This window comes from Bacillus sp. TH22 (genome assembly GCF_016651015.1).
Classification (GTDB): Bacteria; Bacillota; Bacilli; order Bacillales; family Bacillaceae_G; genus Bacillus_A; species Bacillus_A mycoides.
This window is the reverse complement of record NZ_JAEKER010000001.1, coordinates 1441789-1557131: the sequence shown is the minus strand read 5'-3', so window position 1 is coordinate 1557131 and position 115343 is coordinate 1441789. Positions and strand designations below refer to the sequence as shown.

Below are 115343 nucleotides of genomic sequence, written 5' to 3'. Positions count from 1 at the left end.
TTTGGTTTATGACAATTACTGGAGGACTTATTTTGTTCACTTTAACGTATGTTGGATGGAGAAAATATAAAGGGGAGAGAGAGAAGCGGAGAAGCAACTTGCATTCTAAAGATAGATAATACGCATAAATAAAGATATGGATTGTAAGGTTTATTTATTGACAACGGTGGAAGAAAAAAATAGAATGAGAAGTACTATAATTAAAACTTCAATGGAGGTTTATGATGTTTTATTTAATTTACTTCGCGATCATTTTGATCATACCGTTGTATGCACAGTCAAAAGTACGTAGTGCCTATAGCAAGTATTCACAAGTTTATTCAACATCAGGTATGACAGGAGCGGAAGTGGCTCGAAAAATTTTAGATGAAAATGGATTGTACAATGTAGCCGTAGAAGAAACGCCAGGTCATTTGTCAGATCATTATGACCCGCGTGTAAAGACGGTTAGATTATCGACAGATAACTATTATGGTCATTCAGTTGCTGGTACAGCTGTAGCAGCACATGAAGTAGGACACGCAATTCAAGATGCGAAAGATTATAACTTTATGCGTGTACGCCATTCGTTAGTGCCAGTTGCTAATTTTGGTTCAAACATGTCATGGGTTTTTGTCCTAATTGGTGTATTTGCACAAATGTCTGGTTTGTTGTTACTAGGAATTATTTTAATGGCAGCAGGTGTTATTTTCCAACTTGTTACATTACCAGTTGAGTTTGATGCATCAAAACGCGCAATGCAACAAATTGAAGCACTTGGTATCGTATCAACAGATGAGTACGGTCAAGCTCGTAAAGTATTAAATGCGGCAGCATTAACATATGTAGCAGCAGCTGCTGTAGCAGTATTTGAATTATTACGTCTCGTATTAATTTATACTGGTATGCAGCGTAGCGACGATTAAAGACTATCAATTTTGATAGTCTTTTTTTGTTTTGTGGATTGAATCTTATAATATGTTACAAATGGAAATAATAGAGAGAATATGGGGTATAGAACTAGTTAAAATAAAGATAAGTATGGAATGATGAAAGAAGGTGACGGACATAGAATATCCATATTATTTAGTTAAACAAGTGAAGGAGCGTAGTGCTACATACCAATTAGAAGGTTTTTTAAGTGGACAGGGCCCTAAAAACCCGAAATTAATGCTTGTTGGAGAAGCACCTGGTGAAACAGAAATTCATAATGGGATTCCATTTAGTGGGAGAGCGGGAAAACATTTAATGGAATTTTTAGAACGTATTCACATTACAGCCCTTTCCGAACGAGAAAGCCCATTGCCTTTAGGCATGGGATGAAAGTGAGGTTGGATACGGAGTACCACTATAAATCGTAAGGTTCGTGGTACTTTAAGTATCCAAAGTATAGGTAGTTTCTTTGGGTCTGTTTGTTGTGATTTTTCGGAAATAAATGATACATTGTAACTATGATAAATGATTATAGAAGAACGTTTCAAAGTGTTGGTTGAAGAGATATGTAACGAACTTGATATTGTTAGTATCGCAATGGAATAGGATACCAACCACGTTCATTTGTTTTAAATACACTGTCAACACTTAGTCCTGCTGATACAATGGCAAAAATAAAATAAGTGACATCAAAGCGTTTGAGAGAAGAATTCCCTCATCACATGCACTTGCAAAGTTTATAGACACGCTCCCATTTTGTTTCTACTGCTGGAAATGTATCAAATGAGACAATAAAACAGTATGTTGAGAATCAAAAAACAAAGGGGTGAAACGTATGTCACAGACCCTAACAGTGAAAGTGAAATTGCTTCCCACAAAAAAACAAATCCGTTTATTGGAACAAAGTAGCCACGAGTATATTAAAGTTATAAATACACTTATATTGGAAATGGTTGAAGCAAAGAAAAGCACGAAAAAAAGCACAAAGGATATTGAAGCTAATATTCCAAGTGCGGTGAAGAATCAAGCAATTAAAGACGCGAAAAGTTTGTTTGCTACAAAAGTAAAGAAAAGCAAGTGTAAAATCATTCCGATTTTAAAGAGGCCTGTTTGTGTATGGAACAATCAAAATTATTCATTTGACTCCACTCATATTTCAATCCCGTTTAAGGTAAAAGGAAAGTCAACTCGTTTAAAGGTCCGTGCTTTATTAATCGATAAAACAAATCGCAATTTGGACTTGTTAAAACATAAGTTAGGTACACTTCGTATCACAAAGAAATCGAATAAGTGGATGGCCCAAATATCTGTCACACTTCCTACAAATGAAAGAGCAGGGGCGAAAATTTTAGGAGTAGACCTAGGTCTCAAAGTCCCTGCGGTAGCAATCACAGACGATGACAAGGTTCGTTTCTTTGGGAATGGTAGGCAAAATAAATATAGGAAGCGTAAGTTTCGTAGTGTTCGTAAGAAGTTAGGAAAAGACAAAAAAGTGAATGCGATTCGGCGATTTGATGATAAAGAACAAAGATGGATGCAAGACAAAGATCACAAAATAAGTCGTGAAATCATTGATTTTGCGATTGCTAATCATATTTCTGTCATTCGTTTAGAGCAACTAACGAATATAAGACAGACGGCAAGAACAAGCCGTAAAAACGAAAAAAACCTACACGCTTGGTCATTCTATCGTTTGTCACGATTTATTGCGTATAAAGCAACATTAGTTGGTATTCAGGTTGAATATGTAAATCCGGCTTATACAAGTCAAAGCTGTCCGAAATGCGCTGAAAAGAATAAGGCACAAGACAGAAAGTACAAGTGTCCATGTGGGTTTGGGACACATCGTGATATCGTTGGGGCGATGAATATTCGCTACGCAACTGTGATTGATGGTAACAGTCAATCAGCCTAAGCACCTATATGGTCTGGTTTAGGAGGGGCAATGAGATGCCCTCATCTTGAAGGCTGTTTAAAACAGAAATGGACTGCGAACGTTTAGTCATTCAAGAATCCCACCCGTAAATCCGTAAGGATTCGGGCTTGCGACTTTAGTCGTGGGAGTCTCAAAAGGGAAGAAGTATATATTACGAGTGCGGTTCGGAGTAGGCCGTATAAGTGGAGAGAGAAAAGAGAGCGAAGCGGCGAAATAATACAAAAGAAGTACAATAGAACACCGAATCAAAGTGAGATACTTGTCCATGCGCCATTGTTAGATTATGAATTGGCACATATGGATTCGCCAGTTATCGTGACGCTTGGTAATATTGCGTTAAAGCGTTTAGCCGGAAATAATAAAAAGATTACAGATGTTCACGGACAATTATTAAAGCAGCCGATCCAAAAGCTAAAGAATATACAACAGGCAGAGTTTATATGGACTGAAAAAGAATATAATATATTTCCTACTTTTCATCCGGCTTCAATTTTTTATAATCGCAGTTTATTGGAGTTGATTTATGAGGATTTAGAAAGGTTGAAAAATATTTTAGGCTAAGAAGTTTATTGTAAGAGTGAATATTAAAAATTGGGAAAAATGAATATTAATGTACAATTATGGTTCATAAAATGTCATAATAAAAAAGGATGATTATATCAGTATTTAAATTGGAAAATAGAAAGATTAAATGTGGCAGATATTTATTTAGATGAAGAAAATCCACGGGTTTTCGTTGATGAGTTATCTCAAGAGAATATACTTGATTTCCTCATAGATAATTTTGATGTGGTTAATTTGGCGGCATCTATTCAAGAACAGGGGGGCTTACCACCGGCTGAGCGACCCTTATGTATTAAAGAAAATAATAAATATATAGTGGTTGAAGGAAATAGAAGGATTACCGCTTGTAAAATCTTGTTAAATCAAGAACTAGTATCTAAAAGAGATAGGAAAAAACTACAAGCGCTGACCATTGAATTAGAACAGTACCTAAAAACTCTAGAAGTGGCTGTTGCTCCAAGTAGAGACTCTGCAGAAGGATATATAACAATGAGACATTCTGGAAAGGGTGTTAAACGCTGGTCAACATTAGCTATTAATAAAAGATATGCAACTAGATATATGAAGGGACAATCAATAAAACAAATTGCCAAGGTACTAAGAGAGAGTGAAGCAATTGTTAGAAAAGGATTACGATTTTTCTATTTTATAGAATATATTAAACGTAATTTAAATTGGGAAACTGCAGAAAAAGATGTATTGTTTCATCACGATTTGGCAGCGACAAAACTGGATCGTTTTTTGCCGTTTTCTGAGGAAGCTAAGAGTATAATGCAAATATCTTTTGATAAAAATCAAAAAATCCAGTCTAAAATACCTAGAGAAAACTTTGATAAGGCATTGAAAATAATAGTTAGCAGAATTTTCTTTACGAATGAAATTAACACCAGAACGAAAATAGAAGAGGTGTTTAATCAAGAAATTAGGGATATTTGTTCTGCGAATTTACTTAGTGAACCAGAGACCCTCTCTCTTTTTGAAAATTTTCCAGAGGAAGTAGAACAGAGTGATGTAAGAGAAAAAGTACCTGAACAAGTAATTGGACAAGAACAAGGACAGATACCCGAAAAAAACATGTTAGAAAGTACAAATGTAACAACGCAGGAAACTGTGGTACCTCCAAAATCAATAGGTGAAGAAAAAGAAGTAAGGAAACACCATACAGAAAGCTCTGGCCCAAAAAGGTTAGCAAAGAATCCTAAAGACTATGAAACCTTAACTAAAGCGGTACCATTTATAAATTCATATCGTGAAAATCAAAGAATTAACCAGATGATGAAAGAGATTAATCAAATCAGGTATGGGGATTTACCTATTGCAACAATGTATTTAATAAGAAGTCTTTTAGAAACGTATGTAAATGAATACATCGATTATTTTGCAGCTTTAGATAGGGAAAATAGCCTCAAAATGAAAGGGATAAACGCAAATAGAGAGAAAAGGAACAAAACATTAAGGGAATTGATTTTTAATGATATTTATAATCATTTGAAAAATGTAATACAAAATTATTCAGTAACATATGAATTAATAAATGTAGTTTTTACGGAGAACAATAATACATCAGTAATGCAAATAATAAATTACTATATTCACTCTGCTTCACATTATCCAGATAGAGCTGAAATAGTCGAGGCCTGGATGAAAATTTCTACTATACTCCATACGCTTGATGAGTTATTATACAAGAATAAATAAAAATGAAATGAGGTATCAATATGCCAGTTACATTGTCGCCTCTTCGTTATCCCGGTGGCAAAACACAACTATGTAAGTTTGTAGAGAGTGTAATGTGTGAGAATAATATTTCTTATGGGAATTATGTAGAGCCGTTTGCAGGGGGAGCTGGTATCGCTATTGAGCTTCTTTTAAAAGGGAATGTAAGGAATATTTATATAAATGATTATGATTATGCCATTTATTCTATATGGCATAGTATAATAAACGAAACTGAAAGCTTTGTGCAAATGATACGAGATACAAATATTACTATAGCAGAGTGGAAAATACAAAAGAATATATATGCAAATCAACTAGATTATTCACAATTACAAGTTGGATTTGCTGCGTTTTTCTTGAACAGGACAAACAATTCTGGAGTAATATTAGGTGGCCCGATAGGTAGAATGGACCAAAGTGGAAAATATAAGATAGATTGTCGATTCAATAAGGCTAAGTTAATAGAAAAGGTATATTCAATAGCAGGTAAAAAAGAAAATATATATGTATCAAATCAAGATGCAAAAAAATTTATAAAAGATGTAATTATAGAAAAATTAAGATCTGAGGAGACATTTATTTTCTTTGATCCACCGTATTATAAACAGGGAAAGAATTTATATACTAATTTCTTTAATCACGAAAATCATGTAGAACTTAGCGAACAGATTTTAAGATTATGTGATTATCATTGGATTACAACTTATGATTTTAATGAAGAAATTGCAAAAATGTACTCTGAAGTACCTACTAAGATGTATCAATTAATGTATTCTGCAAATAGAAAGAGAAAAGAATTTGAATATTTATTTCACAGTCATAAAACAATAGTAAATTCTTTTGATAAGGTACAGTTTACAGAGAGTGAAGAAGCTGAAGAAATTACACCAGATGTGGTTACGGCATAACTAAAAGGCTATCAAAAATGATAGCCTTTTAATTATGTAACGGTTTTTTATTTTCATCTAATGTAAATCCTTCACCAACAACATCGTGTACATCACTTACAGCGACAAAGGCATGTGGATCTACTGAAATAATGATATTTTTTAATTTTACGATTTCATTTTTAGCAACAACACAATATAGTACATTACGTTCTATTTTTGTATAGGATCCAACTGCTTTTAAAAAGGTTGCTCCGCGCTCCATTTCTGATAAAATTTTTGAAGCAATTTCATCGTTTTTATCAGAAATAATAGTTGCTCCTTTTGCTGCATAAGCACCTTCTTGCATGAAATCAATAACCTTAGCCCCGATAAAAACAGCAACTAACGTATACATGCCCTCGCGATATGATAAATATGTAAGAATAGAGATAATGATAACGACCGCATCAAATATAAACATCGTTTTTCCCATACTCCAGCCAACATATTTGTGAGCTAGCCTTGCGATAATATCAACACCGCCAGTAGTCCCGCCGTATTTGAATATAATTCCAAGTCCTATGCCGATAAATGCCCCAGCGAATAAAGCAGCCAGTGTCATATCATTTTGCAAGTTTAAATGTAAGTTGAGAACCTCGTAGCGCTGAAACACCCAAAGGAATAAAGAGACGCTAAATGTACCGATTAATGTGTATAAAAATGTTGTTCGGCCGAGTAATTTCCAGCCAATGAAAAATAGAGGGACGTTTAAAATTAAGTTTGTATAGGAAGGATCAAGTGAAAATTTAAAATATAATAATAGCGTAATGCCGGTGAATCCACCCTCTGCAAGATGATTTTCAATATTGATATTCACAATACCGAAAGAAAAAATAGCGGAACCGATTAAAATAAAAATGATATTTCGAATCTTCAAATTTGATGTCATTTAGAAATCCCCCTAATTATGTAATGATTGCATTGCTCCTCTTAAACGATAGAACATAATAATAAGTTATTTCTAGTTGATAGTAAAAATAGAGAATGGTATAAGAGCTTAATTAGTTCAGCTTGATATTGTGCGGAAAAACTGCAAAAGAAAGTTTCACTTTACCCCGTCCCAACGGCTGGTAGAGGGAAAAGCGAAGAAGAAAAGGTCGAACCAGCCGCAGGGACCCGATTGGTTCAGGTTGATCTTTTGTAAAAATCACGCAAAAGAAGTTTCACTTTATTATAGTCTATCCTAAAAAGAGTCGTAAATAGTGATATGAGGGAATAATATTTGTCAAATCGCGATGAATTGGCTAACATGAAAGAGGAAGGAATAAGAGGTGACTAGTATGGAAGCAAAAACGATGAAAGATATGCAGAAAGAAGTAGATGCATATATCGGTCAATTTAAAGAAGGTTATTTTAGTCCGCTTGCAATGATGGCTCGTTTAACTGAAGAAATGGGAGAGCTTGCAAGAGAGGTTAATCATTATTATGGTGAGAAACCAAAGAAAACGACTGAGAAAGAACGAAGTGTTGAGGAAGAGCTTGGAGATGTTTTATTTGTTATGATTTGTATGGCAAATAGTTTAAATATTGATTTAGAAACAGCGCATAACATTGTAATGAATAAATTTAATACACGTGATAAAGATCGTTGGACACGTATTGATGAGGGAGAGAAAGACGCATGAAAGAAATTAAAGTAATTATCGCTGGACCACGAGGACGCATGGGATATGAAGCAGTCCTTCTTATGGAAAGAACAGCGCATTTCAATTTAGTAGCAGCAATTGATTATAAGCATGGCGGAGAAAAAATTTCTGATTTACCGGGAATGCCAGCGCTAGATGCACCTATTTACGCGGATTTACATACTTGTTTAGATGAAGTAGAAGCAGATGTATTGTTAGATTTAACAACACCAGAAATTGGAAAGAAACATGTGACACTTGCAGTTGAACGTGGACTTCGATCAGTTATTGGTACAACTGGATTTACTGAAGAAGAACTAAAGCAATTAACAGAAAATGCAAAAGAAAAAGAAGTAGGAACAATTATCGCTCCAAATTTTGCGATTGGTGCAGTACTTATGATGAAGTTCTCTCAAATGGCAGCGAAGTACTTCCAAGATGTTGAAGTAATTGAATTACACCATGATCAAAAATTAGACGCACCATCTGGTACAGCTGTAAAAACAGTAGAATTAATCCGTCAAAATCGTGTACCAAAAGAACAAGGGCACCCTAATGAAACGGAACAATTAGAAGGGGCACGTGGTGCAAATGTAGACGGTATTCACATTCATAGCGTACGTCTACCAGGGCTTATTGCACACCAAGAAGTAATGTTCGGCGGAGATGGACAAATGTTAACAGTTCGTCATGATTCATTCAACCGTGCATCATTTATGTCAGGTGTAAAACTATCAATTGAAACAGTAATGAACCTTGATCATCTTGTGTACGGTTTAGAAAATATTATCGACTAAAGGGGAGACAACGGATGAAAATTGCCTTAATCGCACATGACAAAAAGAAAGATGATATGGTTTCGTTCGCATACGCATATAAACCAATTTTTGAAAAACATGAACTTTTTGCAACAGGAACGACAGGACTTCGTATTATGGAGGCAACTGGTTTAGTTGTAACAAGATATCAATCCGGTCCTCTTGGTGGAGATCAAGAAATTGGTGCAATGATTGCAAAAAATGAGATGGATATGGTGATTTTTTTCCGGGATCCACTAACAGCCCAGCCGCATGAACCAGATGTTAATGCGTTACTTCGTTTATGTGATGTATACGCCATCCCATTAGCAACAAATATGGCAAGTGCTGAAATGCTAATGCATGCATTAGAGCGGGGAGATTTAGATTACCGAAAGTTAAGAAAATGAGGGGAACAATTATGAGTGGATTACATATATTAGCGTTTGGTGCTCATGCCGATGATGTTGAAATCGGCATGGCAGGTACCATTGCAAAGTATACGAAGCAAGGATATGAAGTAGGCATTTGCGATTTAACAGAAGCTGATCTTTCTTCAAATGGAACGGTAGAACTAAGAAAAGAAGAAGCAAAGGCTGCAGCTCGTATTATGGGAGTAAAAACGAGAATTAATTTAGCAATGCCAGACCGTGGTTTGTATATGAAAGAAGAATATATACGTGAAATTGTAAAGATTATTCGTACATATAAACCAACACTAATTTTCGCACCATATTACGAAGATCGTCATCCAGACCATGCTAATTGCGCGAAACTTGTGGAAGAAGCTATCTTTTCAGCGGGAATTCTTAAATATATGCCTGAACTTCCGCCGCACCGTGTAGAGTCTTTTTATAATTATATGATTAATGGTTTTCATAAACCGAATTTTTGTATAGATATTAGTGAATACCTTTCTAAAAAGGTGGAAGCGTTAGAAGCGTATGAAAGTCAGTTTTCAACAGGGAGTGATGGTGTTAAGACGCCATTAACCGAAGGATACGTTGAAACTGTAATCGCTCGGGAGAAGATGTTTGGGAAAGAAGTTGGAGTGCTGTATGCCGAAGGATTTATGAGTAAGAAACCGGTTTTATTACATGCTGATTTAATAGGGGGATGTAAATGAAATTGAAAATAGGTATTACATGTTATCCTTCTGTAGGTGGTTCTGGGGTTGTTGGGACAGAGTTAGGAAAGCAATTGGCGGAACGCGGGCATGAAATTCATTTTATTACATCGGGTGTACCATTTCGGTTGAATAAAGTGTACCCGAACATTTATTTTCACGAAGTAACAGTAAATCAATATTCTGTTTTTCAATATCCACCTTACGATTTAGCATTAGCGAGTAAAATGGCAGAGGTTGCTCAAAGAGAAAACCTTGATATTTTACATGTGCATTATGCAATCCCTCATGCTATTTGTGCATATTTAGCAAAACAAATGATTGGGGAGCGTATTAAAATTGTTACGACCTTACATGGAACGGATATTACTGTGTTAGGTTCCGACCCTTCGTTAAATAATTTAATTCGCTTTGGTATTGAACAATCTGATGTTGTTACAGCTGTGTCACATTCGTTAATTGAAGAAACAAATGAACTTGTAAAACCAGATAAAGAAATTGAGACGGTATACAATTTTGTAGATGAACGTGTTTATTTCAAACGTGATATGTCTCAATTAAAAAAAGAATATGGTATACGAGAAAATGAAAAAGTGTTGATTCATATTTCAAATTTCCGCAAGGTTAAGCGTGTACAGGATGTTGTGCAGTCATTTGCCAAAATTGTAAAGGAAGTAGATGCAAAATTGCTTCTTGTTGGTGATGGACCAGAGTTCTGTACTATTTTACAATTGGTGAAAAGTTTACATATTGAGGAACGTGTCTTATTCCTAGGAAAGCAAGATAATGTTGCAGAGCTTCTTGCGATGAGTGATTTAATGCTACTTTTATCAGAAAAGGAAAGTTTTGGTCTTGTTATATTAGAAGCGATGGCGTGTGGTGTGCCTAGTATCGGAACGAGGGTTGGGGGCATTCCAGAGGTCATTCAACATGGTGAAACAGGATATATATGTGAAGTTGGAGATACAGACGGAATAGCTAAGCAAGCAATTCAGCTACTAGAAAATGAAGAACTTCACCGTAATATGGGAGAGCGAGCGATGAAATCTGTATATGAGCAGTTTCGTTCGGAAAAAATCGTTTCACAGTATGAGGCGATTTATTATGACATACTAAGGGATGACAAGAATGGAAAGATTTAAAAAAGCTAGTTCAATTATTGAGATGTTAAAACAGCACGGACATGAGGCTTACTTCGTTGGTGGAAGTGTACGCGATCTTATTATCGATAGACCGATTGGAGATATCGATATCGCAACATCTGCTTTACCAGAAGAAGTAATGGCTATTTTCCCAAGACATGTTCCGGTTGGTCTTGAGCATGGAACTGTAATTGTTGTAGAAAATGGTGAACCGTATGAGGTAACTACTTTTCGAACAGAAAGCGAATATGAAGATTTTCGAAGACCTAGTAGTGTTCAATTTGTCCGTTCATTAGAAGAGGATTTAAAACGACGTGATTTCACGATGAATGCAATTGCAATGACAGAGGAAGGCGAAATGGTTGATTTATTTGCTGGGAAAGAAGCGATTCGTCTGAAGGAAATTACAACGGTTGGAGATGCTGCAGACCGTTTTCAAGAAGATGCACTGCGAATGATGCGTGGTATTCGGTTCGTAAGTACGTTAGGTTTCTCTTTGGAAATAAAGACGAAACAAGCAATTGAAACGTATGGGCATTTGCTCGAACATATAGCGATTGAAAGAATTACAGTTGAATTTGAAAAATTGTTGACCGGTACATATTGTGTGAATGGTCTTCAAGAGTTAGTAGAAACTAAGCTATTTTCTCATCTGCCATATTTGCAAATGTCAGAAGAAAGACTCTTGAAAGCTACGCAGTATAAATGGGATTCTTTCGAAACAGACGTTGAGGCGTGGGCATTTTTCTTATATTGTATCGGAGAAGAGCATCCATCTGTCTTTTTGCGTCAATGGAAGTTCTCGAATAAAAAGATTAAAGATATCGTAGCGGTTTTATTAGCAATTCGTTCTAGAAAGGAGAAGGAGTGGGATACAATCCTTCTTTATAAAACTGGGATTCGCATCGCTGAGATGGCGGAAAGAGTATATGAAGCGATAATAGAAAGTTATAATAGTGCGTCTGTTAAGCAAGTACAATCATTATTTCATGCATTGCCGATAAAAAATCGTCAAGAAATGAATGTGACTGGTAATGATTTATTAAGCTGGACAGATAAAAAGCCAGGTCCGTGGGTTGCCGAAATGCTTCAAAATATTGAAGAAGCAATCGTACAAGGAGATTTAGTTAATAAGAAAGAGGATATAAGGGAGTGGCTACAAAGATGCAATCTACTATAAGAAAGCAGTTATTACAAGTTTTTTCTGAAGCAGATGGTGCATTTGTATCTGGTCAAATACTTAGTGACAAACTTGGTTGTTCGAGAACCGCTGTATGGAAGCATATGGAGGACCTTCGTAATGAAGGGTATGAACTAGAAGCTGTACGCCGCTTAGGGTACCGAATTGCTAGTAAACCAGATAAAGTAACTGCGAATGAGATTCAATTAGGATTACAAACAGAGCGTATCGGTAGAACGGTTTATTTTGAAGAATCGGTTGAGTCTACTCAGCATATTGCAGCGAGACTTGCTTATGAAGGCGCAGAAGAGGGAACAATTGTCGTTGCTGAAGAACAAACAGCAGGTAGAGGACGTTTAAGTAGAAAATGGTATTCCCCAAAAGGAACAGGAATTTGGATGAGTATTATTTTGCGTCCCTCGATTCCAGTTCATCATGCACCACAGCTCACTTTATTAGCAGCTGTTAGCGTAGCGCAAGCAATTGAAAAATGTACCGGTGTAAACGTAGGGATTAAATGGCCGAATGATATTTTAATTCAAGGTAAAAAAGCTGTCGGTATACTAACGGAGATGCAAGCTGATCCAGATAAAATTAATGCTGTTATTATGGGAATTGGCATTAATGCAAATCAGAAACAAGAACATTTTGATGAGGAAATTCAGCAAATTGCAACTTCATTAGCAATTGAATCTGGTAAGCCGATTGTTCGTGCGGAACTTATGCAACAAATTTTCTTGCAACTAGAGAAATTGTATGAAGAGTATTTAAAAAATGGCTTCTCTGTTATTAAAATTCTTTGGGAAAGTTACGCAGTAAGTATCGGAAAAGAAATTACAGCTCGAACGATGAAGGAAACTATTAATGGGCTAGCAAAAGGAATTACGGAGGATGGTGTATTGTTACTTGAGGATCATCAAGGACAAGTGCACCACATTCATTCTGCTGATATAGAAATTAAGTAAAAGAAGTTCCTATTTTGGAGCTTCTTTTTGTCATTTAGATACTAATAAATTTCACATACCGTAATAGGGATAAAAAATTATTTTTTCGAAAAAATGTAGCAATTCCTTTTCAGAGTTTGCTATAATTATTTCGAATATGGGCAGTATCAAAGCGAACTGCACCATTATTTTACGCAGTATGAAAAAATAATAATTTGGATTCTGCCTTGATCCAATAACGGACTGGGACAGAGGGATGAATAATGCCGACTAACACACAACCCTTCTGCCCTTTTATGGCCAGAGGGGTTTTTTTATATGATTTCGGCCATCTCCTCTCTCCTGCATAAAGGAGGAGTAGTTTTTGAAAACAAAAACAGATTTTTTGAAAATGAAAGAGCAAGGTGAGCCGATTACAATGCTAACGGCGTATGATTATCCATCTGCTAAATTAGCAGAAGAAGCTAAAGTCGATATGATTTTAGTGGGTGATTCTCTAGGAATGGTTGTACTTGGGTATGATTCAACAGTTCCAGTAACAGTAGAGGATATGATTCATCATACGAAAGCTGTACGCCGCGGAGCGAAAGAGACGTTTATTGTAACTGATATGCCATTTATGTCTTATCATGTCTCATCGCAAGATACGATGATTAATGCACGTCGCATTGTTCAAGAGAGCGGGGCACATGCATTAAAGGTAGAAGGTGCTGGAGAAGTTATATCAACTATTCACTACTTAACGAATGCGGGAATTCCCGTTGTGGCGCATTTAGGTTTAACTCCTCAATCTGTAGGAGTGCTAGGTGGGTATAAAGTACAAGGGAAAGATGCTGAAAGTGCAAAAAAATTAATAGAAGATGCAAAGAAATGTGAGGAAGCTGGTGCGATAGCACTTGTGCTAGAATGTGTGCCAATGCAATTAGCAGAACTTATTTCAGAGCAGTTAACAATTCCTACAATCGGAATTGGAGCAGGACAAAAAGTAGATGGGCAAGTTCTTGTATACCACGATCTTATCTCGTACGGCGTAAATCGTGTTCCGAAATTTGTGAAGCAATATACGTCTGTTCAAGAGGAGATTGTGCGAGGGATTTCGCAATACGTTACTGAAGTAAAGACAGGGCAATTTCCTGAAGAAAAACATTCATTCACAATGAAAGAGGAAGAGTGCTTAGCGTTATACGGAGGAAAACAATAATGAAAATCATAACTACAGTGCAAGAGATGCAGCAAATTACAAACGAACTGCATGCAAGTGGAAAAAGTATCGGTTTTGTTCCAACGATGGGGTATTTACACGAAGGGCATGCTACGTTACTACGTAAGGCAAGGGAAGAAAATGAAATTGTAGTTTTAAGTGTATTTGTAAATCCACTACAATTTGGACCAAATGAAGATTTAGATCGATACCCACGTGATATTGATAGAGATGAAAATGTAGCAAAAGAAAATGGTGTTGATTATTTATTTTATCCGAGTGTAGAAGAGATGTATCCAGCAGAACAAACGACAACAGTAGAAGTTGTGAAGCGTACGGACGTATTATGTGGCAAACAAAGACCTGGTCATTTCGCTGGTGTTGCGACTGTACTAATGAAACTATTTAATATTACATTGCCAACGCGTGCTTATTTCGGTATGAAAGATGCACAGCAAGTAGCTGTAATTGAAGGATTCGTAACTGATTTTAATATTCCCGTTACGATCGTACCAGTTGATATTGTAAGGGAAGAAGATGGATTAGCGAAAAGTTCTCGTAATGTGTATTTATCACTAGAAGAACGTGAAGAGGCTCCTCATTTATACGGCAGTCTATGTATAGCGAAAGAACGAATTGAGGCAGGCGAACGTAATCCGGAAATCATTATGAATCTTGTGAAAGAGCATATTGAGAAGTATACGAAAGGCACTGTAGATTATACTGATTTATATGCATATCCTTCATTAAAAGCAATAAATAAAATTGAAGGAAGAATCATTTTAGCGATTGCAGTTAAGTTTGAAAATGTACGATTAATTGACAATATAACATTAATGGGGAAATAAGGGGGAGCATCTATGTTTCGCACAATGATGAGAGCGAAGTTACATCGTGCAACTGTAACAGAAGCAAATTTAAATTATGTAGGTAGTATTACAATTGATGAAGATTTAATGGATGCAGTAAATATTGTAGAAAATGAAAAAGTACAAATTGTAAATAACAACAATGGAGCTCGCTTAGAGACATATGTTATTAAAGGAGAGCGTGGTAGCGGTGTTGTGTGTTTAAATGGTGCAGCTGCAAGGCTTGTACAACCGGGGGATAAAGTTATTATTATTTGCTATGGTTTAGTGGCAGAAGAAAATATTCATAAACAAGAGCCGAAAATTGCAGTATTAGACGATGATAATCAAATTATTGAAATGTTAGGTGCTGAAAAAGCTGGCACGATATTATAAGTAGGAAAGCTATCTCTAATTAAGGAGATAGCTTTTTTGTGCATCTTTTCATTAAGATGAGGTAAAACGTGGTATAGTAACATTATATAATTTTTGTGTTTGATAGGTAAGAAATTGAGGTGTTACATATATGAGTAAGCGTTATGTCGTTGTTGATTTAGAGACGACAGGGAACTCCTGGAAGGATGGGAAGGATAAAATCACCCAAATTGCAGCTGTTGTAGTGGAAGATGGAGAGATATTAGAGATTTTTTCATCTTTTATTAATCCGAAGAGAGAGATTCCCCTATTTATTACAGAATTAACTGGGATTGATGAAAATCTTGTAAAACAAGCCCCGTTATTTCGAGATGTAGCCCCGATGATTGTTGAGCTATTACAAGGTGCGGCTTTTGTTGCACATAACGTTCACTTTGATTGGAATTTTTTAAATGAAGAATTAAGGCAGGCTGGATATACAGAAGTACATTGTCCTAAAATTGATACAGTTGAATTGGCGCAAATTCTTTTGCCGACAGCTGATAGTTATAAATTACGTGATTTAGCTAAGCAGCATGAACTAGAGCACGATCAACCACATCGTGCGGATAGTGATGCTCTTGCAACAGCGGAGTTGTTTTTACAATTTTTAAGTGAAATTGAAAAGTTACCACTTGTCACATTACAATCGCTTTATGAATTAAGTGATGTTTTCCAAAGTGATATAGCTGATGTACTTTCTGAAAATATTTTAAAGAAAATGATGCATGGTAAAGAAGAGGCAGAGGAGTATGAGGTGTATCGAAATATTGCGCTTCGAAAGCGGAATTATTCTTTAAGCCTCAGTGAAATATACTCATCTAAATTTGATGCTTTCTTACATAAGACAATCGATAAACTTGAATTGAATATGCCAAAGTTTGAAAAAAGAGAAAGCCAACAAATTATGATGAAGGAAATATATACAGCGCTAAGAGATTCTAGGTTTTCACTGATTGAAGCAGGAACAGGTACGGGGAAGACGCTTGCATATTTACTTCCAGGTATTTATTTCGCAAAGAAAAAAGAAGAACCTATCATTATAAGTACACAAACTGTACAATTGCAACAACAAATACTAGAAAAAGAAATTCCTTTATTAAAGAAAATAATGCCATTTTCATTTGAAGTAGCTCTTCTGAAAGGAAGAAAGCATTATCTGTGTCTACATAAATTTGAATATGCTTTGCAAGAGGAAGAGAAAAATTATGATATGGCGCTCACAAAGGCAAAAATTTTAGTGTGGTTATTGCGAACGGAAACTGGCGATCGTGATGAATTAAATATTCCTGAGGGCGGCAAGTTACTTTGGAACCGTATTTGTAGTGATGTACATAGTCCAGGCGGGATGCAAAGCAACTGGTATAGTCGTTGTTTTTATCAAAGAGCAAAGAATAAAGCATTATTTGCAGATATCGTTATTACAAATCATGCGTTATTATTTCAAGATTTTTCAAGTGAAGAACCACTGTTTGCTTCATGTGAACATATTATTTTTGATGAAGCTCATCATATCGAGGAAGCGGCGAGTAGAACATTAGGTGAACAGTTCTCATGCATGTATTTTCAATTAGCTTTATCTCGTCTTGGTACGCTTGAAACAGATGATGTACTTTCTAAAGTATATAAAATGATGAAAAAATCAGAGCAAGCATCGCGTTCGACTTTCCGTATGGTGAGTCATAGCTTGAAGGAATTGAAATTTGATGCGGATGAACTATTTCAAATGTTACGGACTTTCGTATTTAAACAAACAAAGCAGGAACAAGGGATGAGCAATATGCCACTCATTTATCGATATAACACGGAAGTAGAGAAAGGTAAGTTATGGGATAGCATTACCGAGTTAACAAATCGATTTGTGTATGATGTAAGAAAGTTATTGACTACACTTGAGAAGCAAGTTGAAATATTGCAAAGTAAATTAGAATGGGAGATGCATGTCGTTACAGGTGAATTTATGCATTTAATTGAGTTGTTGAGAAAGATGGCACAATCTTTACAATTACTCATTTTAGAAAAAAATTCATACGTGACATGGATGGAGACTGAAACGAAGGGAACGATTCATTCAACAGTTCTATATGCGCAGCCTGTTCATATTGGTGAAAGATTTGCTGATGAATTTTTAACCCAGAAAAAGAGTGTTATTTTCACATCAGCAACGTTAACAGTTAATGATTCATTTGACTATATAAAAGAGGAGCTAGGTTTACATGATTTTGCTCCCAATACATTAAAGGTTCCATCACCATTCCGTTTTGAAGAGCAAATGAAATTAATGGTTTCAACGGATGTACCTTTTATTAAGAAAGCAAGTAATGAAGAATATATTGAGTCTATATCGGCACATATTGCGAAAATAGCGAAAGCTACAAAAGGTAGAATGCTCGTTTTATTCACTTCGTATGAAATGTTGAAAGAAGCGTATACGAATTTGAAAAATGATGAGACATTAGAAGGATATTTATTATTAACGCAAAGTGTGAATAATAAGAGCCGAAGTCGTCTAATCCGCAAATTCCAGGAGTTCGACAAATCGATTTTGTTAGGAACAAGTAGTTTTTGGGAAGGGATAGATATACCTGGAGATGCCCTAAGCTGTCTTGTCATTGTCCGTCTGCCTTTTACCCCTCCTCATCAGCCGATGATGGAAGCAAAAGGAGAGTGGTTAAAAAATCAAGGAGAAGACGTATTCGATAAGTTGGCGCTCCCGCAAGCAATCTTGCGTTTCAAACAAGGGTTTGGTCGTCTTATTAGAACAAATACAGATACGGGAACTGTATTTGTATTAGATCGTCGTTTGACAAGTTCTTCCTATGGAAAACGATTTTTACAATCAATCCCAACTGTACCGCTCTATGAAGGACCGTTAGAAGAATTGTTAGTACAGTTAGAAGAATCGTCAAATGAATAAAATTGGAAGAAAAATACGCCTGAAGGACATTTAAACTTCAGGCGTAAAAAATGTGGGTAGGAGGAATTTTATTTTTCTTACTTCTTGTATACAAAATATATTGCTTTTCGATTTGAAACCTTTTTTTGCTGTACATGTCCTGCTATAATAGATGGGTGATGAAGCAGGGGTTGTAAAGAATGTACTCTTATTGTAACCGCATTGCGTTCTTCTATAATTAGAAATTTTTGTGTAACGGAGGAGTTTTTTCATGGATAAGAAAATCGAAGTCCTATCAACGACGCGTATTAAATATTCGTCTGACTTGTATAAAATTGTTGATGGTTTGAATCGTACGTTAAAAGAGCAGGACCTCATGTTCGGATTAGCATTAGACGAAAAAGATAAAGAAATAGCTGTATTTACGATTTACAGAACGTAGTGATACAATGAAAAAGTGGATCTTTACAATCATTATCGTTATCGTTGCTAGCGGAATATATGGGGCATATGTTTATAATAAAGCGATGGAAAAGAAAATTCCAAAAGAGTCAAAGTCTGTAGAAATTGCGAAAGAAAAGGCAAAGCTTACAAAGGTAAATACCGTTGATTATTATAACGGAAAATCTTCATATACAGTCGTACAAGGTACAGATGAAAAAGGAGAACAACTTATCGTTTGGGTGCCTGATAAAAAAGGAAATGTCCTTGTGAAGAAAAAGAGCGAAGGTATTTCTAAAAAAGAAGCTTTGCAAAAATTGGCTGAACAAGCTACAGGAGAAGGTGCTGAGCCGAAGCCGAAACCAAAAGAAATTATAAAAGTAAAATTAGGTGCTCAAAACGATATTCCATTGTGGGAAATTACATATATTGATCAGGAAGATCGTTATACGTATTACTATTTAGAGTTTCAAAATGGGGTTTATGCTGGACACTACAGCATTGAAAAATAGATGTAGGGGGAACTACAAATGAAATTAGCAAAGCGAGTAGCTGCTTTAACACCATCTGCAACTTTAGAAATTACAGCAAAGGCACAAGCATTAAAAGCAGAAGGTCATGATGTAATTGCGTTAGGGGCAGGAGAACCTGACTTTAATACGCCAAAACATATTATGGATGCTGCGCATAAAGCGATGTTAGAAGGACATACGAAATATACACCAACAGGTGGATTACAAGCGTTAAAACAAGAAATTGTGAAGAAGTTTACTCGTGATCAAGGAATTGCGTATGATCCATCTGAAATTATTGTATGTAATGGTGCCAAGCATGCATTATATACATTATTCCAAGTGTTACTTGATGAAGGAGATGAAGTTATCATCCCAACTCCTTATTGGGTAAGTTATCCTGAGCAAGTAAAGCTTGCTGGTGGTAAGCCAGTTTATGTAGAAGGTCTAGAAGGCAATGAGTACAAAATTACAGCAAAGCAGCTGCGTGAGGCAATTACAGAGAAAACGAAAGCTGTTATTATTAATTCACCGAGCAATCCAACAGGGATGATTTACAGCAAAGAAGAATTACAACAGCTTGGAGAAGTATGTTTAGAGCATGATATCTTAATCGTTTCAGATGAGATTTATGAAAAATTAATTTATGATGACGCGGAATATACTTCAATTGCCCAGCTTTCTAATGTATTAAAAGAACAAACACTTATTATTAATGGTGTATCTAAATCACATTCTATGACAGGTTGGCGTATTGGATATGCAGCAGGAAATAAGCAGCTTATTAAAGCGATGACGAACTTAGCGAGTCATAGTACGTCAAACCCTACTTCAATTGCTCAATACGGTGCAATTGCTGCGTATGCAGGCTCACAAGAACCTGTAGAAACAATGCGTCAAGCGTTTGAAGAAAGATTGAACATTATTTATGATAAATTAATTCAAATTCCTGGTTTCACTTGCATTAAGCCACAAGGTGCTTTTTACTTATTCCCAAATGTAAAAGAAGCCGTAGCGTTAGCTGGGTATGATACAGTTGATGAGTGGGCAAAAGCATTATTAGAAGAAGAAAAGGTGGCTCTTGTTCCAGGTACAGGATTTGGTGCACCAAATAACGTTCGATTATCGTATGCGACATCTCTTGAGCAAGTTGAGAAAGCATTAGAACGAATTCATACGTTCATGAAAAGTAAAGTACAGGCTTAATCGTTTGTTTCTTGTAGTAAATGGCAAAAAACCTCCTTATATATAGGGAGGTTTTTTTGACGAATTGTGGCAAAAAGAAATGGCTAAAGGTGTGTTATACTAGAGAACGAGGTGTTTGGTGATGAAAAAGAAAATGATGTTACAATGGTTTGAACAGGGAAGCATAGCGATTCCTAAATTGCTTATGATGCATTATAAAAAGCTAGGTTTAAATGAGACGGAATTTATGGTAGTACTTCATGTACACACATTTTTAGAATCAGGTAATTCGTTCCCGACTCCTTCAGAGATTTCAGAACGGATGACGATAACAGAAATGAAATGCATGGAAGTGATTCAGACTTTAATCCAAAAAGGTTTTTTAGCACTAGAAGGTGGACGAAGATCTGAAGCGATGATGTGTGAAAGTTATTCTTTACAACCACTGTGGGAAAAAATATTGCACTTTTTAATGAATGAATCTATAGAAGAAGAGCAAAAAGAACAAAAGCAAATTCAAGTAAATTTATATACAGTATTTGAAAAAGAATTCGGAAGACCACTTTCGCCATTTGAATGTGAAACATTAGGGATGTGGGAAGATCAAGATCAACACCATCCGAATTTAATTCAAGCGGCTCTTCGTGAAGCTGTTATGAGTGGTAAACTTAATTTCCGGTATATTGATCGTATTTTGTTTGAGTGGAAAAAGAACGGAATTAAAACGGTAGATCAAGCGCAAAATCAAGGCCAGAAATTTAGAGCGAATCAACAACGCACACAACAAACGACAAAACAAGAGACGAAATTTACTGGGAAAGTGCCTTTTTATAATTGGTTGGAGCAGTAGTGTAGGAGGAAAGATATGTTGAACAAAACGCAAATTCGTTATTGTTTAGATACAATGGCGGATATGTATCCAGAAGCGCATTGTGAGTTAATTCATGATAATCCATTTGAACTTGTAATCGCAGTGGCATTATCTGCGCAATGTACAGATGCACTTGTGAATAAAGTGACGAAAAACTTATTTCAAAAATATAAAACACCAGAAGATTATTTAAGTGTGTCTTTAGAAGAATTACAACAAGATATACGTTCCATTGGATTGTTTAGAAATAAGGCGAAAAATATTCAAAAATTGTGCCGGATGTTACTAGATGATTATAACGGGAAAGTTCCAGAAGACCGTGATGAGCTGACGAAATTACCAGGAGTAGGGAGAAAGACAGCGAATGTAGTTGTTTCGGTAGCGTTTGGGATTCCAGCGATTGCTGTTGATACGCATGTAGAGAGAGTGAGTAAACGGTTAGCAATTTGTAGATGGAAAGATTCTGTGTTAGAAGTGGAAAAGACATTGATGAAGAAAATTCCAATGGATGAGTGGGGAGTTACACACCACCGTATGATTTTCTTCGGACGTTATTACTGTAAGGCGCAGCGACCACAATGTGAAGAGTGTCGATTACTAGAAATATGTCGCGAAGGAAAGAAACGAATGAAGGGGAAATAAAGGATGGAGCGAGTTATAGAAATACCGAAAGAGTTTCGGTGCGTACCATTTTTTAAAGAGAGTGCAAATTCGATTACGTATCACACAGACCAATCTTTTGAAGAGATAATACAAAATACTTACTTTATATTTGATATTGAAAGAAAATATGAGCCATGGAATGAAATTGAAACAAGTATTCCAGCGGTGTTAAATATATGGAAAAGCAAGCATGAAGAAATTGCTATACTATTTCGGCACAGAAAAAAACAAGAAGCTGAGGGTCCGATGATTCTTTTTGCAGCGCACTTTCTATCGGTTATATATTGGTTAAATGAGCAGCCTGTTCATAGTTTGAATGAGATGCAAGTAAATACGAATAAATTGGAAGTACAACCTGTTAATTTTATGGAGCGATATTCATTTATTATAAAGAAACCGAGTAATTACCATTCGTATATTCAATTAGTACAGTTGTATATCGAAATAGAAAAGCTATATGTAAAGAAAATGATAACAAAAAAGAAGTCGGTTTCTCATTAAGAGAAACCGACTTCTTTTTTTGTTTATTAAGACTCTGTTGTAACAACATTTCCGTCCGCGTGAGGTGTATCTCCCCCGTTATTTTGTTGCTGTTGCTGTTGTTGCTCTTCATCTTTTTTTCTAGCTTCTTCGTCAGCTTTTCTCTTAGCTTCTTCGTCGGCTTTTCTCTTAGCTTCTTCGTCAGCTTTCTTCTTAGCCTCTTCGTCAGCGGCTTTCTTTTGAGCTTCTTCTTGCTGTTTACGTTGTTGTTCTTGTTGCTGCTGTTGTTCTTGTTGTTTACGTTGTTGTTCTTGTTGTTGCTGTTGCTGTTGTTCTTGCTGTTTACGCTGATCTTCATCAGCTTTTTTCTTAGCTTCTTCTTGTTTTAGTTTATCTTCATTGGTCTTTTTCAGGGCTTCTTCGTCAGCTTTTTTCTTAGCTTCTTCGTCAGCTTTTTTCGCATCTGGAGTTCCGCCAGGGGCAGTGAAGGATGCACCAACTGCAGGGCTTGTTCCAGTACCCTTTTTCGCTACTACAGAGAAACTGTAAGTAACACCTGGTTTAATACCACCAAGAGTAGCTGTCGTACCGCTTACTGATAAGCTACCACTAGAACCGTCAGTAGCTTTATAGCTTGCTGCGTATGCATCAACATTTGATGATGGTCCAGACCAGTTCAGTGTCACTGTGCTAGCGCCATCGAAAGCGACATTAAGGCCACTAGGTGGATCTACTTTAATTTCTTTAACTGCATCTTTTTTCGCACCTTTAATGTACAGTTCTCCATTTAATTCTTGTACAGAAGAAGGGCGCTCGAAACGAGATTTATCCGTAGCGAATTTGCTCATCATTACTTGGAACATTTGTTGTGCAATTTTAGTATAACGATCGCTAATGTAATTTTCTGGGCTATCTTTTTCATAACCAGTCCATACAGCCATTGTATATTGTGGTGTATATCCTGCGAACCAACTATCTCTGTTGGCATCTGCTGGAATACCGTATTTTTTAATAACAGATTTATCAAAGTTTTGTGTTCCTGTTTTACCAGCAACGTCGAATCCAGAAACATATGCTGTTGGCCCTGTACCGCCAGAACCAGGTTTTACTACGTCACGAAGAACGTCAGTAACCATGTAAGCTGTATAGTCGTGCATTGCACGCTGTTCTTTCGGTTTAAAGCTTTTCTTTTTTCCATCTGGGAAAATAACTTCTTTAACGAAATGAGGTTTATTGTATACACCGTCATTTCCAAATGCTGCATAAGCTCCAGCGACATCTAACGGAGAGCCTTCATTACTACCGATTGCAGTAGATTCATATGCTTTCCCATCTTTAAACGTCATTCCTAAACCTTCAGCAAACTCTTGTGACTTAGGAATACCGACTGCTTGAGCTGTTTTTAAAGCCGGGATGTTTAATGACTTCTTCAATGCTTCACGAAGTGAAACGTCACCTTTAAAATTACCTGTAGCATTTTTAATCTTTGTGCCATTAGAGTAAGTATATTCAGAGTCATTTAATTGATGATAAGTAGACCATTGAAGATTCTCAATTGCTGGACCATAGTCGAAAATTGGTTTCATTGTTGAACCAACTTGGCGTTTTAAATCAACTGCCATATTATGACCTTTGAAAGTAGACTTACTTTCTTTACGCCCAGCACCAATTGCTCGAACTTCTCCAGACTGTGTATCCATAAATACAAATGATCCTTGGAACTGATCGTTTGGATACTTAATGAGATTGCCATCCATAATTTTCTCAGCGTAATCTTGAGCATCTTGATCAAGTGTTGTATGAATCGTTAAACCATCTGAACCGATATTTACATCAGGGTATTCTTTTTCAACTTCCTTTACAACAGCATCTATAAATGCTTGATACTTCATTTCAGTCACTTCTGAAGATGGAAGAAGTCCTTGTATTACAGGGATTTGCATCGCATCATTCATTTCTTGTTTCGTTATATACCCGTGTCGATTCATTAATGTTAATACGATATTACGACGTTTCGTTGCTCTATCGACGTTATCTGGTTTTGTTGGATCATAAATGTTAGGACCTTGGGGTAAACCAGCGAGCATTGCAGCTTCGTGTAGTTGTATGTCTTTTAAATCTTTGCCGTAATATTTTTTGGCAGCTGTGGAAATACCATAAGAGCGATTACCTAAGTTAATCTTATTTAAGTACATTTCTAAAATTTCATGTTTTGAGTACTGTTGCTCTAACTTATAAGATAGGTACCATTCCTGCACTTTTCTTTTTGCAGTTTTGTCCATCGTTAGAAAATAGTTTTTAACTACTTGCTGTGTAATCGTACTACCGCCTTGTGATCCAAAACCACCAGTGACATTTTCCATGACTGCCATTCCAGTACGCCTAAAATCAATTCCATTATGATCGTAGAAACGAGCATCCTCAGTCGCAAGGAATGCACTTTCAATTACTTTTGGAATTTGATCGTATGTAACATGGGTTCGTTTTTCAGCACCGTATTCATAGAAGAAATTCCCGTTTTTATCAAGGAATTTTGTTGATAAAGGATTGACTAGCTTTGATTTGTCTAGTTTTGGAGCGTCCTTTACCATAACAAAGAAGGCCGAAACGCCAGCTACGAGACCGACGATACCAAGAAGTAGACAACCTATAAGAAATCTCTTGAAAAAGGAACCTTTTTTCTTTGGTTTTTCTTCTTTATTATTTGTTTCTTTCGTTTGATTTTTCACATGATTTCGTTCTGTACGAGAACGATAATTATCTGACATTATACTTTCTCCTACCTTTCATTCTCTCCCCCAAAAGTCGAAAAAAGAGCCTTAGTGATGACTCTATCACGAAAAATAAACCGTGTCTAGTACGCGGATATAATCAATTCGAGGGTGATAACCGCATGATAATAAAGACCCATGCTCTTCTATTTCTTGTTTTGTAATCGATTTACGTCCACCAGTATTTTGACGATTCCAAAATGCAATAATATGTTTTGCATCTAATAAATAAAATTCATCAAAAAGTGTAAATTTAATAATAACAAATGCAATTCCATTATGAGCGACTACTTGCTTCATATGTTCAATTTGATGAAGGTGGAAGTTTTGAAGTGGAAAACTGGTTTTATTTTTAGTTTCTTTCGCTTCAAAATCGATGTATTTCCCTTTGTATACACCGTTGTAATCTGTTGTAGAAGGTTGTTTGAAATACGCTTCTTTTACCACTGCAGCACTTCGAGCGGGGTAATCTACTTTTACAATTTGAAGAGGTGTAGGTTTTTTATGTACGCATGCAATATTATGGGTTAAGTAATATTGATTGGTTTCATTCAATTCCTCTTCAAGGGACATACCTCTATTACTGTAAGTATGTTTTTTTATTGGTGTTTTATGAGGTTGTGAAGCTTGATCGTACCTTTTTCCATTTGGGTAACGAATGGTCATGTTTTGTCCACTCCCAACTTGATAAGAATTACTTACAAAGGTGATTATATCAAAAAATGAAAAAAGATGTGACCTTTTTCAAGAAAGGTATGGTGACTTACTCATGTTTCGATGGAATGATTATGAAAAAATTAAACAGAACCGTAATGATATTTTTTGTACAGAAGAGGAAAAAGTTATAGTTCTTAATATTAAGAAGAGAACGGATGTAGCTAACGTAGATAATATTTCACGTACACAAACTTACCAAGAATATTATTTGAGAAATAGAGAAATTAGATGGTCTTTTTTAGCGAGTATGGTTTCAAGGAATGGGGGATGGAACATGACAGATTTAGAAGGAGAATATTATTCTAATCTTTTATCTCAAACAGTTAAGAGACGATTATTTCTTTTGTATGAGAAAGCTAATTGGCTCATTTTCTTAGATGCATTTCCTCAACTATTATTGTATGAGGAAAGTAAAAAGAGATGTGCGCCGCTCTTCCATTTGTTACAATTTTTCAACATATCAATTTTTATGGAAAAAGAATGGGGCGCGTTTTGGGAGAAAAAAGATATAAATAGGCTTATGACGGCACTTATTATTAATGAACAAAATAAAATTCAAAAACCAGTAATTGAGAATGCATACTTTCAAAAATATGTATTTGATACTGCACTGTTCAAATTTCAAGAAATATTTCATGTTAGTGCAGTTATTTTTCCAACGGTGGAAGGGGGAATGTATGGATTTTCAGTTTATCAATTTGAAACGTTGCAAAAACGTATAGAACTGGGGAAGCAATTAGCTTGGTTATTATTTCATTCAAAGTATAAGTCTTCTTTTTATAAATTTGCAGTGCAAACTAGGCATACAGGGTCAAGAATGGATTATGAATGTAATATAAGGGGCATTAGAAAATCACGTACGCCGGCTCTTCGGGATGTGTATTCTATTGTCACTCATGAAAAATTAATTGAAAAAGATTGGTTTAGTGAAGGGTTGGAAATAGATTCATTATTTTTACTTGAAAAACCTAAGGGGGAAATTAATATAACAGAATGGTATAGAAAGAAGAGGGAGCAAATACATACTCTTTCTATATTAAGTAGTTTTGTTAAAAGAATAGATGAGTTCATGATATAATAAAGAAGTCCCGCCTTCTTAAATGAGGGCGGGACTTCTTTATTAAAAGTAATATGCTCTACAACAAGTTACTTTCTAATCGGCTATTTGCCGGCAGTACGACTTTAACTTCAACACTTATCGAAAGCGAAGAGGTAAGGTAGACTAGAAAATAGTTGTTTGTAAAAGCCACTTTGGTTAAAGTGTCATTTTATCCCGCTATTTGCGGACAGTAAAACTCCCACCTCAAAATTTGGCTGGAGCAAAGAAGGTAGGTGGAAGCCCTGCTGTCCGTAAACACCCGATTGGTGCGGGCTAATAATCAGTGGGGGATGAACAAAACCCGACTGATTAAAGTTTCACTTTATGTAGCGGGGAAATTTGGACCATCAAGCTTTGGATTACCAGTCTCAGGTTTGTTTTGTTGTTTGTTTTGCTTTTTCTTTTTTTCGTTTTTATTTTTTGCCATCGTAATACACCTCCTTTTTGTATTGTTACCATTTCTAATAATGGCATACTAAATGATTTCTTTGACGAATATCAACTAGTTTTGTCATGTGAGAAGGAGTAATTAATCAATCGGCGAAATTACATGACAAAGGAAAGGCAAAGAAGGGGGCGTTTTAAATATGGCGATGGTTCAGAAGGAAGATGTTATGAAAAAAATGGATCAAATGTTAAGTTCTCTCGATTTGCTGGAAATGAAGATTGGGATTAGAATGAATCATGCATTGAAGGATAAAGGTGAAAAAATACGCAATAAGATAGAAATAACAGAAATGCATATAGAACATATGGAAAATAAATTAGTGCATCACGAAGAAAAAGGGAGCTGGGTAAAGACATTTCAAAACGTCGTAGTGAGTGCATAATAAGGTGGGAACAAAATGGGACATGAAGCATTAATCCAGTCTTCGGAGAAGTTAATGCAGTATAATGATGAAGCGAATGTGAAAAAAAGAGAGATGGCTGAATATGATTTTTATAAGGATATGAAGCCATTTGTTGATATTGTAGATGCGGAGTTAGAGATGTGGAAAGAATTAGCTTATAGGTGGATAAAGGAAGAACGACCTAAGTATATACATGTACAACAAATTGATCAAGTGTATGATAATTTACAAACTAATGTGCTACAATGTTTTGTTAATAAGGGAAAAGGCAAACGTTTCTTTGAAACTCATCAAGCTATTTCGTATACTTTGCAAAATATCGTAGATCAATGTAAATAACAAGAGGGAAAACCCTCTTGTTTTTTTATCCCGCGTTAACGGGCAGTAAGACTCCCACCTCAAAACTCGGCTGAAACAATGAAGTTAGGTGGGAGATCAACTGCCCGTAAAAGCCCGATTGGTGAAGGCTAATAATCAGTGGGGGATGAACAAAACCCCCACTGATTAAAGTTTCACTTTATGCCTCTGTCACTGTTGTAGGTTTTGTTGCACCGTTTATTTCTAACTCTCGTATTAATGTTCGGTAATCTGATATGCATACTTTTCCTTCAAGATAACAATGTCTTGCAAAGTCTAACAGTTCATTCGAATTTTCTGTGTAATACCCCTTTTTTTGAGAAAACGCTTGTTTTAAATCCCCTAATACCATGTTGATTCCTCCCCATGAGAATCTTCTTCCTTATTATCATAGCATGGAAGGGTTTACTTTCTAATTTTTTTAAAAATTTAAACTTCCGACAAAAACAGACAGGTACTCCGTCACACATTTTATTTTATAGGTACATATTCTATATGTAGAAACTTATGTCAAGGAGGAGAGAATGCATGTTTCAACAACCTAATGTATATCAGCAAACAAATCCATATGCACAGCAAAATATGTATCAATATAATGAGGATACATATTTACGATATAATATGTATCCTTTCGAGCCTCATTATGGAAACCAAAATTATTATCAACCATTTGAAGTGTCGTTTGGGAATCAGCCGCAACAAGCATATACGAATCAACCACAGCAAGCGCATATGAATCAACCGCAACAACCGCACATGAATCAGTCGCAACAAGCGTATATGAATCAACCGCAACAACCGCACATGGATCAGTCACAACAACCGCATATGAATCAGCCGCAGCAAATGTATACGAATCAACCACAGCAAGCGTATATGAATTCACAAAACTACATGTCGCCAGCTCAATATGTAAATCAACAAGCTATGTTTTATCCACCAAAACAACCATATCCAACGATGAATAAACAAAAGCAACAGCAACAGCAACCAAGTCAGTTTTCTAGTTTTGTTTCACAATTTAAATCATCAGATGGTAACTACGATGTAAATAAAATGATGAACACGGCTGGACAAATGATGAACGCGATGAATCAAGTAACAGGGATTGTTAAGCAAGTCGGGGGCTTTTTTGGTAAATAATAGTAGGGGGTTGTCTATAATAGGTATTACGTATGAAATTGGATACTAGACAAATTTCCATGAAATAAATGGGTATATATAACAAGCGGCTTTAGCCCCTCACTCATATTGTAAAGTGTAGTCAGATTTTTTTAATGAGAGAGGAGAGAAAAACTATGCATCATTGTCATCCTTGCTTTGGAGGGCATAAGCCTGTAGGACCTATTTGTACGACAGCTCCTGTCATTCATCCAACGAAACAATGCGTAACACATTCTTTTTCAACAACGGTGGTGCCACACATTTTCCCAACGCATACAACACATGTACATCATCAACAAATTAAAAATCAAAACTTCTTCCCACAAACAAACTCGAACGTAAATGTTGTAGACCCTGGTGATCCAGGATCTGTTGGTGGATTTGGCGGCGGATGTGGACCATGTGGTCATGGTCATCATCACCATGGGCATCAAGTATCACCATTTGGACCAGGACCGAATGTGTCACCATTTGGACCAGGACCGAACGTGTCACCATTTGGACCAGGACCGAACGTGTCACCATTTGGACCAGGACCGAATGTATCACCATTTGGACCAAATATCGGACCAAACGTTGGTGGAATGTTTAAAAAGTAAATGATATGTTAGAACTAGCGAAATGCTAGTTCTTTTTTTGTAATTGGAGTGTTGATATGAAGGTTGTTGCTGTAACAGGATATAAGCCGTTTGAACTTGGAATATTTAAAAATGATCACCCAGGAGTAGAGTGTATAAAAAAGGCGCTGCGTCGTAAATTAACTGTTTTTGTAGAAGAAGGTTTGGAGTGGGTTATTATAAGTGGTCAGTTAGGAGTAGAGCTATGGGCTGCTGAAGTTGTTTTTGAAATTCAAGTAGAATATCCAAATTTAAAATTAGCTGTATTTACTCCTTTTTTAGAACAAGAGGAAAATTGGAAGGAAGATAACCGTGAATATTACGAATTTATTCTTTCACAAGCAGATCATATTGATAGTATTACGAAACGGAAGTACGAAAGCCCAGAGCAATTTAAATTAAAGAATCAATTTTTTATTGAAAAAAGCGATGCACTTTTAGCTGTATATGATGAAGAAAAGTCTGGGAGCCCTAAATATATTGTAGAAGCAGCTAAGAAAAAAGGAGAAATAGAAAATTATCACAGTTATTTCATTCTTTTTTCTGATTTACAAGATATAATGGAAGAGGAACAGTGGAATAATGCAGAGTAATATGTAATATAGTACTCGTATATTTGATTGACAAAAGGCGTTGTTTCTGAAAAAATTTAGTTAATGAAAGCTTTGGCAAAAATTTGAGGTGAAGAAAATGATTTCGGATAAAATTAAATTAACAGCGAAAGATATTTTAGAAAAAGAATTTAAAACAGGTATGAGAGGTTATCAACAAGAAGAAGTAGATAAGTTTCTTGATATGATTATTAAAGATTATGAAGCTTTTCATAAGGAATTTGATCAATTAAAACAACAAAATGCTCGTTTGAAACGTGAATTAGAAGAACAAAAAGTAGCGGCAACACAAGTTCCGCAACAACCGGTACAAACACCAGTTGCACAACCAGTGTATAACAATACGAATACGGATATTTTAAAACGTCTATCTAATTTAGAAAAAGCTGTATTTGGAAGTAAGTTATACGAATAAATTAAGGTAACAAAAAGGTTAAAGCATTTTACATAGAAAAAAACATTGCAAAATCTTTTTGTTTCCACTATACTAATGTTTGTCATAACGTTTGGGTAATCGCTGCAACGCCAACGTTGTAGAGGAAAGTCCATGCTCGCACGGCCTGAGATGGCTGTAGTGTTCGTGCCTAGCCAAGTCATAAGCTAGGGTATTCTGGCTGCAAGGCTGGTTTAACGGCAGGGAAAAAACCTAAGTCCTTTCGGATATGGTTTGACTACCTTTAAAGTGCCACAGTGACGAAGTCCTTGAAGAAATGATAGGAGTGGAACGAGGTAAACCCCACGAGCGAGAAACCCAAATAATGGTAGGGGAATCTTTTCCAAGGAAATGAACGACGGAAAAGGACAGGTTTTCGTAACCTGTAGATAGATGATTACCACCGGAGTACGAGGCGTGGGCCGTTTGCAGTACAAAGGAACAGAACATGGCTTACAGAACGTTATGAACCAACTATGAAATAACTCAGCTCTCCTTTGTTAGAGGAGGGCTTTTTATTTGTATGAAGTTATAAGTTGTGAGTTAAAATGGTAAGTGAGAATATTCTTCGTAATATGTGATAATTAATAGGACAACATGTTATTAATTATTGTTTGATTATACATAAGAGGTGAATGCAAATGGGAAAAGTTACTTTAATTGCAACAGCGGCAATGGGTATTGAAGCGTTAGTTGCCCGAGAAGTTCGCGATCTTGGTTATGAATGTGAAGTGGAAAACGGAAAGGTAACGTTTGAAGCGGATGAAAAAGCGATTTGTCGTACGAATTTATGGTTACGTACTGCAGACCGTGTGAAAATTAAAGTCGGCGAATTTAAAGCAACGACATTCGATGAGTTATTTGAAAAAACAAAAGCGTTAAACTGGGGAGATTATATTCCAGAGAACGGAGAATTCCCTGTTATTGGGAAATCTTTGAAATCAACATTATTTAGCGTTTCAGACTGCCAACGTATCGTTAAAAAGGCTGTTGTTGAGAAATTAAAAACAACGTATAGACGCACAACTTGGTTTGAAGAAGATGGACCGTTATTCCGTATTGAAATTGCAATGCTCAAGGATATTGCGACGTTAACAATCGATGCGAGTGGTGTAGGTCTTCATAAACGTGGATACCGTCTTGAGCAAGGTGAAGCGCCTTTAAAAGAAACATTAGCTGCGTCTTTAATTAAGTTAACAAACTGGAAGGCGGATCGTCCTTTCGTTGATCCTTTCTGTGGATCTGGTACAATTCCAATTGAAGCTGCATTAATTGGACAAAATATCGCACCAGGATTTAACCGAGGCTTTGCATCGGATGAATGGGGCTGGGTTGGTAAACAAAATTGGCGCGAAGCTCGTCAAGAAGCTGAAGATTTAGCTAATTATAATCAACCATTGCAAATCATTGGATCAGATATCGATCACCGTATGATAAGAGTTGCCCAAGATAACGCAGAAGAAGTTGGATTAGGGGATCTTATATCATTTAAACAAATGCAAGTAAAAGATTTCACGACAAAAGAGGAATATGGCTATGTTGTAACGAATCCTCCATACGGAGAACGTTTAAGTGAAAGAGCGCTTGTTGAAAAATTATATAAAGAAATGGGAGAGGTATTCCGCCCATTAGATACGTGGTCAATGTATTTATTAACAAGTTATGAAGCATTTGAGAAATGTTATGGGAAAGATGCATCGAAAAAGCGTAAACTGTTTAACGGATTTATCCGTACAGATTACTATCAATACTTCGGAAAGCGTCCACCGCGTAATTCATAGTATAAAACTCCTCCAGCACGCATATACTGGCTATTATGTAATGCGTAAAGGAGGAAGTGATATGGATAGTTTCCAATTATCGATGATTCAAAAAGCTATTCACCGTACGTATGATGAGCTCGGAAAAGAAGTGGATAGTCAAGGTGCAATTGTAGATGGAATACAAAAAGCGCAGGAAGAATATTTGTCAGCTCTTTCACATGAAACAGCGATTGATAAACGTTATTTAAGGTCATTAATATAGAAAAAAATTTTCCTTTTTCGAAAGGGAAATTTTTTTTCGTGTATTTCTATGTATTGTAACAGGGGAAAGTGGCTGCACATATGTGAGTAGCAGTTGCTATATCTTTTTATAGAAAAACTGTTTGGTTGGAGGCTAAGGATGTTTACTGAGAATAGGTTACCATTTGAAGTAGGAAAACAAGATAATTTTTATGATAAGTTGAATGAGTGGATTGGAGATGTGTTTTACGACATTCTTCCGGAAAAAGGCTTTGAAGAGCGTGATGAACAGATTTTTATGGCGTTTCAGTTAGAGCGCGCTTTCCAAGAGAAGAAAGTTATGTTTGCAGAAGCAGGTGTAGGAACAGGGAAAACAATTGTATATCTTTTATATGCAATTTGTTATGCACGTTATACAGGGAAGCCGGCTATTATCGCTTGTGCAGATGAAACGTTAATTGAGCAGCTTGTGAAAGAAGAAGGAGACATTGCTAAGTTATCTGAAGCATTAGGGCTATCTGTTGATGTTAGACTTGCGAAGTCAATGGATAATTATTTATGTTTACGTAAACTAGAAGATGTTATGAGTGGACGAGCTCCAGAAGTAATTGAAGATGTATATTACGAATTACCTCAGTTCGTATTCGATCATGGTACGATGCAGAACTTTACTCACTATGGTGATCGAAAAGAATTTCCACTGTTAAATGACGAGGAATGGTCAAAGGTAAACTGGGATTACTTCCAAGATTGCTTCACTTGTGATTCTCGTCATCGTTGTGGTCAAACTCTTTCGCGCGAGCATTATCGTAAAGCGGCAGATTTAATCATTTGTTCTCAAGATTTCTATATGGATCATATTTGGACGTACGAAGCTCGCAAACGTGAAGGACAAATTCCGTTATTACCAGAAAGTAGCTGCGTTGTATTCGATGAAGGGCATCTTGTAGAATATGCAGCTCAAAAAGCTTTAACGTACCGTTTAAAACAAACGATGATGGAGCAACTTTTAACGAGATTATTACAAAATGATATTCGTGAAGAGTTCGCACATTTAGTAGAAGAAACAATTTGGCAAACTGAACAATTCTTTGGGGTACTACAAGAGAATAAAAAGGAAATTGAAGGTTCTGATCGTTTAGAAATTACTGTGACAGAAAAGGTAACTGCAGAAGCGAAAAGACTTTATGCGAAAATCGGTGAAGTCGGTGATGCATTAGTATTTGAAAGTGAAATGCATACAGTAAACACATACGATTTAAATATTGTTGATGAGCATTTAGATGTGTTAGAGCATTCACTTCGTCTTTTCATGCACGAGAAAAATGTAATTACGTGGGGTGAAGAAGGCGATGGTGCTTTCACGTTAGTTATTATGCCGCGTGCAGTTGAAGAAGTGTTACAAGAAAAAGTATTCTCGAAGAAGATTCCATATATTTTCTCTTCTGCGACATTATCTGACAATGATTCGTTCGCATTTACTGCAAATAGTCTAGGGGTAAAAGATTACTTATCATTCTCAGTTGCTTCGCCGTTTGATTATGAAGAGCAAATGACAGTAAACTTACTTCCGTATACGAAAGAAAATGAATGGGAAAGAAAGTGTCAATATACACTTGAAAATATACAAAAAACAAATGGACGTACACTCGTATTATTCCGTACAACGCAAGAACTTGCAGCGTTTAAAGAATATGTAAGTAAAGAGCAAATGTCAGTTCCGTTCCTATATGAAGGAGATCAAGAAATTAGTCAGCTCGTTTCTCGTTTCCAAAATGAAGAAGAGACTGTACTTTGTGCCGTTCATTTATGGGAAGGTTTAGACATTCCAGGTTCATCATTATCACATGTTATTATTTGGTCATTACCATTCCCTCCAAACGATCCTGTGTTTGAGGCGAAGCGTAAACATGTGAATGATCCATTCTGGGACGTAGATGTGCCTTATATGATTTTACGTCTTCGCCAAGGAATTGGACGTTTAATTCGTACAAGTGAAGATAAAGGTGCTATATCATTATTCTTATCAGATAATGAAGATGAAAAAGTGATAGAAGCAGTGAAGAAAGTACTTCCGGTAGAAGGAAAAGTACTTTAAGCGAAAAAATGTTGTAGGGAAAAGTTTGGCATTTGCCAAGCTTTTTTTCTATTAGAAAAGGAATTTATGTTTCAGTGTCGAAATAAGTTTGAGGTAGAAAAAGGAGGTTTTTTATACTATGACAGTTGCTACATATGAAGTGGAAAAACAATTTTTAACATATGTCAAGAAGATAGAGAATTACGGAGAGGCATTAAGCTTAATGTTTTGGGATTTAAGAACAGGTGCACCAAAGCAAGGAGTAGACCAGCGTTCAGAAGTAATTGGAATGCTTTCATCCGAAGTGTTTGCGATGTCGACTTCAGATGAGATGGGGAACTATTTAACTGAACTAGAATCTTTAATTGTTGAAAATAAACTTTCTGAAACGACAAAGAAAATGGTTGAAGAGTGTCGTAAAGAATATGATAGAAATAAGAAAATTCCACAAGCGGAATATGAAGCGTATGTGAAATTAGAAGCGAAAGCGGAAAGTGTATGGGAAGAAGCTCGCGAAAAATCTGACTTCGAAATGTTCCGTCCGTATTTAGAAAAAATTGTTGAATTCAAAAAGAAGTTTATTACATATTGGGGTTACGAAACGTACAAATATAACACGCTATTAGACATGTATGAGCCGGGAATCACAGTAGAAGTGTTAGATCATGTATTTGGTCAACTACGTGAACGTATCGTTCCGCTTGTGAAAGAAATTTCTGAGTCTAAAAAAGAATTAAAAACAAATGCCTTAGCTGAACATTTTTCAAAAGAAAAACAAAAGAATTTTACTTTAGAGTTATTAAAACAATTGAACTATAACTTTGAAGCGGGTCGTCTTGATGAAACGGTACATCCTTTTGAAATTACATTAAATAGAGGGGATGTTCGTATTACGACTCGTTACGATGAAAAAGATTTCCGTATGGCAGTGTTTGGAACAATTCATGAATGTGGCCATGCTGTATATGAACAAAATATTGCGGAGGAATTTGAAGGTACACCGCTATGTAGTGGAACTTCTATGGGTATTCATGAGTCACAATCATTATTCTTTGAGAACTTTATCGGTCGTAATAAATCATTCTGGAAGAAAAATTATGATTTATTAAAAGAGTATAGCGATGGTCAATTCAATGATATATCAGTAGATGAGTTTTATGATGCGATTAACGAATCGAAGCCATCGTTTATTCGTATAGAAGCAGATGAGCTTACATATCCGCTTCACGTCATGGTTCGTTATGAACTTGAGAAAGAATTATTTGATGGTACATTACAAGTGAAGGATTTGCCAGCGGCTTGGAATGATAAGATGGAAGCATATTTAGGAATTCGTCCGGAAAACGATGCACAAGGTGTATTGCAAGATGTTCACTGGGCTGGTGGTTCATTTGGATACTTCCCATCTTATGCGCTTGGTTATATGTATGCAGCGCAATTTAAACATAGGATGCTAAAGGATATTCCAAACTTTGATGCATTATTAGAAGAAGGAAACGTGACACCAATTCGTGAATGGTTAACAGAGAATATTCACCAATATGGCAAAACGAAAAAACCACTTGAAATTTTAAAAGATGTGACAGGTGAAGGTTTAAATGCAAACTACTTAGCTGATTATTTAGAAGCTAAATATAAAGAGATTTATGAGTTATAAAACAGGAGCTGCTTAATTGCAGCTTTTTTTTATGAGGGAGTGAGAGAAATGGGCTATATGTTTACAGTAATGTCGCAAGCGGAAGCAGAAGAAATTGCATACAACTGGCATTATGAAGGGGAGTATTCTTTTTATGATATAGAGGCAGATGAAGAAGATTTAGCTGAGTTTTTAGAGGATGAGAGTAGAGGGAATCATACATTTTCTGTGAAGGAAAATGGTACTCTCATTGGTTTCTTTAGTTTTAGTAACATAAATAATCAAACGGTTGATATAGGTCTTGGAATGAGACCTGATATAACTGGGAATGGATTTGGTCTACAGTTCGTAAAAGCTGGACTAGCTTTTAGTAAAGAAAAATACGGATGTAACTATATAACACTATCAGTAGCGACATTTAATGAAAGAGCGATTAAAGTGTATAAAAGAGCAGGATTCGAAGCTGTTGGAACGTTTATACAGAAAACAAATGGTAGTTGTTTTGAGTTTTTGAAAATGAATTATATATGTAAAAATGATTAAAAAACAGAGGAGAGCTTCTGTTTTTTTATTTTGATGTAGAAATAAATGATGTTTTTTTGTACTTGTTGTAATTAGAAGTTTTGAAATTTTGGAAGAGGATGTGTATGATTGAAGTTTAGTAGCAAATAGCAAGTTTAGTAAGGAGAGGTAGTATGATTACAATTAAAACGAAAAATGAAATAGATTTGATGCATGAATCTGGGAAGTTACTAGCTTCTTGTCATAGAGAAATTGCAAAAATGATGAAACCAGGAATAACGACACAAGAAATTGATACGTTTGTTGAAGCGTATTTAGAAAAGCATGGTGCAATATCTGAACAGAAAGGTTACAACGGGTATCCATATGCGATATGTGCATCTGTAAACGATGAAATGTGTCACGGTTTCCCTAGTGATGTACCTTTACAGGAAGGAGATATTGTGACAATTGATATGGTAGTAAACTTAAATGGTGCGCTCTCGGATTCTGCATGGACGTATATAGTTGGAGATATTTCTGATGAAGCAAAAAGGTTATTGTTAGTAGCAGAGAGTGCTTTATATAAAGGGATTGAGCAAGCAATAAGTGGTAACCATGTTGGAGATATTGGATACGCAATTGAAAGTTATGTAGCCTCTGAAGGGTTTTCTGTTGCAAGAGACTTTACGGGACACGGGATCGGTAAAGAGATTCATGAAGAACCAGCGATTTTTCATTTTGGTAAACAAGGACAAGGGCCTAAGTTACAAAAAGGAATGGTAATTACAATTGAGCCCATAGTAAATGTAGGTATGCGATATTCTAAAGTAGATTTAAATGGGTGGACTGCAAGAACGATGGACGGTAAATTATCAGCTCAATATGAGCATACAATTGCGATTACGAAGGATGGTCCTATCATTTTAACGACGCTTAAATATGAAATGTAAGAGTTTGCAAAACTCGAACGAAAATAGTATTTTCATAAAATTCGTACGTGTTTTTTCGATAAATGCTTTTCAAAGTGAAAAAAGTGCGTTATAATCCTTCTATAAATAAATAAGTTAGCTACACTCATATAATCGCGGGGATATGGCCTGCAAGTTTCTACCGAAGTACCGTAAATACTTTGACTATGAGTGAGGACGAATATATTTGCTTGTTTAGCATTCTTTTTTGCGAAACTCCAAAAGCACGTCTCTCACTTGTAACGAGTGGTGGCGGCTTTTGGAGTTTTTTATTTGCATAAGAGGAGGAACTAACATGAAAGTATTACAAGAAAAGATTTTGAACGAAGGAAAGGTTTTATCTGGTGATGTATTAAAGGTAGATGCATTTTTAAATCATCAAATTGATCCAGTACTTATGCAAGAAATCGGAAAAGAATTCGCTAAGCGTTTTAAAGAAGAGAACATTACAAAAATCGTGACGATTGAATCTTCAGGCATTGCACCAGCGGTTATGGCTGCTTTAGAGCTTGGTGTAAAAGTAGTTTTTGCAAGAAAGCGTAAATCGTTAACGTTACAAGATAATATGTATGTTGCAAACGTATATTCATTTACAAAACAAGAAACGAACGAGATTTCATTATCTCGAAATCATATTGATGAAAATGATCATGTATTAATTATTGATGACTTTTTAGCAAATGGTCAGGCTGCTTTAGGTTTAATGAGTTTAGTAGAGCAAGCCGGGGCAAGTATTGCGGGAATTGGCATTGTTATTGAAAAAGCATTTCAAGATGGAGGAAAGAAGCTGCGTGAACAGGGTGTTCGTGTTGAATCACTAGCAGAAATTGCATCACTTGATAACGGCACAGTTACATTTGTACAGCAAGAAACTGCGGAGGTGAACTAACGATGAAGCAGCACCCATTTAAAATCGCATCGCTTGGTATTCAGCACATGCTTGCCATGTACGCTGGCGCAATTATTGTTCCTCTTATTGTCGGCGGGGGACTTGGTTTAAATCAACAAGAATTAACGTATTTAGTATCGATTGACTTATTAATGTGCGGCGTAGCAACGATTTTACAAGCATTATCAAATCGTTTTTTCGGTATTGGGCTTCCGGTTGTACTTGGTTGTACATTTACAGCGGTTGGACCGATGATTGCAATTGGTAAACAATACGGCGTGTCCTCTATATATGGAGCAATTATTGCTGCGGGATTATTTGTTGTTATTTTCGCGAAATTATTTGGGAAGCTTGTAAAACTGTTTCCTCCTGTTGTAACAGGATCTGTCGTTACAGTTATTGGGGTTACACTTGTTCCAGCAGCTATTAATGATATGGCTGGAGGAGTTGGAAGTAAAGATTTCGGAAGTCTAGAAAATTTAGCGTTAGCATTTGGTGTTTTATTATTTATCATTATTATGTATCGTTTCTTTGACGGATTTATTCGTTCAATCTCTATTTTACTAGGTCTATTGTTCGGTACAATCGTTGCAGCATTTATGGGGAAAGTAAGTTTGCAAGCGGTTGGAGAAGCGGATTGGTTCCACGGTATTCAGCCATTTTACTTCGGTACACCAACATTTGAATTAACGCCAATTATTACGATGATTCTCGTTGCTTGCGTAGGAATTGTGGAAGCAACAGGGGTATATTTTGCATTATCTGATATTTGTAATAAAAAGATCGGTGAAAAAGAATTAACAAAAGGTTATCGCGCAGAAGGATTAGCAATGGTTCTAGGTGGTATTTTTAACGCATTTCCATACACAACATATTCTCAAAACGTAGGACTTGTTCAATTAACTGGAGTAAGAAATCGCGTCATTATCTATACTTGTGGTGGTATGTTAATTGCTCTTGGGTTTATTCCTAAAATCGCAGCCATTACAACAATTATTCCGAAATCAGTACTTGGCGGTGCAATGCTAGCAATGTTCGGCATGGTTATGGCATATGGTATTAAAATGTTAAGCAGTGTTGATTTTGGAAAACAAGAAAATTTATTAATTGTTGCATGTTCTGTCGGAATCGGACTTGGAGTTACAGTTGTTCCAACGTTATTTTCACAGCTTCCGGAAAACATTCGTATTTTGACAGATAACGGAATTGTACTTGGAAGTGCATCAGCAGTACTTTTAAATATTGTATTTAATATGGTGCCGCAGCGTAAAGTAAAAGAAGAGCCAGTGTCTATGCAAAGTGCAGTAAGAGAAGCGTAAAAAAAGCAAGGTCTCATTATGAGACCTTGCTTTTCTTTTTAAGTGGCATCATTTTCCCGTACGTACCAAGACGCCAAATGTACTCAAGTGGCCCATATTGATAACGTGACAGCCACCAGCGGCTAATAAAGATTTGCAACGTGTAGAAACCGATGCAAAATAGTGGTCCTACCCATAATGGAGCGGGATAATAATTTTTGAAAAATAGGCCGAATACAAGTAACGTAATAATCGTATGCGTGATGTAATTTGTTAACGCCATTCGTCCGACATATTGGAACGGACGTAATAATGTTTGCCATCTTTCTTTTTGTAATAAACGCATGAGCGTGAAAATGTAGAATATGAATAATGTTTTTCCACTAAACATTGTAAAGGCCTGCATATAAAATGGTTCATAAGATGGTTTTGATAAGAAGTAACGGACCATGAAGAACCACATTGGTAATGTCAAAATGAACATAATGATTTGCCATTTTTTAAGCTTTGAATCCAACTCTTTCGTGCGGCGAAAAATATCTTTTTTGCCGGCGTATAAACCAAGTAAAAATAGTCCAACTGTTTCTGGGAGCATGAATGCGTTTAGTCCAATTCCTTCAGAGTAAAATGCATGGAAACGATTTTGTATTTGTGACACCCAGTCTTCAAGTGGCATGATCGGTAAGGAAAACCCTAACTCTGCCTTTGGTACTAAGGCAACCACTATACTAGCGATTAGCATGAAAAACTGAAAAATGCTTAATAAAACGATTGCCCATATTAAAATGGTACGAGGTTCTCTCTTATAAAATAAAAATAAGAAAAATCCAGCGATGGCATAACTATGTAAGATGTCTCCGTCCCATAAAAGAACGTAATGCAAGAACCCAAATAATAATAAAATAAGTAAGCGACGAACAAATAAAGTTTTTGGGCGATCTGTTTTCGCTTCAGCACGAGTCATAAAAATGTAAAAGCCTAGGCCGAATAAAAACGAAAAGATTGTATAAAACTTTGTTTGGATAAACATATCGTAAAATAGACGGATATAGCTATCTAGCCCCTCATAAACTCCTGAAAGATCACGTGAGTCAATCCCAGCGATAACAGGCCAGTTAACAAGAAAAATACCTAGTACAGCTATTCCTCTAATAATATCGATGGAATGTATCCTCTCGCCTTGTGAAATATTTTGTGTCATTATTTTCCTCCTTATTAAGTAATTCCCTTTTATCCCGCATTAACAAGTAGTAAGACTCCCACCTCAAAATTCAGTGAATACGAGGAAGTTAGGTGGGGGATCAACTGCTTGTAAAAGCCCGATTGGTTCAACTAATAATTAGTGGTGATGGGAAATATCCCCACTAATTACAGTTTCACTCTATTATACAAAATGTAAAGAGGAGGGTATATAGGTTATTTCCAATTTTTAAAACTGCTAAGATGTGTATTATGAGATATAATAAGAGTGCACAGCAAGTTTTAAACTTCTTTAAAACAGGCAGTAAAGCTCCTTTTCCCGAAGGAGCTTTCTTTTTTTAGAAATTTGTTGATAATGATTCTCTTTAATGATAAAATGTATTCAAAAGTGATAATCATTATCAAAAAAGGTTGGTGTGTTAATATGGTGTATGCACTTGTTGCAGGAACAATTGCTATATATGTTGGTGTTACAAAGTATGTATTAAATGGAGTAGGAACAACAAAATGAATAATATTACATAAAATCCCTTTCATTTGTAAAAAGAATGAAAGGGATTTTTTATTTTTGATGTGAATATGCTGAAAATTTAGTATGATAATAAAGTGAAACTTTAATCAGCGGGGAGGTCTATCCCTCGCTGATTACTAGCCCGCACGAAACGGGTTTTTACTGCCCACAAATAGCGGGATAAAGTATATACATCTTGGATAAAGGGGAACAAGGGGATGACAAACATAGTACAGACAAACGGTATGAAAAAACTTGTTTGTTTTTATGAAGAGTGGCAAAAAAACGGCGATGTAGAGAATAGTTTGAAGTTGTTTGAAGTGATTCAAAAATATAAACAAGAGCAGCTTATGCTAGCTTTTTGTGGTCATTTTTCTGCGGGGAAATCGACAATGATGAATCACCTATATAAAGCGCAATTATTACCGACAAGTCCGATTCCAACGAGTGCTAACGTTGTTAAAATTGAAAGAGGATCTGATCGTGTTGTTGTAACGATTAAGTCTGGAGAACAGTATGAATATGACGGCGCATATTCAGCAGAAGAATTAAAACAAATATGTAAAGACGGTGATGAAGTAATTGGTGTTCATATTTATCGAAATGATGCGCCAATTCCTGATGGGGTTATGTTAGTTGATACGCCCGGAATTGATTCTACGGATGATGCCCACCAATTAGCGACGGAATCAACACTACATCTAGCTGATGTTATTTTCTATATGATGGATTATAACCATGTCCAATCAGAGGTTAACTTACAGTTTGTTAAAGAATTGAAACAACGTAATAAAACGGTTTATCTCGTTGTAAATCAAATAGATAAACATAAAGCAAATGAGTTATCGTTTGAAGAGTATAGAGATAGTGTAAAACAGTCTTTTTCTAACTGGGATATTGAAGTAGATGGTATTTTCTATACATCATTGCGAATGATGAATCATCCATACAATGAAATTCAAAGTTTAGAAGCATTAATCTTTTCTATCATGAAAGAAAAAGAGCAGTATGTAAGAAAGGGAATGGAGCGAGAAACAGAATATTTACTGCAAGAACATTGCTCGTTTATTCTTTCTGAAAATGAAAAATATCTCATGAAATATGAAGAAGAATTAACATCACCACTGTCACTTTCAGAGATAGTTGAAAAAAAGGAAGAGTTAACTGAAAATAAAAATCGGGTGGCTAGTAAAGAATCTGATGTGAGAAATGAATTTATAAAAGGTTTACAAGCCATATTAGATAACGCATATTTAATGCCATTTGAAATGAGAGAATTGGCAAATAAATATTTAGAAACGAAATTAACGAAGTTTAAAGTTGGTTTGTTATTTGCGAAAGGAAAGACGGAGCAAGAAAAACAGAGACGTGTAGATACTTTTTATTCTGCTCTTCAAAAGACTGTTGAAACGCAACTTGATTTTCATGTGAAAGAATTTATTGTAGCCTTCTTAAAAGAAGAAGGGTTATTTACAGAGGAAATAGGGAAAGACATATATGCGTTAGAAATTGCTTTCGGACCGGAAGTGTTGGCTGAAACAATTAAACAGGGGGCTGGATTTACCGGTGATTACTTACTTCTTTATACTGCTGACGTTGCAAATGAGTTAAAGAAAAGATACTTTATGAAATCTCAGCAAATCTTTGGAAAAAGTACGGGTATATTGCAGAAGAAAGTGAAGATAGAGATTGCTCGTATTGAAGAAGAAATTGAAAAATACACGATGTTACAAACAGCAAAAGAAACAAAATTACAATACATTAAGACGTATGAGGAATATGAGAGCTATTTAGGAGATATTTGGAATGAAAATGTTTCTATACCAGATGGATTGAAAATAGACGAAATATTACAAAGTAAAAAACAAGTTGTTAGTGAGAAGTTTACACTACAAGAGCAAGAAATTGTAAATGATAACGTAGCGGCTAGTGAAGCAGAGATTAAAGGAACGAAAGCTTTAAATATTCAGCGTATATTAGAAAAAGTGAAGAAAGCTGAAATGATATTAGATCCATTGCCTACACTGAAACATCTACAGCAAGAAGTAGTTGGAAAAAGACAGCGTGTAGAAACGAAGCAATTTACAGTAGCGTTATTTGGAGCTTTTAGTGCTGGGAAATCATCATTTGCTAACGCATTGCTCGGTGAAAAGGTACTTCCTGTATCGCCAAACCCAACGACAGCAACAATAAATCAAATTTTGCCAGTTACAGAAGATAAACCACATGGAACGGTAATTGTCCAGTTTAAGTCAGAGCAAGCGCTGTTAGAAGATATGAAAGCTGTTTATAAAATGTTTCACTATGAAATTGCTACATTGGAAGAAGCGTTAACGAAAATTGATCAAATTATGAAATACCCTTCACCAAGCGGGAAGCAAAAAACAACATTTAGCTTTTTGCGAGCGGTACAAAAAGGATATGAGGCAGTTGCTAATCATTTAGGGGAACAATTACAAGTTACATTAGAGGAGTTCTCTGATTATGTAGCTAATGAAGAAAAATCATGCTTTGTTGAGTATATGGAGCTTTATTATGATTGTGCTTTAACAAGGCAAGGAGTAGCTCTTGTAGATACACCAGGGGCGGATTCTATTAACGCGCGCCATACGGATGTTGCATTCCAGTATATTAAAAACGCAGATGCTATTTTATTCGTAACATACTATAATCATGTTTTCTCTCGTGCGGATCGTGAATTTTTAATTCAGCTCGGTCGTGTAAAGGATACATTTGCACTTGATAAAATGTTCTTCTTAATAAATGCTGCCGATTTAGCACAATCTGAAGAAGAACTTGAAATGGTAAAAGGTTATATTGCGGATCAGCTCCTGCAATACGGTATTAGAAATCCACGTTTATTTGCAATTTCAAGTTTATGTGCGCTTGAAGAAAAGCAAGGGAAAAGTATTGATAAAGAAAAGTATGGTATTTTACAAAACTCCGGGATTACTAAGTTTGAAGAATCATTTACGTCCTTTATGATGAGGGATTTAATGCTTGTATCTGTGCATGCTTTATATGGTGCATTGCAAGGAGCGAATCAGCTTCTTGTAAATATGATAAATGGCGCAAAGCAGGGAAATGATGAGAAAGAGAAGCAAACAAAAAAATATGAAGCAGAGCGTAATCAGCTACTTCATATTATTTCATCATATAGTGTACTTGCTGAAGAGCAAGCAATGCAAAATGAAGTGAAAGAATTGCTTTATTATGTACACCAACGTCTATTTTTACGCTATAACGATGTGTTTACTGAATTTATTAATCCGGCGTCGTTACGAACAGATGGGAATGTGAAAATGCAGTTGCAGCAATGTGTAATGGAATTAGTTTCATTTATTCAACATGATTTATTACAAGAAATGCGTGCGACATCATTACGTCTTGAAAAATGGATAGATGAAGCGATGAAGCGTGCAAAGGATGAAATTGTTGTGAATTGCAAAGTGAAAAATGAATCGATTTCTATGGGTGGAACAGTGGATTATGAATATAAAATTATTACACATAAAGAGCCGTTTCCTTCAATAGAAATAAAAGATTTTAAAAAGGCACTAGCACATTTTAAAAATGAGAAAAGCTTTTTTGAAAAAAATGATAAAGCTTTTATGCAAGAAGACGCTAAAGGAGTGTTAGAACCTTTCGTATCAAACTATGTAGTTGATGAAGAAGATTTATTCGTTCATCATTATAAGCAAGAGTGGGATGCAAAATGGAACCTATTCCAAAAGGTGATGCAGCAAGATGTTGAGAATTATTATGAAAGTATATTATTCGCTTTAGCTGAAACAATTGATGTATCACTATACGAACAAAGTAAAGAAGAGCTACAAAAGCAGTTAGTAGAAATTGAAAAAGAAATTTATATTAAATAGCTGTTATGAAAAAAAGATTCGTTCAATTTTCTTTTGTAGTACAGTATCTAAAGATTTTACAAACCCTGCAAACTCATCAGTAGAAATCATATGGGTAAGAACTAAGCGTCTGCCGTCTGGTGTTTCACCGCATAAGACGAATGAAGAAAACTCATACGTTTTGTTTTCTACTACTAATTTTGGATAGGAATATGTGTCGCTCTTCTTTTTCTTTCCATCAATAGAGATGACGTTGCATTTTTTCTCATTGTTGTCCATGGTGAATCCCTCCTTTCTATTATCTATGGTAGACAAGGGGGGTTTAGAACAATAGAGGAGGGGGAATTTTTATGTCTGTTGTCATAGAGCGTATTTCGAAAGAAGCTATACCGAAATCTTTATTACTTCTTGCTGATCCAAGTGAAAGCCAAATTGATGCATATGTACAGAGAGGGTTTACGTATATAGCTAAACAAGAAGAAAGAATCATCGGTGTATATGTGCTTTTGGAAACAAGACCAAGGACAATGGAAATTATGAATATTGCGGTTGTAGAGCATTTGCAAGGAAAAGGGATTGGAAAGCAGCTATTAAGTCATGCCGTAGAAACTGCTAAAGGATATGGTATGTCAAAACTTGAAGTTGGTACAGGCAATTCTAGTGTTTCACAACTTGCTCTATATCAAAAATGTGGATTTCGTATTTTTTCTATTGATTTTGATTACTTTTCAAAGCATTATGAAGAAGAGATTATTGAAAATGGGATTGTATGTCGCGATATGATTCGGCTTGCAATGGAATTGAATAAGAACGTATAACTTATTTAGGGGGAAGAGAAGATGGAAGTACATAAAGCAATTACAGCACATTCTCGTAAACAAAATGAAAGTGTAAAAGCATGTTTACAATTAGATGCGCAGCGTGAAGCAGCTATTGAAGCAGCCGTATCTCTTGCGTCAAAGGGGAAAGAATTTTCGGTTGATATCATTAATGTTGTAACAAAGCAAATTAATGATCTTGCAAAAAATGGTGTTACACTGCAGCGTAAATTTGTTACAGAAGAAATGGTTATGGAGTATGTAAGTCGTTTGCAAGAGAAAGAAGGTCGTTAAAGATGATAGTTACAGTCGAATGGTTACGTGAGCATATAGAAGATGAGAATGTCCGTATAATCGATTGTCGATTTGATTTAGCGAATCCTAATTGGGGTAGAGAGAAGTATGAGGAAGAACATATTCCTCATGCGTTATATTTTGATTTAAATTTAGATTTATCAAGTCCTGTAGCAGAACATGGTGGCCGCCATCCGTTGCCAAATATTGAGGAGTTTGCAGACAAGCTTTCACAGGCCGGGATTGATGAACATACGACAGTGATTGCGTATGACAGTCAAGCTGGTGCAATGGCTTCTCGTTTATGGTGGTTATTAAACTATGTAGGACATGAGAAAGTGTATATATTAGATGGTGGACTTCCGGCTTGGAAAGAGAATGGATTACACACAACGCCGAATATCCCAGTTATTGCACGAAAACCTTTTATACTGGAAATACAAGAAAATATGCTTGTAACGATGGAAGATGTGAGAGGGAAAATTCGTGCAGGTGCAAATATGACATTAATTGATTCTAGGGAATCAAAACGTTATGCTGGTGCGGAAGAGCTCGTTGATTCGAAGGCAGGGCATATTCCGACGGCAGTAAACTATTTTTGGAAAGATGGGATTTTAGAATCGGGACACTTTAAAAACGAAGAGGAACAGCAAGGGCGTTTCCAAAATCTTGATAAAGAGAAGGAAACAATCGTATATTGTGGTTCTGGTGTTACAGCGTGTCCGAACATAGTTGCATTAAAATTAGCTGGTTTTCAAAATGTTAAATTGTATACAGGTAGCTGGAGTGATTGGATTTCTTATCCAGAAAATCAAATTGCAAAAGAAGAAGATTAATCACTTGCATGCAAAAATAATTTGTATTAAAATAAGGTCACAAGCAAGAGATTGCTTCAAAAAAATTATATTTTACACATTGGAAACAATGTGATAATATAACGACAAGTAAATAATACATCCTGCGGTGTGCGTAACTTATTTATGTCTAAAACCGATGTTAGTTTTACGGAAGCTCAATATTTAGTGACCATTATCAAGCCTTCCTTGTGGAGGAAGATATACGGTAACTGTGAGGGCATCCACCTGCGAGTAGCGGGTTTTTGGACATTTACGAGAGACGGCACTTGCGGGGGTCTTATTTCAACTAATAGTATATAAAATTCCTACGGTGTACGTAGCTTGTGTATGTCTTAAACCAATAAGTATAATGCGGAAGTTCAATATTTAAATGTAGATAGCAGGCCATCTTTTTAAGAAGGAAGTTACAAACATTTGTGAGAACATCCACCTGTGAGAGCAGGTTTATGGACATCTATAGATAACGGCATATGTGGGACTATATAAAAAACCTTACGTTTTATACGTAAGGTTTTTTTGTTGAATAAATATACTCATGTTATCTCGATTTACCTGTAAAGTTCCCATAATAAATATAGCACTTACGGTCTTCATCAATTTCTCTTGAATCGAGGGTGAATTCCAAATGTATTCCATCCCGTTGAATATATATAATATCTGAATGGAGAGAGGGTAAGATATCCTCGTAATTCCAAATATCTTTACTTTCTATCATAATTGAGCAGGTTTCCTTTAGTTCTCTAATTTCAAAACCTATGTGCGAGTATGTAGGATCTGAAGGGTCGTTGGAAAAAACTTCTTTTTGTATATATAACACTGCTGTTCCGTCTGGATCTACTGAAGTTGCAGTAACGATATATGTATTTCCATCTTTTATAAAATATTCACAAGTCATGCGCGCGACAATTTCAGAATTAGAAATATTTGCGTAGTTCCATAAAGCTGGATACCCGTTTGTTTCATCATTGAGCCGATATTCCAATCGCATTTTATCCCTCTTCTTCCTTTTTCTTCTACTTTATCATGACATCTTATATAATAGAAATATAATTTAAAAAGGGGAGTGCAAAGGTGACAAAAACGAAATGGCTAGTAGGTGGTGTCCTAACATCTTTAATGACGGGCACTTTATTTGGCTGCGCGCAAGATATTCCCCCCGAACCGAATGATAATAGTTGTTCTGATTGGGATTGGGATGATGAGCTTGGTGTTTGGCAGTGTGATGATAGTAGTTCAGGTTATCGTGGACATTACTTTTATGGTGGTACATACTATCAAAATAAATCCACCTTCAAAAATTCATCAGAGTTTAAAACTTATCAATCTTCGGCCGAATTTAAAGGTGGAATTGGAAGCGGTTCAAAAGGTGGATTTGGAGGTTAAAATATGTCGCAATACATAAAGAAAAGAAAAGAATTTTATTCGAATTATCCTCATTTCTGGTCGGATTTATATGAATGTGAGTATAGTTTGTTTCATGTTTTCCCGATAACAGAGCAAACGATGAAACAATTACAAGTAGCAACTGAACGAATGGGGAAAATATTTTTTAAGACTGCTAGAATTCTTCGGAATTTATCTAATGAACAGTTTCTTGAACTCGGTTTTCCAACTGCAAGCTTGCCTTTTATTAGACTGAAAGGGATGTATCCTGAATCTGTTATTTCACGATTTGATTTTACTTTAACAGAGGATAATCGTATTAAAATGCTTGAGTTTAATAGTGATACTCCAACTTTTATTGTGGAATGCTTTCAAATGAATGGAAAAGTTTGTGAAGAACTTGACTATGATGATCCAAATGCAAATCAAGAGCGCTTACTTTCTTCTGGTATTACAAAAGCCGTAATGGAGTTTACAAAAGGAATGGAAGATCCAAATGTTGTTTTCACAGCTCATCCTGAACATATAGAAGATTGGAATACGACTATGTATTTGAGTGGGCTATGTCATGTTGAAAATAAAGTGATGCCAATGACAGAACTTAGAATTACAGATGATGCTTTAGTAGATAGAGATGGTGTACCAATTGATGTTTTGTATCGCCAAACATATCCAATTGAAGACTTAATTGAAGATCAAGATCCCGAAACGGGGGATTTGGTGGGAGTAGAACTTTTGCAACTTGTAAAAGAAGGAAAGCTTTTTATTATAAATCCTTTGTCGGCCTTTTTACTTCAGCCGAAATCAATTCAATGTCTTATTTGGGGATTAGCAGAAGAAGGTGCTTTTTACACAAGTGAGGAACAAAAGTGGATTAAAGAATATATGCTTCCTACATATTTAGAGCCAGATTTATTTTTTGGGAAAAGTCCTTTCGTTCAAAAACCTTCATTCGGTAGGGAAGGTGACACGATTACGATTCGTGATAAGGATACAAATATTATGATTCGAAATGCACATGAAACGTATAAATCGTCACTGCCTATATTTCAGAAATATACAGAGCTTCCAGTTGTATTTTTGGAAACTGAAAAAGGAATTGAGAAGCTGTCGTACGTGTTTGGGGCTTTTTTAATTGCTGGAAAAGCGAGCAGCATCGGTATACGTACCGGAGAAAAAATTACGGGAAATGAATCGTATTATTTACCGGTAGGTATTAAGAAGGAGGAAAATAAATGATTAATTTTTTACTATATTTAGCAGTATCACTTGTACTTTTGTGTATCGGTCTTTTTCTTATGGAAGTGACAACGAAAGTTAAGGAATTTAAGTTAATGGCTCAAGGGAATAAAGCGGTAAGCTATGTACTTGGAGGAAGACTACTTGGTCTTGCTATCGTTTTATATTCAACGGCTGCTAATTCTATTTCAATTCTTGATATGGTTTCATGGGGAGCTGTTGGGATCTTAGCTCAAATTATTGTCTTTTATTTAGCGGAATGGCTTACACCACGTTTTAATATTAATAAAAGTCTTGAAGAAGATAATCAAGCAGTTGGTCTTTTCCTTATGTTTTTATCACTTTCCATCGGAATTGTAATTGCTGGTTGTGTAACGTATTAAAACCCTTACATTTTAACGTAAGGGTTTTATTTTTCATTTGCTAATTTTTTGCAATATGTGTTCAATTAATTTATGTAGCCGAACGCTGAGCAGAATGCGTATTAGTGTACTAAACTCGAGATAGTTATTGTAATAAGGAAAAGTTTCCATACAAAGTGTTGACATCTATTTTAAATAAGAGTAACATTTTCTATGTAATTATAATAAGTCTCTGTTAGGTGAGGCTCCTGTATAGAGAAATGCTACTGCCCAAAAATGTCGAGAGACGCCAATGGGTCAACAGGAATGATCGAATTAAGGTTTTTCTTAACGTAGCTGGTAATGAACCTATGCTATACAGTGCTAAAACTCGGCGAGGGAGAGGTCCATAGATTTCTAATTGTATTATATTAGGAATCGCTTATTTGTGTATGCAATGACCTTTGCTCTCTTATGAGTAAGGGTCTTTTTTGTTAGCAAGCTATGAGTAATTTCATAGTATAGATTATAACTAAAAAATTAAAGAGGAGGTGAGGAGCATGTCAAATTCTGACTCGGTTCCGTTACCCATATACTTCAAATCAAAAATATATGATGTAGGCAGGAAACGACTTGTTCCTCCCTCTATATTTATCATAATGTAGCGTTTATTCGAGTATTTAAGCGCTAGACACTTTCACAGTAAAGTGGATAAATTGAGAAACAAAGCGTTTCTTCCTATGTTGTAAAGGAGGAGACGATAATATGTTATATGTAAATAAAAGTGTGGGTAACACTTCGTATAAATTAAGTAAAAAAGCAATGAAAGAACAAACAATGCTTCAAAAAAATAAAGATTTATTAATTGAAATCGCAACAAGAGATGTAAAATCTGTATTTGCGTATTTTAAAACAACAAGAGACGGACTATCTATGAAAGAGGCACAAAAGCGTATTCAAGTATACGGCCGAAATGAATTAACTTCAAAAAGAGCGCGTATTGCGGAAGTAATGATGAAGCTAAGTGGAATGATCCCAGGTCTTTCAAAACAAAATATGGGTGATGAATTACAATGTGAAACAGTTACTGTTTCTAGAGTAGCTGGCTGTAGCGTAACAGGGCTAAACAGTGAACTAAAAATGATGAAATTACCAGTACAAGAGCTTGTACCTGGAGATATGATTTTTCTTGCAGAGGGCGATACAGTGCCAGCAGATGTACGTATTATTTATGCAAATGATTTATTAGTAAATGAATCTATGCTGACAGGAAATGATGCTAGTATTGAGAAATTTGAAAGTTGCTATCATCTTGAACGTAAACGATTTATTCCATTAAAACGGATGAAAGACTATAATCCACTTGAACTTGAAAATGTATGTTTCAAAGGTACGTATATTGTTGACGGAAATGCAAAGGCTGTAGTTGTTTCGACAGGTAAAAATACGTATTCAGGAATACTTCATACTTGCTGCGGTAGAATGTCTTAATGTGTTAATGATGCTAAATATACAAAAACAATGTATAATAGACAAAGTTGAACAAAAACGTAGAATGGTAATCTATATATAACCTTACGTGATAACGTGAGGTTATTATTTTTTGTTAGTAGGAGAGGAATTATGAAAAAAGTATTATTAGTTGATGGTATGGCACTATTATTTCGTGCTTTTTACGCAACAAGTGTATATGGACAATTTATGAAACGACAAGATGGTACCCCGACGAATGGGATTCATGGTTATATGAAGCATTTATTAACAGCAACACAAGCAATCGAACCAACGCACATTGTAACGTGCTGGGATATGGGAAGTACGACATTTAGAACGGAATCTTTCTCGAATTATAAAGCAAATCGTGCAGCACCGCCGGAAGAATTAATTCCGCAATTTGATTTAGTGCAAGAAATGACTGCGAAATTATCTATGCCTGTAATCGGTATGAAAGGTTATGAAGCGGACGATTGTATCGGTACGCTTGCAAAACAATATTGCAATGAAGCGGAAGTTTATATTTTGACAGGTGATACAGATTTACTTCAACTTGTTGATACGAATGTTACAGTTATGCTTCTTCGTAAAGGAATTGGAAATTACGAGTATTACACACCGGAAAAAATCATGGAAGAGAAAGGTGTAGAACCTTGGCAAATTGTTCATGCGAAAGCTTTCATGGGAGATACAAGTGATAATTATCCGGGTGTAAAAGGTATTGGTGAAAAAACAGCGTATAAGCTTATTCAAGAACATGGTACAGTATCGGCAGTACTAGAAAATATAGCATCATTAACGAAAGCGCAGCGTACAAAAATTGAAAGTGATTTAGAGAACTTAAGTATCTCTTTACAATTAGCGCAAATTCATTGTGAAGTTCCAATTTCATGCTTATTAGAAGAAGGGTTACACACAATGGACGAAGAAAAACTACGCTTTGTTTGTAACGAAATGAATTGGGGAAGACCTGAAATATTAATTAATATGCTTTAAAGAGCATGGAAAGGTTGATCAAATATATTTTTGATTAACCTTTCTTTTTTTTGTTCACAAAGTTGTCAGAAAATAAACGGAATTTTCATATGAAGTTCAAATGGAATTCACAACAATCAACTATTATAAGGACATACAGATAAATCCTTATCCCGCATTAACGGGAGATAGGACTTCTATCTCAGTATTATAGCTGAATAAAGAGTGATGATGGAAGAGTAACTCCCTGTAAAAGCCCGATTGATGTAGGCTAATAATTAGTGAGGGTAAATCCTCTCATTGATTAAAGTTTCAAGTTATCTTTTATATAAACCATCCCCCAAGGAGGAAAATAAACATGCGAAAAAAAGTGAGAAAATCCTTTAAACAATTATTAATAGAAAATAAACAATCCCTACTAACTAATAAAGAGAATATGAAAGAAATTGAAGAACGGATTGAGAAACGACATGTAGCATATAGTGCTGCTAGCAATTGATAATTTTGTTTATGAAAAAAGCTTGTAGTTTGGATATTATCCGAACTACAAGCTTTTTCTTTTTTGATTAACGCCACCAAATCCAAGTCCAAAAGTAATTTCGTATATTTCGAGGAGTAATGCGTATGAAACGTTCACCGTCAAAGAAACAATTTAAATTTGGAAGTGTTTCATCTGGATTTTCTGGAATGAAGGTGACGATGTTTTCGTTACTTGTAATAGTTACTGTGATTGGTGGATCGGTAGGAGAGACTTGAAGTTGTAAAGAAACGTTTGCCGTGTTTTTAAATTCATTATTAATAGGTGGACTTATCACTTGTACTGTGAATAACACGATAATTGTTTCGTTCGGTTCCAAATTAGTAGCGACTAGGAAACCGATATTCGGATTCGCTAGTGGAGAGCGTTCCCCATTAATGAAGACCGTACCGTTCATAAATTGTAAACCTGCTGGAATGGTGTCTTGTAATGAAATATTTGAAAGTGAAATCTCGGAAGTATTCGTAATACGCACTGTATAATCAAAATATTGGTTTAAATAAGCAGAGCTGACGGAAGCATTTTTTATCACTGCTGCCGTTATAAATTGAACTGGTATACGAACAATATTCGAATTGACAATGAAAATAATAATTGGATCCTGTGGTGTCAATTGGAAAGCAACTGTAACGGTTGCAGAATTGATAATAGCACTGTTTGAAGGAATAGAAGTTACGAGAACTTTAAATGTTACAGTTGCTACTCCATCTGCAGGTAAAGCGCCGATATTAATACCAGTGTCTGGTCGAATATTTGGAACCGGAGTACCGTTAATTGTTACACTGTTTTCTATAAATGTTGTACCAGCTGGAATCATATCTAAAACGGAAGTACTTACTGTAGGAATTGGGGAATGATTAAATACCTCTAATGTGAATGTAATAATATCTCCTATAACGACAGAAGATTTGTCAGCGTTTTTCTCAATGCGCACCATTGGATCAACGATCGTTGTTGTAACGGTATTTGTTTGCTTTGTAATTGTAATAGGTGGTTCATTCGGATCAATGGTAACAGTATAGGAAACAGAAGCGTCGTTATTGATAGCAGTTTGAAGAGTCGAAGAAGATATTGTTACTTGGAACGTAATGACAACAGATTCATTAGGAGCAAGGTTTCCTAATGGAATACCATTTTCAGGATTCGCATTAGGCTGATTGATCCCGTTAATCGTAACACTGCCAGTAATGAAAATTGTATCTACTGGTACGGTGTCTATGGCAAGAAGGTCTTCAATCGTTACATTACCGCTATTAGTAATTGTAATTGTATACGTTAAAGTTTGACTAGGTAATGCATTCGTGGCATTAACAGATTTTATGGCAACGACATTATCATTTTGGACAGTTGTTGTGACAGTATTTGTTGTAGTCGTATTTGTAACAGGTAAGTTATTTGGGTTGACTATATAGTTAAAAGTAGTAATTGCTTTGTTGCTGAGTTCATTTGGTGTTGGAATAGAAGTCACAGTTACTTGGAAGGAAGCGATGGCATCTCCACCTACAATTATAGTACCAATTGGTATGCCGCTTACTGGATTAACTCCCGGAACAGTTTCTCCGTTTACAATGACACTATTTTCTATAAACGTAGTACCTTGAGGAATAATATCTTGAATGATTACATCATCTGCTGAAACATTACCAGTTTGATTTAGTGTAATCGTATACGTTAACGTATCACCGACCGTTGCAAATGCAAGGTCAACAGCTTTATTGCTATTTAAATTCGCGTGATGAATTTCTGTTACGGCAGCTGATGAAATAATAGTTTCGGTAATAGGTGGCCTATCTGGTACCGTGTATTCATATTCAATTGTACTCGTGTTAGAGATTGGATTTGTTTGCGGAATGGAAGTAACCCGGACTTGGAATAGAATAGTTGCTGTCGTATTAGGTGGAATGTTATCAATTGGTATACCGCTAAGTGGATTGTCATTTGGCCGAGCGTTGCCATTCACAATAACACTATTCTCTATAAAGCTCGTATTTGCTGGAATGATATCTGTAACAATAATGTTTTCCACTTGTATATTTCCGTTATTTATGATGGAAATTGTATAAGGGATAATAGTTTGTAGGTCAGCGTATTGGATTGGCGTTGTTTTTGTCGCAATTACATTAGCAGAAATAACTTCAGTGAAGGTAATATTACTAGTCGATATTTGTTCTTCCCCATTTATTGTATAACGAGAAGTTGATTGATTTTGAACATGGCCGCTAGCTGGAAGAGCTACGACGGTAGCAGAAAATGTGACTGGGATAGAAATATCAGGAGCAATCGTTCCTACAAGTATACCGGTACTTGGATTGGCGTTAAGCTGCGGAATGTTATTTACTAAAACGCTACCGTCTATAAAGGTTGTTCCATCAGGAATATTGTCTGTAAATACAACAGCAGTAGCATCCGTATTCCCTGTATTCGTTAAAGTTGTTGTATAAGTTAAAATGTCACCAATCGTTACAGAAGTTAAATCAACAGTTTTCAGTGAAATGATATCAGCGTCATTAATTTGAACGAAAGTAGTATTGGAAGTAGTAGATTTTTGAATTGGTGCAAAGTCAGGGTTGAAAATAAAGTCATAGACGATGTTTGCAGTATTAGGTGTTGGATTTACAGCAGGTAAATTCGTAACGGAAACTTGGAATGTTATTGTTGTCGATTGACCTGACGCGATATTAGGAATGGAAAAGCCGATATTCGGATCTGCTGCAGGAATTATAGTATTGTTAACTATTACACTTCCAGGAATAAATACTGTTCCATCCTCGATAGTATCTGTAAAAAAGATGGAGTTAGTTGTAGTCGATCCGTTATTTTGGATTAATACTGTATATTCAATGGTTTCATCAATGTTAGCTAATACTTTATTAGCGGATTTTGTAGCGATAAGAATAGCATCAATAAATTGTATATTTGTAGTATTGGAAGAGGTCGTTTCTGAAATTGGTGGTGAGCTTGGATCCGGTTGATATTCATAGTGAATAACAGCGATATTATTAATATTATTTTGAGAAGGTATAGAGACTACATTTACTTGGAACGTAACAATAATCGTATTATTTGGAAGGATAATATCAAGGGTGATTCCGGTAATTGGATTTTCGTTAGGTCTTGGTATGCCATCTACAAGGATGCTATTTGGAACGAATGTGGTGCCAGCTGCAATTGCGTCAATTAGGAGAGTATTTGTAATAGGTACTGTACCAGCGTTTGTAACGGCGACTGTATATGTGATGATTTGACCGATGCGTGTAATGGATCTATTGGCGGATTTAATTGTACTAACATTTGCCGTCCGCACTTCCGTGTTTACTGCATTTGATAACGATCTACGCTGAATAATCGGAGAGCTAGGGTCAATTTGGTATTCGTACGAAGTGTCTGAAATATTAATGACTGTATTGCCGGACGGTATATTTGTAAGTTGTACTTGGAATGAAATAGTGACTGTTTCATTTGGTTGTATCGTGCTGAGAGTTACTCCGTTTTCAGGATTCGCGCCAGGCTGAATCACATTATTTATTGATAAGCTATCTTCAATGAATATAGTACCTTCTGGAATGTTATCAATAAACACGGTATTGTTAGCTGGAATGGTTCCTATATTTTGTAGTGTATTTGTGTAGGTAATAATTTGCCCAATTGATACGAAAGTTACATCCGCGCTTTTAACAGAAATAATATTTGCATTTTGAAGTGATGTTGTAACAATGTTAGAATTTGCAGAGCGATTCACCGGTGGAGCTGTAGGAATACTTACATATTGGTAATTTACAGAAGATTGATTTACAATTTCGGTTTCAGTAGGTGGATTGTTTGTTTGCACTTGAAATAGTATTGTTTTGGAACTGTTTGCTGGAATCGTTCCAATCGGTATTCCATTTTCTGGATTTTCACCTGGTTGCAGGACACCGTTAATTGTGACACTATCGGGAACGAATGTAGTCCCAGCTGGAATAGAATCTGTAAAAATAATATTTATTGCGTCAACATTGCCGATATTTTTCACTTCAGAAATATAAAGTATAGTTCCGCCAATATCTACAGTTATTGGATTGGACGTTTTTGTAATTGTCAATTGTGCTTGCACAAAATTTGTAATGACAATATTACTTGTAGATGTTTCAGTAATAGGCGGCTGGCTTGGATCTGGTTGAATTGTATATGTTGTATTGGATTGATTTGTAATAGAATCTTGCGAGAATGAATCGTTAATAAGAATTTGGAACGAAATAAGGTGAGTAGCGTTTGCTACTAGGTTAGGCAAAGTAACACCTATGTTTGGATTGGCACCAAGTATAGCTGTTCCGTTAAGTGTAAAACTATTTTCTACGAATGTAGTCCCTTCTGGAATAGTATCTGAAAATATGAGATTAGTAGCTGGAATATTTCCGGTATTTTCTAGTGTTATCGTATAAGTCAAAATATCACCTGTTGTTGCTTGTTGTGCATTGACTGCTTTTAAAGAAAGAACATTCGCATCCGAAATTTGTGTGAAAGCTGGATTAGACGTAATTGTTCGAGAGATGATAGGAGCAGTTGGATCGGCGATAAAAGTATAGTCAATACGGGCTATATTAGAAATTGGATTCACGCTTGGAATGGATTGAACGATAACTTGGAATGTGACGGTGACAATTTCTGACGGCGCAACGGAGTTTAATGGTATTCCTACGTTTGGATCGGCACCTGGAACTGAAACTCCATTAATGGTCACGCTATTCGGAATAAATGCAGTTCCTTCTGGGACCAAATCTGTTAAAGTAACTGTATTTGCAGTTGTATTGCCGTTATTTTGAACGCCTACTGTGTAAGTGATTGTACCTTCGGTAGATTGTACGAGAGAATCTGTATTTTTAATTACGGATAACGATGCATCAACGACAGCTGTATTAACCGTATTAGATGAGGATGTTGCTGTAACTGGAGGTTGACTTGGATCGACAATATACGTGTAACTTGTAATAGCTTGATTTATAATCGCCCCTTGCGGTGGAATAGAACTTGCAAGAAATTGGAACGTAATAGTAGCAGAATCACCTGGTGCGATAATACCAACTGGAATACCGAGAGTTGGACTGGCATCTGGAAGTGAAATCCCGTTTAGCGTAACACTATTTGGAACGAATAATGCTCCTTCAGGAACACCGTTAATGAGTAATACAGAATTTGCAGGGAAGTTTCCAGTATTCGTTAATGTTGCTGTATACGTAATTACATCTCCGATAGATACAATTGAACGATTTGCTTCTAAAACAGTTGTAACAGTAGCGTTATTAATTTGTGTTGAAGCGCTATTAGAATTTATTGTGCTTGTAACAGGAGGAGCTGCCGGATCAACAATGAATGAGTATTGAATAGATGCAACGTTTGTAATTGGGTTTGAAGGTGGAGTAGTTGTAACTATGACTTGGAACGTAACAGCTAATGAACTGTCTGCGTTAACGGTTCCGATATTAACTCCATTATTTGGATTTGCCCCTGGAATGGTACTTCCATTTACAGTAAAACTATTTTCAACAAAAGTCGTTCCAGCTGGAATAATGTCTGAGAAATTTAAATTTGTAGCGTTTGTATTGCCGCTATTTTGAATCAAAACTGTATAAGTGATCGTGTCTCCGATATTTGCAAAGGCTGTATTAGCAGTTTTTACGGCCGAAAGTATTGCTGAATTAATAGAAGTAACGAAGACGTTCGTTTCCACATTGCCAGGCTGAGCCTGTAATGAATTGCCTACGTTATATTGGAAGTTAACAAATCCTAAGTTTTGGAGTTCAGGTGTGAACGTTGTTGGGTTGCTTACAATTTGAACTTGGAATACAATTGTTACGATTTGATTTGGAGTTATTGTATTTATGCCAACACCATCAATGATAGAAGCGGATGGTAATGGAGTTCCATCAACAATAACTGATCCTGCAACAAATTGTGTCCACGATGGTATAGGGTCTGAGAAAACAACATTGTTAGCGGGGATATTTCCTGTATTCGTAATAGTCGTTGTATACGTAATTGTATCACCAATAGTTGCAAATGCTTTATCTCCTATTTTAATAGTGTTTAAAATAGCACTTTCAATTTGTGTTGAAACGCTATTAGAAGTAATGTTTTTTGAAACTGGAGGATTAGCTGGATTAACGATATGTTGAAAACTAACGCTAGCTTGATTGGTAATTGGATTTATAGGCGGAATTTCATTGGCATTAATATGAAATGCTACGATGACAGATTCGTTTGGCGCGATATCACCAATTGGAACACCTGTAATTATATTTGCATTTGGGATGCTAATTCCGTTAAGTGTAAAACTATTCGGTTCAAAGGAAGTTCCAGCTGGAATAAGGTCGGTAAAAATAACATTCGTTGCACTAACATTGCCGCTATTTGTAATTGTAACGGAGTAGACGATATCTTGCCCGATATCTACCGTTTCCGCATTTGAATTTTTTTGTGCAGTAAGGATAGCACTATTAATTTGAGTTGTCGTTGTATTCGATTGATTGGAAGTTGTAATAGGTGACTGGCTAGGATCAACGACATAATGATATGTGGTAGAAGCAAAATTAGAAATTGGATTAAGTGTTGGAAGTGTAGTAACAGTTGCTTGGAATGTAACGATTGCCGTATTACCACCACTAATTGAACCAATATTTACACCAGTAGATAAATCAGCGTTTGGAATGGTTTGCCCATTAACTGTGAAACTGTTTGGAACGAAACTTAAATTGCTATCAAGAATATCGATAATCGTTACATCAGTTGCAGCCACATTCCCTGTATTAGGAAGGTTAAGTGTAAATGTTATTATATTACCAATATCCGCAAAAGTAAGATTCGCTGTTTTTGTACTAATAATAGTCGCGTTGTTTATTTGAAGAAGCGTAGTGTTAGAATTAGCTGTATTTGAAACAGGAGGATTATTTGGATCAACAGTAAACTCATACGTCGTTGATGCTGTATTCGGTGTGGGATTAAAAGGTGGGATGCTGTTAACCGTAACTTGAAAGACGATACTATATATTTCATTTGGCGGAAGTGCTGCAAGTAACACACCTGTATTCGGATTCGCGTCAGTTTGTAAAATGCCATCGACAGTTAATGTGTTAGGAACAAACGTGATTCCACTTGGTAATACATCTGTGAATACAATGTTAGCTGCATCCGTATTGCCTACATTCGCAATAGAAGTAGTGTAAAAAGCAGTTTGCCCGATATCTGCATAGGATACACTTTCGTTTTTCGTCATAGATAATATGGCTTCTCTAATTAGCGTTGAAACAGGGTTACTAATCGAAGTTTCTGCCTCAGGTGGTGAGACCAATTGATACGATGTCGATGAGAAATTTACAATTGGGTTTTCGGTTGGTAATGACGTCACGGTCACTTGGAATGAAACATTTACTGTAGTCTCGGCTGTTATAGGTCCGATATTTACACCGTTCGCTGGATTTGCCCCTGTTTGAGGAACATTGTTAATAGAAAATGAGTTTGCGATAAATGTAGTTCCGCTTGGCACGGTATCTGTGAATATAACATTTTGTGCGGAGGAATTTCCGTTGTTTGTTAAAGCGACAGTATAAGTGAGTGTATCTCCGATGTTGCTAAATGCTCTATCGACTTGTTTTAATGAAAGAATGGTAGCTGTATTAATTGTAGTGAACACTGTGTTTGAAGTAACATTCCTTGAAACAATAGGGGCATTAAGGTCAGCGATAAATGTGTAAGAAGCACTAGCCGAATTTGCAATAGGATTTTGAACTGGTGTAGAAGTAGCGGTCACTTGAAATGCAATAGATATTGAGCTGTTAGGAGCAATTGATCCAATCGTTATACCGGTATTAGGATTAAGACCAATTTGCGTGATGCCATCTATTGTAACGCTATCAGTAATAAACGTTGTACCATCTGGTATAAGGTCAGTGAAAGTAATATTAGTTGCGTTTGTATTACCACTATTCGTTAAAATGGTCGTATAGGTAATGGTATCACCTAGCGTTACAAGTGTTTGATCGACTGATTTAATCATCGTAATCATAGCATCTAGTACAGGGATTGTAACAATATTCGTTGAAGTAGAAGTTGTAGTAGGAGTTCCGCTTGGATCAACAGTATAAGAATATAAAATTGTATCGTTACCCATAATCGAGCTTGAAGGAGGCACAGAAATAACATTTACTTGGAAAGTAACAGTTACTGTTTCGCCAGGGGCGATATTTGGTATATTTACTCCAAGTGCTGGTTGCGCACCGGGCTGCTGGATGCCATTTATTGTGACCGAATCTGGTACAAAAGTAGTACTAGGAGGAATCGCGCTTGTAAAAGTTATATTTGTAGCGGGTGTATTTCCTGTATTCGTAATAGTCGTTGTATACGTAAGTGTATCACCGACGGAAATAATAGATTTATCAACACTTTTTTGGGTTGTTAATATCGCACTGTTAATAGTTGTCGAAACCGCATTAGATACATTCGTTTGTGATACGGCAGGTTGACTAGGATCGACCACATGTGCAAATTGTACAGAACTAAAATTAGAAATTGGATTTATACTTGGAATGTTTGTAACAAGTACGTTGAGAGTAATAACGGCCGTTCCACCTGGATTTATATTTTCAATCTGTATCCCGCTAGCTGGATTTCCAATTTGCTGTGTACCAGAATCGCTTGTAAGAGTCCCGGAAATAAATGTCGTTCCATCAGGCAAAATATCCGTGAAAATTATATTTTGTGAAGTGACATTTCCAGGGTTATTTAATGTAATTGTATAAGAGATTGTATCCCCGATTGTTGCGAAAGTTTTATCTACAGATTTAACAAGTGCAATTTCCCCGGAATTTATTTGTGTCGAAACAGAATTGGATGTTGTACTTCGTGAAACGAGTGGTAAATTAGGTCCTGTCATAAATTGGTAATCGATGGAAGCACCGTTTACAACCGGTGAGTTTGGTCCCCCAGGCCCAATTGTGAAAATTGGATTTGGAATACTAACTACTTGCACGCGGAAGGTGACGTTTATAAAATCTCCTGCAATAATATCTCCAATTGGTATCCCATTCGCTGGATTTACTCCAGGTAATAAAACGCCACCTACTCGAACGCTATCTTCTATAAAGACTGTATTATTCGGAATTGGATCTGTAAAAATGATATTAGTAGCAGTCGTGTTCCCTATATTTTCTAATAAAACAGTATACGTTAAAAATGAATTTCCAGGTGCTACGTCAGAAAATATTCGATCCACACTTTTCGTTGCTTGAATAATCGCTTCGTTAATTTGAACTAAAGTTGGATTACTTGTAGCTGTTTCTGTCACTGGCGGCTGGGTAGGATCAACAATGATAGAGTATGTTGTGCTAGATTGGTTCAATGTTGGATTTATAGCTGGAATTGAGCCAACGATAGCTTGAAAGCTAATTGTTGTCGTTCCTCCAACTGGAATTGGGTCTAAAGGAATCCCGCTATCTGGCCTAAATCCAAGTTGTGGGATGGTATTAATTTGTACGCTATCAGGCACGAATGAAAGTTCAGGTGGTAATATATCGATAAAAATAGGTGTGTTTGCGGTAGTATTTCCGCTATTAGTGAGAGTAGTTGTATACGTAAGTGTATCTCCGACAGCAGCAAATGCACTGCTTGCAGTTTTTGTTGCGATAACGGAAGCCGTATTTACTTGTGTAAAGGTTTTATTAGATTGAACTGTTCGTGAAACAGGTGGTTCATTTATATCAACAATAAAACTATATTGAAGCGATGATTTGTTCGGAATTGGATTAGGGTTTGGAAGCGTTGTAATGTTTACTTGAAAACTGAGTGTAATCGATGCATTTGAATTCAAGTTACCAATATTGATACCGTTTTGTGGATTTGCATTCGGGACGGTTACACCGTTTATTTTAAAGCTATTTGGGACAAAGGCAGTACCGTTTGGAATTGTATCTGTAAAAACAATGTTGTTCGCAGTAGTGTTTCCTGTGTTTGTAACAGATGAAGTGAATGTAATCGTATCACCAATCGTAGCGAAAGTTGTACTCGCATTTTTATTTAAAACTAGAGTAGCGTCAATAATAGGGGTAGCAGTCGTGTTTGTTACAGTGCTTCCAACAGCAGGTGTTTGGTTTGGATTCACTGTATATTCATAATTTACAAGGGCGTTATTCGTTAAAGTACCGCTAGGAGGAATCTCAAGAATTTTTACTTGGAATGTAATAAAAGTAGTTCCTCCTGGTGAAATATCGTCTAAATGAATACCTAATGAAGGGTCTAATCCAGGTTGTGAAACGTTATTTATCGTAACGGAATTTGGGACGAAGGATGCACCTGGTCCAAGTCCATCCGTTAAAACAGTTGCACTAGCAGGGATGTTTCCTGTATTTGTTACTGCAATCGTATAGGTAACGATGTCTCCAATTGCAGCTGTTGGTGTATTCACTGACTTAGTAGCAACAATTGTAGCGTTATTAATTTGAGTTGTTATTAGATTACTTAGCGCACTGGCGGATGCTGGAGGTAAGTTAGGATTTACGACATATTGGTACGCTGTATTACTTTGATTCGGGATTGGATTCGGATTCGGGATAGAATTTACTTGAACTTGGAACGAAATTATCGTATTTGCATTCGGATTGATTGGATCAATTGCAATTCCGTTTGCTGGATTTACATTAGGGAGTGTATTGCCATTTACTGTTACACTATTAGGAATAAACGATGTCCCATTTGGAATTACATCTGTAAATATTACATTTGATGCAAGGATGTTCCCACTATTCGTTAAAGTAGTCGTGTACGTAATAATATCATTTACGTTAGCAAACTGTTTATCTGCAGATTTTGTAGCGGCAATTGAGGCGTTATTAATAGTTGTCTGTACAGTGTTAGAAGCCACCATCTGCATTACGGTTGGTTTGGATGGATCGTACGTGTATTGGAATGTAGTGCTTGATTGATTTGTAATCGGATTTACCGCAGGGATATTTGGTACAAAAACCTGGAATGAAACGGTACGTGATGAATTCGCCCCGATCGTACCGATCAAAATACCGTTAGCAGGATTTGCATTTGCTATAGGGACATTGTTAATCGTTACAGTATTAGGAATGAAGAGGGTACCCGCTGGAATGATATCTGTAAACGTTACATTAGAAGCAGGGATATTCCCGTTATTTGTTAAAATAGTCGCATATAATATGACATCACCAACATCAGCGAAATTTGTGCTTGTTAGTTTTGTAGCAACAATATTAGCAGTATTAATTTGTGTAGTTACTATATTGCTAGCAGCGTTTCTAACAACAGCAGGTAAACTCGGATCGGCGATAAAGCTATATTGAAGTGAAGCGCTATTTTGAATTGGATTTGGTAAAGGTAGCCCATTTGCACTTATTTGAAAAACAATCGTTGTAAAACCACCAGTAGGAATGGAGCCGACTTGAAGGCCGTTACTTGGGTCTGCACCTAGCTGTAAAGCGCCACCTATAAAAATACTATTTGGTACGATAGTGGTGCCGGGAGGGATTATATCGGTAACAACAACATTGTTTGCTGTAGTATTGCCAAGGTTAGCTAAGGAAATTGTATATGTGATTGGTTGCCCGACATCGGCAATAGTTAAATCTACCTCTTTGACAATAACTACATTTGCTAAATTAATTTGTGTACTTACAGTATTACTTAAAGATGTTTCTATAATTGGTGGATCACCTGGATTTAAAACGAAACTATACTGTGTACTCGATGAATTAGTTGTTGGATTTTGGGCTGGTAAAGCAGTGACAGTTACTTGATAAGAAACGGTAATTAATCCGCTAGCAGGAATAGAAGGTAACAGGACACCGATATTTGGATCTGCATTGTTTTGCAAAACGCCATTAATAAGAAAAGTATTTGGAATAAAGGTAGTACCATCTGGATTTATATCTATGAAAGTAGGATTATCAGCAGAAACGCTTCCTGTATTAGTTAAAGAAACGGTATAAGTTAATATATCTCCAACAGTAGCGAACGCTCGATCCACTGTTTTTGCCGAAATTACATTTGCATCATTAACTTGGATAAATGTAGTGTTTGTAGTTGTGTTTGTACTTACAGGAGAAGCGTTTGGATCAACGATAAAGTTATAGGAGATGGAAGCGCTATTCAAAATAGGATTAGGATTTGGAATACTAGTTATTAATATTTGGAATGAAGCTGTAATTGTAGTATTAGCATTGATGCTACCAATATTGATGCTAGCTGGTGTTGCGCCCGGTTGAGTAACACCGTTAACTATAACACTGTTCGGTACAAAGGAAGTGCCATTCGCAATGGAATCGGATAGTAATACATTGTTCGCCGCAACATTTCCATCGTTTGTAAGAGCAAAGGTGTAAGTTAATACATCTCCAACTTCCGCAAACGTTTGACTTACAGATTTATTAGCATGAAGATTTGCTAGTCTAATTGTTGATGTAACAGAATTAGAATTTGCAGTTTTTGAAGTTGGTGGCAGGCTTGGATTTACAGTGTAAATATAAGAGGCGAAAGCGTTATTAATGATAGGGTTTTGTGCAGTAATATTGATGACTGTTACTTGGAAGGATAAGGTAAAAGTAGCTCCGCCAGGAATTGTGCCGATAGGTAAAGCAACGAGAGAATCTACATTTTGCAAAACTCCGTTGAGCGTTACAGAACCTAATGTTAATATCGTTCCATTTGGAAGTGGATCTGTTAGTTGAACGTTATTGGCGGCCGTATTTCCACTGTTTGTAATAAGGATTGTATAACTTATCGTTTCGCCAATTGTGGCAAATTGTTTATTTGTAGACTTTGTTAATGTTAAATTCGCATTGTTAATTTGAGTAGTAACGACGTTAGAAGAAATGTTTTTCATAATGGGTGATTGGCTAGGGTTAACGGTGTACTGATAAGAAGCGCTTGATCCGTTAGATACGGCATTTGACACGGGTATTGTGTTTACTACTACTTGAAATGAAACACTTTTGGTTGTGCCAGTTGGGATGGATCCTATGTTCACACCATTAGTGGGATTAGCGCCAATTTGTGTTGAGCCATCTATTGTTAAACTGTTTAGGACAAAAGTTGTTCCTGTAGGAATGACATCTGTAAAAATAACATTGTTCGCATTCGTATTACCTGTACCTGTAAAGGCAACAGTGTAAGTCAGTGTATCGCCAATATCTGCATAGTTTTTATCTACTGCTTTCGTCATTGTTACAGTAGCATTATTCACTTGAGTGGAGACAATATTTGTCGTATCAGTTCCACTTACTGCCGGCTGATTTGGTACAGGAATGTATTGATATGTTGTTGTACCACTATTTAATATTGGATTTGTTTGGGGGATAGAAGGAACGAATACTTGAAAGGAAATAGTAGTAGTAGAATTTGCAGCAATAGATCCAATTGATATACCATTAGCGGGATTTGCTCCAGCTTGAGTAACTCCGTTAACAGTTACACTCCCTGGAATGAAAGTAGTCCCGCTAGGAATCGGATCTGTATATATAACATTAGTTGCAGCGATATTTCCTATATTAGCTAAGGCAATACTGTAAGTTAATGTTTCACCAATATCGGTAAAAAGTTTGTTAACTGATTTTGTGCCATTAATATCTGCGAGGTTAATTTGTGTTCCTGCAGAGTTACTTGTTGCAAGACCGTTAAAAGTCGTTCCTCCGGCAATCGGTGTATATTGAAATGTAATATTCGCAGTGTTAGAGATAGGATTTTGACTTGGAAGAGAAACGACAGTCGCTTGGAAAGCTACTGTACGAGAAGAGCCATTATTAATTGTCCCCAGAGATATACCGGCGACCGGATTTGCGTTTGTTTGTGGTACGTTATCTATCGTTACGCTTCCAGGTATAAAGGAAGTACCGTTAGGGAGAACATCTGTAAAAGTAACGTTATTTGCAGGAAGAAGCCCGGTGTTAGGAACAGTAACTGTATAGGTTAGAATATCTCCAATTGTAGCGACACTTTTATTCACGCTTTTAGTTGCTTGTATATTAGGTGAGTTTATATTGATTTGTAAACCGACTGTATTTAACATATATGCATCCCCGTTAGTAGTTAAACGAATTGAGGCAGATACTTGGGAATTTGTTAAATAAGGAGAAATATCAATGGAAGTAATGTCCCATCCTTGTCTTCCAGCGGAGATATTTGTACTTGTAGAGGCACTCTGATTTCGCGTTCCAAATGTCCCTGTTGTATCTAAGTTTCCTGCGGCATTATTAATTTGAGAACCGAAGAAATTATTTATAGCATTGTTTGGTCCAGATAAAGCATTTAATGAACTGAAATTTGGTCCAAATAAAGCTTGATCCCCGGTTAAATCAGCATCTCCTTCTGTAGAACTTAAAAATAATCTCCCGCTTACAGGTCCTCCTGAAGGTGTTAAAAATCCTGAAACAGATACATCGGCACTACCAGTTTCTGCAGAAACACGGTTACCAGCTACATAAATTGTTAAGTTTCTTGCAGGTAATGTCCCGTTTTGGTAAGCGACGATAAGCGTCCATCCAGCCGAATTAATTGTTCCATTAGAAGCATCTATGGGATCTACAAGTCCAGGGACAGCTCCCGTAGTATAAGAACCAGAACCTCCAGCTTGAATAAGAGTTGTTACGTCTGCTGATCGTGTATAAAATCCAAATGTGACAGATCCAGAAACGAATGTTTGATTTGAAGCTGTAACAGCTGAAGGGGTAATTGAGTATGTTGACACAGGTGTTGTAAAAGAAACGGGGTTTCCTAATACACTCGTAATGTTTTGATCACGAGATAAGTAGTTTCCGCCCCAAACGAGTTCTGCGTAAAGAATAGTACTGCCAGCAGGGATATTCAAAATAGCGGTAGAACTATTTTGTGTATAGTTTAACGTTGTACCAGCAGGAAAAGTAGTTACTTGTAAAGCGGTATTCGTAGTTACGAATGCACCAATTGCCCCGATTGTACCAGCACGGTTTTGATTACTAATTTTACTTAAGCCTAAAGTGTTTCCTGTAATAGCGAGTGCGCCGTTAGTGGTGGTAGAAAATCGATTCGTAATGGGCATGTTGTCACCTCATTTATATTATAGTCTTGGTCAAAATAGGATATGTGTGTGGCAAATAAAGGGAAACATGTACAAGTTGATTTAGTAAGAATGATTTAAATGTCTATATAAGGAGATGGGGAATGATTGAATTGGAAATTAGAGTGGAGCGTCTTAGAAAAGAAAAAATAGGGGATATTGTTGCATTATCTTCTTATATTGGCTGGGATTATAATACAGAAGAAATTGAGACGATTTTCAACTCAGGTATTGTATACGGTGTGTGGAATGAGAGAAAGGAGCTTATTGCTAGTGCGGCAATTATATTATACGGAGAGGCGCTAGCGTCTGTTGGAATGGTAATTGTACATCCGGATTATAAGGGGAGAGGGATTGGAAAGATAATAACGGATTCATGCGTTAAAAGCGTATCAACTCAAACTCCCATTATGCTTATTGCTACGGACGAGGGAAAAGTCTTATATGAAACACTAGGATTCAGGGCCGTTAGTTATGTTTCTAAATACATATGTAACTCATACAATACGAATTATCATTGTGTAGGAAATGAAGAGTATATTGTGAATTATGAAGAACGTGATTTAGAAGAAATAATACAAATAGATAAAGATGCATTTGGAACAAATAGAGAAGAGTTTTTAAAGTATCGAATGATACAAAGTGAACAATGTATTGTTACAAAGGATGCACAACAAAATGTATTAGGATACGGTATAAGTATACAAACGCCAAAAAATAAAATAATAGGACCAGTCGTTGCTAAAAATGATGAAATGGCAATGCGAATTGTTCATCATTTAGCAAGAGAGCATCATGGTAAATTAAGAATTGATGTACCAGAAGGAAAGGAAGCTTTTATGAAAGAATTAGAGATTGGTGGTTTTCAGAAGGTGAATATACCACCAATAATGGTGAAAAATAGTGGTCAATTATTAAAAAGGAATAGTGAACTATATAGCATTGCAGCACAAATTTTTGGATAAAAAAAGAATCCTTATAAAGTAAAGGATTCTTTTTTTGTGATTAAACCTAATCACGATATTGGTCATGAGTTGGTTGAAAGAGATTTTCCTCGATATCTCTCACCATAGAAAAATGATCAACATTATAATGACCGTGTAAAGTTTTATTATGGTGTTCGATAATTTGTTGTGCAGACAATACATTAGAATCAGTTGTTGAATGGCCATTTTTAATTAATGTAACGTCAAAACCTTGTACAGTAGCTGTTCTAACTGCGGTGTCAATGCAATGTTCTGTTTTACATCCACCTATAACAATATGATTAATTTTTTCTTCTTTTAAAAGTTCAAGTAAAGAAGTGCCATAGAATGAGTTTGTTGCTGCTTTATTAATAAGGATTGCAGACTGAGGTACTTTAATTTGATTATGTACTTCAAATCCTTCTCCGCTACCAGAAGCAACATCGATATCTCTTACGAAAACAGTAAGGGCATTTGCATCTATTGCTTTCTGTACGGCTGTATTTAGTGTAGATAATAGCTCGTTTTTACGAAAAACTTCATTTTCTTGTTCATTTCCATCCATTAATTCTTGCTGAGCATCGATAATTAATAGTGCTTGTTTCATTCGATATCCCCTTTAATATAAAATAAATTCCACTTTACATATTCTTTTATATTGTAAGGAACTCCTCTTTTTTCTAAGAAGTAGACGATAGATTTACAAAGTTGTCAAATAAATTTCATTCTCATAGAGTATAAAAACATGTATGATAAGAAGTGGAGAATTTTTGAGTAGGTGGGAATATCATGCAAACAGTAGAAGATTATCTTTCATTCTTACATACGAAAGGATTTAAATTATCAGAGGAAGCACAAGGATTTATTATGTTCGGACAAGGATATACTGGTGCATCTGATGGGATTGTGAACGTAGCAATAGAAGCGACGATTAAACATCAATTACAGTTTGATGGCAGTTATTTTGTTGCGTTATTAGAACGATTGAAAGAAGAAGAAATTACAGATAAAAAAAGCGCTAAGGCTTTTATGCGGAAGTTACAAGCGTAACTTCACGCAGCCTGCGCTTCTTTTTTTGTTTTGGAAGGTAATTCAACAAAAACCATACCTAGGAAAATACATAGACATCCAATAATAGCAGAAATAGAAAGCTGTTCATTTGCAACTAGAACGCCTGTTAATGCAGCAAAAACGGGCTCCATTGCGAAAATAATTGCTACTCTTGTTGGAGAAGTGTGTTTCTGTGCAGAAGTTTGAATGAAAAAGGCAATTGATGTCGCAAATAGGGAAGTTAGAAATAGAGCGAATAAAAAGGATTGATTCGTCCATAGTGAAACTGAAAATAATTTTTCCCAATCTTCAAACAAAAAAGCGCAAATAGAAGAAAATATACCGACAGCTAATACTTGAGAGGTGCTTAGTAATAAAGGTGATATTTTCTTAGAAAAGAAACCGTTAACAAGAATATGGGCAGCAAAAGCAACTGCACAACCGAGAACGAGTATATCTCCAATGTTTAATTGAAAAGAATCACCAGCCGTTAATAAGTATAAACCTGCTGTTGCTACAGCAATGCCAAGTACGATGAAAATGGTAGCCCGCTGTTTTAAAAAGATAAAAGATAGGATTGGAACCATCACGATGCTAAGTCCAGTTAAGAAACCAGCTTTTGAAGAAGTTGTATAAAGTAAGCCGAATGTTTGTAATAAATAGCCAACACATAAAAAGAATCCAACAATCAATCCAGCGAGACTACTCTGTTTTATATCTTGTTTTGAAGCTTTTTTTGAGAAAATCATTTGAACGAATAATAAAATAATTCCAGCGAATAAAAAGCGAATCCCATTAAAAGTAAATGGACCAACGAAAGACATAGCATTTTGGACGACAACAAACGTAGCTCCCCAAATAAAAGAGACAAATAATAAAGCAAGAGGAGCAATCCAATCCTTTTTCACACTCATACCCCCGTTAATTTTGTAAGATAGCTTTCCTAGCCAATTCATCAGCAACTTTATTTTGACTACTTGGAATCCACTTAATAAAAAAGAGATCGAAACTTTTTATGTACTGCAATGCTTCCTCTAATAGTGGTGCAAACATTTTATTTTTTGCGTATTCTTTTTCAACAGCTCGCTCGACAAGTTGTGAATCTGTACGAAAAGAGACAATGTTATAATTATGCTCCGTGCAATATTTTAATGCCGCAAGTAAGGCGTGGTATTCTGCTTCATGATTGGACATTGTCCCAAGGGGCAATGATAATTGTACAGCTGGTTGCACCCCTTTAATAAACACTCCTGCACCAGAAGGACCAGGATTTCCTTTTGATGCACCATCAATATATACTTCAATCAAAATGAGAAACCTCCAAATTATAAGATGATCCCCTACTTATATGTTTCTTTGAAGTAGGGGATAGAGTAACTTAGCCGATTGTAATACTATAACGACATGTAAATGTTTCATTCGTTTGTAAAGATTGAATTCCTTTTTTTCCCTTGAAATCTTTTGCCGGATTTACTTCATCAGCAATCCCGTACCAAGGTTCAATACATAAGAAAGGTGCGTTCTCGCCTGGTGTCCATACACCGACAAATGGGAATCCGTCAAATTCTATTTTTACAAATTTATTATGTTTATGAGAACGAATAGAGATTTCATCCGTATTCATATTTTCAAAAATAAGTGCATCATTTTTGAATAAATCGTATGTAAGTGGTAATTCATTCGTATTTTCAGCGATTAATTGCTTTTTACTTGAAAGATAAGGTCCTTCTAATACGCTTGTTTCTAAGCGTTCAGAACCATTAAATGATAAATGATAATCTGTAAATGATTCGCCCTCTAATAAGGGGAAGTTGAAACCAGGATGTGCTCCGATTGAGAAGAACATCTCTTTTGAAGTAGGGTTATTTACTTCATATGTTACATGAACGATTTGTCCATCTAGCTCATAAGAAACGAGTAATTCGAATTCGTATGGGTATTTTTTTAATGTTTCTTCATTACTAGTAACAATATAAGTAATATTCGTTTCACTTTGTTCTTTTACAGAGAATGTAAGATCACGAGCAAAGCCGTGTTGTGTTAAAGAATACGGTTTACCATCTACGTAGTATGTATTATCTACTAATCGGCCGACAATTGGGAATAAAATTGGTGCGCGGCGCCCCCAATAAGTAGAATCGCCTTGCCATAAGTATTCAGTGTTATCTTCTTTTAAGCGAACGCTTTGTAATTCTGCACCTTTGTCAGAAATGGAAACGATCACTTTTTCATTTTGAATTGTTGCTGTCATGAAGTGAAACCTCCTAAAACTTTCATATGTTTTATTATACGTTTTCTAAAAGAAAAAAGGTAGTTAATGATAGGAATCTATTGACGAGAGAGTGTCTATTACGTAGAATATATTCTTGTTGCTTAAAAAACGAATAACGTGGTTCGAAACCATCCCACGTAAAAAAACTAAGGAGATTTTGTCATGAATATAAGGACATTAGTCGGTAATGGTATTTTAGCGGCATTATATATTGCTGTTTCTATGCTTATTCAGCCATTTGGCTTTACCAGTGTACAGTTTCGTATTTCAGAGATGTTTAATCATCTCGTTGTATTCAATAAGAAAGCAATTTACGGGATTGTATTAGGTGTATTTTTAACGAATCTCTTTTTCTCACCTATGATCGCTTATGATTTAGTATTTGGAGTAGGGCAATCCATTCTTGCATTACTTGCAACTATTATTTCTATGCGCTTCATTAAAGGTGTTTGGGCTCGTATGATTTTTAATACAGTTATTTTTACAGTCACAATGTTTATGATTGCAATTGAACTTCATCTTGCGTTTGATCTGCCATTTTTATTGACATGGCTAACTTGTGCAGTTGGTGAATTTGTTGTAATGGCAATTGGTATGCCTGTAATGTACTGGATTAATAAGCGAGTGCAATTTGAAAGATTTATGCAATAGATGAAAGAGCTATTCCTATAGGGATAGCTCTTTTTGTATGTAATCACATTGAATATAATGCTGTGACTCTTGATACAATATAATAAAATAAAGTGAGGCTTTCATTAGCTGGCTACATATAAGAAGTCTTATAAAAGGGGAATCTAGTATGAAATATAAAATTCATTGGTTGTATAAAACGAAGCGCGGTTTGCAGACGGAATTAACGACAGATTATATGAACATAGAAGATGTACTGCAATTTGCAGAGGATTTTGAGAAAACAGGAAGAGTGAAAGAACTATCATTTTATGATGAAATGGATGCAGAATGGTCATTAAAGGAAATGAAAAAGCTGAGTAAGCAAGTGGAGGAAGATCCGCAAGAAATTCAAGTTTATTTTGATGGTGGTTATGATGTACAGACGAAAGAAGCTGGGGTTGGTATATGTGTATACTATAAAAAAGGAAATACAAATTACCGAATTCGTCGCAATGCATACATAGAAGGCATATATGATAATAACGAAGCGGAGTATGCAGCATTATTATACGGGATGAATACACTCGAGGAATTAGGAATTAAATATGAAGCAGTTACACTTCGTGGAGATTCTCAAGTTGTACTGCAGCAATTAGCTGGTGAATGGCCTTGCTATGATGAACATTTAAATCATTACTTAGATCAAATTGAACAAAAAGCGAAGCAAATGAAATTAAAGCTTATTTGTGAACCGATATCTAGAAAACAAAATAAAGAGGCACATCAATTAGCGGCGCAAGCATTGGAAGGGACGACAATTGATAGTCATAAAGAAATAACCGAATAGAGAGGTGCACACGTGAAGAAGAAGCAACTCATTACAGAGGTAAATGACTTATTAGAAACGTATTGCGGAGGGTGTTTCCTGCAGGAACATAATCGGAAAAATCATAGTAAATACTATGCTCATTCTTTTTGTATACGGCAATGTACGGTTGGAGAGAAGTTGAAAAAGTATGGGGAGCAATTGTCATAAAAAAACATCCAGAGAATTTTCTCTGGATGTTTTTTAGTGCTTCGCTTCATGTAATTGATGCTCGCATTTACTTAATTTTTTTTCTTCATTCATTAGAAATGGCTCATCTAAATCCGTTGCAACGGATTTCATGATTTCAAGCTGAGAACGAGCCGATTCTACTGCAGTAGTGGCATGCTCTAATGTGTCTGGATCCATTGAAATTGTTGCAGAACCTACCATTTTTTGTGCAGTTTCTACACGGAATTTTACTTCTTCAAAATCATTTACATGTGACCCCATTGTTATTGCCTCCTTTGTATTTTGCGCATTTCACATAGTTTTTGCTCTGGAAAACGGAAATATACAAAGGAATAACAAAGGAGGTTACCAAGTAAGGTAACCTCCTGTCATATGTGGGATTAAAGTTTTGCTACGTTAGCAGCTTGAGGTCCACGGTTTCCTTCAGTAATGTCGAAAGATACTTCTTGACCTTCCTCTAAAGCTTTGTAGCCGTCGCTTTGAATAGCAGAGAAATGTACGAATACATCTTCAGAGCCTTCCATTTCGATAAATCCAAAACCTTTTTCATTGTTAAACCATTTTACTTTTCCTTGCATGTCACAATTCCTCCTAAAAACGATTCCTTTTTTCATTTAGTGAAATTCATTAAAAAATAATAAAAATAAAAAATGCTATATTATCGAATATTCTGCTAAATGATTAATTTAAATATACATGAATTGGTAGAATTTAGTCAAGTAAGCGTTTTTAAAATTTTGTATTTTGAATTAATTTTTTCTCGAATTTTTAAAAAGGTATAGGACAAGCCGAGTATGTAATATTCTTAAGTGAATGCTGTACATAATGAGGTGAAAGAATGGATGAGTCTTATTTATTAGATAATGAAGGGATGAAAAATAGAGTCGACATACCGAATTGGGTTGCAAAAGAATTTCATGATTTTTCGAGTGTCGTGTTAGAACCAACCTTCCCGTGTTATTTCGGTTTAACAGCTTTGAAGAAGAATGAACTTCGTTATTCATTTCTCTCTCATAATGATTGGAGTCATTTGCCCAATACAATGTTAACTTTTTTGGAGCTAATGAAAGAGCGGCCGATTGTAAGAAGAGGATTTTTTCTTTTTGTGGAACCGGAATGTGAAGAAAAATCAATCGAATATTATCGAGATTATTTTTGGAAAGTACTACAATATTTGCATGAACAAGATAATCAATTATGGCCAAAGCAAATCCCGAAAAATCCAGACCATCATTTATGGGAATTTTCATTTGGTGGTGAACCAATATTTGCATTTGGGAATGCGCCAGCTTATAAACAGCGAAAGACTAGGCATTTAGGAAATTCTCTCGTTATTGGATTCCAGCCAAGAACTATTTTCGATGGATTAGAAGGAGATCGTCCTAAAGGGTCGTATTCAAGACAAATGGTCCGTGAACGAGTTGAAAAGTGGGATCAGTTGCCGAAGCACCCTAACATTAGTCACTACGGCGATCCTAATCATCGTGAATGGAAACAATATTTCATAGGGGATGATATTGAGCCGATTAAAGGTAAATGTCCTTTTCATCATAGGGTAGAGAAATAAGAGCCATCAACTGGATGGCTCTTTTGCATATTTTGGATAAAAAAGGGTATTGTATTAGTGAATAATTTTTATGAAAGCTAGTCTATTTTCTTTATTTGCATCATTACTTAATAGTAAAAGAAGTAGAAAGGATAGAGTGATGTTTGGAGCAATTATACAACAAATAGTATTAGGTATTTCATTAGCTGCACCTGTAGGTCCGATTAATATTGAAATGTTAAAACGAGGAATTGAACGTGGATTTTGGCATGCGTGGATTGTTGGAATCGGAGGAATGACTGCTGATATTTTGTTTATGCTGCTTATTTATTTTGGTTTATCTTCTGTGTTTATGTATACATATGTACAAGCTTTTATGTATTGCGCTGGTTTTTTCTTGTTATTTTATTTAGGGTTTCAAAGTGTAAAACAAGGAATTTCTCACTCTAATATGGAATATAAACAAGAAGAGATAGGTGGACTTAAACAATCTTTTATGGCAGGATTTCTAATTGCGATATCCAATCCATTAAATCTCGTTTTTTGGTTTGGTATATATGGAAGTACACTTAGCTCGTTGCTTACAAAGGTAACGAAACAAGAAGCTTTTTTGTACAGTCTTTGTATTATTGTTGGTATTATTTTGTGGAATTTAAATATTGCTTTTTCTGTACATTTTGGAAGAACTTTATTAAAGAAAAAAGCACTTGGCTATATTACAGCCGGAGCAGGTATTATTTTAGTAGGATATTCTATCCATTTTGCATACAAAGCTTTACAGTTGTTCATATAAGATTGAAGGGGAGATTTTTATGTATCGAACCACTATTGACGGAAAAGAAATTATCATCACTTTAGCACCAAAAATCCGAAAAGAAATTACTGATAGGAATCCACTATATGAAGCGGTATTTAAAAATGCAGCAAGGTTACTGCAAACGAAACAACCAACGTTTGCGGTAAATCATGAAGTATTTGGTCTCATTATTGGAGAAGTACAAAGAGGAGAAGTAACAGTGTTTGCAGTAGAACACATTATTCCGAAGCAAAATATATTTGGTCCGAACACTTTTTTCTCGACAATAGAACAGCAGGCAAATTTGTAAAGTGAATAGAATAAGAATGAAATAGAAAAAAATGGTCGTAACGATATGTTGCGGCTGTTTTTGTGGAAAAGGGGGAAGTAAGATGAAGAGAGTGGTGAAAGAGTTTTTTTTACAACATGATATTGTTATTATGCATAGTGTTCTATTAATTTTTATTATTATTTTAAAAATGCAATTTTTCACATGGATTAGTATGTTAGCGTGTATGTTTGGGATTGTTTTTTATACGTTTAACGAATATATGACACACCGTTTTTTATTCCATTTAAAGCCGCCTAAAAACGTATTTTTATTAAAAATGTTAAGAAGATTACATTATGATCATCACGTATATCCAGATGATTTAAAACTTTTATTTTTGCCTGTATGGTTTAGTATACCTAGCTTTACTATATATTTACTTATAACGTATGGTATTACAAAAAGTGTTACTGTTACACTTTCATTCGGAATCGGAATGATTATCATGCTCCTCGTTTATGAATGGAAACATTATATTGCACATAAACCGATTCGTCCCTTCACTAAGTTTGGAAGATGGCTAAAAAAACAGCACATATTACACCATTATAAAAATGAAAAGTTTTGGTTCGGAGTTTCAAATCCAGTATTCGATTTTATATTTAGAACACTTAAAGATGGAAAAGACGTTGAATTAAGTGAAACAGCTCGTAATTTAGAAAAGGAGACAAAGAAAGAAGTAGTGCGATAAGCACTACTTCTTTCTTCTATTTTAATGGGAATAAAAGTTTAATCGAATCAATCAAATTTTATGTTAAAAAAGTATATTGGAAATTTAGGAGAAAATGACGAAAAATGTCTATCGAAAAATCTTTGCAGGAATGTACGGATTGTCTAAAATGAAAATAAGTTTCTGAATATTTATAAAATTTAGTCTTTGTGTATGCAAGGGGAATTGTATTTTAAGTTAAGAGAGGGGACCAGAGAATGAAACGAGATGATACGTCAGCACGTAAGTTAAAAAATGAGGTGAATTATACAGAAGTTGTTCAGTCTGAAGAGTTTCAATTGTTATTAAATACGAAAAAGAAGTTTATCATTCCAATGAGTATTTTCTTTTTAAGTTTTTTTATAGCACTACCTATTTTAACATCGTATTCAAAGGTGCTTAATACACCGGCGTTTGGTGATGTGACATGGGCATGGGTATTTGCTTTTGCGCAATTTATTATGACATGGTCATTATGTATGATTTACAGCAAGAAAGCCGAATCCTTTGATGAAATTTCGCGAAAAATTCTGCAAGATATGCAAAAAGGGAGGGGCTGAATTTGAATACTACTGCGTTTGCACTATTTTTAATTATTGTCCTTGGTACGCTCGTTATAACCTATTTTGCATCAAAAAAAACGAAAAATGCGAGTGAATTTTATACGGCTGGAGGGGGATTAACTGGCTGGCAAAATGGTCTGGCTATTGCTGGGGATTACATGTCTGCTGCGTCATTTCTTGGTATAGCCGGAGCGATAGCGTTAACTGGGTTTGATGGTTTCTTTTATAGTATCGGCTTTTTAGTTGCTTATTTAGTTGTTCTATATCTTGTCGCAGAACCGCTTAGAAATTTAGGGAAGTACACGTTAGCGGATATGATTGCGGCACGTTTTGATGCGAAAAAAGTTCGTGGTATAGCAGCGCTTAATACGATGACGATTTCAATTTTTTATATGATTGCACAATTAGTTGGTGCGGGTGCACTTATTAAACTATTATTAGGTATTGAATATACAACATCTGTATTAATCGTAGGTACACTTATGACTGTGTATGTTATTTTTGGAGGAATGACAGCTACGAGCTGGGTTCAAATTGTAAAGGCTGTACTACTTATGGCAGGGACATTTATTATTTCTGTTATCGTTTTCTCCAAATTTAATTTCAGTGTGACTGAAATGTTCGCTCACATGAAAACAGCTACTCCATTAAAAGATTCGTTTTTAAATCCAGGAGTAAAGTATAAGGATGGTCTTGATACACTTTCTTTAAATTTAGGACTAGTCCTTGGTACAGCGGGATTACCACATATTCTTGTCCGCTTTTTTACAGTACGTGATGCAAAAACTGCACGTCAATCTGTTGTATATGCGACGTGGTTAATTGGCGCGTTTTATATTATGACAATTTTCTTAGGGTTTGGGGCAGCAGCGTTTGTAGGAAATGAGGCGATTATTAAAGCAAACCCTGCTGGTAATATGGCAGCACCTTTATTAGCAAAAGCATTAGGCGGAGATTTCTTATTTGCTTTCGTATCAGCAATTGCTTTTGCAACTATTTTAGCTGTAGTAGCAGGACTTGTGTTAACAGCAGCATCAGCATTCGCGCATGATTTTTATAATGAGATTATCCGTAAAGGAAAATCAACGGAAAAAGAGCAAGTGTCAATGGCTCGTTATGCGTCTATTGGAGTAGCGATAGTATCTATTATACTTGCTTTATTTGCTCAAACATTAAACGTAGCATTTTTAGTATCACTAGCATTTGCGGTTGCAGCGAGTGCAAATTTACCGGTTATATTATTTACAATCTATTGGAAGCGTTTTAATACAACAGGAGCAATTTCTGGTATGATTGTTGGTCTTGTATCAGCGATTGTTCTTGTAGCGTTAAGTCCAAATGTTTGGAACCCAGTAGCTGGAAAAGCTATTTTTGTTGGAGAAGCGATATTCCCATATACGACACCTGGAATTATTTCGATCCCACTCGGGTTTCTTGCAGCATATTTAGGAACTGTTTTCTCTAGTAAGAAAGAAGATGCAGCGAAATTTGATGAAATTCTTGTGAAATCTAATACTGGTCATGGTATTAGTGATGCATCTTCGCATTAAAAAAGAGGAGCTTTTCGAAATATAAGAAAAGCTCCTCTTTCTTTTGACATTTTCTTATAAATATTACTTTAATTTTGGTAGGATTTGTCTTGTGTTTGTGGAATGAAAATAGGCAGGGAGAAATTTAACTCATCATGGCACCAGCGCAGCTTTGTGAAAAATAAGTTGTTATGGAAGGTGGAAGAAATGATGAAGACAAAACAAACCGATGAATTATTAGCAAAAGATGAGCAATATGTGTGGCACGGAATGCGTCCCTTTAGTCCAAGTAGTACAATGGTAGGGGCAAAAGCAGAAGGGTGCTGGGTTGAAGATATACAAGGAAAAAGATACTTAGATGGTATGAGTGGTCTTTGGTGTGTAAATAGCGGATATGGAAGAAAAGAGCTTGCAGAGGCAGCTTATAAGCAATTGCAAACATTATCATATTTTCCGATGTCACAATCACATGAACCAGCAATTAAGCTCGCTGAAAAGTTAAACGAGTGGCTTGGTGGAGAGTATGTTATTTTCTTCTCTAATAGTGGATCAGAAGCGAATGAAACCGCTTTTAAAATAGCAAGACAATATTATGCTCAAAAAGGTGAACCGCATCGTTACAAATTTATGTCGCGTTATCGTGGTTATCACGGAAACACAATGGCAACGATGGCGGCAACTGGCCAAGCACAACGTAGATACCAATATGAGCCATTTGCTTCAGGTTTTTTACACGTAACGCCTCCAGATTGTTACCGCATGCCAGAAGTGGAATCGCAAAATATTTATGATGTAGAGTGTGTGAAAGAAGTAGATCGTGTTATGACATGGGAATTAAGTGAAACGATAGCAGCATTTATTATGGAGCCAATTATTACAGGCGGAGGTATTTTAATGCCACCACAAGACTATATGAAAGCAATTCACGAAACATGTCAAAAACACGGAGCACTACTTATAAGTGATGAAGTTATTTGTGGTTTCGGGCGTACAGGAAAAGCATTTGGGTTTATGAACTATGACGTTAAGCCTGATATCGTTACGATGGCAAAAGGTATTACGAGCGCATATTTACCATTATCAGCAACAGCTGTAAAAAAAGAAATTTATGAGGCATTTAAAGGAACAGGAGAATATGAATTCTTCCGCCATATTAATACATTTGGTGGAAATCCAGCGGCTTGTGCATTAGCGCTTAAAAACTTAGAGATTATGGAAAATGAAAATTTAATTGAGCGCTCTGCACAAATGGGTTCACTTTTATTAAATCAATTAAAAGAAGAAATTGGGGCACATCCACTTGTTGGTAATATTAGAGGGAAAGGGCTATTAGTTGGAATCGAACTAGTAAATGATAAAGCGACGAAAGAACCAATTGATAATGACAAAATTGCAAGTGTTGTAAATGCTTGTAAAGAAAAAGGGCTCATTATTGGGCGTAACGGTATGACAACAGCAGGATATAATAATGTCTTAACATTGGCACCGCCGCTCGTTATATCAAGTGAAGAAATTGCTTTCGTTGTTGGTACGTTGAAGACGGCGATGGAGCGTATTTAATTAATTGAGCGAGCTGTAATATACAGCTCGCTTTTGTTTATTACGTGAAATAGGATAGCTTTTTAAAGGAAGGGATATTAATGGAGAAATATGACCCTAGTAAACATTATCACATCGGATATTATGAAGATGGATATGATTTAGAAGTGACAGCGTATAAAAGAATAAATGAACCAATTTGGGATGCCTATATTCCACACTATGAGGTAGATGATTTTTACAAAAAAGTGGAGGAAATGAAGCTAGGTGAATATATAGATGATTATGGCATTAAGGTGTATTCATTTAGTAATGATATCGATGATGAAGAAGCACGAACTATGTTTGAAAACTGGTTAAAAATGAATGGAATTGTTTAAAGATAAAATGAAAAAGGAGATTGCTATCTTTTAAGATAGCAATCTCCTTTTATTATAGTAAACTTATTTGCTTGCTTTCATTGCTTTATCTTTTGCACCAAAAGTGTATTTTAACATTGGTGGTGTAATCATCGTTGTTAAAATAACTACGATAACGATTGCTGTAAAGTAATCTTGTGCTAATAGGCCAGAAGAAAGTCCTGTTCCTGCGATGATAAGTGCAACTTCACCACGAGAAACCATACCAGCACCGATAATTGCAGAAGACTTTGCATCAAATCCAGTCATTCGTGCACCGAATCCACAACCAATTAGTTTTGTGAATACAGCGATAACTGTTAATGCTAAGATGAACCAAATTTGATCGCCAATACCGTCAAATGTAATATTCATACCGATACTAACAAAGAATACTGGAACGAACATAGCGTAAGCAATTGGTTCTACTTTCTTTTCTACTTCATGTTTGTAGTTCGTTTGAGAAATAGCGATACCAGCTGCGAAAGCACCGATAATACCAGCAATTCCTAATAGTTCGCCGAAGTATGCGAATGAGAAACAGATGATAAGCGCAGCACTAACGATAGACTCAGATACGCGAAGCGGTGATAACCAACGCATGATTGCTGGAACACCTTTCCATCCGATTAAAATGATAGAAGCAAAGAATACTACTTTCTTCAAGATAATCATTGTTAAGTTAACGTCATCTGTGCCTAAGAAGCTCATTGCAAATGCTAATAAAATAACAACAAGAATGTCATCAAATACAGCGGCTCCAAGCATCGTCGTACTTTCACGTGTTTTCATTTTACCTAAATCACGAAGTGTTTGAACGGAAATACTAACACTTGTTGCACATAGAAGTAATCCTAAAAAGACAGCATTCCCTTGTTCCATACCGACAACAAGACCAGCAACGTAACCACCTACGAATGGAAGAACGATACCTCCAAGTGCAACAGCTAAAGAAGAATTACGATTTGCGTTTAATTCTTCTAAGTCTGTTTCAAGTCCCGCCATAAACATTAAAAGAATAACTCCGACATTACTTAATTGTGTTAGAAGCTCTGAATTTTCAATCCATCCGAATATAGCTGGACCGATAACGATACCAACAATTAATTTACCGAGTACAGAAGGTTGACCTAATCTAACACTAAGGTCACCAGCGAGCTTTGTACTTAATAAAATAAGTGCAATCTGAAAAAAAAATTCGAATTCCATTTGATCCTCTCCTCATCATTTTTTATTTTTATCATACGATTTCTCGGAATTTGCCTAATGATAATATGTAAAGATCCATTAAACAAAGGGTCTGATTACAAGTTCTTTTGAACTTGTAATTTGAACCTGTAATTAATATATAATAAAATTTATTAAAAATCAATGAAAAAATAGCAGATTTTCATGAGAGGATTCGTTTTAGAAACGGGGGATATAGATATATAATAGGAAGTAATAAAGTTTACATATAATGAATGGAGAAAGAAAAATGTTATTAAATCAACGTTTTACAATTGGGGAAATGGCGAAAATGCATAATGTAGCGGAATCTACATTACGTTATTATGATGAAAAAGGGATTTTTCATCCGTCAATTGTTGACCCTCAAACCAATTATCGTTATTACACAATTGATCAGTTTTCACTATTAGATACGATTAAATTTTTACGCCAATTGAACATCCCGTTAAAGGAAATAAAGAAATATATTGATGAACGAAATCCATCTTATGCGCTGAATTTACTTGAAAAACAACAAGAAATGATGCTGAAAAAACAAAGAGAAATCGAGTATGCTTTGGCAAAAATGGAACATAAAATCCATTTAATGAAGAAAGCGACGAAATCTGAAGCAAATCAAATTATTTATAAAAAGATACCGAAACGAAAAATTACAGCAATTGCAGTTGCACCAAATACAACGGATGATATGTTTGAATATTATATCCATTCGTTGCAAAAAAATATGAAGCAAATTGATAATAGTTTATTTTCAGGTGATATCGGTGTAACAGTTTCAAAAAAAGCATTAATGCAAAATGAGTTTCAAGCATATAACAGTGTGTTTATTTTATTGGATTACATGCCTTTTGAAGCGCATACTTCAGATGAAATAAAAGAAGGGATATTTGCCTGTTCTTATCACCATGGACCATATGAAGAAACAGACGCAACGTATACGGAATTATTAAAGCACATTGATAACGAAGGATATGAAGTGTGCGGAGATGCACTGGAACTTGCATTAATTGATTGGTCCGTAACAGAAAATCCGAAGGAGCAAGTAACGGAAATTCAAATACCTGTTGTTAAAAAATAGGCTTATATATTTTTCGATTCTCTATTGACCTTCAAGTAACTTGAAGGTTTAAACTGTGAACAGAGGATTGAAAAAGGAGCATTTATATGATGGAAACAACAGAAAAATTAAGAGAAAAACCAATTAAAAGTTTATTTATTACGTATTTAATACCAGCTGTTCTTGGGATGGTATTAATGTCGGTTAATATTGTGATTGATGCAGTCATGATTAGTAGAGGAGTTGGAGCGAACGGTTTAGCCGGAGTAAACGTAGCTATTCCAGTATTTTCAATTTTCTTCTCTATTTCATTATGGATTGGAATGGGCGGAGCAACGCTATATTCCATTGCACTAGGTGAAAATAAACTGGAAAGAGCAAGGTCTATCTTTACTCAATCTATGACAGTAGCAGTTGTTATCGTTGGCGTTTTAGCGGCTATTTGCTTATGGAGAATAGAAGATTTAGCATATTTATTTGGTGCGAATGAAGTGATTTTACCATACGCATTAGACTATTTACAGGTGTTATTAACATTTGGAATGATATACGTTTTAGAAAATATTTTAAGTACATTTATACGAAATGACGGAAATCCTAATTTAGCAATGGCAGGTCTTGTTGTAACGGCTGTATTAAATATAGTGTTCGACTATATTTTTATTTTCATCTTTGGATGGGGTGTAACTGGTGCTGCTTCAGCTACTATTCTTTCGGCGGCAATTGGTTTCCTTGTATTATTAACTCACTTCTTTAGAAAAAGTAGTATTTTAAAATGGACGAAATTCCACTTTGAATGGGATACGGTTAAACAAATTATGGTGATCGGTTTCCCAAGCTTTACAGCAGAAAGTACAGTTGCAATCGTAACGATCGGTTTTAACATTGCATTCGTTCAATATGCAGGAGAAATAGGAGTCGCTTCCTATGCGATGGTGAATAGTATTCATGCAATGACATTACTATTATTCTTCGGTGTTGGTGCAGCATTACAACCAATCGCTAGTTTCCATTACGGTGCAAACTTATCAGAAAGATTGCGTGAAGGATTACAGTTTGCTGTGAAAATTGCGCTTGTACTCGGAGGCATTGCGATTGTTGTCGGTTTATTCTTCGGGAAATATATTATAGGTTTATTTAATGTTCAATCGCCAGAACTATTGGAGTTAACGTTAACAGGTATTAGTTTATTCTTTATTCAATATGTATTTTTAGGCTATAACATTGTGTATGGAGAGTATTTCCAATCAGTGCGACAAACGAAAAAATCAGTACTTATAATAATGAGCCGAGGTTTACTATTTGTTATCCCATTGTTATGGATTATGCCAAAAGTATTTGGTATAAACGGAATTTGGCTCGTTATGCCAGTAGCGGAAGTATTGACAGCAATTATCGTATTTACGATGAATCGTATGAAACATCCTGTTCCGTTAAACATGGCGAGAGAGAAAAAAGCAATATAGTGAAGAAAATCCCCTTGAACAAGTAAGGGGATTTTTTTTCATTCTTTTAAACTAATCGCAAAAGATCCATCTGTCTCCTGCACAGAAGCGAAAGCCACATTTTTAATATTTGTAACGCCTTTCTCCATTAACTCTGCATGTAACCACTTTTCATTTTTATGGATTAATTTTAAGTTATCGTATTGAATTTGTGAATCAACGATAAGAGCAATTGGTAAGCCTGCATACTTAACATTTATATTCAAATCTTTTGGAGTCAGAGGCACAAGTTCTCTTTTTGGTAAAATACTAATAGCTCCATTCGCTTCTAATATCGCATACTCAATTTCATGAACACTTGGATATCCTGCGACGCGAAGGTTAGAAAGCAATTCAGGGATCGGATATCTACTTTTTTGTAAGTTCTCAAAAATAATATCACCATGTTTAATTAAAATAATGGGGTGTCCGAGAATAAAACGATTTAGTTTGTTGAGTAGGCTTAATTTTGTAAGAAGCAAATGCAAACATGTAATAACGACCATACCGAGAAATGCTTGTAAAGCACCAGCGACTGGTATGGCTTGAAAAGCTAAATAAGATAAAAAGATAATAGCCCCAAAATCATGAGGAGTTAGTTGTGCTAATGCAGATTTACCAAGTAGCTTAAGTGATAGTAAAAATAAGATAAAAAAGAATGATACGTTACATAAAAAGAGAAGCAATAGGGACACTCCTTCGTGCGAAGTTGTACTTACTATTCCCGAAATTAATAGAAATATTACCTTTTGGAGGATAAATTAGGCTTAATTGGAATTTGTCTGTATACAAACGAATAAATGGATATTATGATGAAGGAAGTAAAGGGAATAGGGGTATATGGATATGAGAAAGAAGAAAACAATCAAGTATATTTTAGTTGTTATAATGATTTGCACCGTATATGCGGGGTTTTTACAATATAACATTTATAAGCATGGGCATATGAATGCAATTGATGATGCGGATTATATAATTGTACTAGGATCGAAAGTAAATGGAACACAACCTTCTTATTCATTGCAATATCGTATTGATAAAGCAGCTGAGTATTTAAAATCACATGATAAAACAATTGCTATTGTATCTGGAGGCCAAGGAAAAGGTGAAGATATTACAGAAGCATTAGCGATGAAACAAGGATTAATGAAACAAAATATTGCAGAAGACCGCATTATAATGGAAGATAAGTCGACGAGCACAGATGAAAATATTAAATTCTCAAAACCGTTAATTCCGGCCAATATGAAAAAAGGTATGATTGTAACAAACGATTTCCATATGTTTAGAGCGAAAAAAATAGCTGCAAAACAAGGTTTGCAATTAGAAGGGCTTCCGGCCAAAACACCGAAGCCAATTATCATTCCATCGAATGTACGAGAATATTTAGCGATTACGCAATATTGGTTTATGAATCGAATATAGTTAAAGTAATCCCGCCCAAAATTTGAGGCGGGATTTATTTCGAGGGAAATCTTACAAAAATGTCATGTTCATGAAAGGTAAAGCGATAGTTTGTGGAAAGGTTTCCTGACATAATGAAGGTAACAAAAAACTTTAGAGGTGATTCGGTTGAAAGGAAATAATATTTTATCTTCGCTATGTTACTTTAGTATCTTTTTTGCACCATTTTTACTACCAATTATCGTGTACTTCGTTGCGGAAGATGAAGTGAAATATCATGCGAAAAAAGCATTTTGGTCACATGTTTTTCCATATGCAATTTTATTTGGAGGGTTAGCAGTGTCGGGCGTATACGGTTTAAGCTTCAATCAATCTGATGGTGCTGGAATTGGAATGATGATCACATATGCAGTGTTCATTCTTGTAGGGATTTATTACTTCATTTGGAATATCGTAAAAGGTATTAAAGTGTTGAAAGCAGCTTAACAAGCATTGCATAACAGCACATAAATTCGTCGTTATTTGCCAAAACGTCGATATAATTTCATATACCGTATTAATAAACATTAAAAAAGAGCAATTCGAAAAGAATTGCTGTTTTTGTGCTTATAAGTTGTTCATAATGAAAAAGATATGGTAATTTTTCATTATGAACAGAAAAAAGGAGTGATTTTCATGAATGAGATGATACATAAAATGGAGAAACACGTTTCAGTTCGTAAATATAAAGAAGAACCAATTTCAAAAGAGATAGTAGAAAGAATGGTGCAAGCTGCACAACATGCGGCTTCCTCACATTTTGTACAGGCGTATTCTCTTATATATGTAACAGATCAAGAACTCAAGGGTAAACTAGCTGAGTTATCCGGGAATCGTCACGTGAAAGACTGCGCAGCATTCTTTGTTTGTTGTGCAGACTTAAAGCGACTTGAAATGGCATGTGAAAAACATGGAACAGAGATTAAACATGAGGGAGTAGAGGACTTTATTGTAGCAACAGTAGATGCCTCATTATTTGCACAAAACTTAGCACTTGCAGCTGAATCTTTAGGATACGGTATTTGTTATATTGGCGGAATTCGTAATAACCCGAAAGAAGTGAGTGAATTGCTTCATTTACCGGATAAAGTATATCCGGTATTCGGAATGACGGTCGGCGTACCAGATGAAGAGCATGGAGTAAAGCCACGATTACCGGTAGCAGCCATTCTTCATGAAAATGGATACGATGAAAAGAAATATGATGAATTATTAAACGAATATGATGAAACGATGAGTGCGTATTACAAAGAAAGATCGTCAAATCAAAAAAACGTAACATGGACGGAATCAATGAGCTCATTTATGTCCAAAGAGAAAAGAATGCATATGAAAGAGTTTTTAAATGAAAAAGGATTAAATAAGAAATAAGTAAAAAGGCAAACCTGGAATGCGGGTTTGTCTTTTTTGGAGGAGAAATGTATTTTTTTTGCTATCATATACATAGAAATAAAAATTAATAAATTTTTACAAAAGTGATAGAAAATGAGAATGAAATGCCAATAGTAAGTAAAAGCAGCTGCTAAAGGGGAACTGAGGAAGGAAGATGTTTATGATTTTTGATTCTGAAGAGGATTTAATTATAGCTATGAAAAAACGTGATCAAGATGCTTTGAAAGAAGTCATTGATCAATATGGAAAATTAATTTTATACATTATTCATAAATCATTAAGTACCCCTATTGAAAAACAATATATAGATGATTGTTATAATGATGTATTTACTGTCATTTGGTTTCATATCGAACAATTTGATATAGAAAAGGGAAACTTAAAATCTTGGATGATTGGTATTACTAAATTAAAGGCCTTGGAATATAAAAAGAAAGTATATAAAGAGAATAAAATCGATAAAGACGTAGAAATAGATACAAGTATCCATGATAGGTATGAAATAGAACAAGAAGAAGAGATTATGGAACTCGTACAAGATTTAAATACAAAGGATCGGTATATCTTTTTAAAGAGGTATATTGATGGGTATTCCATTGACGATATTGCGAAAGAATTAAAAGTAACGGCTGACTATATATACAATCGAATTTCTCGTGGAAAGAAAAAACTTCAAAAACTGTGGAAAGGGAGTGTGTAATATGGATAAAAGATTATTATCGATGTTAAATGAGCTCCAATATTCAGAAGAAGAAATTACACGTTTAGAGAAAGAAGCGAATGATTCTATAAATATAGATAAGTATTATGCGAGAAATGGTGAACTGCTAAAAAAATTAACTTTACAAATGTTAGAAGAGTCAATTCGAAGTGAATTACAAGCTGATGAAGAAATTAAGAAGGCACTGTTAGTAGACGAAGGGTATATGGCAAATAATAAAGTAATACCAAATATATATTACGTAGGAGCTACTTTCTATTATTATATCGTTTTAACAAATAAAAGAGTAATCATGAAAGGATTAGATTGCTATTTTAAAAAAACAAATGAACATAGGATGCCAATAGAGGATATACAATCCATTTCGCAACATAAAAAAATGAAAAATGTCTTTGAGATTAAATATAATAACACTCATATACAATTTGGAAGTATTAAGTATGCACGTGAAGTTGCAATGATAGTTATGGAGTTAAAAAAACGCGGAGTAAAAGTAGAAAAGTATACAGATTTTGAAAAAGGGTTTTTCTTATTTTTTAATATATTCGTGATAGTAAGTGCAGGTCTTTGCTTTATAAAATATTTAATGTAAAAAGCGGCATAATAGCCGCTTTTTATCGTTTTGTTTAGTATTCGATTTGAAATATTTGTCTTATGAAAGAACGATTATTGCTAATTGTAAACTGCCAATAAAGTTATTTAAGTTTTGATATAGAATGCCCCATCGCACTTGAAAATACAGCAATACTTTCGTTTGAACCTATCTATTATTGTGCACTATCTAAAGCACCCTCTATAACAAGTTCAAACTTTCAATAAGGAGATAAATACCCGTGCAACTCAAAAGGATATATGTAAATATTTTAAAAATCCGTTGATTAAGCCATTTGAAAATAATTTGACCTATGAACAAACCTAAAAATACAATTGGAATTGCATAAAAACTTGATTCCCAAATTGTTTTGTTCGTTCCAGTAAAGAGTATTTGAGTTATGAGACTAATGAAATATATAAACAGATAAAAAGCTAAAGTAGTTGCTCTCAACTTCTCTTTTTTCGTATCAGTTCCTGTAAAGTAAAGTAACAGGGGTGGTCCTGGCATACCGATACTTGTCGTTAAAAGCCCTGATAATCCACCAACTATAAAATCTCTAAATGGTGTTGATTTAACCTTAAAGTTGCATATTAGCATCAATGTTAATAGTAAGAGCAGGATGCTAATTGCTAATTTAAATGTGTTGATGTTAATGGAAATGAAAATTAAAATACCAAAAGGAACACCAACTATACTTCCGAAAATTAATCTTTTCAGTAGAATAAAATCAATGTCCATTCTTATTTTCCAAATGAGTGATATGGAAATAATTAATGATAAAATGATATTTATTTGTATAGCTTCTTGTGGTAGAAATAACATGAGTAAGAAAGGTGTTGCCATAATAGAAAAGCCAAAACCTGTACTTGTTTGTAAAATAGAAGCTACTAATATAATACATATGAAAATTAAAGTGATTCCCAAAATAGCCCTCCTATTTAATCAAATTCAATAAATATTTTAAGTTTAAAATTTAAGTGCAATCCTTCACAAACTTATTTATATTTTAACATAAATAATTAGTTTCTTCTCAAATAGCGTTCACGTATAGGGCCCATTAACGAATATGGTTGCCATTTTTAAATAATTGTATTGTTACGCAGCGCTAATAAATGAGATCAAATAAAATTTAGTGAAGAATCTATTGATTATCAATAGATTCTTCACTAAGCTCACCGCGATAAAATAAGAAAAGCCATATAAAACTAACAAAAATACAGCATATAGCTAACAAGCTACCAATGACTTGCGGAGAAAGGATTTCTAAAAGCCATCCTGTAAAAAACATAGATAACTGAATAAGCGATCCGTAGATGGAATAATGAAATGAAAAAACTTTACCAATCATGTTTTCTTGCGTATACGTTTGTAGTAATGTCGTATCAAGTGGAACGATGATTCCTCCTGCTATACGCATACAGAGTAATGTAATGATACCGATAATAAGTTGATCGGATAGAATGAATCCGAGAAAGAAAATTCCTTGTAGTAAATAGGCCCAACCAAATGCTCTTTTCATTTTGTCTTCATTTTTAGATATATATAGGTTAACGAGAAGGCTACCAATCATAAGTCCAGCCCCTTGAACCGCATATAAAATACCAATGTTAGAGTGGAAAATTCTTTCGGCATAGATTGTTAAGAGTAGTTGATAAGCACCTCCAATAATTCCCCATGAAATTCCGACGAGAATTAATGATAAAATAATTTTTCTTTGTAATATGTATGTATAACCATCTTTTATATCAGTAAAAAATGCTTTTTTCGTGCTAAAAGTGTCACGAGAAGGGATCTTTATTTTATAAATAATATAGGCTGAAATAAAGTATGATAGGCTATTAATAAAAAAGGCAATCTCGATACTTAAAGATTGTGCAATGAGCCCACCTAAAGAGGCTCCCATAATAGACATAAAACCATTGATTGTACTAGAAAGAGAGTTAGCGGTTACTAAATGCTTTTGATGTACGATATTTTTTAGGGTTGATTGCTTAGCAGGCTCGAATAAGCAAGAGAGTACCGCTAAACATATATTAGAAACGAAAATAATTTCAATCTTGTAGAATGCTAATAAATAAGTGAGGACGATAATTCCTCGTAAAATATCGGTAAAAATCATAATTTTCTTTTTTGAAAAACGGTCTACAATTCCGCCTATGAATGGGCTCAGAAGAAGTTGAGGCAACCCTTTGCTCATAAAGGTGAGTGCTAACATAAATGAAGATTCTGTTATGCTATAGACGAGTGTTAATAAAGCGACAGTATGAAACCAATCCCCAAGTACACTTAATGTTTGACCAAAAAATAGTCTTTTGAAGTTTGTATTTGTTTTAAGAAGCCTGTAATAAGAAATTGACATGAGAAATTAAACCTTATCTATAAGTGATGCCTGTACATGTTTTTTCCATTCACTTAAATACATTTTCTCTGCTTTAGGTAGTCCAACAGGTAATTGTGCAATGAATTCTAAACTATTTCCATCAGGATCGTTAAAATATACGGAGGCGTGTGCTAATTCTGGAAAAACGATTGGCTCAATTGGCTCCATTCCAAAGTCTTTTCGTGCTGGAATTCCTTTCTGTTTGAGCCAGTGTATTGCGTTTTCTAAATCGTGTAAGCTTACTTGGAAAGCGATATGTCGTAAGGATGGATGATAATTGACTTTGTATTCTTTTCCTTCCCAAAGACCAATCCAACTTTCATTTTCTACAATCCAAAAGAAGGCGATATCGTTGTCACTTTTATATAATTTTAACCCCAGTGATTCATAAAAAGGTATCGAAATTTCTAAATTACAGACAGGTAAATGTGCTTCATAAAGACCTTTAATCATTATAATCCTCCTTAGTAAAAATGTTTCTTATTCCATAGTAAACGATTTCTTGTTAGTTGAAATCACAAAAAAGATGGACATAAATTCATACGAAAGTATGAAAAAACAGCTCAAATATGAGCTGTTTTCGTATAGTTTTTAGTCAACATATTTCATTCATTTAGAGTTTAGCGAAAAGGATACGTATTATATTTAAAACCCTCCGCCGCCACCCCAACAGCTACATCCGATAATGATTAGAAGGATGAATAGCACGATGAGTAAAGCAAATCCACCGCCGAAACCAGCGCAACTACCACCAAAGCTCATGTTTTTTCCTCCTTTTTAGGAAATTAATCTATATAACTAATGGATTACTTTATAAGATATGTTTTTATTTAGAAAAGGAGCAAGTCTTACTTCTAATTAGACAAGAGCCTGTGATCGGATTTAAATGTGATATTTACTTTGTTTCATAGCGCTTTTTTAAAAATGGTAAAACAATATGGAAGTGTATACTAGGTGAATGTATTGTAAATGAAAGGGGTATGTAACTTACAATTACATTAAAATTTCTTTTCATAAATATAAAATTTGTAAAAAAAACCATTTTTTTATTTTTTTATGAGTGGAAATGTACTATAATTTTACAAGTAATATTATGGGAAAAGGGAGTTTTAGTATAGAGATGGAGATGGGACAATTACACAATAAAATAGAACACAAAAAGAAAGAGTTAATTCAACTTGTTGCTAGGCATGGATTAGATCATAATAAAGTTTTGTTATTTAGTCGAGATTTAGATATACTAATTAATAAGTTTATGAATATAAAAGACAAAGTATATAAGTGATTAATCTTTATTTTTTTATATTAGGATTATTTATTTGTAAAGGGGAAAACAGTTATGGAACACTTACAAGAAGAGTTGTATAAACAAATAAAAGAAGAAAAAGGTGCAGTTACTATATTTTTAAAGAGCGGAGTAAGAATAGTAGGGGAAGTAGTTGGAGTAGATAGATTTACAGTATTAATATTAGTAGATGGAAAACAACAACTTATTTATAAGCAGGCAATATCAACAATTATGAAATAAGACACTCATTTTGAGTGTCTTATTTCATAATTAAATGGTTACTGTTTGCATGCTTCAACGTCAATGCCGGCAGCGAGTAATTTTTTTTCTCCGTCTTGTTCAATGATTTTTTGTAATTTAGATAAGAAAGAGTCAAAATCTGTATGTTTACCAACTTGGAAAGTCATTTTATGCTCAATTGGTAGCCAAGTATCAATATCAGCTTCGTTATGCTGAATTTTCACTTCAAGTTTATCAAGTGCGTTAGCAACTTTTGCTTCATACGTTTCTTTCGCTTCGAACTCCATCCATAAATCGTATAATTCCACGCCGAGAGGACCTTTTAATGTACGTTTAATATTTAAAATGGCCTCTAGCTCATTTTTCTGTTTTTGTAATTGTAATTCACGGCTATTCATCGTGTCGAAGGCGGGGATGTCACCAGCTTCTGCTTCGACAAGGTCATGAATAATAACCATTTTAAGTAATTTTTCTATATTTACTTTTTGATCCAAATAAGGCTCAACTAAGATAGCCATTAGGGACATACGCCACGTATGTTCAGCAACACTTTCTTGACGTCCGTTAGAAAGCCAACTATGTCGCATTTCATATTTTAGTTTTTCTGCTAATGCAATGACTTGTAAAATGTTATGTTCCATCGTGATCCTCCTCATATTTCCATACTATAATTTTAATATAGAAATGAAATGTGTCAATTTAATGAGTATATTGCGATAAATAGATGATACGCGTATAATGATTGTTATATGTGAAAACGCATTATTAAAATAAAAAAATGTTTTACGAAAACGAAAAAGGAAGGGCAGGAATATGGGAGACGAAAATCAAGGATTAGCTAGACCGCAAAGGAAAAAAAGGAAGTTTGATATTTCTAGCCCCTTTGGCATTGTAGTAGGTTTCGTTATTTTAATTGCAGCGATCATGCTTGGCGGTGGTGGAATAAAAGCTTTTAAAAATTTCTTAGATGTTTCATCTATTTTGATCGTTATAGGGGGAACAACAGCGACAATTATTGTGGCATATAGATTTGGAGAAATAAAAAAATATACGAAAAGTATTTTTACTGTTTTACATAGAAGAGAGGAAAATCTAGAACAGTTAACGGATTTGTTCGTTGATTTTTCAAAGAAGTCTAAAAAACATGGTTTACTCTCGTTAGAAGTTGATGGAGAGCAAGTAGACAATCCTTTTATTCAAAAGGGGATTCGTTTAATGTTAAGTGGATATGATGAAGCAGAATTAAAAGAAGTATTAATGAGAGATGTTGAAACAGAAGTATATGAGTTAAGAAAAGGAGCAACATTATTAGATAAGATTGGTGATTTCGCTCCAGCGTGGGGTATGATAGGAACTTTAATTGGTCTTATTATTATGCTTCAAAACTTGCAAGATACATCGCAAATTGGTACAGGAATGGCAGTTGCTATGTTGACGACATTGTATGGATCTGTTATTGCAAACATGATTGCAATACCGTTATCTGAAAAAGTGTATCGTGGCATTGAAGATTTGTATACAGAGAAGAAGTTTGTAATAGAAGCAATCACAGAGCTTTACCGAGGACAAATTCCTTCTAAGTTAAAGTTAAAACTTGATACATACGTATATGAAACGAAGATAAAAAAAGAAAAACGAGCAGCCTAATATTTCAAGGAGTGGTATGGTGATGATAAAACGACCGCAAAAAGGATCGCCTCGTTGGATGACGACTTTTACTGATTTAACGATGTTGTTATTGACTTTTTTTGTACTATTAGTTGCTACATCAAAACAAGATACAGTAAAATTATCGAAGATGCTTGAAAAGTTTAGTGATGCAGAACAAGTGGATGCGAAAGTAATGGAAGGTACAATACCAGATATTTCACATGAAAAAAATGATGAAAAAGCGGTTTCAAAAAAACGAATGGATGAATTGTATAAAAAGTTAAAAGCATATGTAGATAATAATGGTGTTAGTCAAGTGAATGTATATCGAGAAGATACAGGTGTTAGCATCGTTATAGTAGATAACTTAATATTCGATACAGGTGATGCGAATGTTAAGCCGGAAGCAAAAGAAGTAATTAGTCAATTAGTAGGGTTCTTTCAATCGGTACCAAACCCAATTGTTGTAGAAGGACATACAGATAGTAGACCGATTCATAATGAAAAATTTCCTTCCAACTGGGAATTATCTTCAGCACGAGCAGCTAATATGATTCACCACTTAATTGAAGTGTATAATGTAGATGATAAACGATTAGCAGCGGTAGGATATGCGGACACAAAACCAGTAGCATCAAATGATTCACCGCAAAATTGGGAGAAAAATCGGCGCGTTGTAATATATATTAAAGAATAATATATTTCTATTTTATTAATAAAATAATAAAAATACAGAAATTCTTTTAAAAAAATATTAAATTTTCTCGTTTTATTTTGTATAATGAGTGAGAATGATAAGGTGAAATATTAAGATATATTTATACATAAAAGGAGAGAACCGAAAAGAATGGCACATAAAATTTTAGTTGTAGACGATGCGATGTTTATGCGAACAATGATTAAAAACTTATTAAAAAGTAATTCTGAATTTGAAGTTATCGGTGAAGCAGAGAATGGGGTAGAAGCGATTCAAAAGTATAAAGAACTTCAACCTGATATTGTAACACTAGATATTACTATGCCAGAAATGGACGGACTTGAAGCATTAAAAGAAATTATGAAAATTGATTCGAGTGCAAAGGTTGTTATTTGTTCTGCAATGGGACAACAAGGTATGGTATTAGATGCAATTAAAGGCGGGGCAAAAGACTTTATTGTAAAGCCATTCCAAGCCGATCGTGTTATCGAAGCTTTAACAAAAGTAGCAAATAGCTAATATAGAAGGGGTGCCACAAAGAATCAAATCAATGATAGCGGATAGACGTGTGGCCCCCTTTTTTCTCGTTATAAAACACTAAATTGTTATACATGAATGAAATGTTTGTTAGACAGGTAGGGGATTAAAATGCAAACAGATCTATTAAATATATTTTTTGAAGAAGCAGAAGAACATTTACAGTCGCTAAATGAAAATGTGCTAAATTTAGAACAGAATCCTGCCGATATGGGTGTTGTAGGGGAAATATTCCGCTCAGCTCATACATTTAAAGGTATGTCTGCGAGTATGGAATTTGCGGAAATGGCAGATTTAACTCATAAGATGGAAAATGTTTTAGACGAAATCCGTCATGGAAATATGATGGTGAATGCTAATATTATTGATGTTATTTTTGAGTGCATTGATAATTTAGAAAAGATGGTTACAGATGTGCAGCAGGGCGGAATGGGTAATATTGATGTTGTATCTACAAAGCATAAATTAGAAGCATTATTAAATGGGAATGTAGAAGTTTCTATGGAACAAGTAGAGCAAAGTAGTATAAACAATGATGATACAGTTTCACATGAAGTATATATAACCGTCGAACAACAAGCCATTTTAAAAGCAGTACGTGCCATTATGTGTATTGAAGCATTACAAAATGTAGGGGATATACAAAAAACGGTTCCAAGCATTGAAGAAATCGAAGCGGATGCTTTTGGATTTGAGTTTACAGTATATATGGATACTGATCGTAGTGTTGAAGAATTGAAACAGGTGGTGCTTCACGTTTCTGAAATTGAGAAAGTAGAAGTGAAGCAAGGAAATATAGCTGAAGAAGGAATCGTACAATCTATTGCAGCAACGCAGCTGGATCCATCTCTAGAGGCACGAACTCCAACAGCTAGTACTACACCGGCTAAAAGTAATACAAAAACGAAAAATGCTAAAGTAGAGAATCGTTCTATTCGTGTTCAGTTAGAAAAAATCGAAAGATTAATGAATATGTTTGAAGAAAGTGTAATTGAGCGTGGACGAATTGATGAATTAGCAGAAACGATTCAAAATAAAGAGTTAATCGAGCATTTAAATAGATTAGGTGATATTTCAAAAGATATCCAAAATGTATTGTTAAATATGCGTATGGTACCGATTGAAACGGTCTTCAATCGTTTTCCGCGTATGGTACGTATGTTAGCGAAAGATTTAGGTAAAAAAATCGATTTACAAATTAAAGGTGAAGATACTGAAGTTGATAAAATTGTTATTGACGAAATTGGTGATCCACTCGTTCATTTAATTCGTAATGCAATTGATCATGGTATTGAAACTGTCGAAAACCGACGTGATGCCGGGAAAAATGAGACCGGTACTATTAAATTAGAGGCGTTTCATAGTGGAAATCATGTCGTAATTCAAATTACTGATGATGGAAATGGTATTCATAAAGGAAAAGTATTAGAGAAAGCGATAAAAAATGGTGTTGTAACGGAATCAGAGGCAAATAAATTAACGGATCGTGAAGTGTTTGATCTTATCTTCCAACCGGGATTTAGTACAGCGGAAGTTGTATCTGACCTTTCTGGACGTGGGGTTGGATTAGATGTTGTTAAACATACGATTCATAGTTTAGGTGGGCATTTAATTATTGATTCTGAAGAAGGAAAAGGAAGTACATTCAGAATTGAACTTCCTTTAACATTGTCTATTATTCAATCAATGCTTGTTCAAACAAATGATAAGCGTTATGCCTTGCCTCTTGGCAATATTGCTGAAGCCATTCGAATTAAGAAAGAAGACATACAATCGTTACAAGGGAAAGACGTTTTAAACTATCGCAATCAAATTATTGAAGTGAAACATTTAAGTACTGTATTTGGTGAAAAAACAGTAGATGAGGCGTTCGCATCATATGATAGTCAAATGGTTCCTGTGTTAATTGTTCGTAATACACATCGTAGCTATGGACTTATCGTAAACACAATTATTGGTCAAAGAGAAATAGTTTTAAAGTCATTAGGTGATTTCTTTGCAGAGAGCTCTAACTATTTCTCTGGTGCGACAATTCTCGGTGATGGACGAGTGGTCCTCATTTTAAACCCAGAAGGTTTATAATAGGAATGAAGGAAGCTCCCCACTTGTATACAATTGGGGAGCTTTTTGGGTAGAACTAATAATATAAGTATATGAAAACCGTCGTTTACACATATTGTGGAAATAAATACATGTTCACAATTCGGATGATAAGTTTGGTAAAATATAACGAGTGTAATAGAGAGTTTAAATCATTTGATAGAAAAACAAAAATGAGGAGGCAGGAAAAATGCCTGAGCAACACACAAAAGGGGATACTGGCACAATTGTGCTAGAAAAAGAAAATGAACATTTAACGCCTCAAGAATGCGATATTCTTGGTGAGATCGCTAATATATCATTTGGTTCAGCTTCGACTGTATTATCAACAATTTTAAATAGGCAAGTAAGTATTACTGCTCCTCAAGTAGAACTGGTAGATTTATATGATACAAGTGATGTTGAAATTCCACATGTTGTATTAAATATCCATTTCACAAAAGGATTAGATATGGAAAATCTTCTTGTCTTAAAGCAAGATGTTGCTTTATCTATTGCTGATTTAATGATGATGGGAACAGGTGAAGTTGAAGAGGGAAAAGAGCTTGGTGAATTAGAGCTAAGTGCAGTACAAGAAGCTATGAATCAAATGATGGGATTCGCAGCAACAGCTATGTCAGAATTCTTCCAAGATACGGTAGACATGTCTCCGCCAACAATTAAAGTTGTGCAACTTACAGAAGAGATGGAGAAGATTTCTGGTATTAATGGGAATAATATGGTTGTTAAAGTATCGTTTGAATTAAAAATAGATAATCTTGTAAATTCTCAGCTTGTACAGGTTGTTTCAGTTGAACATGCGAAGCGAATGATAAATAAATTGTTACAATTATCTGGTGGTGTGGAAGAAGAAATAGATGAGCAGGCGGAAGTGCAGGAAACTGAGATTGTAGAAGAGCATGTAGAAAAAGAGCAATTAACACAAGAAGAGAAAGATGTGCTTGGTGAAATTGCGAATATTTCAATCGGTTCGGCTTCAACAGTACTATCGACGCTTTTAAATCAGCCTGTCACTATTAGTACACCAAATGTAGAGGCGATTAATGTTCGTCATTATGAAGGAGTACCGGTTCCGTTTGTTATTTTAAATGTCGATTTTGTTGAAGGACTAAAAAATGAGAATGTATTCGTATTTACGAAAGATGTTGCTTTAACAATGGTAGATTTAATGATGATGGGAACGGGTGAAATTGATCCGGAGAAAGAACTAAGTGAATTAGAGTTAAGTGGCATTAAAGAAATTATGAACCAAATGATGGGGCATGCTGCAACAGCGATGTCAGAAATGTTTAAAGAAAAAATGGATATGACACCACCAGACGTTAAATTTGTTTCTTTAAAAGAAGAAATGGAATATTTGGGAGAGTCGATGGCAGTTGACGAACTCGTTCAAATTACTTTTAATCTTGAAATTGGTGATCTCCTTCAATCAAAGATGTATCAAATACTACCGATATTAGAAGCGAAAGAAATGGTTAGAAGACTTCTATATCCGATGGTGGAAGAGCAAGAAGAAATAGTTGAGGAAGTTGTTGAGGAGGAAGAAATTCCTGCACCAGTCGTACAGCCAATTGAATATAAAGAAGTCAAGCAAGTTGAGCCAGTATATATGGATGCATCTATTCTACAAAATGTAGAAATGAATGTTAAATTTGTATTTGGAAGTACAGTGAGAACAATTCAAGATATTTTAAGTCTACAAGAAAATGAAGCGGTCGTACTTGATGAAGATATTGATGAACCGATTCAAATTTATGTGAACGATGTATTAGTGGCGTATGGAGAACTTGTAAATGTAGATGGATTTTTCGGAGTAAAAGTGACGAAATCGCTATAAGGCGTCAAAATAGGAGTTTGAACAAATAAATGAAAAACGTAAAGTTTTTTCTAGTTAGTTGGCTATTCTTACATATATGCATATTTTTACCATCACAAGGGCAGGCAGAAGAAAATAGTGTACAAGATCAAAATATAAGCGAAATGAATGACCAAGAGGGAAAAAATAAAGAGATTCAGGAACAGCCGGAACAAGTGGAAATGCCCTCGGTTGAAGATGAAAAAAAAGCAGTAGAAAATGAGCAAGTGAAAGAACAAAAAGAAGAAAGAACGATAGAAACAGACCGAGGGGTTATTACAGTTAATAAGCAGGAGCTAAAGGTTGGCGAAGAAGTGTGGATTGCTGTAGAACCAAATGAAAAAAACATTCAAAGTGTAAAAGGTATATTACAATTACAAAAAAATGGTGAGCAGTACAGACAAGAGAGAATAATATCTTTTGAGTATGAAGAAAAAACGAAGCGATGGATCGCTAATTATAAGGCCGGAATATATGATTTACAAGGTGATTGGAACCTTAGGCTCGTTGAAAGCTATAAAGAAGATGAGAAGGAAGAAGTAATAGAGAACGAATTAAATGTCCCGCTCATTCGTATAAACAATGAAGCACCAACTATAGATAAAGAATTGCCAAAGTTAGAGAAGGTTACTATTGATGAGGTAAAAGGGAACTTAATTGAACGGAAAAAGGGAGAATCCGTTCATATACGAGTACAAACGGTAGATATAGAATCGGTTGTTAAAGAAGTGCGCGTTATATTAAAAGGAAAAGAAGACGGTAACGATATTACTTTTTTATTAGACTATAATAAACACGACATGGATTGGCACAAAATATTTGAAATAACAGAAGCTTTACCTGTTGGGCCGCATCAACTTATTGTGGAAGTAACAGATGGGGCAGGTAACAAACTTGTGACAGAGAGTGAATATATCGTTTCTATTATCGAACAAAAAGTGAAAGATGATGAGAAGATAGAAGAGCAAGAGAATCAAAAGGAAGTAGAAGATAAGAAAGAAATTGAGAAGCAGGAAGATCCGAAAATAGAGATTTCTCTTCCAGAAGAAAAACTTCCAGTTGTTCAAATTCCAAAGCAAGAAGAGAAAGTGAACTCTTATATAAAAGAGCCGTTGAAAGAAAAAGAGGAAATCAACTACGTTATAAAAGAGTCGTTAACAGACAACAAGGAAGTAAATAATGTGAAAGTTCATAAGGAGAAAAAAAGCGAAAATGACAATCAAGTCGTTTCTAAAAAGAAAGAGAAAATAGAAGAACAACAAGAAAAGAAAGAGGAAAAAAGTGAGCAGGGAGTACAAGCTTCTAATGTGTTTGCTGTTATGTCAGGATTATTTGTACTGTTTTTAGTTTTAAAGAGTAATAAAGAATGGGGCTAATAATTTGATAGTAGTGGAGGCGCTTAAATGGAAATTAAACGTACGACAATTGAAAATAAGACGCTACAACCATTAAAACAGCCTGCAGCTATTTCAGAACATGAAATTCAGAAAGAACGAAAGCGGAGTAACCTTGTGTTTACTGGGCAGCCCAAAATCATTTCGAAAAACAATGAAATAGGGATGTTGCTTGCAAGTTTAGGTGATGGAAAGATTGTAAAAGAAATGCTTTCTAAGGAAATGGATACGGTGTTGCAGTTGTTTTCAAAGTTACATATGTTGTCCGAGGAAGGAAAGGAATCGGAAAAAATATATGAACAAATTGTTAGAAGTTTACAAGGGATTATTAAGCAAGCGTATATAAAAGATATTCCGTTACTCGATGGGACGTATGATTTCGCTGAAGTACAGCTTTCATTCGGGCGAAAAGTACATATTCCTTTACTTGACGTAAGTGCTCTCATTTCTAGAGTGGAAAGTGATTCTTCAGAAGGAAATATAAATTTAATGATAACGGTTATTACAGCTTACATGACGAAATTGTCTAATGAAACAATCTTAATTAGCGGTACAGATCGTATTTCTAAAGAACGTGATGTGAGCGTGTGGAGAGCACTTGCAGAAATGAATATGACGCAATTATCTCATGCGTTGAAACATACGATTCAAGAGCATAAATGGTCTGTTACGGCTCTATTTCTCTTCATGTGGGTTATAGGTATCATATTGATTCGTATTATATAATAAAAAAAGGTCGTCATTTTAATTATGACGACCTTCTTTTATACTTTTTCGTAAAAGAAGGTATCAAAGCGCTGAAGATTGTAGCGTTCAGGTGTTAAAATTTGTTCAGTGCTACCAACGAATAGTACGCCGCCCTTTCGTAATGAACGACTAAACTTTTCATAGAGCTTTACTCTTGCTTCTTCTGTAAAGTAAATCATTACATTACGACAAATGATTAAATCGTAGTTCGTATCAAATGACTGCATTAATAAATCGTGTTGTTTGAATGTGACTTGTTGTTTAATGTTTTGGTGCAATATATATGTATCATCTTCTTTTGTGAAATGACGCTGTTTCAAATCATTAGGTAATTCTTTTAAAGAGCGTTCTGTATATTGACCGCGTTTTGCAGTTTCTAAAACGTGAAAATCAAGATCCGTTGCTTGAATATCATAACGAAACGGAGCTAGATGCTTCGATAATATTAAAGAAAGTGTATATGGTTCTTCACCGGCAGCGCAAGCAGCACTCCAAATTTTTAATTTACCGTTATTTTGTTCAAGTAGCTTTGGTAGAGCTTTCGTCTCTAACGTTTGCCAGCGCTCTTTATTTCTGAAAAACTCTGATACGTTAATTGTAATATAGTCAATAAAACTTAAAAATAACGTTTGATCGGTGCGTAAATTATTTAAAAAATTTGTGTAATTTTCAAAACCTTTTCTCGAAATGAAAGCGTCGATTCTTCGGCGCATTCTATCTTGCTTATAGGAAGCGATATCCATATTAAAGTGCTGTTTAAAACTCGTAATAAAATGATTATAATCTTGTTCAGTTTTCATATTTACAATAGGCACAATAACGATATTGTGCCTCCCCCTTTACATCATACGAATTTTTTGTTCAAAGCTTTTTTTCATCTGCTTTTCATGTAAGCCTGGTAAATCATAAATAACAGCATCAATTCCTGCTTCTTTTGCAACGTCAACGGGAATGACAGACGTATGTTTATCTCCGTTATAAAAACAGAGAACTAAATCGGTATCTTCGACAATTTGCTTTACAAAAAACATATAATCTGATCGATAAATGGAGTCGGAAGGATGATCAAAAGCAATATACTCGGCTCCGTGTTTTTTTAAGTAATCAACGACTTCTTGAAATTCGTCTGTTAATACTTGTAACGGTTGTAGTGTGTAAAGACATAAATTTTGAGCAAGTCTTTCGTTTTCAATGAAGAAACGAAGAACCTCATTTTCAATAGATTTATAACATAATATGTAAATTTTATGTTTGTGAGCATAGTCAATTAAAAATTTTTTTATTTCTTCCTGATCTAATGCTGTTAATTGATTTGAACCACAAAGAAAAATATTCATAGATTTGTGCCACCTCATGCTAAATTGTAACATATCTTCTATAAAAAATAACTGCAAAATATCATTGTACAGAGTATAATTATAAATAACTAGATTTTACGATTAAGTTTAGAAAGAAATAAAAAAATAAATAGGTGATATATATGCTGCGTTCTATCTCACATAATCCAATTTTATCGCATATACCGCCTGCTACTCAAATGCCGAAAGAAGCAAATGTCAGGACAGGACTTGCTTTTTCGGATAATTTGCATGCAGATCCGAAAAACGATAAATTGTTAGAACAAATGGAAGCACTTGTTGATAACATTGGAGAAATTAAAGAGAAAATCGAATTAGAGTTAACGCTCGATAATGTAATGGAATACAAAAATACTGTAAAATCATTTTTGAATTTTTATGTTGATAACGTATTGCAGTATAAAGATGTTATGTCTCGTCATCCGCGTTACGGATATTCGCAGAAAATGACGATCGTAAAACAAGCTGAAATGGGATTAACTGAGTTAGAAGATGTTATGAATTTAATTAATACGAAAACAGGGCATTTAGAAATGTTAAATCAAATTGGAGAAATTCATGGTTTGATTGTAAATTTAGTCTTGTAAAGGAAAGGAAGCTATATGTACATACAATTATATGAAAAGCTCGTTATTATTCAAAAGGCATATGAAAATGTTCAAACGCTTGGGGAACAAATATATGAGAATTTAAAAAATAAAAATGTAAATGCAGTTCAAAAGTTGCAAGTAGAGCAATTGCAGTACATAGAAGGTGTTAAAGGATTATCGCGATCTTTTGAGGAAATGGTTGTTCAGCTTTGTAAGGAAAAGAAAATCGAACCTTTGCGTATGCGTTCGCTATTTTTGTATTTTTCTCAGGAAGAAATTGAAAAAATGGAAGAATTACAAAAAAACTTAAGTGAATTAGAAGGAAATGTAAAAATGATTCTTTTGAAAAATCAATATTACTTAAACGTACTATTAAAAACTACAGAAAGTATTGTGGATTCCGTTTCTGAATACAATTTGGAGAAAAACAATAATTCGCAAATCTTTATGAATGAACTATTGTAAAGGAGAAGTGAAGCATTATGAGATTATCTGATTATAATACGCCGTTATCTGGTATGCTAGCGGCCCAAATGGGATTACAAACGACAAAACAAAACTTATCTAACATTCATACGCCGGGTTATGTTCGTCAAATGGTAAATTACGGATCTGTTGGAGCAAGTAACGGTCATACACCTGAACAGAGAATCGGTTATGGTGTACAAACATTAGGAGTTGACCGTATTACAGATGAAGTGAAAACGAAGCAATTTAATGATCAGTTGTCACAGTTCTCTTACTACGCATATATGAATTCTACTTTATCACGAGTAGAGTCTATGGTAGGAACGACAGGGAAAAATTCATTGTCTAGTTTAATGGATGGATTCTTCAATGCTTTTCGTGAAGTTGCAAAAAATCCAGAACAACCAAACTACTACGATACATTAGTTTCTGAAACTGGGAAGTTCACAAGTCAGATAAATCGTCTTGCGAAAAACTTAGATACAGCAGAAGCACAGACGACAGAAGATATTGAAGCACATGTGAATGAATTTAATCGTCTTGGTGCTAGTTTAGCAGAGGCGAATAAAAAAATTGGACAAGCGGGGACACAAGTACCTAATCAACTATTAGACGAACGTGATCGCATCGTTACAGAGATGTCTAAGTATGCCAATATCGAAGTATCTTATGAATCTATGAATCCTAATATCGCGAGTGTTAGAATGAATGGTGTTTTAACAGTAAATGGACAAGATACATATCCACTTCAATTAAATAAAGAAAAAGAACCAATGTCTGTTGCGATTTATGGATCGGATATTCCTTTAAATGGTGGAGCAATTCAATCAGCGATAGATACGAAAGCGAAGATTGCTAGTTATAAGAAAAACCTTGAAGAATTAATGAGTTCTGTAAAAGGTCAAGTGAATACAGTGATGGGAAAAGATTTCTTCGTTGGAGATCATGCGAAAGATATTCAGTTAAACCCTGAATTCGCAAAAGATGTTTCGAAAATGAAAATCTCCGCTGAAACAGCAAATAAACTAGCAGGAATTACGGATGGAGATTATAAAGAAGGTCTTTCTTATAAACAAGCATTAGACCAATTTATAGTTGGTGTAGCTTCTGATAAAAGTGCAGTGAATGCTTATCAAAATATTCATAAAGATTTATTAGAAGGTATTCAACAAGAAAAAATGAGTATTGAAGGCGTAAATATGGAAGAAGAAATGGTTAATTTAATGGCTTTCCAAAAATATTTTGTCGCAAACTCTAAAGCTATTACGACGATGAATGAAGTGTTTGATAGTTTGTTTTCGATTATTAGATAACATGTAGAAGGATCGAAAAAGCTTTTTTTGTGATGGAAGAGAGGATCCGGCGCAGGGTAGAAGCGGACAGAGCCTTTTAGTGGACCAACCCATGTTAGACCAGAGATATGAGATGGTTGAATGGGGAGTTAAGGGGGAGAATAGCCATGTTTAGCAAGCGTCCTCCCCCATGTAAATTAAATGAAAACGAAAAAGTTTTTTTATGAGGGAAGAGGATAGCTGTATATAGGTGAGGTTTCTTCTTCGCGCCAATTCAAATATAGATAAAGGAGAAGGTAAAGATGAGAGTATCTACATTTCAAAATGCAAACTGGGCAAAGAATCAGATGATGGATTTGAATGTGCAGCAGCAATATCATCGAAATCAAGTAACTTCTGGGAAAAAAAATCTTTTTATGAGCGAAGACCCACTTGCGGCAAGTAAATCATTTGCGATTCAGCATTCGTTAGCAAATATTGAACAAATGCAAAAAGATTTAGCGGATTCGAAAAATGTATTAACACAAACTGAAAATACTTTACAAGGTGTTTTTAAATCTTTAACAAGAGCGGATCAATTAACAGTGCAAGCGTTAAATGGAACGAATAGCGAAAAAGAATTGAAGGCAATCGGTGCAGAGATTGATCAAATTTTAAAACAAGTTGTATATTTAGCGAATACGAAAGAGCAAGGCCGTTATATTTTCGGTGGGGATAGTGCTGAACAAGCTCCATTTACAGAAGATGGTACGTATCAAGGTGGAAAAAATGATGTGAACTGGCAACTAAATGACGGTTATCAATTAAAAGCATTTCGTAACGGAGAAGAATTATTATCCCCAGTTATAAAAACGTTAAAACAGATGAGTGAAGCACTGAATAACGGTGATCAAAAATCTTTGCAACCGTTATTAGGAGAAAATAAGAAAAACTTAGATAGCGTTATTAACCGTACAACTGAAGTTGGTTCAACTATGAACACGATGGAGACGTTTAAAACGATTTTAAGCGAGCAAAATTTAGCGCTTCAAGAAAATCGTAAAGAAATTGAAGATGTTGATTTAGCGGTAGCAATTTCTGACCTAGCGTATATTAATGCAACTTATGAAGCAACGCTTAAAGCAGTTAGTACGATGAGTAAAACGAGCATTTTAGATTACATGTAAACAATAAGGAGTGAGAAATATGGCAGGGACGTTAACAGGTATTGGTGGTAGACAACAGATTTGGAACCTCGGAAATAATATGATCGATACTTCTAACTTTGTAGAATTAGAAATGCAAGCGTTAGATATGAGAAAAACACCATATACTAATGAAAAGAACCAACTTTCACAAGATAAACTATTATATACAAGCTTAAAATCAGAATTTAGTTCTTTCACACAAACTTTTAAAAACTTGGCGGCTTTTAAAGGGAATGAGAAAAAAGTTACAACATCACAAGACGGTTATATTAATGTAAAAGCTGATGGTGGAGCGATTGCAGGAACTTTTAATATGACGATTACACAGCTTGCACAGCGTCATCAAATAGCTTCTAATCCTATTACTGATATAAATGCAAAACTTCCTAAAGATGAAACATTAAAACTAGGCGATAAAGTTCTAAAAGTAACAACTGATATGACATATAAAGATTTAATAAATAAAATTAATGATGGAGATTATGGCGTATCGGCTTATACACTTGGAGATAAAATTTTTATGTCCTCGAAAAAAGAAGGAACAGATGGGGAAATTGATTTTTCAGGGAACACATCTACACTGTTTCAAGATATTGGTTTAGCTAAGGCGGATGGGACAGCAGTCAATACAATTAATGAAGCGCAAAATGCCAAATATAGTATTAATGGTATTGGAGCTGAAAGTTTTACAAATACAATTGAGGCTCTTCCGGGCGTGAAAATTGAATTGTTAAAGGTGACTGAGCCGAAAGTAGAAGGAACACCAGATGCGGGTACAACAACAGATCCAAAAGCAAAAGGTGTAGATCTGAAGTTTACAGTGAGTGACTCAAACGTAACAGATGCATCGAATGTTATTAAAAAGATGGTAGCGGATTATAATAAAGCTGTTTCTACAATAGATATTTTTGCTGGAAAAGGTGGAGCTTTCCAAGGTCAAGCCATTATGCAAAGTGTACGTCAAGCGATGAATAATGTCGTAACATTTTCTCAAGATGGTAATTATTTGTTTTCATTTGGAATTCAATTAAAGCAAGACGGGACGATGGAAGTTAATGATGAACAATTAACAAAAGCGTTAAAAGACAAGCCGGATGCAGCGAAACAATTTTTCTTTGGTTCTAACGGTTTAGGGAAGATGATGGAAGATCCACTTGATAAACTATTTGGTGATAAAGGTGTAGTCGGAGAGCGAGTAAAAAATATCGATTCACGTGTAAGTGATCTAGATAAAAAGATTAAAGATATTGAAACACAAAATCTGCAAAAACAAGATGAGATTGTGAAGAAGTATCAAAAGCTAGAAAGTACATTAGCTGCGCTAGATAGCCAACTAAAAACAATTAAAGCAATGACAAAACAAAAAAGTGATGATTAATGAAAGTTGAGGAAGTGATCGTATGCAAGCATGGCAACGTTATATGCAAAATGATATTATGACGAGTAATCCAATTAAAAACACAATTTTTATTTATGAAAGATGTATCGTTGAGTTTCGTAATTTAGAAGAACTTTTAAATAGTTTTAAATTACAAGAAGGAGACGCGCTTCTTGAAAAATTAGAACGTATCTTTGAAGAGTTAAAGCTTCAATTAAACCCTGAGATTACGAAAGATTTATACGATAGTCTATTTGGTTTATACGATTGGATTAGCATTCAAATTCAGACGATGAAAGTAACTCGTGAAGCGAACGATATGGATGCGATTGTGCAAGTGTTACAAGATTTAATAGACGGTTACCGCGGAGTACTTGAAAATGAACAATGATATTTATCGAGCGTTTGTCGGCTGTTTTAATGAAATCGGAGAATTGCAAGTATCAGATGGGGAATTTGCTGAGAAGAGTGCAATGTTAAATCGCTGGATGATGACATTGGATGAAGAGACGCGCGCAGATGTTGCAGCGGAAGTGAGTCCATTAATAATTAAGGCAGCACAGCATATTCGAGATAAGCAAAAGATTTTGGAAGAAATGATTATGACAAATGATGGACGAATGAAAGCGAATTCGTTTTACGGTAAATTTTAATAGGAAAGTATGGAAATGGATACCCCTTTTAAAAGGGGATCCATTCCATTGTTTGAATAAGGCGTTCCGCTGATTGAGGTTTCACTTTATGACTGTAATAAAAAGAATGGTAATAATCCAAACAATGAAAAATAAGATGTCTTTATTTTATAGAGAGAAGTGTATGGAAGCTCTTTTTTATTGTTTATATATCAAAATGTTACATGGATTACTACGCGTATACAGTTTTTTATATTCTTTTTTATATTTTTGTATTTTTCTAAAGACAACAATGGAAAAATGGAATAAAATATGTAAGGGTACATAATAGATAATATTTTAATAAATAAATACATATAGGAAAATGAATAATAAAGTGAAACTTCCATCAGTGGATGATCATGCGCTAAACGAGCATGATGGAAAAGGAAGGGTGTGGAATATGCCAGATTTAGTTAGTGATGTAAGTCATTATATGAACTATTTAGTAACGAAGCGAAATACCGTTTCTAGTAATATTGCAAATGCGAATACACCTGGCTATAAAGCACAAGATGTAACATTTGCTGAGAAAATGAATATGAGCAGTGCATTATACAAAAAAAATGCTGCGGATTTAAAGAGTAATCCAGATTTATATCAAACGAATGTAATGCACTTACCGACAGCAAATACGAAAAATACATACGCAAAGATTCAAACGAAATCAATGCAAACGAATAAAGATGGAAACAGTGTTGATGTAACGACAGAAATGCTAGATTTAATGAAAACAAACCAATTATACGGTGTTTCAATTAATGCAATTAATACGCAATACGCTATTAACCAAGCAGCACGTGGACGTTAATAGTAAAAGGAGAGACAAAGATGTTTCAGGCAATTAATGCAAGTGGTTCAGGGCTAACTACAGCGAGGAAATGGATGGAAGTTACTTCTAACAATATCGTAAATGCAAATACGACGGGAGCACCGGGTGTAGAGCCGTATCACCGTCGAAGTGTGGTGTTAGAATCAAACAATAATTTTGCAAGTATGCTAGATGGAGCTCCTACTAACGGAGTGAAAATAAAAAGTATTGAAACGGATCGAAATGAAAATCTTGTGTATGATCCGACGCATCCGCATGCAAATGAAGAAGGATATGTACGTTATCCGAACATTGATGTGACAGCTGAGATGACGAATGTAATGGTTGCTCAAAAAATGTATGAAGCAAATACAAGTGTATTAAATGCGAACAAAAAAATGCTCGATAAAGATTTAGAAATCGGCCGAGGATAAGAGGGAAGAGGGGAAATATGAAAATTCAACCAATGTTAAATACACAGCCATTTGGAGCGATTCAGCCGATTGGCACACAGAAAACTTCAGAAACATCTGTAGTTGAAGGCAAAAAGTTTATTGATTTATTGGAAGATATGAATCAAACGCAAAATAATGCCCAAACAGCAGTATATGATTTACTGACAAAAGGGGTAGGAGAAACGCATGACGTTTTAATTCAGCAGAAGAAAGCTGAATCACAAATGAAAACAGCTGCTCTCGTACGCGATAATCTTATTGAAAATTATAAGTCACTAATTAATATGCAAATTTAGGAAAATGGACGGGTGTATTTAAATGGAAAAGATAAAAAATGTTTTCCAATCGTTGAAAACGTGGCATAAGTTAGTGATTGGTGCTGCGCTTTTAGCGATTGCAACAGGAGCACTTTTATACTTCACCTTGCCAGATAAATATGTTGTTGTATATCAAAATTTAAATGATACAGATAAGCAAGAGATTACAGCAGAATTATCGAAGCTAGGTGTTGATTACCAATTAGCAGCCGATGGTTCGATTCGAGTGCAAAAGAATGATGCTCCATGGGTTCGAAAAGAAATGAATGGAATGGGCTTACCGTTTAATTCAAAAAGCGGTGAGGAAATTTTATTAGAAAGCTCGCTCGGTTCAAGTGAACAAGATAAGAAAATGAAACAGATTGTCGGTACGAAAAAGCAATTGGAGCAAGATATTGTACGAAATTTTGCGACGATTGAAACGGCAAATGTGCAAATTACATTACCTGAAAAAGAAACAATTTTTGATGAAGAAAAAGCAAAAGGAACAGCGGCGATTACTGTTGGTGTGAAGCGTGGACAATTATTAACAGCTGATCAAGTTGCTGGTATACAGCAAATGATTAGTGCGGCAGTTCCTGGCGTGAAAGCAGAAGAAGTAAGTGTTATTGATAGTAAAAAAGGTATCATCTCAAAAGGAGCAGATGAAGCGCATTCTAACAGCTCCTCTTCTTATGAAAAGGAAGTAGAGATGCAGCATCAAATTGAAGGTAAATTAAAGCAAGATATTGACGCAACGTTAATGACGATGTTTAAATCAAATGAATATAAAGTGAATACGAAAGTGTCTGTAAACTACGATGAAGTTACACGTCAGTCAGAAAAATATGGCGATAAAGGTGTACTTCGCAGTAAACAAGAGCAAGAGGAAAGCTCTACTGCGCAAGAAGGAGCAGATACGAAGCAAGGTGCGGGTATTACAGCGAACGGTGAAGTGCCGAACTACGGTACGAACAATAATCAAAACGGTAAAGTTGTCTACGATAATAAAAATGGTAACAAAATTGAAAACTATGAAATAGATAAAACAGTTGAAACGATTAAGAAACATCCAGAATTAACAAAAACAAATGTTGTTGTATGGGTAGATAACGATACGTTAGTAAAACGAAAAATTGATATGACAACATTTAAAGAAGCGATTGGCACAGCAGCTGGGCTTCAAGCTGATCCGAATGGAAACTTTACAAACGGTCAAGTTAACGTTGTAACTGTTCAGTTCGACCAGCCGAAAGTTGAAAAAGAGAAAGAGCCAGAAAAAAGTGGTATGAACTGGTGGTTATTCGGTGGAATTACAGCTGGCTTGCTAGCACTAATTGGCCTAGTATGGTTCTTCTTAGCAAGACGTAAGAAAAAGAGAGAAGAAGAGGAATATGAAGAATACTTAGCAGAAGAGGAAGTTGCTGCTAGTAGTGAAAGTATTTTTGAAATTCCTGAAGAAAAAATAGTACCAGAACCAGAGCCAGAGCCAGTAGAACCATCAGAGCCTACATTAGATGATCAAGTGCAGGAAGCTACGAAAGAGCATGTAGAAGGTACTGCAAAAGTAATTAAAAAATGGTTAAACGGACAGTAAGGGAGGAAAAACAATGTTAGATGAAATCTCCTCCAAAGAGAAAGCTGCCATCCTCATTCGTACATTAAACGAAGAGGTGGCAGCAAAAGTCATTGAATATATGACGGCTGAGGAAAAAGAAGTATTACTTCGTGAAATCGCGAAGTTTCGTGTATATAAACCAGAAACGTTAGAAAATGTATTAGGGGAGTTTTTGTATGAACTAAATGTAAAAGAATTGAATTTAGTAACTCCAGATAAAGAATACATTCGTCGTATATTTAAAAATATGCCAGAAGAAGATCTGGAAAAATTATTGGAAGACCTTTGGTACAACAAAGATAATCCATTTGAATTCTTAAATTCACTTACAGATTTAGAGCCACTGCTTACAGTGCTTAATGATGAATCGCCACAAACTATAGCGATTATTGCTTCTTATATTAAGCCGCAACTTGCTTCTCAATTAATTGAGAGATTACCAGATCATAAACGTGTAGAGACGGTAATGGGTATTGCAAAGCTTGAACAAGTAGATGGTGAATTAATTAATCAAATTGGTGAGTTATTAAAAGCAAAATTAAATAATATGGCATTTAGTGCTATTAATAAAACAGATGGATTGAAAACAATAGTGAACATTTTAAATAATGTTTCACGAGGTGTTGAAAAAACAGTCTTTCAAAAGCTGGATGAAGTCGATTATGCGTTATCTGAGAAAATTAAAGAAAATATGTTTGTCTTTGAAGACTTACTTGGTCTTGAGGATCTTGCGCTTCGCCGTGTATTAGAGGAAATTACAGATAACGGTGTTATCGCGAAAGCACTTAAAATTGCAAAAGAAGAAATTAAAGAGAAACTATTTACATGTATGTCTTCAAACCGTAGAGAGATGATTCTTGAAGAGTTAGATGGCTTAGGACCGCTTAAGATGACGGATGCTGAAAAAGCACAACAAACGATTACAGGTACGGTGAAAAAGTTAGAAAAAGAAGGAAGAATTATCGTTCAAAGAGGTGAAGATGATGTCCTTATTTAAAAACAGAATTCCGAAGAATTCTGTTTCTTTTTCTGAAGAAACGTATGAATTACAATTTCCGAAACCAGTATCAGTTCACATTGAAGAAGAGATACAAGTGGATCATGCAGAACTTCTTGCACAGCAAGATGCATTACATATTGAAATGAATCAGCTAAGGCAGCAGCAGCAAATGCTAGAACGAGAGCGTCAGCAGTTGTTGCAAGATAAAGAACAGTTTCAAATGCATATTCATGAACAAATGGAACAGATGGAAGCAGCGCGTATACAGTTTCAAAAAGAACAACAAGAAACAGCATACGAATGGACAGAGTTATTATGGAATCAATCTTTTCAGTTAGCAGAAAAAGTAGTGAATCAAGCGGTAGATTCGCGCTTATTAGACGTTTTGCCGATTTTAACAGGCATCGTGCAAACATTGCCTACTTCATTTGAAAAATTAATTATAACGGTTCATCCAGAAACATTTGAACGTATACAAGAAGAGAAAGAAAATACGAAAGAGTATTGGCTACTACAATTAGTAGAATGGAAGTATGATTTTTCTTTACAGTTTGGCGAATTTGTTCTGGAAGAAGAGAAAGAGTTTTTTGAATTTAAATTTGCACCGATATTTGCGAAGCTTCGTCATAAATGGGAAGAAGAGAAGTTGTTTGAGGAGCAAAACGTATGAACAACGAGCTAATGAATGAGCATAATAAATGGAATACATTTATTGAAACACCGTTTTATACGAAAGTTGGCAAAGTTCATAGTGTACAAGAGCAGTTTTTTGTAGCGAAAGGTCCAAAAGCGAAGATTGGCGATGTTTGTCTCGTTGGAGAACATAGTGTCTTATGTGAAGTAATTGCGATTGAAAAAGAAAATAATATGCTACTTCCATTTGGACAGACAGAAAAAGTATGTTACGGAGATGCAGTTACATTAATTGAAGAAGATGTTGTTGTACCTCGTGGTAATCATTTACTTGGGAAAGTGTTAAGTGCGAATGGTGAAGTGTTAAATGAGAACACTGAAAACATTCCACTACAAAAAATAAAATTAGATGCACCGCCGATTCATGCATTTGAGCGTGAAGA

Annotated in this window: 115 protein-coding genes, 3 other RNA genes, 3 pseudogenes and 3 riboswitches (2 of these 124 only partly in view); of the genes and pseudogenes, 97 read left to right on the top strand and 24 right to left on the bottom strand. The window is 35.2% G+C overall.

Annotation, left to right across the window (positions count from 1 at the left end):
* From ypjB to JFU18_RS07760, 8 genes and pseudogenes are all read left to right on the top strand, one after another.
* On the top strand, positions 1–119 hold the final stretch of the coding sequence (gene ypjB / locus JFU18_RS07795) for a sporulation protein YpjB (protein ID WP_002168786.1). The gene continues 667 nt to the left of window position 1, outside the view; the window shows 119 of its 786 coding nt (coding positions 668–786); its start codon lies off the left edge, out of view; its stop codon occupies positions 117–119.
* Positions 120–224: 105 nt separating this feature from the next.
* On the top strand, positions 225–905 hold the full coding sequence (locus JFU18_RS07790) for a zinc metallopeptidase (protein ID WP_002086606.1): 681 nt from the start codon (positions 225–227) through the stop codon (positions 903–905).
* Between the two features lie 133 nt (positions 906–1038).
* Positions 1039–1257 (top strand): annotated as a pseudogene (locus tag JFU18_RS07785) (uracil-DNA glycosylase family protein); the annotation flags it as partial.
* A 186-nt stretch (positions 1258–1443) separates the two neighbouring features.
* Positions 1444–1742: pseudogene (tnpA, locus tag JFU18_RS07780) on the top strand (IS200/IS605 family transposase); the annotation flags it as partial.
* 5 nt (positions 1743–1747) lie between these two features.
* Positions 1748–2827: an RNA-guided endonuclease TnpB family protein gene (locus JFU18_RS07775; RefSeq protein WP_201034930.1), complete on the top strand. Its 1080-nt coding sequence runs from the start codon at positions 1748–1750 to the stop codon at positions 2825–2827.
* 156 nt (positions 2828–2983) lie between these two features.
* Positions 2984–3409: pseudogene (locus JFU18_RS07770) on the top strand (uracil-DNA glycosylase); the annotation flags it as partial.
* A gap of 132 nt (positions 3410–3541) precedes the next feature.
* Positions 3542–5110: a ParB N-terminal domain-containing protein gene (locus JFU18_RS07765; protein ID WP_201034931.1), complete on the top strand. Its 1569-nt coding sequence runs from the start codon at positions 3542–3544 to the stop codon at positions 5108–5110.
* Between the two features lie 20 nt (positions 5111–5130).
* Positions 5131–6039, top strand: a complete 909-nt coding sequence (locus JFU18_RS07760; RefSeq protein ID WP_201034932.1) for a DNA adenine methylase — start codon at positions 5131–5133, stop codon at positions 6037–6039.
* Positions 6040–6067: 28 nt separating this feature from the next.
* On the opposite strand, the gene JFU18_RS07755 is transcribed toward JFU18_RS07760, so the two are convergent.
* The gene (locus JFU18_RS07755; protein ID WP_201034933.1) at positions 6068–6949 is read right to left on the bottom strand and encodes a YitT family protein; all 882 of its coding nucleotides are present in this window, start codon (positions 6947–6949) and stop codon (positions 6068–6070) included.
* A 391-nt stretch (positions 6950–7340) separates the two neighbouring features.
* Here JFU18_RS07755 and JFU18_RS07750 point away from each other — a divergent pair, with 391 nt between their 5' ends.
* The 17 genes from JFU18_RS07750 (at position 7341) to JFU18_RS07670 (ending at position 22406) form a co-directional block, all read left to right on the top strand.
* Complete coding sequence (locus tag JFU18_RS07750; RefSeq protein WP_002011846.1) at positions 7341–7685, top strand: nucleotide pyrophosphohydrolase; 345 nt, start codon at positions 7341–7343, stop codon at positions 7683–7685.
* A complete protein-coding gene (dapB, locus tag JFU18_RS07745; protein ID WP_002126457.1) occupies positions 7682–8482 on the top strand; it encodes a dihydrodipicolinate reductase in 801 nt (266 codons plus the stop codon). The genes JFU18_RS07750 and dapB overlap by 4 nt, the downstream gene beginning before the upstream one ends.
* 14 nt (positions 8483–8496) lie before the next feature.
* Positions 8497–8892 (top strand): methylglyoxal synthase, encoded by a 396-nt coding sequence (mgsA, locus tag JFU18_RS07740; protein WP_000684753.1) that lies wholly within the window; start codon positions 8497–8499, stop codon positions 8890–8892.
* An 11-nt stretch (positions 8893–8903) separates the two neighbouring features.
* Positions 8904–9608, top strand: a complete 705-nt coding sequence (gene bshB1 / locus JFU18_RS07735) for a bacillithiol biosynthesis deacetylase BshB1 (RefSeq protein ID WP_085310101.1) — start codon at positions 8904–8906, stop codon at positions 9606–9608.
* The gene (gene bshA / locus JFU18_RS07730) at positions 9605–10750 is read left to right on the top strand and encodes an N-acetyl-alpha-D-glucosaminyl L-malate synthase BshA (protein WP_002086596.1); all 1146 of its coding nucleotides are present in this window, start codon (positions 9605–9607) and stop codon (positions 10748–10750) included. Before bshB1 ends, bshA begins: the two co-directional genes overlap by 4 nt.
* Positions 10737–11930, top strand: a complete 1194-nt coding sequence (locus JFU18_RS07725) for a CCA tRNA nucleotidyltransferase (RefSeq protein WP_002086595.1) — start codon at positions 10737–10739, stop codon at positions 11928–11930. The genes bshA and JFU18_RS07725 overlap by 14 nt, the downstream gene beginning before the upstream one ends.
* A complete protein-coding gene (locus tag JFU18_RS07720) occupies positions 11915–12895 on the top strand; it encodes a biotin--[acetyl-CoA-carboxylase] ligase (protein ID WP_002086594.1) in 981 nt (326 codons plus the stop codon). Before JFU18_RS07725 ends, JFU18_RS07720 begins: the two co-directional genes overlap by 16 nt.
* Before the next feature lie 343 nt (positions 12896–13238).
* Complete coding sequence (gene panB / locus JFU18_RS07715; protein ID WP_061688850.1) at positions 13239–14075, top strand: 3-methyl-2-oxobutanoate hydroxymethyltransferase; 837 nt, start codon at positions 13239–13241, stop codon at positions 14073–14075.
* Positions 14075–14923, top strand: coding sequence for a pantoate--beta-alanine ligase (gene panC / locus JFU18_RS07710; protein WP_201034934.1), 849 nt, complete (start codon positions 14075–14077; stop codon positions 14921–14923). Before panB ends, panC begins: the two co-directional genes overlap by 1 nt.
* A gap of 12 nt (positions 14924–14935) precedes the next feature.
* Positions 14936–15319, top strand: coding sequence for an aspartate 1-decarboxylase (gene panD, locus JFU18_RS07705; RefSeq protein ID WP_000490176.1), 384 nt, complete (start codon positions 14936–14938; stop codon positions 15317–15319).
* Between the two features lie 130 nt (positions 15320–15449).
* Positions 15450–18254, top strand: a complete 2805-nt coding sequence (gene dinG, locus JFU18_RS07700; protein WP_201034935.1) for an ATP-dependent DNA helicase DinG — start codon at positions 15450–15452, stop codon at positions 18252–18254.
* Between the two features lie 250 nt (positions 18255–18504).
* Positions 18505–18675: a YpmA family protein gene (locus JFU18_RS07695; RefSeq protein WP_002166065.1), complete on the top strand. Its 171-nt coding sequence runs from the start codon at positions 18505–18507 to the stop codon at positions 18673–18675.
* Between the two features lie 7 nt (positions 18676–18682).
* The gene (locus JFU18_RS07690) at positions 18683–19186 is read left to right on the top strand and encodes a cell wall elongation regulator TseB-like domain-containing protein (protein ID WP_002086588.1); all 504 of its coding nucleotides are present in this window, start codon (positions 18683–18685) and stop codon (positions 19184–19186) included.
* Between the two features lie 18 nt (positions 19187–19204).
* Positions 19205–20392 carry an aspartate transaminase AspB gene (gene aspB / locus JFU18_RS07685; protein ID WP_085310109.1) on the top strand — a complete coding sequence of 396 codons (1188 nt, stop codon included), beginning with the start codon at positions 19205–19207 and terminating at the stop codon, positions 20390–20392.
* A 121-nt stretch (positions 20393–20513) separates the two neighbouring features.
* Positions 20514–21221, top strand: coding sequence for a DNA replication protein DnaD (gene dnaD, locus JFU18_RS07680; RefSeq protein WP_000728546.1), 708 nt, complete (start codon positions 20514–20516; stop codon positions 21219–21221).
* A gap of 15 nt (positions 21222–21236) precedes the next feature.
* Positions 21237–21884 carry an endonuclease III gene (nth, locus tag JFU18_RS07675; RefSeq protein WP_000933020.1) on the top strand — a complete coding sequence of 216 codons (648 nt, stop codon included), beginning with the start codon at positions 21237–21239 and terminating at the stop codon, positions 21882–21884.
* A 3-nt stretch (positions 21885–21887) separates the two neighbouring features.
* On the top strand, positions 21888–22406 hold the full coding sequence (locus tag JFU18_RS07670) for a YpoC family protein (protein WP_085310111.1): 519 nt from the start codon (positions 21888–21890) through the stop codon (positions 22404–22406).
* A 26-nt stretch (positions 22407–22432) separates the two neighbouring features.
* Here the strand turns inward: JFU18_RS07670 and JFU18_RS07665 are convergent, their stop codons facing one another.
* Together JFU18_RS07665 and recU are read right to left on the bottom strand one after the other, a co-directional pair.
* Positions 22433–25153, bottom strand: coding sequence for a penicillin-binding protein 1A (locus tag JFU18_RS07665; RefSeq protein ID WP_201034936.1), 2721 nt, complete (start codon positions 25151–25153; stop codon positions 22433–22435).
* Positions 25154–25219: 66 nt separating this feature from the next.
* Positions 25220–25822, bottom strand: coding sequence for a Holliday junction resolvase RecU (gene recU / locus JFU18_RS07660; protein ID WP_000155584.1), 603 nt, complete (start codon positions 25820–25822; stop codon positions 25220–25222).
* 103 nt (positions 25823–25925) lie between these two features.
* Here recU and JFU18_RS07655 point away from each other — a divergent pair, with 103 nt between their 5' ends.
* Entirely contained in the window at positions 25926–26951 is a 1026-nt protein-coding gene (locus JFU18_RS07655; RefSeq protein WP_201032808.1) for a DUF2515 domain-containing protein, read from the top strand.
* A gap of 343 nt (positions 26952–27294) precedes the next feature.
* On the opposite strand, the gene JFU18_RS30325 is transcribed toward JFU18_RS07655, so the two are convergent.
* Positions 27295–27441: a phage portal protein gene (locus tag JFU18_RS30325; RefSeq protein WP_306302660.1), complete on the bottom strand. Its 147-nt coding sequence runs from the start codon at positions 27439–27441 to the stop codon at positions 27295–27297.
* A 118-nt stretch (positions 27442–27559) separates the two neighbouring features.
* Between JFU18_RS30325 and JFU18_RS07650 the strand changes: the two genes are divergently transcribed.
* Both JFU18_RS07650 and JFU18_RS07645 read left to right on the top strand, forming a co-directional pair.
* Entirely contained in the window at positions 27560–27802 is a 243-nt protein-coding gene (locus JFU18_RS07650; protein WP_002030820.1) for a hypothetical protein, read from the top strand.
* Between the two features lie 15 nt (positions 27803–27817).
* The gene (locus JFU18_RS07645) at positions 27818–28162 is read left to right on the top strand and encodes a YppE family protein (protein ID WP_002011864.1); all 345 of its coding nucleotides are present in this window, start codon (positions 27818–27820) and stop codon (positions 28160–28162) included.
* 178 nt (positions 28163–28340) lie between these two features.
* On the opposite strand, the gene JFU18_RS07640 is transcribed toward JFU18_RS07645, so the two are convergent.
* Positions 28341–28532 (bottom strand): YppF family protein, encoded by a 192-nt coding sequence (locus JFU18_RS07640; RefSeq protein WP_002030817.1) that lies wholly within the window; start codon positions 28530–28532, stop codon positions 28341–28343.
* Positions 28533–28708: 176 nt separating this feature from the next.
* Here JFU18_RS07640 and JFU18_RS07635 point away from each other — a divergent pair, with 176 nt between their 5' ends.
* From JFU18_RS07635 to pbuX, 13 genes are all read left to right on the top strand, one after another.
* Positions 28709–29323 carry a YppG family protein gene (locus JFU18_RS07635; RefSeq protein WP_201034937.1) on the top strand — a complete coding sequence of 205 codons (615 nt, stop codon included), beginning with the start codon at positions 28709–28711 and terminating at the stop codon, positions 29321–29323.
* Positions 29324–29478: 155 nt separating this feature from the next.
* Entirely contained in the window at positions 29479–29943 is a 465-nt protein-coding gene (locus JFU18_RS07630; protein ID WP_085310121.1) for a CotD family spore coat protein, read from the top strand.
* Positions 29944–29999: 56 nt separating this feature from the next.
* Positions 30000–30554: an SLOG family protein gene (locus tag JFU18_RS07625; RefSeq protein WP_002030808.1), complete on the top strand. Its 555-nt coding sequence runs from the start codon at positions 30000–30002 to the stop codon at positions 30552–30554.
* A 97-nt stretch (positions 30555–30651) separates the two neighbouring features.
* Positions 30652–30987 (top strand): cell division regulator GpsB, encoded by a 336-nt coding sequence (gene gpsB / locus JFU18_RS07620; RefSeq protein ID WP_000622426.1) that lies wholly within the window; start codon positions 30652–30654, stop codon positions 30985–30987.
* Positions 30988–31074: 87 nt separating this feature from the next.
* Positions 31075–31466, top strand: an RNA gene (rnpB, locus tag JFU18_RS07615) — RNase P RNA component class B.
* A gap of 180 nt (positions 31467–31646) precedes the next feature.
* Positions 31647–32786 (top strand): THUMP domain-containing class I SAM-dependent RNA methyltransferase, encoded by a 1140-nt coding sequence (locus JFU18_RS07610; RefSeq protein WP_002011868.1) that lies wholly within the window; start codon positions 31647–31649, stop codon positions 32784–32786.
* A 61-nt stretch (positions 32787–32847) separates the two neighbouring features.
* On the top strand, positions 32848–33030 hold the full coding sequence (locus JFU18_RS07605; protein WP_002126488.1) for a DUF3921 domain-containing protein: 183 nt from the start codon (positions 32848–32850) through the stop codon (positions 33028–33030).
* Positions 33031–33168: 138 nt separating this feature from the next.
* On the top strand, positions 33169–35106 hold the full coding sequence (locus JFU18_RS07600) for an ATP-dependent DNA helicase (RefSeq protein ID WP_002011942.1): 1938 nt from the start codon (positions 33169–33171) through the stop codon (positions 35104–35106).
* A gap of 118 nt (positions 35107–35224) precedes the next feature.
* A complete protein-coding gene (gene ypwA / locus JFU18_RS07595; RefSeq protein WP_002030824.1) occupies positions 35225–36742 on the top strand; it encodes a carboxypeptidase in 1518 nt (505 codons plus the stop codon).
* Positions 36743–36790: 48 nt separating this feature from the next.
* Positions 36791–37264, top strand: a complete 474-nt coding sequence (locus JFU18_RS07590) for a GNAT family N-acetyltransferase (RefSeq protein ID WP_002166059.1) — start codon at positions 36791–36793, stop codon at positions 37262–37264.
* Positions 37265–37416: 152 nt separating this feature from the next.
* Entirely contained in the window at positions 37417–38175 is a 759-nt protein-coding gene (locus JFU18_RS07585) for a type I methionyl aminopeptidase (RefSeq protein ID WP_201032811.1), read from the top strand.
* A 104-nt stretch (positions 38176–38279) separates the two neighbouring features.
* Positions 38280–38381: riboswitch (purine riboswitch) on the top strand.
* A 107-nt stretch (positions 38382–38488) separates the two neighbouring features.
* The gene (locus JFU18_RS07580; protein WP_002086571.1) at positions 38489–39082 is read left to right on the top strand and encodes a xanthine phosphoribosyltransferase; all 594 of its coding nucleotides are present in this window, start codon (positions 38489–38491) and stop codon (positions 39080–39082) included.
* A 2-nt stretch (positions 39083–39084) separates the two neighbouring features.
* Positions 39085–40401 carry a xanthine permease PbuX gene (gene pbuX / locus JFU18_RS07575; RefSeq protein ID WP_002168774.1) on the top strand — a complete coding sequence of 439 codons (1317 nt, stop codon included), beginning with the start codon at positions 39085–39087 and terminating at the stop codon, positions 40399–40401.
* A gap of 16 nt (positions 40402–40417) precedes the next feature.
* Here the strand turns inward: pbuX and JFU18_RS07570 are convergent, their stop codons facing one another.
* Positions 40418–41581: a DUF418 domain-containing protein gene (locus JFU18_RS07570; RefSeq protein WP_201034938.1), complete on the bottom strand. Its 1164-nt coding sequence runs from the start codon at positions 41579–41581 to the stop codon at positions 40418–40420.
* 354 nt (positions 41582–41935) lie between these two features.
* Here JFU18_RS07570 and JFU18_RS07565 point away from each other — a divergent pair, with 354 nt between their 5' ends.
* Positions 41936–42091 (top strand): hypothetical protein, encoded by a 156-nt coding sequence (locus JFU18_RS07565; RefSeq protein WP_002011935.1) that lies wholly within the window; start codon positions 41936–41938, stop codon positions 42089–42091.
* A 218-nt stretch (positions 42092–42309) separates the two neighbouring features.
* Entirely contained in the window at positions 42310–45969 is a 3660-nt protein-coding gene (locus tag JFU18_RS07560; RefSeq protein WP_201034939.1) for a dynamin family protein, read from the top strand.
* A gap of 3 nt (positions 45970–45972) precedes the next feature.
* Here the strand turns inward: JFU18_RS07560 and JFU18_RS07555 are convergent, their stop codons facing one another.
* Positions 45973–46227: a DUF3931 domain-containing protein gene (locus JFU18_RS07555; RefSeq protein ID WP_000369740.1), complete on the bottom strand. Its 255-nt coding sequence runs from the start codon at positions 46225–46227 to the stop codon at positions 45973–45975.
* Positions 46228–46298: 71 nt separating this feature from the next.
* Here JFU18_RS07555 and JFU18_RS07550 point away from each other — a divergent pair, with 71 nt between their 5' ends.
* From JFU18_RS07550 to ssrS (JFU18_RS07530), 5 genes are all read left to right on the top strand, one after another.
* On the top strand, positions 46299–46766 hold the full coding sequence (locus JFU18_RS07550) for a GNAT family N-acetyltransferase (RefSeq protein ID WP_002086567.1): 468 nt from the start codon (positions 46299–46301) through the stop codon (positions 46764–46766).
* A 21-nt stretch (positions 46767–46787) separates the two neighbouring features.
* The gene (locus JFU18_RS07545) at positions 46788–47060 is read left to right on the top strand and encodes a YpbS family protein (protein ID WP_000451806.1); all 273 of its coding nucleotides are present in this window, start codon (positions 46788–46790) and stop codon (positions 47058–47060) included.
* 2 nt (positions 47061–47062) lie between these two features.
* Positions 47063–47896 carry a sulfurtransferase gene (locus tag JFU18_RS07540; RefSeq protein WP_201034940.1) on the top strand — a complete coding sequence of 278 codons (834 nt, stop codon included), beginning with the start codon at positions 47063–47065 and terminating at the stop codon, positions 47894–47896.
* Between the two features lie 116 nt (positions 47897–48012).
* Positions 48013–48195: non-coding RNA, 6S RNA (gene ssrS, locus JFU18_RS07535), on the top strand.
* Between the two features lie 21 nt (positions 48196–48216).
* Positions 48217–48400: non-coding RNA, 6S RNA (gene ssrS / locus JFU18_RS07530), on the top strand.
* A gap of 55 nt (positions 48401–48455) precedes the next feature.
* Here ssrS (JFU18_RS07530) and JFU18_RS07525 read toward each other — a convergent pair.
* Positions 48456–48905 (bottom strand): hypothetical protein, encoded by a 450-nt coding sequence (locus JFU18_RS07525; protein ID WP_002030848.1) that lies wholly within the window; start codon positions 48903–48905, stop codon positions 48456–48458.
* An 83-nt stretch (positions 48906–48988) separates the two neighbouring features.
* On the opposite strand from JFU18_RS07525, the gene JFU18_RS07520 reads away from it, so the two are divergent.
* From JFU18_RS07520 to JFU18_RS07495, 6 genes are all read left to right on the top strand, one after another.
* The gene (locus JFU18_RS07520) at positions 48989–49300 is read left to right on the top strand and encodes a hypothetical protein (protein ID WP_002126505.1); all 312 of its coding nucleotides are present in this window, start codon (positions 48989–48991) and stop codon (positions 49298–49300) included.
* A 3-nt stretch (positions 49301–49303) separates the two neighbouring features.
* A complete protein-coding gene (locus tag JFU18_RS07515; protein ID WP_201034941.1) occupies positions 49304–50539 on the top strand; it encodes a glutathionylspermidine synthase family protein in 1236 nt (411 codons plus the stop codon).
* Complete coding sequence (locus JFU18_RS07510; RefSeq protein WP_002086561.1) at positions 50536–50922, top strand: DUF350 domain-containing protein; 387 nt, start codon at positions 50536–50538, stop codon at positions 50920–50922. Before JFU18_RS07515 ends, JFU18_RS07510 begins: the two co-directional genes overlap by 4 nt.
* A 203-nt stretch (positions 50923–51125) precedes the next feature.
* Positions 51126–51291, top strand: a riboswitch (M-box (ykoK) riboswitch).
* A 354-nt stretch (positions 51292–51645) separates the two neighbouring features.
* A complete protein-coding gene (locus JFU18_RS07505; RefSeq protein ID WP_002011924.1) occupies positions 51646–52371 on the top strand; it encodes a P-type ATPase actuator domain-containing protein in 726 nt (241 codons plus the stop codon).
* Positions 52372–52503: 132 nt separating this feature from the next.
* Positions 52504–53370 carry a 5'-3' exonuclease gene (locus JFU18_RS07500; RefSeq protein WP_201034942.1) on the top strand — a complete coding sequence of 289 codons (867 nt, stop codon included), beginning with the start codon at positions 52504–52506 and terminating at the stop codon, positions 53368–53370.
* 337 nt (positions 53371–53707) lie between these two features.
* A complete protein-coding gene (locus tag JFU18_RS07495; RefSeq protein WP_001228051.1) occupies positions 53708–53848 on the top strand; it encodes an FbpB family small basic protein in 141 nt (46 codons plus the stop codon).
* A 67-nt stretch (positions 53849–53915) separates the two neighbouring features.
* On the opposite strand, the gene JFU18_RS07490 is transcribed toward JFU18_RS07495, so the two are convergent.
* Positions 53916–68948, bottom strand: coding sequence for a DUF11 domain-containing protein (locus tag JFU18_RS07490; protein WP_201034943.1), 15033 nt, complete (start codon positions 68946–68948; stop codon positions 53916–53918).
* A gap of 122 nt (positions 68949–69070) precedes the next feature.
* Between JFU18_RS07490 and JFU18_RS07485 the strand changes: the two genes are divergently transcribed.
* Complete coding sequence (locus JFU18_RS07485; RefSeq protein WP_201034944.1) at positions 69071–69931, top strand: GNAT family N-acetyltransferase; 861 nt, start codon at positions 69071–69073, stop codon at positions 69929–69931.
* Positions 69932–69977: 46 nt separating this feature from the next.
* Here the strand turns inward: JFU18_RS07485 and JFU18_RS07480 are convergent, their stop codons facing one another.
* Positions 69978–70538 (bottom strand): cysteine hydrolase family protein, encoded by a 561-nt coding sequence (locus tag JFU18_RS07480; RefSeq protein WP_201034945.1) that lies wholly within the window; start codon positions 70536–70538, stop codon positions 69978–69980.
* Positions 70539–70720: 182 nt separating this feature from the next.
* On the opposite strand from JFU18_RS07480, the gene JFU18_RS07475 reads away from it, so the two are divergent.
* Entirely contained in the window at positions 70721–70981 is a 261-nt protein-coding gene (locus JFU18_RS07475) for a DUF6123 family protein (RefSeq protein WP_001195213.1), read from the top strand.
* A 2-nt stretch (positions 70982–70983) separates the two neighbouring features.
* Here the strand turns inward: JFU18_RS07475 and JFU18_RS07470 are convergent, their stop codons facing one another.
* The 3 genes from JFU18_RS07470 to JFU18_RS07460 form a co-directional block, all read right to left on the bottom strand.
* Positions 70984–71889: a DMT family transporter gene (locus tag JFU18_RS07470; protein ID WP_201032818.1), complete on the bottom strand. Its 906-nt coding sequence runs from the start codon at positions 71887–71889 to the stop codon at positions 70984–70986.
* A 13-nt stretch (positions 71890–71902) separates the two neighbouring features.
* Positions 71903–72289, bottom strand: coding sequence for a reverse transcriptase-like protein (locus JFU18_RS07465; RefSeq protein ID WP_000573873.1), 387 nt, complete (start codon positions 72287–72289; stop codon positions 71903–71905).
* Between the two features lie 70 nt (positions 72290–72359).
* Positions 72360–73232, bottom strand: a complete 873-nt coding sequence (locus tag JFU18_RS07460) for an aldose 1-epimerase family protein (protein ID WP_201034946.1) — start codon at positions 73230–73232, stop codon at positions 72360–72362.
* Between the two features lie 132 nt (positions 73233–73364).
* A riboswitch (PreQ1 riboswitch) is annotated at positions 73365–73409 on the top strand.
* Positions 73410–73415: 6 nt separating this feature from the next.
* Between JFU18_RS07460 and JFU18_RS07455 the strand changes: the two genes are divergently transcribed.
* From JFU18_RS07455 to JFU18_RS07445, 3 genes are all read left to right on the top strand, one after another.
* The gene (locus tag JFU18_RS07455) at positions 73416–73904 is read left to right on the top strand and encodes a QueT transporter family protein (RefSeq protein WP_002011909.1); all 489 of its coding nucleotides are present in this window, start codon (positions 73416–73418) and stop codon (positions 73902–73904) included.
* 148 nt (positions 73905–74052) lie between these two features.
* Positions 74053–74712 carry a ribonuclease H family protein gene (locus tag JFU18_RS07450; protein ID WP_063217930.1) on the top strand — a complete coding sequence of 220 codons (660 nt, stop codon included), beginning with the start codon at positions 74053–74055 and terminating at the stop codon, positions 74710–74712.
* Between the two features lie 12 nt (positions 74713–74724).
* Positions 74725–74901: a zinc-finger domain-containing protein gene (locus JFU18_RS07445; RefSeq protein WP_002011906.1), complete on the top strand. Its 177-nt coding sequence runs from the start codon at positions 74725–74727 to the stop codon at positions 74899–74901.
* 33 nt (positions 74902–74934) lie between these two features.
* Here JFU18_RS07445 and JFU18_RS07440 read toward each other — a convergent pair whose 3' ends face one another.
* Positions 74935–75183 (bottom strand): DUF2564 family protein, encoded by a 249-nt coding sequence (locus JFU18_RS07440; RefSeq protein WP_002011905.1) that lies wholly within the window; start codon positions 75181–75183, stop codon positions 74935–74937.
* 119 nt (positions 75184–75302) lie between these two features.
* Positions 75303–75500, bottom strand: coding sequence for a cold shock-like protein CspB (cspB, locus tag JFU18_RS07435; protein WP_002011904.1), 198 nt, complete (start codon positions 75498–75500; stop codon positions 75303–75305).
* Between the two features lie 260 nt (positions 75501–75760).
* Here cspB and JFU18_RS07430 point away from each other — a divergent pair, with 260 nt between their 5' ends.
* The 8 genes from JFU18_RS07430 to JFU18_RS07395 all read left to right on the top strand — a co-directional run bounded on the left by JFU18_RS07430 (position 75761) and on the right by JFU18_RS07395 (position 82315).
* Positions 75761–76489, top strand: coding sequence for a YqcI/YcgG family protein (locus tag JFU18_RS07430; RefSeq protein ID WP_002030884.1), 729 nt, complete (start codon positions 75761–75763; stop codon positions 76487–76489).
* A gap of 139 nt (positions 76490–76628) precedes the next feature.
* A complete protein-coding gene (locus JFU18_RS07425; protein ID WP_002030886.1) occupies positions 76629–77261 on the top strand; it encodes a LysE family transporter in 633 nt (210 codons plus the stop codon).
* Positions 77262–77280: 19 nt separating this feature from the next.
* On the top strand, positions 77281–77574 hold the full coding sequence (locus tag JFU18_RS07420; RefSeq protein WP_002011898.1) for a hypothetical protein: 294 nt from the start codon (positions 77281–77283) through the stop codon (positions 77572–77574).
* 82 nt (positions 77575–77656) lie between these two features.
* Entirely contained in the window at positions 77657–78286 is a 630-nt protein-coding gene (locus JFU18_RS07415; protein ID WP_201034947.1) for a sterol desaturase family protein, read from the top strand.
* 236 nt (positions 78287–78522) lie between these two features.
* Entirely contained in the window at positions 78523–78864 is a 342-nt protein-coding gene (locus JFU18_RS07410; protein ID WP_137076491.1) for a DUF485 domain-containing protein, read from the top strand.
* A 2-nt stretch (positions 78865–78866) separates the two neighbouring features.
* Complete coding sequence (locus tag JFU18_RS07405) at positions 78867–80417, top strand: solute symporter family protein (RefSeq protein ID WP_002011892.1); 1551 nt, start codon at positions 78867–78869, stop codon at positions 80415–80417.
* Between the two features lie 189 nt (positions 80418–80606).
* Complete coding sequence (locus JFU18_RS07400) at positions 80607–81956, top strand: aspartate aminotransferase family protein (protein ID WP_201034948.1); 1350 nt, start codon at positions 80607–80609, stop codon at positions 81954–81956.
* Between the two features lie 80 nt (positions 81957–82036).
* Complete coding sequence (locus tag JFU18_RS07395) at positions 82037–82315, top strand: DUF3986 family protein (protein ID WP_002030895.1); 279 nt, start codon at positions 82037–82039, stop codon at positions 82313–82315.
* A 63-nt stretch (positions 82316–82378) separates the two neighbouring features.
* On the opposite strand, the gene JFU18_RS07390 is transcribed toward JFU18_RS07395, so the two are convergent.
* On the bottom strand, positions 82379–83542 hold the full coding sequence (locus JFU18_RS07390) for a cation:proton antiporter (RefSeq protein ID WP_002030896.1): 1164 nt from the start codon (positions 83540–83542) through the stop codon (positions 82379–82381).
* A gap of 268 nt (positions 83543–83810) precedes the next feature.
* Between JFU18_RS07390 and JFU18_RS07385 the strand changes: the two genes are divergently transcribed.
* Positions 83811–84641 (top strand): MerR family transcriptional regulator, encoded by an 831-nt coding sequence (locus tag JFU18_RS07385; protein WP_201034949.1) that lies wholly within the window; start codon positions 83811–83813, stop codon positions 84639–84641.
* 89 nt (positions 84642–84730) lie between these two features.
* Positions 84731–86086, top strand: coding sequence for an MATE family efflux transporter (locus JFU18_RS07380; protein ID WP_201050400.1), 1356 nt, complete (start codon positions 84731–84733; stop codon positions 86084–86086).
* Between the two features lie 38 nt (positions 86087–86124).
* Here the strand turns inward: JFU18_RS07380 and JFU18_RS07375 are convergent, their stop codons facing one another.
* Positions 86125–86790: a DUF421 domain-containing protein gene (locus tag JFU18_RS07375; protein ID WP_002126540.1), complete on the bottom strand. Its 666-nt coding sequence runs from the start codon at positions 86788–86790 to the stop codon at positions 86125–86127.
* Between the two features lie 202 nt (positions 86791–86992).
* On the opposite strand from JFU18_RS07375, the gene JFU18_RS07370 reads away from it, so the two are divergent.
* From JFU18_RS07370 to JFU18_RS07350, 5 genes are all read left to right on the top strand, one after another.
* The gene (locus tag JFU18_RS07370) at positions 86993–87529 is read left to right on the top strand and encodes a YdcF family protein (protein ID WP_307838373.1); all 537 of its coding nucleotides are present in this window, start codon (positions 86993–86995) and stop codon (positions 87527–87529) included.
* A 147-nt stretch (positions 87530–87676) separates the two neighbouring features.
* Entirely contained in the window at positions 87677–87994 is a 318-nt protein-coding gene (locus tag JFU18_RS07365) for a magnetosome magnetite crystal formation protein family (protein ID WP_002064599.1), read from the top strand.
* Positions 87995–88183: 189 nt separating this feature from the next.
* A complete protein-coding gene (gene nfsA / locus JFU18_RS07360) occupies positions 88184–88918 on the top strand; it encodes an oxygen-insensitive NADPH nitroreductase (protein ID WP_063217923.1) in 735 nt (244 codons plus the stop codon).
* 175 nt (positions 88919–89093) lie between these two features.
* A complete protein-coding gene (locus JFU18_RS07355) occupies positions 89094–89639 on the top strand; it encodes a sigma-70 family RNA polymerase sigma factor (RefSeq protein WP_201033309.1) in 546 nt (181 codons plus the stop codon).
* A gap of 1 nt (position 89640) precedes the next feature.
* On the top strand, positions 89641–90252 hold the full coding sequence (locus JFU18_RS07350) for a PH domain-containing protein (protein ID WP_201034951.1): 612 nt from the start codon (positions 89641–89643) through the stop codon (positions 90250–90252).
* A gap of 201 nt (positions 90253–90453) precedes the next feature.
* Here the strand turns inward: JFU18_RS07350 and JFU18_RS07345 are convergent, their stop codons facing one another.
* The 4 genes from JFU18_RS07345 to JFU18_RS07330 all read right to left on the bottom strand — a co-directional run bounded on the left by JFU18_RS07345 (position 90454) and on the right by JFU18_RS07330 (position 93397).
* Complete coding sequence (locus JFU18_RS07345) at positions 90454–91179, bottom strand: sulfite exporter TauE/SafE family protein (RefSeq protein ID WP_201032824.1); 726 nt, start codon at positions 91177–91179, stop codon at positions 90454–90456.
* A gap of 217 nt (positions 91180–91396) precedes the next feature.
* Positions 91397–92614, bottom strand: coding sequence for an MFS transporter (locus JFU18_RS07340; protein ID WP_201034952.1), 1218 nt, complete (start codon positions 92612–92614; stop codon positions 91397–91399).
* A gap of 6 nt (positions 92615–92620) precedes the next feature.
* Positions 92621–93088 (bottom strand): VOC family protein, encoded by a 468-nt coding sequence (locus JFU18_RS07335; RefSeq protein WP_201032825.1) that lies wholly within the window; start codon positions 93086–93088, stop codon positions 92621–92623.
* Between the two features lie 192 nt (positions 93089–93280).
* The gene (locus tag JFU18_RS07330) at positions 93281–93397 is read right to left on the bottom strand and encodes a YjcZ family sporulation protein (RefSeq protein WP_000007805.1); all 117 of its coding nucleotides are present in this window, start codon (positions 93395–93397) and stop codon (positions 93281–93283) included.
* Between the two features lie 304 nt (positions 93398–93701).
* Here JFU18_RS07330 and JFU18_RS07325 point away from each other — a divergent pair, with 304 nt between their 5' ends.
* Positions 93702–93920, top strand: coding sequence for an aspartyl-phosphate phosphatase Spo0E family protein (locus tag JFU18_RS07325; protein ID WP_002086516.1), 219 nt, complete (start codon positions 93702–93704; stop codon positions 93918–93920).
* Between the two features lie 54 nt (positions 93921–93974).
* Positions 93975–94163, top strand: a complete 189-nt coding sequence (gene hfq / locus JFU18_RS07320; protein WP_002012071.1) for an RNA chaperone Hfq — start codon at positions 93975–93977, stop codon at positions 94161–94163.
* A 38-nt stretch (positions 94164–94201) separates the two neighbouring features.
* Here the strand turns inward: hfq and JFU18_RS07315 are convergent, their stop codons facing one another.
* Entirely contained in the window at positions 94202–94804 is a 603-nt protein-coding gene (locus tag JFU18_RS07315; RefSeq protein ID WP_201034953.1) for an HD domain-containing protein, read from the bottom strand.
* Between the two features lie 172 nt (positions 94805–94976).
* Between JFU18_RS07315 and JFU18_RS07310 the strand changes: the two genes are divergently transcribed.
* The 7 genes from JFU18_RS07310 (at position 94977) to JFU18_RS07280 (ending at position 103122) form a co-directional block, all read left to right on the top strand.
* Positions 94977–95810 (top strand): flagellar motor protein MotP, encoded by an 834-nt coding sequence (locus JFU18_RS07310; protein WP_002012069.1) that lies wholly within the window; start codon positions 94977–94979, stop codon positions 95808–95810.
* A gap of 22 nt (positions 95811–95832) precedes the next feature.
* The gene (locus JFU18_RS07305; RefSeq protein WP_002012067.1) at positions 95833–96510 is read left to right on the top strand and encodes an OmpA family protein; all 678 of its coding nucleotides are present in this window, start codon (positions 95833–95835) and stop codon (positions 96508–96510) included.
* A 150-nt stretch (positions 96511–96660) separates the two neighbouring features.
* Positions 96661–97029: a response regulator gene (locus JFU18_RS07300; RefSeq protein WP_000940577.1), complete on the top strand. Its 369-nt coding sequence runs from the start codon at positions 96661–96663 to the stop codon at positions 97027–97029.
* A gap of 129 nt (positions 97030–97158) precedes the next feature.
* The gene (locus tag JFU18_RS07295; RefSeq protein WP_002126563.1) at positions 97159–99129 is read left to right on the top strand and encodes a chemotaxis protein CheA; all 1971 of its coding nucleotides are present in this window, start codon (positions 97159–97161) and stop codon (positions 99127–99129) included.
* Between the two features lie 208 nt (positions 99130–99337).
* Complete coding sequence (locus tag JFU18_RS07290; RefSeq protein WP_201032829.1) at positions 99338–100984, top strand: flagellar motor switch protein; 1647 nt, start codon at positions 99338–99340, stop codon at positions 100982–100984.
* 29 nt (positions 100985–101013) lie between these two features.
* On the top strand, positions 101014–102378 hold the full coding sequence (locus JFU18_RS07285) for a transglycosylase (protein ID WP_201034954.1): 1365 nt from the start codon (positions 101014–101016) through the stop codon (positions 102376–102378).
* Between the two features lie 27 nt (positions 102379–102405).
* Positions 102406–103122, top strand: coding sequence for a hypothetical protein (locus tag JFU18_RS07280; RefSeq protein ID WP_201032831.1), 717 nt, complete (start codon positions 102406–102408; stop codon positions 103120–103122).
* 38 nt (positions 103123–103160) lie between these two features.
* Here JFU18_RS07280 and JFU18_RS07275 read toward each other — a convergent pair whose 3' ends face one another.
* Together JFU18_RS07275 and JFU18_RS07270 are read right to left on the bottom strand one after the other, a co-directional pair.
* Complete coding sequence (locus tag JFU18_RS07275) at positions 103161–103943, bottom strand: CheR family methyltransferase (RefSeq protein ID WP_201034955.1); 783 nt, start codon at positions 103941–103943, stop codon at positions 103161–103163.
* 39 nt (positions 103944–103982) lie between these two features.
* A complete protein-coding gene (locus JFU18_RS07270) occupies positions 103983–104480 on the bottom strand; it encodes a flagellar motor switch protein FliG (RefSeq protein ID WP_002030924.1) in 498 nt (165 codons plus the stop codon).
* 143 nt (positions 104481–104623) lie between these two features.
* Between JFU18_RS07270 and JFU18_RS07265 the strand changes: the two genes are divergently transcribed.
* The 14 genes from JFU18_RS07265 to fliI form a co-directional block, all read left to right on the top strand.
* A complete protein-coding gene (locus JFU18_RS07265) occupies positions 104624–105088 on the top strand; it encodes a YaaR family protein (RefSeq protein ID WP_002141107.1) in 465 nt (154 codons plus the stop codon).
* A gap of 15 nt (positions 105089–105103) precedes the next feature.
* On the top strand, positions 105104–105556 hold the full coding sequence (locus tag JFU18_RS07260) for a hypothetical protein (RefSeq protein WP_085310183.1): 453 nt from the start codon (positions 105104–105106) through the stop codon (positions 105554–105556).
* Between the two features lie 17 nt (positions 105557–105573).
* On the top strand, positions 105574–106872 hold the full coding sequence (gene flgK / locus JFU18_RS07255) for a flagellar hook-associated protein FlgK (protein WP_002141110.1): 1299 nt from the start codon (positions 105574–105576) through the stop codon (positions 106870–106872).
* 281 nt (positions 106873–107153) lie between these two features.
* A complete protein-coding gene (locus JFU18_RS07250; RefSeq protein WP_085310185.1) occupies positions 107154–108017 on the top strand; it encodes a flagellar hook-associated protein 3 in 864 nt (287 codons plus the stop codon).
* A gap of 19 nt (positions 108018–108036) precedes the next feature.
* Positions 108037–109416 (top strand): flagellar hook-associated protein 2, encoded by a 1380-nt coding sequence (locus tag JFU18_RS07245; protein ID WP_201034956.1) that lies wholly within the window; start codon positions 108037–108039, stop codon positions 109414–109416.
* 22 nt (positions 109417–109438) lie between these two features.
* Positions 109439–109807, top strand: a complete 369-nt coding sequence (locus JFU18_RS07240) for a flagellar export chaperone FliS (RefSeq protein ID WP_071720912.1) — start codon at positions 109439–109441, stop codon at positions 109805–109807.
* Positions 109797–110069 carry a hypothetical protein gene (locus tag JFU18_RS07235; protein ID WP_002086494.1) on the top strand — a complete coding sequence of 91 codons (273 nt, stop codon included), beginning with the start codon at positions 109797–109799 and terminating at the stop codon, positions 110067–110069. Before JFU18_RS07240 ends, JFU18_RS07235 begins: the two co-directional genes overlap by 11 nt.
* Positions 110070–110412: 343 nt before the next feature.
* Positions 110413–110898, top strand: a complete 486-nt coding sequence (flgB, locus tag JFU18_RS07230; RefSeq protein ID WP_002064629.1) for a flagellar basal body rod protein FlgB — start codon at positions 110413–110415, stop codon at positions 110896–110898.
* A gap of 20 nt (positions 110899–110918) precedes the next feature.
* Positions 110919–111332: a flagellar basal body rod protein FlgC gene (gene flgC, locus JFU18_RS07225; RefSeq protein ID WP_201034957.1), complete on the top strand. Its 414-nt coding sequence runs from the start codon at positions 110919–110921 to the stop codon at positions 111330–111332.
* 17 nt (positions 111333–111349) lie between these two features.
* Positions 111350–111649: a flagellar hook-basal body complex protein FliE gene (gene fliE, locus JFU18_RS07220; protein WP_002064631.1), complete on the top strand. Its 300-nt coding sequence runs from the start codon at positions 111350–111352 to the stop codon at positions 111647–111649.
* Positions 111650–111671: 22 nt separating this feature from the next.
* On the top strand, positions 111672–113246 hold the full coding sequence (gene fliF / locus JFU18_RS07215; protein ID WP_201034958.1) for a flagellar basal-body MS-ring/collar protein FliF: 1575 nt from the start codon (positions 111672–111674) through the stop codon (positions 113244–113246).
* A 13-nt stretch (positions 113247–113259) separates the two neighbouring features.
* The gene (locus tag JFU18_RS07210; protein WP_002012042.1) at positions 113260–114264 is read left to right on the top strand and encodes a flagellar motor switch protein FliG; all 1005 of its coding nucleotides are present in this window, start codon (positions 113260–113262) and stop codon (positions 114262–114264) included.
* On the top strand, positions 114251–114937 hold the full coding sequence (locus JFU18_RS07205) for a FliH/SctL family protein (protein WP_033706611.1): 687 nt from the start codon (positions 114251–114253) through the stop codon (positions 114935–114937). Before JFU18_RS07210 ends, JFU18_RS07205 begins: the two co-directional genes overlap by 14 nt.
* Positions 114934–115343 carry the 5' portion of a flagellar protein export ATPase FliI gene (gene fliI / locus JFU18_RS07200; protein ID WP_016094396.1) on the top strand. 895 nt of this gene lie beyond the right edge of the window, so the window shows 410 of its 1305 coding nt (coding positions 1–410); the start codon lies at positions 114934–114936; the stop codon falls past the right edge of the window. Before JFU18_RS07205 ends, fliI begins: the two co-directional genes overlap by 4 nt.

Bases quoted from the DNA above. Each gene is read 5' to 3' on its own strand.
- JFU18_RS07790 (WP_002086606.1), top strand. From the start codon at position 225: ATGTTTTATTTAATTTACTTCGCGATCATTTTGATCATACCGTTGTAT.
- JFU18_RS07775 (WP_201034930.1), top strand. From the start codon at position 1,748: ATGTCACAGACCCTAACAGTGAAAGTGAAATTGCTTCCCACAAAAAAA.
- JFU18_RS07760 (WP_201034932.1), top strand. From the start codon at position 5,131: ATGCCAGTTACATTGTCGCCTCTTCGTTATCCCGGTGGCAAAACACAA.
- JFU18_RS07755 (WP_201034933.1), bottom strand. From the start codon at position 6,949: ATGACATCAAATTTGAAGATTCGAAATATCATTTTTATTTTAATCGGT.
- JFU18_RS07750 (WP_002011846.1), top strand. From the start codon at position 7,341: ATGGAAGCAAAAACGATGAAAGATATGCAGAAAGAAGTAGATGCATAT.
- dapB (WP_002126457.1), top strand. From the start codon at position 7,682: ATGAAAGAAATTAAAGTAATTATCGCTGGACCACGAGGACGCATGGGA.
- mgsA (WP_000684753.1), top strand. From the start codon at position 8,497: ATGAAAATTGCCTTAATCGCACATGACAAAAAGAAAGATGATATGGTT.
- bshB1 (WP_085310101.1), top strand. From the start codon at position 8,904: ATGAGTGGATTACATATATTAGCGTTTGGTGCTCATGCCGATGATGTT.
- bshA (WP_002086596.1), top strand. From the start codon at position 9,605: ATGAAATTGAAAATAGGTATTACATGTTATCCTTCTGTAGGTGGTTCT.
- JFU18_RS07725 (WP_002086595.1), top strand. From the start codon at position 10,737: ATGGAAAGATTTAAAAAAGCTAGTTCAATTATTGAGATGTTAAAACAG.
- JFU18_RS07720 (WP_002086594.1), top strand. From the start codon at position 11,915: ATGCAATCTACTATAAGAAAGCAGTTATTACAAGTTTTTTCTGAAGCA.
- panC (WP_201034934.1), top strand. From the start codon at position 14,075: ATGAAAATCATAACTACAGTGCAAGAGATGCAGCAAATTACAAACGAA.
- panD (WP_000490176.1), top strand. From the start codon at position 14,936: ATGTTTCGCACAATGATGAGAGCGAAGTTACATCGTGCAACTGTAACA.
- dinG (WP_201034935.1), top strand. From the start codon at position 15,450: ATGAGTAAGCGTTATGTCGTTGTTGATTTAGAGACGACAGGGAACTCC.
- JFU18_RS07695 (WP_002166065.1), top strand. From the start codon at position 18,505: ATGGATAAGAAAATCGAAGTCCTATCAACGACGCGTATTAAATATTCG.
- JFU18_RS07690 (WP_002086588.1), top strand. From the start codon at position 18,683: ATGAAAAAGTGGATCTTTACAATCATTATCGTTATCGTTGCTAGCGGA.
- aspB (WP_085310109.1), top strand. From the start codon at position 19,205: ATGAAATTAGCAAAGCGAGTAGCTGCTTTAACACCATCTGCAACTTTA.
- dnaD (WP_000728546.1), top strand. From the start codon at position 20,514: ATGAAAAAGAAAATGATGTTACAATGGTTTGAACAGGGAAGCATAGCG.
- nth (WP_000933020.1), top strand. From the start codon at position 21,237: ATGTTGAACAAAACGCAAATTCGTTATTGTTTAGATACAATGGCGGAT.
- JFU18_RS07670 (WP_085310111.1), top strand. From the start codon at position 21,888: ATGGAGCGAGTTATAGAAATACCGAAAGAGTTTCGGTGCGTACCATTT.
- JFU18_RS07665 (WP_201034936.1), bottom strand. From the start codon at position 25,153: ATGTCAGATAATTATCGTTCTCGTACAGAACGAAATCATGTGAAAAAT.
- recU (WP_000155584.1), bottom strand. From the start codon at position 25,822: ATGACCATTCGTTACCCAAATGGAAAAAGGTACGATCAAGCTTCACAA.
- JFU18_RS07655 (WP_201032808.1), top strand. From the start codon at position 25,926: ATGTTTCGATGGAATGATTATGAAAAAATTAAACAGAACCGTAATGAT.
- JFU18_RS07650 (WP_002030820.1), top strand. From the start codon at position 27,560: ATGGCGATGGTTCAGAAGGAAGATGTTATGAAAAAAATGGATCAAATG.
- JFU18_RS07645 (WP_002011864.1), top strand. From the start codon at position 27,818: ATGGGACATGAAGCATTAATCCAGTCTTCGGAGAAGTTAATGCAGTAT.
- JFU18_RS07640 (WP_002030817.1), bottom strand. From the start codon at position 28,532: ATGGTATTAGGGGATTTAAAACAAGCGTTTTCTCAAAAAAAGGGGTAT.
- JFU18_RS07635 (WP_201034937.1), top strand. From the start codon at position 28,709: ATGTTTCAACAACCTAATGTATATCAGCAAACAAATCCATATGCACAG.
- JFU18_RS07630 (WP_085310121.1), top strand. From the start codon at position 29,479: ATGCATCATTGTCATCCTTGCTTTGGAGGGCATAAGCCTGTAGGACCT.
- JFU18_RS07625 (WP_002030808.1), top strand. From the start codon at position 30,000: ATGAAGGTTGTTGCTGTAACAGGATATAAGCCGTTTGAACTTGGAATA.
- gpsB (WP_000622426.1), top strand. From the start codon at position 30,652: ATGATTTCGGATAAAATTAAATTAACAGCGAAAGATATTTTAGAAAAA.
- JFU18_RS07610 (WP_002011868.1), top strand. From the start codon at position 31,647: ATGGGAAAAGTTACTTTAATTGCAACAGCGGCAATGGGTATTGAAGCG.
- JFU18_RS07605 (WP_002126488.1), top strand. From the start codon at position 32,848: ATGGATAGTTTCCAATTATCGATGATTCAAAAAGCTATTCACCGTACG.
- JFU18_RS07600 (WP_002011942.1), top strand. From the start codon at position 33,169: ATGTTTACTGAGAATAGGTTACCATTTGAAGTAGGAAAACAAGATAAT.
- ypwA (WP_002030824.1), top strand. From the start codon at position 35,225: ATGACAGTTGCTACATATGAAGTGGAAAAACAATTTTTAACATATGTC.
- JFU18_RS07590 (WP_002166059.1), top strand. From the start codon at position 36,791: ATGGGCTATATGTTTACAGTAATGTCGCAAGCGGAAGCAGAAGAAATT.
- JFU18_RS07585 (WP_201032811.1), top strand. From the start codon at position 37,417: ATGATTACAATTAAAACGAAAAATGAAATAGATTTGATGCATGAATCT.
- JFU18_RS07580 (WP_002086571.1), top strand. From the start codon at position 38,489: ATGAAAGTATTACAAGAAAAGATTTTGAACGAAGGAAAGGTTTTATCT.
- pbuX (WP_002168774.1), top strand. From the start codon at position 39,085: ATGAAGCAGCACCCATTTAAAATCGCATCGCTTGGTATTCAGCACATG.
- JFU18_RS07570 (WP_201034938.1), bottom strand. From the start codon at position 41,581: ATGACACAAAATATTTCACAAGGCGAGAGGATACATTCCATCGATATT.
- JFU18_RS07565 (WP_002011935.1), top strand. From the start codon at position 41,936: ATGATTCTCTTTAATGATAAAATGTATTCAAAAGTGATAATCATTATC.
- JFU18_RS07560 (WP_201034939.1), top strand. From the start codon at position 42,310: ATGACAAACATAGTACAGACAAACGGTATGAAAAAACTTGTTTGTTTT.
- JFU18_RS07555 (WP_000369740.1), bottom strand. From the start codon at position 46,227: ATGGACAACAATGAGAAAAAATGCAACGTCATCTCTATTGATGGAAAG.
- JFU18_RS07550 (WP_002086567.1), top strand. From the start codon at position 46,299: ATGTCTGTTGTCATAGAGCGTATTTCGAAAGAAGCTATACCGAAATCT.
- JFU18_RS07545 (WP_000451806.1), top strand. From the start codon at position 46,788: ATGGAAGTACATAAAGCAATTACAGCACATTCTCGTAAACAAAATGAA.
- JFU18_RS07540 (WP_201034940.1), top strand. From the start codon at position 47,063: ATGATAGTTACAGTCGAATGGTTACGTGAGCATATAGAAGATGAGAAT.
- JFU18_RS07525 (WP_002030848.1), bottom strand. From the start codon at position 48,905: ATGCGATTGGAATATCGGCTCAATGATGAAACAAACGGGTATCCAGCT.
- JFU18_RS07515 (WP_201034941.1), top strand. From the start codon at position 49,304: ATGTCGCAATACATAAAGAAAAGAAAAGAATTTTATTCGAATTATCCT.
- JFU18_RS07510 (WP_002086561.1), top strand. From the start codon at position 50,536: ATGATTAATTTTTTACTATATTTAGCAGTATCACTTGTACTTTTGTGT.
- JFU18_RS07505 (WP_002011924.1), top strand. From the start codon at position 51,646: ATGTTATATGTAAATAAAAGTGTGGGTAACACTTCGTATAAATTAAGT.
- JFU18_RS07500 (WP_201034942.1), top strand. From the start codon at position 52,504: ATGAAAAAAGTATTATTAGTTGATGGTATGGCACTATTATTTCGTGCT.
- JFU18_RS07495 (WP_001228051.1), top strand. From the start codon at position 53,708: ATGCGAAAAAAAGTGAGAAAATCCTTTAAACAATTATTAATAGAAAAT.
- JFU18_RS07490 (WP_201034943.1), bottom strand. From the start codon at position 68,948: ATGCCCATTACGAATCGATTTTCTACCACCACTAACGGCGCACTCGCT.
- JFU18_RS07485 (WP_201034944.1), top strand. From the start codon at position 69,071: ATGATTGAATTGGAAATTAGAGTGGAGCGTCTTAGAAAAGAAAAAATA.
- JFU18_RS07480 (WP_201034945.1), bottom strand. From the start codon at position 70,538: ATGAAACAAGCACTATTAATTATCGATGCTCAGCAAGAATTAATGGAT.
- JFU18_RS07475 (WP_001195213.1), top strand. From the start codon at position 70,721: ATGCAAACAGTAGAAGATTATCTTTCATTCTTACATACGAAAGGATTT.
- JFU18_RS07460 (WP_201034946.1), bottom strand. From the start codon at position 73,232: ATGACAGCAACAATTCAAAATGAAAAAGTGATCGTTTCCATTTCTGAC.
- JFU18_RS07455 (WP_002011909.1), top strand. From the start codon at position 73,416: ATGAATATAAGGACATTAGTCGGTAATGGTATTTTAGCGGCATTATAT.
- JFU18_RS07450 (WP_063217930.1), top strand. From the start codon at position 74,053: ATGAAATATAAAATTCATTGGTTGTATAAAACGAAGCGCGGTTTGCAG.
- JFU18_RS07440 (WP_002011905.1), bottom strand. From the start codon at position 75,183: ATGGGGTCACATGTAAATGATTTTGAAGAAGTAAAATTCCGTGTAGAA.
- cspB (WP_002011904.1), bottom strand. From the start codon at position 75,500: ATGCAAGGAAAAGTAAAATGGTTTAACAATGAAAAAGGTTTTGGATTT.
- JFU18_RS07430 (WP_002030884.1), top strand. From the start codon at position 75,761: ATGGATGAGTCTTATTTATTAGATAATGAAGGGATGAAAAATAGAGTC.
- JFU18_RS07425 (WP_002030886.1), top strand. From the start codon at position 76,629: ATGTTTGGAGCAATTATACAACAAATAGTATTAGGTATTTCATTAGCT.
- JFU18_RS07420 (WP_002011898.1), top strand. From the start codon at position 77,281: ATGTATCGAACCACTATTGACGGAAAAGAAATTATCATCACTTTAGCA.
- JFU18_RS07415 (WP_201034947.1), top strand. From the start codon at position 77,657: ATGAAGAGAGTGGTGAAAGAGTTTTTTTTACAACATGATATTGTTATT.
- JFU18_RS07410 (WP_137076491.1), top strand. From the start codon at position 78,523: ATGAAACGAGATGATACGTCAGCACGTAAGTTAAAAAATGAGGTGAAT.
- JFU18_RS07400 (WP_201034948.1), top strand. From the start codon at position 80,607: ATGAAGACAAAACAAACCGATGAATTATTAGCAAAAGATGAGCAATAT.
- JFU18_RS07395 (WP_002030895.1), top strand. From the start codon at position 82,037: ATGGAGAAATATGACCCTAGTAAACATTATCACATCGGATATTATGAA.
- JFU18_RS07390 (WP_002030896.1), bottom strand. From the start codon at position 83,542: ATGGAATTCGAATTTTTTTTTCAGATTGCACTTATTTTATTAAGTACA.
- JFU18_RS07385 (WP_201034949.1), top strand. From the start codon at position 83,811: ATGTTATTAAATCAACGTTTTACAATTGGGGAAATGGCGAAAATGCAT.
- JFU18_RS07380 (WP_201050400.1), top strand. From the start codon at position 84,731: ATGGAAACAACAGAAAAATTAAGAGAAAAACCAATTAAAAGTTTATTT.
- JFU18_RS07370 (WP_307838373.1), top strand. From the start codon at position 86,993: ATGATTTGCACCGTATATGCGGGGTTTTTACAATATAACATTTATAAG.
- nfsA (WP_063217923.1), top strand. From the start codon at position 88,184: ATGAATGAGATGATACATAAAATGGAGAAACACGTTTCAGTTCGTAAA.
- JFU18_RS07355 (WP_201033309.1), top strand. From the start codon at position 89,094: ATGTTTATGATTTTTGATTCTGAAGAGGATTTAATTATAGCTATGAAA.
- JFU18_RS07350 (WP_201034951.1), top strand. From the start codon at position 89,641: ATGGATAAAAGATTATTATCGATGTTAAATGAGCTCCAATATTCAGAA.
- JFU18_RS07340 (WP_201034952.1), bottom strand. From the start codon at position 92,614: ATGTCAATTTCTTATTACAGGCTTCTTAAAACAAATACAAACTTCAAA.
- JFU18_RS07335 (WP_201032825.1), bottom strand. From the start codon at position 93,088: ATGATTAAAGGTCTTTATGAAGCACATTTACCTGTCTGTAATTTAGAA.
- JFU18_RS07330 (WP_000007805.1), bottom strand. From the start codon at position 93,397: ATGAGCTTTGGTGGTAGTTGCGCTGGTTTCGGCGGTGGATTTGCTTTA.
- JFU18_RS07325 (WP_002086516.1), top strand. From the start codon at position 93,702: ATGTACTATAATTTTACAAGTAATATTATGGGAAAAGGGAGTTTTAGT.
- hfq (WP_002012071.1), top strand. From the start codon at position 93,975: ATGGAACACTTACAAGAAGAGTTGTATAAACAAATAAAAGAAGAAAAA.
- JFU18_RS07315 (WP_201034953.1), bottom strand. From the start codon at position 94,804: ATGGAACATAACATTTTACAAGTCATTGCATTAGCAGAAAAACTAAAA.
- JFU18_RS07310 (WP_002012069.1), top strand. From the start codon at position 94,977: ATGGGAGACGAAAATCAAGGATTAGCTAGACCGCAAAGGAAAAAAAGG.
- JFU18_RS07305 (WP_002012067.1), top strand. From the start codon at position 95,833: ATGATAAAACGACCGCAAAAAGGATCGCCTCGTTGGATGACGACTTTT.
- JFU18_RS07300 (WP_000940577.1), top strand. From the start codon at position 96,661: ATGGCACATAAAATTTTAGTTGTAGACGATGCGATGTTTATGCGAACA.
- JFU18_RS07295 (WP_002126563.1), top strand. From the start codon at position 97,159: ATGCAAACAGATCTATTAAATATATTTTTTGAAGAAGCAGAAGAACAT.
- JFU18_RS07290 (WP_201032829.1), top strand. From the start codon at position 99,338: ATGCCTGAGCAACACACAAAAGGGGATACTGGCACAATTGTGCTAGAA.
- JFU18_RS07285 (WP_201034954.1), top strand. From the start codon at position 101,014: ATGAAAAACGTAAAGTTTTTTCTAGTTAGTTGGCTATTCTTACATATA.
- JFU18_RS07280 (WP_201032831.1), top strand. From the start codon at position 102,406: ATGGAAATTAAACGTACGACAATTGAAAATAAGACGCTACAACCATTA.
- JFU18_RS07275 (WP_201034955.1), bottom strand. From the start codon at position 103,943: ATGAAAACTGAACAAGATTATAATCATTTTATTACGAGTTTTAAACAG.
- JFU18_RS07270 (WP_002030924.1), bottom strand. From the start codon at position 104,480: ATGAATATTTTTCTTTGTGGTTCAAATCAATTAACAGCATTAGATCAG.
- JFU18_RS07265 (WP_002141107.1), top strand. From the start codon at position 104,624: ATGCTGCGTTCTATCTCACATAATCCAATTTTATCGCATATACCGCCT.
- JFU18_RS07260 (WP_085310183.1), top strand. From the start codon at position 105,104: ATGTACATACAATTATATGAAAAGCTCGTTATTATTCAAAAGGCATAT.
- flgK (WP_002141110.1), top strand. From the start codon at position 105,574: ATGAGATTATCTGATTATAATACGCCGTTATCTGGTATGCTAGCGGCC.
- JFU18_RS07250 (WP_085310185.1), top strand. From the start codon at position 107,154: ATGAGAGTATCTACATTTCAAAATGCAAACTGGGCAAAGAATCAGATG.
- JFU18_RS07245 (WP_201034956.1), top strand. From the start codon at position 108,037: ATGGCAGGGACGTTAACAGGTATTGGTGGTAGACAACAGATTTGGAAC.
- JFU18_RS07240 (WP_071720912.1), top strand. From the start codon at position 109,439: ATGCAAGCATGGCAACGTTATATGCAAAATGATATTATGACGAGTAAT.
- JFU18_RS07235 (WP_002086494.1), top strand. From the start codon at position 109,797: ATGAACAATGATATTTATCGAGCGTTTGTCGGCTGTTTTAATGAAATC.
- flgB (WP_002064629.1), top strand. From the start codon at position 110,413: ATGAATAATAAAGTGAAACTTCCATCAGTGGATGATCATGCGCTAAAC.
- flgC (WP_201034957.1), top strand. From the start codon at position 110,919: ATGTTTCAGGCAATTAATGCAAGTGGTTCAGGGCTAACTACAGCGAGG.
- fliE (WP_002064631.1), top strand. From the start codon at position 111,350: ATGAAAATTCAACCAATGTTAAATACACAGCCATTTGGAGCGATTCAG.
- fliF (WP_201034958.1), top strand. From the start codon at position 111,672: ATGGAAAAGATAAAAAATGTTTTCCAATCGTTGAAAACGTGGCATAAG.
- JFU18_RS07210 (WP_002012042.1), top strand. From the start codon at position 113,260: ATGTTAGATGAAATCTCCTCCAAAGAGAAAGCTGCCATCCTCATTCGT.
- JFU18_RS07205 (WP_033706611.1), top strand. From the start codon at position 114,251: ATGTCCTTATTTAAAAACAGAATTCCGAAGAATTCTGTTTCTTTTTCT.